Source organism: Thalassococcus arenae, assembly GCF_019104745.1.
Classification (GTDB): domain Bacteria; phylum Pseudomonadota; class Alphaproteobacteria; order Rhodobacterales; family Rhodobacteraceae; genus Thalassococcus_B; species Thalassococcus_B arenae.
The window spans coordinates 115,344-208,972 of sequence record NZ_JAHRWL010000003.1; the positions used below are offsets into that span (position 1 = coordinate 115,344).

At 65.5% G+C, this 93,629-nt stretch carries 85 protein-coding genes (1 of these 85 only partly in view); 48 read left to right on the plus strand and 37 right to left on the minus strand.

The features are described from left to right. From kduI to KUH32_RS17640, 15 genes are all read left to right on the plus strand, one after another. Positions 1–437, plus strand: the 3' portion of a protein-coding gene (kduI, locus tag KUH32_RS17570; protein WP_217779966.1) for a 5-dehydro-4-deoxy-D-glucuronate isomerase. 388 nt of this gene lie to the left of the window's left edge; 437 of the gene's 825 nt are visible here — the last part of the coding sequence; the start codon falls outside the window, past its left edge; the stop codon is at positions 435–437. Then, positions 434–1,162, plus strand: coding sequence for a 2-dehydro-3-deoxy-D-gluconate 5-dehydrogenase KduD (gene kduD, locus KUH32_RS17575; RefSeq protein WP_217779967.1), 729 nt, complete (start codon positions 434–436; stop codon positions 1,160–1,162). The genes kduI and kduD overlap by 4 nt, the downstream gene beginning before the upstream one ends. A gap of 124 nt (positions 1,163–1,286) precedes the next feature. Next, positions 1,287–1,727 (plus strand): hypothetical protein, encoded by a 441-nt coding sequence (locus KUH32_RS17580; protein ID WP_217779968.1) that lies wholly within the window; start codon positions 1,287–1,289, stop codon positions 1,725–1,727. Next, the gene (locus KUH32_RS17585; RefSeq protein WP_217779969.1) at positions 1,724–3,928 is read left to right on the plus strand and encodes a NosR/NirI family protein; all 2,205 of its coding nucleotides are present in this window, start codon (positions 1,724–1,726) and stop codon (positions 3,926–3,928) included. The genes KUH32_RS17580 and KUH32_RS17585 overlap by 4 nt, the downstream gene beginning before the upstream one ends. A gap of 12 nt (positions 3,929–3,940) precedes the next feature. After that, positions 3,941–5,878, plus strand: a complete 1,938-nt coding sequence (nosZ, locus tag KUH32_RS17590) for a TAT-dependent nitrous-oxide reductase (protein WP_217779970.1) — start codon at positions 3,941–3,943, stop codon at positions 5,876–5,878. A 2-nt stretch (positions 5,879–5,880) separates the two neighbouring features. After that, positions 5,881–7,218, plus strand: coding sequence for a nitrous oxide reductase family maturation protein NosD (locus KUH32_RS17595; RefSeq protein WP_217779971.1), 1,338 nt, complete (start codon positions 5,881–5,883; stop codon positions 7,216–7,218). Then, positions 7,184–8,080 carry an ABC transporter ATP-binding protein gene (locus KUH32_RS17600; protein ID WP_217779972.1) on the plus strand — a complete coding sequence of 299 codons (897 nt, stop codon included), beginning with the start codon at positions 7,184–7,186 and terminating at the stop codon, positions 8,078–8,080. Before KUH32_RS17595 ends, KUH32_RS17600 begins: the two co-directional genes overlap by 35 nt. Then, positions 8,080–8,904 (plus strand): ABC transporter permease, encoded by an 825-nt coding sequence (locus KUH32_RS17605; RefSeq protein WP_217780048.1) that lies wholly within the window; start codon positions 8,080–8,082, stop codon positions 8,902–8,904. Before KUH32_RS17600 ends, KUH32_RS17605 begins: the two co-directional genes overlap by 1 nt. Next, positions 8,901–9,467, plus strand: coding sequence for a nitrous oxide reductase accessory protein NosL (locus KUH32_RS17610; RefSeq protein WP_217779973.1), 567 nt, complete (start codon positions 8,901–8,903; stop codon positions 9,465–9,467). Before KUH32_RS17605 ends, KUH32_RS17610 begins: the two co-directional genes overlap by 4 nt. 2 nt (positions 9,468–9,469) lie before the next feature. Beyond that, the gene (locus KUH32_RS17615) at positions 9,470–10,387 is read left to right on the plus strand and encodes an FAD:protein FMN transferase (protein WP_217779974.1); all 918 of its coding nucleotides are present in this window, start codon (positions 9,470–9,472) and stop codon (positions 10,385–10,387) included. A 380-nt stretch (positions 10,388–10,767) separates the two neighbouring features. After that, a complete protein-coding gene (locus tag KUH32_RS17620; protein ID WP_217779975.1) occupies positions 10,768–11,160 on the plus strand; it encodes a hypothetical protein in 393 nt (130 codons plus the stop codon). A 129-nt stretch (positions 11,161–11,289) separates the two neighbouring features. Next, the gene (locus KUH32_RS17625; protein ID WP_217779976.1) at positions 11,290–11,934 is read left to right on the plus strand and encodes a paraquat-inducible protein A; all 645 of its coding nucleotides are present in this window, start codon (positions 11,290–11,292) and stop codon (positions 11,932–11,934) included. Then, positions 11,901–12,536 (plus strand): paraquat-inducible protein A, encoded by a 636-nt coding sequence (locus KUH32_RS17630; RefSeq protein WP_217779977.1) that lies wholly within the window; start codon positions 11,901–11,903, stop codon positions 12,534–12,536. Before KUH32_RS17625 ends, KUH32_RS17630 begins: the two co-directional genes overlap by 34 nt. Further along, positions 12,533–14,917 (plus strand): MlaD family protein, encoded by a 2,385-nt coding sequence (locus KUH32_RS17635; RefSeq protein ID WP_217779978.1) that lies wholly within the window; start codon positions 12,533–12,535, stop codon positions 14,915–14,917. Before KUH32_RS17630 ends, KUH32_RS17635 begins: the two co-directional genes overlap by 4 nt. Before the next feature lie 2 nt (positions 14,918–14,919). Then, positions 14,920–15,483 (plus strand): PqiC family protein, encoded by a 564-nt coding sequence (locus KUH32_RS17640; protein ID WP_217779979.1) that lies wholly within the window; start codon positions 14,920–14,922, stop codon positions 15,481–15,483. Between the two features lie 116 nt (positions 15,484–15,599). Here KUH32_RS17640 and iolG read toward each other — a convergent pair whose 3' ends face one another. From iolG to KUH32_RS17685, 9 genes are all read right to left on the minus strand, one after another. Continuing rightward, positions 15,600–16,595, minus strand: coding sequence for an inositol 2-dehydrogenase (gene iolG / locus KUH32_RS17645; RefSeq protein ID WP_217779980.1), 996 nt, complete (start codon positions 16,593–16,595; stop codon positions 15,600–15,602). Positions 16,596–16,666: 71 nt separating this feature from the next. Beyond that, on the minus strand, positions 16,667–17,659 hold the full coding sequence (locus KUH32_RS17650) for a C45 family autoproteolytic acyltransferase/hydrolase (RefSeq protein ID WP_217779981.1): 993 nt from the start codon (positions 17,657–17,659) through the stop codon (positions 16,667–16,669). A 78-nt stretch (positions 17,660–17,737) separates the two neighbouring features. After that, a complete protein-coding gene (locus tag KUH32_RS17655) occupies positions 17,738–19,186 on the minus strand; it encodes a biotin carboxylase (protein WP_217779982.1) in 1,449 nt (482 codons plus the stop codon). A gap of 12 nt (positions 19,187–19,198) precedes the next feature. After that, the gene (locus tag KUH32_RS17660; protein ID WP_217779983.1) at positions 19,199–21,952 is read right to left on the minus strand and encodes an aminotransferase class I/II-fold pyridoxal phosphate-dependent enzyme; all 2,754 of its coding nucleotides are present in this window, start codon (positions 21,950–21,952) and stop codon (positions 19,199–19,201) included. Between the two features lie 64 nt (positions 21,953–22,016). Further along, positions 22,017–22,985, minus strand: a complete 969-nt coding sequence (locus KUH32_RS17665) for a carbon-nitrogen hydrolase family protein (RefSeq protein WP_217779984.1) — start codon at positions 22,983–22,985, stop codon at positions 22,017–22,019. Positions 22,986–23,022: 37 nt separating this feature from the next. Beyond that, positions 23,023–23,448, minus strand: a complete 426-nt coding sequence (locus KUH32_RS17670) for a universal stress protein (RefSeq protein ID WP_217779985.1) — start codon at positions 23,446–23,448, stop codon at positions 23,023–23,025. Between the two features lie 12 nt (positions 23,449–23,460). Continuing rightward, on the minus strand, positions 23,461–26,220 hold the full coding sequence (locus KUH32_RS17675) for a TRAP transporter permease (RefSeq protein ID WP_217779986.1): 2,760 nt from the start codon (positions 26,218–26,220) through the stop codon (positions 23,461–23,463). Positions 26,221–26,335: 115 nt separating this feature from the next. Next, entirely contained in the window at positions 26,336–27,298 is a 963-nt protein-coding gene (locus tag KUH32_RS17680) for a TAXI family TRAP transporter solute-binding subunit (protein WP_217779987.1), read from the minus strand. Between the two features lie 93 nt (positions 27,299–27,391). After that, positions 27,392–27,961, minus strand: a complete 570-nt coding sequence (locus KUH32_RS17685) for a cupin domain-containing protein (protein WP_217779988.1) — start codon at positions 27,959–27,961, stop codon at positions 27,392–27,394. A 206-nt stretch (positions 27,962–28,167) separates the two neighbouring features. Between KUH32_RS17685 and gabT the strand changes: the two genes are divergently transcribed. From gabT to KUH32_RS17705, 4 genes are all read left to right on the plus strand, one after another. After that, a complete protein-coding gene (gene gabT, locus KUH32_RS17690) occupies positions 28,168–29,604 on the plus strand; it encodes a 4-aminobutyrate--2-oxoglutarate transaminase (protein WP_217779989.1) in 1,437 nt (478 codons plus the stop codon). A 130-nt stretch (positions 29,605–29,734) separates the two neighbouring features. Then, entirely contained in the window at positions 29,735–31,054 is a 1,320-nt protein-coding gene (locus tag KUH32_RS17695; RefSeq protein ID WP_217779990.1) for an aspartate aminotransferase family protein, read from the plus strand. A gap of 21 nt (positions 31,055–31,075) precedes the next feature. Continuing rightward, positions 31,076–32,671, plus strand: coding sequence for an FMN-binding glutamate synthase family protein (locus tag KUH32_RS17700; RefSeq protein ID WP_217779991.1), 1,596 nt, complete (start codon positions 31,076–31,078; stop codon positions 32,669–32,671). After that, entirely contained in the window at positions 32,661–33,233 is a 573-nt protein-coding gene (locus KUH32_RS17705) for a carboxymuconolactone decarboxylase family protein (protein ID WP_217779992.1), read from the plus strand. The genes KUH32_RS17700 and KUH32_RS17705 overlap by 11 nt, the downstream gene beginning before the upstream one ends. A gap of 96 nt (positions 33,234–33,329) precedes the next feature. Here the strand turns inward: KUH32_RS17705 and KUH32_RS17710 are convergent, their stop codons facing one another. The 6 genes from KUH32_RS17710 to KUH32_RS17735 form a co-directional block, all read right to left on the minus strand. After that, positions 33,330–34,094: an SDR family NAD(P)-dependent oxidoreductase gene (locus KUH32_RS17710; RefSeq protein WP_217779993.1), complete on the minus strand. Its 765-nt coding sequence runs from the start codon at positions 34,092–34,094 to the stop codon at positions 33,330–33,332. Positions 34,095–34,180: 86 nt separating this feature from the next. Next, positions 34,181–35,737, minus strand: coding sequence for a trimethylamine methyltransferase family protein (locus tag KUH32_RS17715; protein WP_217779994.1), 1,557 nt, complete (start codon positions 35,735–35,737; stop codon positions 34,181–34,183). A 19-nt stretch (positions 35,738–35,756) separates the two neighbouring features. Beyond that, on the minus strand, positions 35,757–37,730 hold the full coding sequence (locus KUH32_RS17720) for an oxidoreductase (protein WP_217779995.1): 1,974 nt from the start codon (positions 37,728–37,730) through the stop codon (positions 35,757–35,759). Beyond that, the gene (locus KUH32_RS17725; RefSeq protein WP_217779996.1) at positions 37,727–38,458 is read right to left on the minus strand and encodes an NAD(P)-binding domain-containing protein; all 732 of its coding nucleotides are present in this window, start codon (positions 38,456–38,458) and stop codon (positions 37,727–37,729) included. The genes KUH32_RS17720 and KUH32_RS17725 overlap by 4 nt, the downstream gene beginning before the upstream one ends. Position 38,459: 1 nt before the next feature. Then, the gene (locus KUH32_RS17730) at positions 38,460–40,505 is read right to left on the minus strand and encodes an oxidoreductase (protein WP_217779997.1); all 2,046 of its coding nucleotides are present in this window, start codon (positions 40,503–40,505) and stop codon (positions 38,460–38,462) included. Between the two features lie 9 nt (positions 40,506–40,514). Further along, positions 40,515–42,086 carry a trimethylamine methyltransferase family protein gene (locus tag KUH32_RS17735; RefSeq protein WP_217779998.1) on the minus strand — a complete coding sequence of 524 codons (1,572 nt, stop codon included), beginning with the start codon at positions 42,084–42,086 and terminating at the stop codon, positions 40,515–40,517. 82 nt (positions 42,087–42,168) lie between these two features. Between KUH32_RS17735 and KUH32_RS17740 the strand changes: the two genes are divergently transcribed. The 5 genes from KUH32_RS17740 (at position 42,169) to KUH32_RS17760 (ending at position 48,786) form a co-directional block, all read left to right on the plus strand. After that, a complete protein-coding gene (locus KUH32_RS17740) occupies positions 42,169–42,789 on the plus strand; it encodes a TetR/AcrR family transcriptional regulator (RefSeq protein ID WP_217779999.1) in 621 nt (206 codons plus the stop codon). A gap of 178 nt (positions 42,790–42,967) precedes the next feature. Continuing rightward, positions 42,968–44,614 carry a sulfatase-like hydrolase/transferase gene (locus tag KUH32_RS17745; RefSeq protein ID WP_217780000.1) on the plus strand — a complete coding sequence of 549 codons (1,647 nt, stop codon included), beginning with the start codon at positions 42,968–42,970 and terminating at the stop codon, positions 44,612–44,614. Positions 44,615–44,748: 134 nt separating this feature from the next. After that, positions 44,749–45,699 (plus strand): ABC transporter substrate-binding protein, encoded by a 951-nt coding sequence (locus KUH32_RS17750; RefSeq protein WP_217780001.1) that lies wholly within the window; start codon positions 44,749–44,751, stop codon positions 45,697–45,699. A 4-nt stretch (positions 45,700–45,703) separates the two neighbouring features. Beyond that, on the plus strand, positions 45,704–46,747 hold the full coding sequence (locus KUH32_RS17755; protein WP_217780002.1) for a quaternary amine ABC transporter ATP-binding protein: 1,044 nt from the start codon (positions 45,704–45,706) through the stop codon (positions 46,745–46,747). Further along, complete coding sequence (locus KUH32_RS17760; RefSeq protein ID WP_217780003.1) at positions 46,744–48,786, plus strand: ABC transporter permease; 2,043 nt, start codon at positions 46,744–46,746, stop codon at positions 48,784–48,786. The genes KUH32_RS17755 and KUH32_RS17760 overlap by 4 nt, the downstream gene beginning before the upstream one ends. A gap of 7 nt (positions 48,787–48,793) precedes the next feature. Here KUH32_RS17760 and KUH32_RS17765 read toward each other — a convergent pair whose 3' ends face one another. The 4 genes from KUH32_RS17765 to KUH32_RS17780 all read right to left on the minus strand — a co-directional run bounded on the left by KUH32_RS17765 (position 48,794) and on the right by KUH32_RS17780 (position 52,955). Beyond that, positions 48,794–49,573, minus strand: coding sequence for an IclR family transcriptional regulator (locus tag KUH32_RS17765; RefSeq protein ID WP_217780004.1), 780 nt, complete (start codon positions 49,571–49,573; stop codon positions 48,794–48,796). 9 nt (positions 49,574–49,582) lie between these two features. Further along, positions 49,583–50,941 carry a TRAP transporter large permease gene (locus tag KUH32_RS17770; protein ID WP_217780005.1) on the minus strand — a complete coding sequence of 453 codons (1,359 nt, stop codon included), beginning with the start codon at positions 50,939–50,941 and terminating at the stop codon, positions 49,583–49,585. Beyond that, positions 50,941–51,609 (minus strand): TRAP transporter small permease, encoded by a 669-nt coding sequence (locus KUH32_RS17775; protein WP_217780006.1) that lies wholly within the window; start codon positions 51,607–51,609, stop codon positions 50,941–50,943. Before KUH32_RS17775 ends, KUH32_RS17770 begins: the two co-directional genes overlap by 1 nt. 116 nt (positions 51,610–51,725) lie before the next feature. Next, entirely contained in the window at positions 51,726–52,955 is a 1,230-nt protein-coding gene (locus tag KUH32_RS17780; protein WP_217780007.1) for a TRAP transporter substrate-binding protein, read from the minus strand. Between the two features lie 105 nt (positions 52,956–53,060). On the opposite strand from KUH32_RS17780, the gene KUH32_RS17785 reads away from it, so the two are divergent. The 3 genes from KUH32_RS17785 (at position 53,061) to KUH32_RS17795 (ending at position 56,763) form a co-directional block, all read left to right on the plus strand. Further along, positions 53,061–54,656, plus strand: coding sequence for a GMC family oxidoreductase (locus KUH32_RS17785; protein WP_217780008.1), 1,596 nt, complete (start codon positions 53,061–53,063; stop codon positions 54,654–54,656). A gap of 98 nt (positions 54,657–54,754) precedes the next feature. Further along, on the plus strand, positions 54,755–55,897 hold the full coding sequence (locus tag KUH32_RS17790) for a serine hydrolase domain-containing protein (protein ID WP_217780009.1): 1,143 nt from the start codon (positions 54,755–54,757) through the stop codon (positions 55,895–55,897). Positions 55,898–55,959: 62 nt separating this feature from the next. Beyond that, entirely contained in the window at positions 55,960–56,763 is an 804-nt protein-coding gene (locus KUH32_RS17795; protein ID WP_217780010.1) for an N-acyl homoserine lactonase family protein, read from the plus strand. Between the two features lie 3 nt (positions 56,764–56,766). Here KUH32_RS17795 and KUH32_RS17800 read toward each other — a convergent pair whose 3' ends face one another. Beyond that, complete coding sequence (locus KUH32_RS17800; protein WP_217780011.1) at positions 56,767–57,336, minus strand: UbiX family flavin prenyltransferase; 570 nt, start codon at positions 57,334–57,336, stop codon at positions 56,767–56,769. Next, a complete protein-coding gene (locus tag KUH32_RS17805) occupies positions 57,333–58,829 on the minus strand; it encodes a UbiD family decarboxylase (protein ID WP_217780012.1) in 1,497 nt (498 codons plus the stop codon). Before KUH32_RS17805 ends, KUH32_RS17800 begins: the two co-directional genes overlap by 4 nt. A 117-nt stretch (positions 58,830–58,946) precedes the next feature. On the opposite strand from KUH32_RS17805, the gene ubiT reads away from it, so the two are divergent. Genes ubiT through ubiV form a run of 3 tightly spaced genes read left to right on the plus strand, consistent with a single transcriptional unit; the run spans position 58,947 to position 61,368 of the window. Beyond that, entirely contained in the window at positions 58,947–59,489 is a 543-nt protein-coding gene (ubiT, locus tag KUH32_RS17810) for a ubiquinone anaerobic biosynthesis accessory factor UbiT (protein ID WP_217780013.1), read from the plus strand. Further along, the gene (gene ubiU / locus KUH32_RS17815) at positions 59,489–60,466 is read left to right on the plus strand and encodes a ubiquinone anaerobic biosynthesis protein UbiU (RefSeq protein WP_217780049.1); all 978 of its coding nucleotides are present in this window, start codon (positions 59,489–59,491) and stop codon (positions 60,464–60,466) included. Before ubiT ends, ubiU begins: the two co-directional genes overlap by 1 nt. Positions 60,467–60,471: 5 nt before the next feature. Then, a complete protein-coding gene (gene ubiV / locus KUH32_RS17820) occupies positions 60,472–61,368 on the plus strand; it encodes a ubiquinone anaerobic biosynthesis protein UbiV (protein WP_217780050.1) in 897 nt (298 codons plus the stop codon). 2 nt (positions 61,369–61,370) lie between these two features. Here ubiV and KUH32_RS17825 read toward each other — a convergent pair whose 3' ends face one another. After that, a complete protein-coding gene (locus KUH32_RS17825) occupies positions 61,371–61,892 on the minus strand; it encodes a DUF2478 domain-containing protein (protein WP_217780014.1) in 522 nt (173 codons plus the stop codon). Further along, complete coding sequence (locus tag KUH32_RS17830) at positions 61,892–63,175, minus strand: molybdopterin molybdotransferase MoeA (RefSeq protein WP_217780015.1); 1,284 nt, start codon at positions 63,173–63,175, stop codon at positions 61,892–61,894. Before KUH32_RS17830 ends, KUH32_RS17825 begins: the two co-directional genes overlap by 1 nt. Before the next feature lie 249 nt (positions 63,176–63,424). Between KUH32_RS17830 and KUH32_RS17835 the strand changes: the two genes are divergently transcribed. After that, on the plus strand, positions 63,425–64,129 hold the full coding sequence (locus KUH32_RS17835) for a helix-turn-helix domain-containing protein (RefSeq protein ID WP_254899270.1): 705 nt from the start codon (positions 63,425–63,427) through the stop codon (positions 64,127–64,129). Between the two features lie 5 nt (positions 64,130–64,134). Beyond that, positions 64,135–64,806, plus strand: a complete 672-nt coding sequence (locus KUH32_RS17840; RefSeq protein ID WP_217780016.1) for an NnrU family protein — start codon at positions 64,135–64,137, stop codon at positions 64,804–64,806. 2 nt (positions 64,807–64,808) lie between these two features. Here the strand turns inward: KUH32_RS17840 and hemA are convergent, their stop codons facing one another. Then, complete coding sequence (hemA, locus tag KUH32_RS17845; protein WP_217780017.1) at positions 64,809–66,032, minus strand: 5-aminolevulinate synthase; 1,224 nt, start codon at positions 66,030–66,032, stop codon at positions 64,809–64,811. Positions 66,033–66,227: 195 nt separating this feature from the next. Here hemA and KUH32_RS17850 point away from each other — a divergent pair, with 195 nt between their 5' ends. Together KUH32_RS17850 and KUH32_RS17855 are read left to right on the plus strand one after the other, a co-directional pair. Then, complete coding sequence (locus tag KUH32_RS17850) at positions 66,228–66,935, plus strand: Crp/Fnr family transcriptional regulator (protein ID WP_348541145.1); 708 nt, start codon at positions 66,228–66,230, stop codon at positions 66,933–66,935. Further along, entirely contained in the window at positions 66,932–67,492 is a 561-nt protein-coding gene (locus KUH32_RS17855; protein WP_217780019.1) for a DUF4202 domain-containing protein, read from the plus strand. Before KUH32_RS17850 ends, KUH32_RS17855 begins: the two co-directional genes overlap by 4 nt. Here KUH32_RS17855 and KUH32_RS17860 read toward each other — a convergent pair. From KUH32_RS17860 to KUH32_RS17890, 7 genes are all read right to left on the minus strand, one after another. Beyond that, positions 67,482–67,742 carry a cytochrome C oxidase subunit IV family protein gene (locus KUH32_RS17860; protein WP_284438361.1) on the minus strand — a complete coding sequence of 87 codons (261 nt, stop codon included), beginning with the start codon at positions 67,740–67,742 and terminating at the stop codon, positions 67,482–67,484. The genes KUH32_RS17855 and KUH32_RS17860 overlap by 11 nt on opposite strands. Beyond that, entirely contained in the window at positions 67,739–68,296 is a 558-nt protein-coding gene (locus KUH32_RS17865) for a cytochrome c oxidase subunit 3 (protein ID WP_217780021.1), read from the minus strand. The genes KUH32_RS17860 and KUH32_RS17865 overlap by 4 nt, the downstream gene beginning before the upstream one ends. Then, positions 68,293–70,221, minus strand: coding sequence for a nitric oxide reductase activation protein NorD (locus KUH32_RS17870; protein ID WP_217780022.1), 1,929 nt, complete (start codon positions 70,219–70,221; stop codon positions 68,293–68,295). The genes KUH32_RS17865 and KUH32_RS17870 overlap by 4 nt, the downstream gene beginning before the upstream one ends. An 11-nt stretch (positions 70,222–70,232) precedes the next feature. Further along, complete coding sequence (locus tag KUH32_RS17875; RefSeq protein ID WP_217780023.1) at positions 70,233–71,039, minus strand: AAA family ATPase; 807 nt, start codon at positions 71,037–71,039, stop codon at positions 70,233–70,235. 5 nt (positions 71,040–71,044) lie between these two features. Next, the gene (locus KUH32_RS17880) at positions 71,045–72,409 is read right to left on the minus strand and encodes a cbb3-type cytochrome c oxidase subunit I (protein WP_217780024.1); all 1,365 of its coding nucleotides are present in this window, start codon (positions 72,407–72,409) and stop codon (positions 71,045–71,047) included. A 15-nt stretch (positions 72,410–72,424) separates the two neighbouring features. Then, the gene (locus tag KUH32_RS17885) at positions 72,425–72,877 is read right to left on the minus strand and encodes a c-type cytochrome (RefSeq protein WP_217780025.1); all 453 of its coding nucleotides are present in this window, start codon (positions 72,875–72,877) and stop codon (positions 72,425–72,427) included. Positions 72,878–72,971: 94 nt separating this feature from the next. Then, positions 72,972–74,168, minus strand: coding sequence for an NnrS family protein (locus KUH32_RS17890; protein WP_217780026.1), 1,197 nt, complete (start codon positions 74,166–74,168; stop codon positions 72,972–72,974). Between the two features lie 244 nt (positions 74,169–74,412). Between KUH32_RS17890 and cobA the strand changes: the two genes are divergently transcribed. The 13 genes from cobA (at position 74,413) to KUH32_RS17955 (ending at position 86,793) form a co-directional block, all read left to right on the plus strand. After that, complete coding sequence (gene cobA, locus KUH32_RS17895) at positions 74,413–75,210, plus strand: uroporphyrinogen-III C-methyltransferase (protein WP_217780027.1); 798 nt, start codon at positions 74,413–74,415, stop codon at positions 75,208–75,210. Then, on the plus strand, positions 75,203–75,520 hold the full coding sequence (locus KUH32_RS17900; RefSeq protein WP_431358197.1) for a c-type cytochrome: 318 nt from the start codon (positions 75,203–75,205) through the stop codon (positions 75,518–75,520). The genes cobA and KUH32_RS17900 overlap by 8 nt, the downstream gene beginning before the upstream one ends. Beyond that, positions 75,520–76,659 (plus strand): cytochrome D1 domain-containing protein, encoded by a 1,140-nt coding sequence (locus tag KUH32_RS17905; protein WP_217780029.1) that lies wholly within the window; start codon positions 75,520–75,522, stop codon positions 76,657–76,659. The genes KUH32_RS17900 and KUH32_RS17905 overlap by 1 nt, the downstream gene beginning before the upstream one ends. Before the next feature lie 4 nt (positions 76,660–76,663). Then, positions 76,664–77,656 carry a siroheme decarboxylase subunit beta gene (gene ahbB / locus KUH32_RS17910; protein ID WP_217780030.1) on the plus strand — a complete coding sequence of 331 codons (993 nt, stop codon included), beginning with the start codon at positions 76,664–76,666 and terminating at the stop codon, positions 77,654–77,656. Beyond that, entirely contained in the window at positions 77,653–78,102 is a 450-nt protein-coding gene (locus KUH32_RS17915; RefSeq protein ID WP_217780031.1) for an Lrp/AsnC family transcriptional regulator, read from the plus strand. The genes ahbB (KUH32_RS17910) and KUH32_RS17915 overlap by 4 nt, the downstream gene beginning before the upstream one ends. Then, positions 78,099–78,605 carry a siroheme decarboxylase subunit beta gene (ahbB, locus tag KUH32_RS17920; protein ID WP_217780032.1) on the plus strand — a complete coding sequence of 169 codons (507 nt, stop codon included), beginning with the start codon at positions 78,099–78,101 and terminating at the stop codon, positions 78,603–78,605. The genes KUH32_RS17915 and ahbB (KUH32_RS17920) overlap by 4 nt, the downstream gene beginning before the upstream one ends. Then, a complete protein-coding gene (gene nirJ, locus KUH32_RS17925; protein ID WP_217780033.1) occupies positions 78,593–79,804 on the plus strand; it encodes a heme d1 biosynthesis radical SAM protein NirJ in 1,212 nt (403 codons plus the stop codon). The genes ahbB (KUH32_RS17920) and nirJ overlap by 13 nt, the downstream gene beginning before the upstream one ends. Further along, a complete protein-coding gene (locus KUH32_RS17930) occupies positions 79,779–81,326 on the plus strand; it encodes a nitrite reductase (protein ID WP_217780034.1) in 1,548 nt (515 codons plus the stop codon). The genes nirJ and KUH32_RS17930 overlap by 26 nt, the downstream gene beginning before the upstream one ends. 218 nt (positions 81,327–81,544) lie before the next feature. Then, the gene (locus tag KUH32_RS17935) at positions 81,545–83,218 is read left to right on the plus strand and encodes a cytochrome D1 domain-containing protein (RefSeq protein ID WP_217780035.1); all 1,674 of its coding nucleotides are present in this window, start codon (positions 81,545–81,547) and stop codon (positions 83,216–83,218) included. A 198-nt stretch (positions 83,219–83,416) separates the two neighbouring features. Continuing rightward, positions 83,417–85,261, plus strand: a complete 1,845-nt coding sequence (locus KUH32_RS17940) for a NapC/NirT family cytochrome c (RefSeq protein ID WP_217780036.1) — start codon at positions 83,417–83,419, stop codon at positions 85,259–85,261. A gap of 69 nt (positions 85,262–85,330) precedes the next feature. After that, positions 85,331–85,750 carry a cupredoxin domain-containing protein gene (locus tag KUH32_RS17945; RefSeq protein ID WP_217780037.1) on the plus strand — a complete coding sequence of 140 codons (420 nt, stop codon included), beginning with the start codon at positions 85,331–85,333 and terminating at the stop codon, positions 85,748–85,750. A 69-nt stretch (positions 85,751–85,819) separates the two neighbouring features. Beyond that, a complete protein-coding gene (locus KUH32_RS17950) occupies positions 85,820–86,572 on the plus strand; it encodes a sirohydrochlorin chelatase (RefSeq protein ID WP_254899271.1) in 753 nt (250 codons plus the stop codon). Next, positions 86,569–86,793 carry a hypothetical protein gene (locus KUH32_RS17955; RefSeq protein ID WP_217780038.1) on the plus strand — a complete coding sequence of 75 codons (225 nt, stop codon included), beginning with the start codon at positions 86,569–86,571 and terminating at the stop codon, positions 86,791–86,793. The genes KUH32_RS17950 and KUH32_RS17955 overlap by 4 nt, the downstream gene beginning before the upstream one ends. On the opposite strand, the gene arsJ is transcribed toward KUH32_RS17955, so the two are convergent. The 6 genes from arsJ to dctP form a co-directional block, all read right to left on the minus strand. Continuing rightward, positions 86,790–88,046 (minus strand): organoarsenical effux MFS transporter ArsJ, encoded by a 1,257-nt coding sequence (gene arsJ / locus KUH32_RS17960; RefSeq protein WP_348541146.1) that lies wholly within the window; start codon positions 88,044–88,046, stop codon positions 86,790–86,792. The genes KUH32_RS17955 and arsJ overlap by 4 nt on opposite strands. Next, positions 88,043–89,041: an ArsJ-associated glyceraldehyde-3-phosphate dehydrogenase gene (locus tag KUH32_RS17965; protein ID WP_217780040.1), complete on the minus strand. Its 999-nt coding sequence runs from the start codon at positions 89,039–89,041 to the stop codon at positions 88,043–88,045. The genes arsJ and KUH32_RS17965 overlap by 4 nt, the downstream gene beginning before the upstream one ends. A gap of 1 nt (position 89,042) precedes the next feature. Beyond that, on the minus strand, positions 89,043–89,876 hold the full coding sequence (locus KUH32_RS17970) for a metalloregulator ArsR/SmtB family transcription factor (RefSeq protein ID WP_217780041.1): 834 nt from the start codon (positions 89,874–89,876) through the stop codon (positions 89,043–89,045). Positions 89,877–89,940: 64 nt separating this feature from the next. Beyond that, entirely contained in the window at positions 89,941–91,341 is a 1,401-nt protein-coding gene (locus tag KUH32_RS17975) for a TRAP transporter large permease (protein ID WP_217780042.1), read from the minus strand. After that, positions 91,338–91,970, minus strand: a complete 633-nt coding sequence (locus KUH32_RS17980) for a TRAP transporter small permease subunit (RefSeq protein WP_217780043.1) — start codon at positions 91,968–91,970, stop codon at positions 91,338–91,340. The genes KUH32_RS17975 and KUH32_RS17980 overlap by 4 nt, the downstream gene beginning before the upstream one ends. 64 nt (positions 91,971–92,034) lie before the next feature. Further along, entirely contained in the window at positions 92,035–93,042 is a 1,008-nt protein-coding gene (gene dctP, locus KUH32_RS17985) for a TRAP transporter substrate-binding protein DctP (RefSeq protein WP_217780044.1), read from the minus strand. 425 nt (positions 93,043–93,467) lie between these two features. Here dctP and KUH32_RS17990 point away from each other — a divergent pair. After that, the coding region (locus KUH32_RS17990) for an acetyl-coenzyme A synthetase N-terminal domain-containing protein (protein WP_348541147.1) at positions 93,468–93,629 on the plus strand (162 nt) is incomplete at its 3' end.

The following is a 93,629-nucleotide window of genomic DNA, read 5'->3' on the forward strand; positions in this document are numbered from 1 at the left end:
ACCGCGCCCTGCCCGCCAAGCTGATCAAGATCGAACAGGCCGGCAAGGTCAAACTGGGTGCGCCCGAAACGGCCAACGACCGCACGATCTATCAGTTCATCCATCCCGACGTGATGGAAAGCTGCCAGTTGGTCATGGGTTACACGATGTTCCACGGCGGTTCGGTCTGGAACACGATGCCCGCCCACGTGCACGATCGCCGGATGGAGGCGTATTTCTATTTCGACCTGGCCGACGACAACCGCGTCTTCCACTTCATGGGCGAACCTGACGAGACCCGTCATATCGTGATGCGGAACGAAGAGGCGGTGATCTCGCCGCCGTGGTCGATCCATTGCGGCTGCGGCACCGGCAGCTACACCTTCTGCTGGGCGATGGCAGGCGACAATGTCGACTACAAGGATGTCGAGATGGTCGCGATGGAGGACCTGCGGTGAACGCCTTTTCGCTTGCGGGCAAGACGGCGCTGGTGACCGGCGCCAATACCGGGATCGGGCAGGCCATCGCGGTGGCCCTGGGCCGGGCGGGCGCGCATGTGGTCTGTGCGGGGCGCTCGTCTTGCGACGACACCGCCGCGATGATCGACAAGGCCGAGGTTCTGAACCTGGATTTCGCCGATCCGATGGCGGCGCGCGATGCCTTCGACGCGCGCCCCGTCGACATTCTGGTCAACAATGCCGGGATCATCCGGCGCGCCGACAGCGTCGATTTCACCGAAACCGATTGGGATGCGGTGATGGATGTGAACCTCAAGGCGGTGTTTTTCACCTGCCAGGCCTTCGCCAAGGCGGTTTTCGCGCGAAAGGCACGCGGCAAGATCGTCAATATCGCTTCGCTTCTGTCCTTTCAGGGTGGCATCCGCGTGCCGTCCTACACCGCGTCCAAACACGGCATAGCCGGGCTGACCAAGCTTTTGTGCAACGAATGGGCGGCGCGCGGAATCACCGTGAACGCCATTGCGCCGGGCTATATCGAGACCAACAACACCCAAGCCCTGCGCGCCGATCCAGACCGCAACAAGGCCATTCTGGACCGAATCCCGGCAGGCCGCTGGGGCCGGCCCGAGGATATCGCCGAAACCGCCGTCTACTTGTCTGCGCCCGCGTCCGACTACGTCAACGGGGCGGTGCTGAACGTGGATGGCGGGTGGCTGGCGCGCTGAGCGAGGCGCTTCAACAAGACGTGACCTGACGGGCCCGTCGGGCTGTCGGAATTCCGGGAACAACTTGCTTTAAGTCAAGGAAGAGGGACCGCGCCCGGGGGAGTTTGCCCCCATGAACCGACATGTGCGCGTTTTCCTGTCTATCGTGTCAGCGATTCTCGTTTCGCTGAACGGCACGCTTGTCGCTGCGGGCCACTCGGCCGGCGGCGGAACGCTCGCGATGGTTATTTGTGCCGGCGATTCCGTGGAAACCGTCTGGGTCGATGGAAACGGCCAGCCGGTCGACGAATCGCAGACCGATTGCGACTGCGATACATGCCTGTGCGCCATCGGTTTCGGTGACCTGTTTCACCCGCCCGCATCGCCGATGGATTTCGGCACTGTCGTCGCCGCGCATGGGACCGGCGGCGCGCAATTCGACGGTGCGACCAATATCCAAAAACCCATGCCGCGCGGCCCCCCGCTTGCGGTCCTTTCCGAAATCCGGCCGCACTTTCATCTGCGGCTGTCCGGACAACGGCCGGCGTCATGGGTCACGAACGGTTTCGACCAGGTGACGACATGACCGTATTCCGCTGGATCGCAGCGCTTTTCCTGACAATCTTCTTTTCCCTGCCCGCCTCGGCCGAGCCGGTTCTGCCGCGCTTCCTCGACAAGGTGCCGGCGGGCGATCTGGTCCCGGGCGCCGACGCCTATGGCGCGCTCAGCGCCGACTTGCCGGTCGTACCCGTTCTGCGCGGCGGAGAGACCGTCGGCTGGGCCTTCATCACCTCGGATTTCGTGTCGACCACCGGCTATTCGGGCAAACCGATCGACGTGCTGGTGGCGGTCGGACCGGATGCGACGGTGCAGGGCGTCAAGCTTGTCAAACACTCCGAACCGATCGTGCTGATCGGCATCCCCGAATCCGAGATGCGCGCCGTGACCGAGGCCTATGCCGGGCTCGACCTGGTGGCCGAGGCGGAATCGGGCGGCACGGCGCACGAGTTGGACATCATCTCCGGCGCGACGGTCACGGTGATGGTGATCGACGATTCCATCGTGCGCGCCGGACTGAAAGTGGCGCGGGCGCTTGGCCTGGGCGGCCTCAAGGCCGCTGTCGACACCGGCCCGAAATTCGAACTGAACCCCGACGCCCCCGCTGCAACCGACTGGATGACGCTGGAGGGCGATGGCACGCTGCGGCGGCTGTCGCTGGATGTCGGCCAGATCAACGCCGCGTTCGAGGCGATGGGCAATCCCGAAGCCACCCGCCGCGCCCTGACCGAAGCGCCCGAGACCACCTTCATCGAAATGCAGGCGGCGCTGGTGTCGCACCCCGCCATCGCCGAAGCCCTGCTGGGCGAGGCCGAAGCACGCAACATCGCCAATTGGCTGGAAGACGGCGACCACGCCATCGCCCTGGTCGGGCGCGGGCTCTACAGTTTCAAGGGGTCGGGTTATGTGCGCGGCGGCATCTTCGACCGGATCGTGCTGATCCAGGACGATATCTCGGTCCGGTTCCGCGACCGGATGCACAAACGCATCGTGTCCCTGGCGGCCGAGGGCGCGCCCGCTTTCATCGAGGCCGACCTGTTCAAGATCCCTGCCGATAGCGGTTTCGATCCCACCCAGCCCTTCCGCATCCAGTTGCTGGTGCATCGCGAGGTCGGGCCGATCGACAAGGTCTTCACCACGTTCGACCTGGGCTACCAATTGCCGTCCTCGTACCTGCGCCCGATCGCGGCAACGCAGGCCGCCGACAGCCCCGCCGCGGTCAACGCCATCGTCGACCAGGGCGAAGAGGCCGCGCACCAGGCGCTGTGGAAACGGATCTGGCTGGACAAGCAGGTCGAGATCGCCGTCACCGCGGCGCTGCTGCTGATTCTGACCGGCGTGTTCTTCTTCCAGTTCTTCGCCACCCGCAACGAACGCAGGTTCTTCTGGTTCCGCATGACGTTCCTGACCGTCGTGCTGGTCTATCTGGGCTGGTATGCCAACGCGCAGTTGTCCGTCGTCAACCTGATGGCGCTGTTCGGCGCGCTGGTCACCGGTTTCAGCTGGCAGGCTTTCCTGCTCGATCCGCTGACCTTCATCCTGTGGTTCGCCGTCGCTGCCGCCTTGCTGTTCTGGGGCCGCGGCGCCTATTGCGGCTGGCTGTGCCCGTTCGGCGCCTTGCAGGAACTGACCAACAAGATCGCGCGCGCGCTTCGGGTTCCGCAATGGACCCTGCCCTGGGGTCTGCACGAACGTCTCTGGCCGATCAAGTACATGATCTTCCTTGGCCTTTTCGGCGTCAGCCTGGCAAGCATCGAACAGGCGGAACGCCTGGCCGAGGTCGAGCCGTTCAAGACCGCGATCATTCTCAACTTCATGCGCGCCTGGCCCTTCGTGGCCTATGTGATGGCGCTGCTGGCGGCGGGCCTGTTCGTCGAACGGTTCTACTGCCGCTACCTCTGCCCGCTTGGCGCCGCACTGGCGATCCCGGCGCGGATGCGCATGTTCGATTGGCTGAAACGCTACAAGGAATGCGGCAGCCCCTGTCAGACCTGCGCCAACCAATGCCCCGTTCAGGCGATCCACCCCACTGGCGAGATCAACCCGAACGAATGCGTGAACTGCCTGCATTGCCAGGTTCTCTACCAGTCCAAGTCGACCTGCCCGGTCGTCATCAAGAAACTGAAGCGGCGCGAAACGGTGGGCACCGTCATGCCGCGCGATCTGAGCGGACATCCGAATCTCAAAACCCCGCTCACCAATCTCAAGACCCCGCAAACCACTGAGTGAAAGGAAGGACTCATGTCTGATAAAACCAAAGCAGGGATTTCCCGCCGCGGGCTGCTGGGGGCGACCGCCGGGACGGCGGCGCTGGCCGGCGCCTATGGCGGCAACGCCCTGGTGGCAGGGAGCGCGATCGGCGCGGCCACCCTCGCCTCGACCACCGCAGCCAAGGCAGCCGAAGGCGCGACCGTCGCCCCGGGCCAGCTCGACGAGTATTACGGCTTCTGGTCGTCGGGCCAGACCGGCGAGATGCGCATCCTCGGCGTGCCCTCGATGCGCGAACTGATGCGCGTTCCGGTCTTCAACATCTGTTCGGCCACCGGCTGGGGGATCACCAACGAATCCAAGAAGATCCTGACCGAAGGCCTGACCGAGAAGACCAAGAAATACCTGGCCGCCAACGGTCTCGAGTTCCCGCGCAACGGCGACCTGCACCACGTCCACATGTCCTTTACCGAGGGCAAGTACGACGGTCGTTACCTGTTCATGAACGACAAGGCGAACACCCGCGTTGCGCGGATCCGCTGCGACGTCATGAAATGCGACAAGATCGTCGAGATCCCCAACGCCAAGGGCATCCACGGCCTGCGTCCGCAGAAATGGCCGCGCACCAACTATGTCTTCGCCAATGGCGAGGATGAGGCACCGATGGTCAATGACGGCAAGGTGCTGGACAAGCCCGAGGAATACGTCAACTTCTACACCGCCCTGAATGCCGACGACATGACGATCGCCTGGCAGGTCATGGTGTCGGGCAACCTCGACAACACCGATGCCGACTACGAAGGCAAATACGCCTTCTCGACCTCGTACAACTCGGAAATGGGCATGACGCTCGCCGAGATGACCGAGGCCGACATGGACCACGTGGTCGTCTACAACATCGCCGAAATCGAGAAAGGCATCGCCGAGGGCGACTATATCGAGCTGAACGGCGTGAAGGTGATCGACGGGCGCAAGGGCAACAACAAGAACTACACCCGCTACATCCCGGTGCCCAACAACCCGCACGGCTGCAACATGGCGCCCGACAAGATCCACCTGTGCATCGGCGGCAAGCTGTCGCCCACCGTCAGCATCATCGACGTGCGCAAGCTGGACGACGTGTTCTACAACGGCGCCGATCCGCGGTCGGCCGTGGTTGGCGAACCCGAACTGGGCCTTGGCCCGCTTCACACCTGCTTCGACGGCAAGGGGCGGTGCTATACCACGCTCTTCCTCGACAGCCAGGTGGTGCAGTGGGATCTCGAGAAAGCCGTGCAGGCCTATGGCGGCGCGGATGTCGATCCGATCCTGTCGAAGACGGACGTGCATTACCAGCCCGGCCACAACTCGACCGCCGAAGGCGAAACGCTGGACGCATCGGACAAGTTCTACATCTCGATGAACAAGTTCTCGAAGGACCGGTTCCTGAATGTCGGCCCGCTCAAGCCCGAGAACGAGCAGGTCTTCGTGATCGAGGACACCAAGCTGACGCTGGTGCATGACGGCCCGACCTTCGCCGAGCCGCATGACAGCATCATCGTGCATGCCTCCAAGGTGAACCCGAAATCGGCCTGGGACCGCAACGACGTGATGTGGCAGGATGCGCGCGCGCAGGCCGAAGCCGACGGCGTGGACCTTGACGACTATCAGGACACGGTGATCCGCGACGGCAACAAGGTACGCGTCTACATGTCGAGCCAGGCGCCCAACTTCTCGATCGAGAAGTTCACGGTGACCGAAGGCGACGAGGTGACGGTCTACGTGACCAACCTTGACGACATCGACGACCTGACCCACGGCTTCACCATGGGCAACCACGGTGTGGCGATGGAGGTCGGGCCGCAGGCGACCGCGTCGGTGACCTTCACCGCGGGTCAGCCCGGCGTCTACTGGTACTATTGCCAGTGGTTCTGCCACGCGCTGCACATGGAAATGCGCGGCCGCATGTTCGTCGAACCGCGGGACGCGTGACGATGATCCGGCGCCTGGCACTTCTGGTCGGTCTGCTGCTTGCGTCGCCCCTGGGGGCGGCGGAGGTTCGGATTGCGCCCGGAGCGCCGGGCGCCCTGCAACAAGCCATCGCCGGGGCCAACCCCGGCGATGTGCTGATCCTCGAACCGGGGCATCACCCTGGCGCGTTGCACATCACCGTTCCCGTCACGCTGACGGCCGGCGATGGCGAGGCGATCATCGACGGGTTGGGCCAGGGCACCGCCGTGCGCATCGACGCACCCGACGTGACGATCCGCGGCCTGACAGTGACCGGTTCGGGCATGAGCAGCCAGGACCTGGATGCGGGAATCAAGATCCACAAGAAGGCCGACCGCGCGCTGATCGAAAACAACCGCGTTCTGGGCAACCTGCATGGCGTCGACATCCATGGCGGCCACGACGCCCGCGTCATCGGCAACACCATCGAGGGCACACTGCAGCCGCGTCTCAACGACCGCGGCAACGGCATCTATGTCTGGAACAGCCCCGGTGCGGTGGTCGAAGGCAATTCGGTCCGCTACGGCCGCGACGGCATCTTCGCCAACACCTCGAAAAAGAACATCTTCCGCAACAACACCTTCCGGGACCTGCGCTTTGCCGTCCACTACATGTACACCCACAACAGCGAGGTCGTGGGCAATGTCAGCATCGGCAATCGCCTGGGCTTTGCCGTCATGTATTCCAACAACGTGGTGGTGAAGGACAACCTGAGCCTTGGCGATCGCAACCACGGGTTGATGCTGAACTATTCCAACAGCGCCGATATCAGCGGCAACCTGGTGCGCGGCGGCACGCAGAAATGCCTGTTCATCTACAACGCTCACAAGAACCTGATCTACGACAACCGCTTCGAGGGCTGCGAAATCGGCATCCACTTCACTGCAGGCTCGGAACGCAACGTGTTGACCGAAAACGCGTTTATCGGAAACCGTGAACAGGTGCGTTACGTCGGCACCAAGATGGTGGAGTGGAGCTTTGAGGGCCGTGGCAATTTCTGGTCGGACCATCCGGGTTACGACCTGAATGGCGACGGCGCGGCCGACAACGTGTTCCGCCCCAACGACCTGATGGACCACATCCTGTGGTCGCAACCCGCCGCTGCCCTGCTGATCGGCTCGCCGGCCGTTCAACTGGTGCGCTGGTCGCAATCGTCGTTCCCGGCTACACTGCCCGGAGGCGTCGTGGACAGCCACCCGGCGATGAAACCCATTACAATTCCCGTCCCCGACGACCTGGCCGCCATCGAAGCGGCGGTCGCCGGACGATGGGACGAAAGCGCGAACGATGACTTCGACCCTGACGATCTCGGCTCTCACTAAGCGGTTCGGCGCGGTCACCGCGCTGAAATCCGTGTCCTTCGACGTGGCCCCCGCCGAACGGGTGGCGCTGCTGGGCCATAACGGTGCCGGCAAGTCGACGCTGATCAAGACGGTGCTGGGGCTGATCGCGCCCAGCGAAGGCGCCGTGTCGGTTCTGGGCCACAAGCCCGGATCGCCCGAAGCACGGCGGCAGGTGGCCTATCTGCCGGAAAACGTCGCCTTTCACCCGGCCCTGACAGGGCTGGAGCAGTTGCAACACTACCTGATCCTGCGTGGCGAAAACCCGCGCCAGGCCGCCGATCTGCTGGCCCGCGTCGGCTTGCAAGACGCCGCCAAACGCCGGATCGGCACCTATTCCAAGGGCATGCGACAGCGCGTCGGCCTGGCCCAGGCGCTGATCGGCCATCCCCGCCTGCTGGTGCTGGACGAACCGACATCCGGGCTCGATCCGGTGTCGCGACGGCGGTTCTACGCGCTGCTGGACGAACTGGCCGCCGACGGCGCGTCGATCCTGCTGTCCTCGCACGCCCTGACCGAGGTCGAGGCCCGTACCGATCGCATCGTCATCCTGTCGGACGGGCAGCTTGTATCGGACGGCAGCCTGGCCGAATTGCGACGCCGGGCCGATCTGCCGGTCGCGCTGCACATCACGCCCCATAATGGCTATGCCAGCGACATCGCCGATCACCTGCCCGGCGCGATCCGCGTCGGCAACGCGTTGCACTTGTCCTGTTCGCAGGACGACAAGCTGGCGACGCTGGCCCGGGTGGCGGAACTGGGCGACAAGGTGGCTGAGCTCGAGGTTCTGCCACCCAGCCTGGAAGACATCTATAGCCATTTCAGCGGGAGGACGGGCCAATGATGAAACGCATCCTCGCCACCGCGCGCAGCGAGACGCGCATCGCCATCCGCAACCGCTGGGTTGCCATTGCGCTGGTGCTGATGGCCGTGTTTTCGCTGGTTCTGGCCGCGGTCGGATCGGCCCCCACCAGCGGCGGGCTGGGGGTAGACCGGCTGACCGTCACCATCGCCTCGCTGACCTCGCTGTCGGTCTACCTGGTGCCGCTGCTGGCGCTGTTGATGAGCTTCGACGCCATCGCGGGTGAGGTCGAACGCGGCACCCTGCCCTTGCTGCTGACCTACCCGATCAGCCGGCTTGAAGTGCTGCTGGGCAAGCTGCTGGCGCATCTCGCCATTCTGGCGCTGGCGGTGGTCGTGGGATACGGCCTGGCCGCGGCGGTGTCGCTGTCGCTGGGCGGCGGCTCGGCCGAAGGGCTGGCGGCGCTCTGGCGGCTGACCTGGTCGTCGATCCTGCTGGGCGCCACCTTCCTCGGTGCGGGCTATGGCCTGTCGGCGCTGGCGCGGCGCCCCTCGGGCGCGGCGGGGCTGGCCATCGGGCTGTGGCTGGGGCTGGTTGTGCTCTACGACCTCGCGCTGCTGGCGGCCATCGTCGCCGATGGCGGCGGCTGGTTCACGACCGAAGTCTTTCCGTTTGCCCTGTTGGCCAATCCCGCAGACGCCTTCCGGCTGTTCAACCTGACGGCGTCCGGCGCGATGTCCGTCGCCGGCGGGATCGGCGGCGCCGCGGGGACGATCGCCTTGTGGCAATCCCTGCTGCCTGTCCTGCTTTGGCCGGCTTTCGCCCTGGCCTTGGCCGGGCTCGCCTTCCGAAAGGTCGATCCATGAGACCCATCTTTCTTCTGCTTGTCCTGGGCCTGGCCGCCTGCCGCGAAGAGATCGCCCAAGCCGTCGATCCAGTGGCACTCACGCCCGATGCGGTGGGCCATTTCTGCCAGATGAACCTGACCGAACACGAAGGCCCCAAGGCGCAGGTACATCTCGAGGGGCTGCCGGGCGCGCCGCTGTTCTTCAGCCAGGTGCGCGATGCGGTCGCCTATACCCGCCTGCCCGAACAGACCCACACGATCCTGGCCGTCTGGGTCAACGACATGGGCGCCGCGGGCGCGCAATGGTCCGAACCGGGCGCGACCAACTGGATCGCCCTCGAAGACGCCCATCTGGTCGTCGGCTCGACCCGCGATGGCGGGATGGGCGCGCCGGAACTGGTGCCATTCTCCGATCCGGCCGCGGCGGAAGCGTTCCGCGCGGACAACGGCGGCACCGTGATGCGGGTCGCGCAGATACCGGACGAAGCCGTGATGGCGCCGGTCTCGGATGGCGCCGAGGCCGAGGACGACAGCGATTTCAAACGGCGTCTCAAGGCGCTGTCCGAACGGTCGGGAGGATGACCATGCTGACCAAACGCCGCTTTCTCGCGATTTCCGCCGCCTGCGGTCTGTTTCCCTTTTCGACACAAGCCGTTCCCTTGCATGTCGAAACCGGCGTGGCGCTTGGTGCGCGCGTGTCGTTGCGCCTGTCCCATCCCGACGCGGCGCGGATCGCCAGGGGCGCCCTGTCCGAAATCGCGCGGCTCGAAGGGATTTTCAGCCTTTACCGGCCGGACTCGGCCCTGTCCCGGTTGAACGCCGACGCACAGCTGGCCGCACCGCCTCCCGAGTTGCTGGAATGCCTGTCGATCGCCGATGCGGTTCATGCCGCAAGCGGCGGGCTGTTCGATCCGACCGTCCAGACGTTGTGGCGGGCGCATGCAGACGCGACCGAGCGCGGCGAAACGCTGTCGCCGCAGGCGCGGTCAATTGCTTTGGCCCGAACCGGATGGAAACGGATACGGCTGGCGCCGGATCTCGTCGCCATGCAGCCGGGCATGCAGATCACCCTGAACGGCATCGCGCAGGGCTACATCGCCGACCGGATCGCCGATTGGCTGACCGACCGGGGACTGAGCAACATTCTGATCGACACCGGCGAAATCTTCGCTCTGGGTGGTGAGCCGGATACCGGCAATCCCTGGCCTGTGCGCCTCGAACAGGGTGGCCAGGTCGGTCTCAAGGCACGCGCGCTGGCCACCTCGGCACCGCTTGGCATGACGTTCGGCGGCAACCAGACAAGCGCCCATATTCTTGATCCCCGCACAGGTGACAGCGTCCCCTTGCACTGGCGCGCCATCAGTATCTCGTCGCGTTCCGCAGCCCTGGCCGATGCGCTGTCGACCGGCGCCTGCATCATGGGAACGCGCGCCGAAATCGCCGCCCTTTGCGCCAGTTTCGCGGACACGAAGGTGGAATCTGCGCGTCGCGCAACCGGTTAGACAGGCCCTGTCCGGCTGCCGTCCGAGCGGCGTTCTACCCAGTACTACGAACTGGACAGAAATCAGCCGCTGGATTAAGCATGGAGGCTGTTTTCGCCACGTGTTCCGCTCGCCGATGGGGCCAGCCGGCGTGGCGCGGGTACCATCGAAGATGCACGGCTTACAGGCCTGCCTGCCCTTCCTTCCGACATCACGGCGCCGGTCGCTGCACACCGCGGATTTCCCTTGGTTCGGCGATCTGGCCGCGCGCGCTCATCCGTCATTGCCTCGGCGCTTGCGCCGGCCTGGCACGACGGCACATGAAATCACCGGACGAACCGACGCCGTCGCCCGTTGCCCATATCCCGTCCCTGTCATGCGCGTCTCCGGAACCTTCTGAAATGTCACACGTCTTTGCCCTTGCCACCAGCCTGTTCTGCTTCGGACTGGTCTGCGCGATCTACGCCACAACCATGAAGGCGCGGCCCGACAGCTGGCTGCGCGGAGAAACCCTGCAGGGCATCATGGTCTCGCTTCTGACCGGCTTTCTGCCTCTGGCCATCACCGCAACCCTCGCCGGCTTGTGGAAGATCGCAACATCCGCGCTCGGCTTGTCGTCGTTCCTGTCGGCTGGCGTCGAATTGACCAGCGCTGCGTCGCTGGTCTTGACCTTTGCGATCCTGCGCGCACTGATCGTCGCCGCGAACCGCGGGGCGGCCGAAAACGTCGTGCCGCTGAGCCCGCGCCCGAATGCGCCGATGCCGTCGGGCGGCAGCCAGCGCAAGGCTGCCTGACGCTGCGGCGTGGCGGTCGCGCCACGCCCGACGCTCTGGTCATGGCCCTGTCCGGCATACGCTTGGCCGCTTACGCGCGTCCGACCGGTATGATATCCGTTCGGAATCATCCGCAGAGCGGACCTGACCATGCCGGAACAAGAAACCGATACACTGGGCGATCTGGAAAACCTGGTCGCCTGCCCGACTTGCGATGCACTGCATCGGCTGGTTCCGGTTCCGCCGGGCGACCGGGCAAGCTGTGTGCGCTGCGGTGCGACGCTGATGGCGCCCAGGCAAGGCGCGATGACGCAGATCCTGATGCTTGCGGCCACCGCTCTGGTACTGCTGGGTGCGGCGGTGTTCTTTCCCTTTCTCGAACTCAACGCGCAGGGTCTGGGCAATCGCAGTTCGGTCTGGGACGCGATCTTTGCGTTCTCCGGCGGCCTGATGCTGCCCCTGTCCATCGCGGTCGCCGCGCTGATCGTCGTTCTGCCGGTGGCGCGCTTCGCCCTGCTGGCCTATGTCTTTGCCCCGATGGCGATCGGCCACCGCCCGGCGCGCTATGCAGGACGCGCCTTTCGCTGGGCCGAAGCGATGAAGCCCTGGGCGATGGCCGAAATCTTCATCATCGGGGTCGCCGTGGCGCTGGTGAAGGTCACCGGGCTGGCGCAGGTGTCGTTGGGACCGGCGTTCTGGGCATTCGTCGGGTTGGTTCTGATCGTCGTGCTGAACGACACCGTCATGTGCAGGTTCACCGTATGGCAAACGCTGGAACAACGCAGCCGGTCCTGACCGCGCGCGAGGCCGGATTGGTGGGTTGCCTGGAATGCGGCAAGGTCCACCATCCCGATGCCGAGCTCTGCAGCCGCTGCGGGCGGCCGCTGAGCAGCCGTGAGCCGGGCAGCCTGCAAAAGGTCTGGGCCTGGCTGTTCGCAGGGCTGGTGGTCTACATTCCGGCCAATGTCTATCCTATGCTGCGCACCTCGACCTTCGGGCGGGAAAAGGAAAGCACCATCGTCGGCGGCGTCATCGAGTTGATCCACCATGGCTCCTACGCTGTCGCCTTTATCGTGTTCTTCGCTTCGGTCATCATCCCGGTGGGCAAGTTCATCGCGATCGCCTGGCTGGCCCTGTCGATCCAGCGCGACTGGACGACCCCGGCCCATACACGGCTGCACATGTACGAGGTCGTGGAATTCATCGGCCGCTGGTCGATGATCGATGTGTTTGTGGTTGCGATCCTGTCCGCCCTTGTGCAACTGGACTTCGTGGCAACCATCAATCCCGGCATCGCCGCGGCCAGTTTCGCCTTGTCGGTGGCGTTCACCATGCTGTCGGCACTGAGCTTCGATCCCAGGACGATCTGGGACACCAACGAGGATCCCGATACGTGACCGAAAAGCAACCGGCAGAAATGCGGGTGAACCCGCCGAAACGGTCGGCCTGGCGCAACCTGTCGGTTGTCTGGCTGGTGCCGTTGATGGCGCTGGTCGCGTCGCTGGGGATCGCCTGGCAGAACTACGCCGACCGTGGCACGCTGATCGAGATCACCTTCCCCGAAGCGGCCGGCATCGCCGAAGGCGAAACCACGTTGCGCTACCGCGACGTGGTGATCGGCACGGTGGAGAAAGTGGGCTTCACCGAGGATCTGGCCGAGGTCAAGGTCGATGTCCGAGTAGACAACGAGGTCGTGCCCTTTCTCGATGATGAGGCGACCTTCTGGATCGTCCGTCCACAGGTATCGGCGCGTGGCATATCGGGCCTGTCCACCGTCCTGTCCGGGGTCTACATCGCCGGCGGCTGGGATCAGAACCCCGGCACCCCGCAACTGAGCTTTCGCGGCGCCGCACAACCGCCACTGGTGCAGCCGGGCGAGAACGGAACCAGGATCGTCTTGCGTACAAATGACGGAACGTCGGTCAGCGCCGGGGCACCCATCCTTTATCGCGGGATCGAGGTGGGCCAGCTGGAACAGCCGCGCCTGACCGCAACCGGCGACGCGATCCTGATCGACGCCTTCATCGAGGCGCCGCATGACCGGCTTGTCTCGCAGGCGACGCGGTTCTGGGACGCATCCGGCTTCAGTGTCTCGCTCGGCACGTCCGGCTTCCAACTGGATGTGGACAGCCTGGCCTCGCTGGTGACCGGTGGTGTCAGCTTCGAGACGATCTATTCCGGCGGCGGACCGATCGAAGCGGGCCAGGTTTTCGATCTCTACCCCGACGAGGAAGAGGCGCGTCGCCGACCCTTTCTCGCGCTTGACGACAACACCGTCAGTTTCACCGTGGTGTTCGGCGAATCCGTGTCGGGCCTGACGAACGGTGCCGATGTTACCTATCGCGGCCTGCCGGTCGGACAGGTGCGCGCCCTGCGGTCGGAACTGGAGCAGACCGAGTTCGGTGTCGTGCTGGGCCTCAAGGCCGATATCGCCATCGACCCGCAACGCATGGGCCTGCCGGTCGAGATGGCGCAGGAGGACGTGATCCGGTTCTTCTCGGGCGCCGTCGCCAATGGCTTGCGCGCGCGGCTGGGGGCGTCGGGCTTGTTCGGCGGCAATCTGATCGTCGAACTCGTCGAGGTGGCCGATGCGCCGTTCTCGGCGCTCGACACCAATGCCGATCCCTATCCGATCCTGCCCAGCGTCGAATCCGATTTGCCCGATTTCGCCACGACGGCACAGGGCGTGCTGGACCGACTGGATGCCCTGCCGATCGAAGATCTGCTGAACCAGGCGATCAGCCTGATGAACGCGGTCGAGGATGTGGCCCGCGCCGAGGGAACGCGTCAGGCACCCGACGCCGTTCTGGCGCTGATCGAGGATACCCGAAGCCTGATCGCGTCCGAGGATACCCAGGCGATACCCGAAGAATTGCGAAGCACGATCAACGACTTGCGCACCGTTGTTGCCGACTTGCGTGAACAGGACGCGGCCCAGGCGCTGACCGATGCGCTGCGCAGCGCCGACCAGGTGGCCAAGGATGTTTCGACCGCCACCGAAGGCCTGCCGCAGCTCATCGCCGATCTGAACGCGGTTGCGACCAAAGCCAACGGCCTTGCGGTCGAAGACCTTGTCGCCTCGGCAAACCGCGTGCTCGACAACGCCGACGCATTGATTGCCGATGACAACACCCGGGCCCTGCCCGAAACCCTGACCAAGGCGCTGACCGAAGTCGAACTGGCGGTGACCGATGCCCGCGGCATCATGGGCGAACTGCGCGAACAAGGCGCGGTCGAGGCGCTGACAAACGCGTTGCGCAAAGCCGACGAAGTGGCCGCCGATCTGTCGGCCTCCACCGAAGGTCTTCCGCAGTTGGTCGAGGACCTGGGAGCGGTCGCCGAAAAGGCCAATGCCCTGCCGCTTGACGAACTGGTGGCCTCGGCAAACCGCGTGCTGGCCAGTGCCGATGCGCTGGTGTCGTCGGACGACACGAAACAGCTTCCGGTCGCGCTGACCGGCGCGCTGGAACAGGTCGAGGCCGCGCTGGCCGATCTGCGCGCCGGTGGCACGGTCGAGAATGTCAACGAAACGCTGGCCTCGGCCCGCGATGCGGCGGATGCCATTGCCAAGGCGGCGTCGGACCTGCCGGAACTGTCGACGCGACTGAACCAGCTGGTGCGGCAGGCCGAAACCCTGGTCAACAGCTATGGCGACCGGTCGACCTTCAATGCCGGCACCCTGACCGCCTTGCGCGATGTCAGCGACGCCGCCCGCGCCGTGTCGCGGTTGGCGCGCGAGATCGAACGCAACCCCAATTCCCTGCTATTCGGACGGTGATGATGAAACGCTTCCTGCTTTCCCTTGGCCTGGCTTGCGGCCTGGCCGCATGCGGCGACGGTACCGCCCGCTACATCATCGATCCACCAAAGCCGGAAACCCAGGTGCGCCTGCGCCTGGCAAGCATCGAGCTGAAAGACCTCGTGCTGCCGGCCCATGCCAGCGGTCCCGATGTCATGATCCAGTCCGAAGACGGCTCGATCGTCGTGCTCGGCGATGCCGATTGGGCCGACGAGCCGGCGCGCGCCTACACCGACCGGCTGGCGCGCAGCCTTGACGAAGGGTCCACGGCGACCGTGGCCGCCGAACCCTGGCCGTTGTTCGACCGGGCTCAGGCCCAACTCGTGGTGCGCATCGACCGCATGCTTGCACGAGCCGACGGGCAATTCGAACTGTCGGCGCAAGTGGCCGTCACGTCGGCCGATCAGGTGGTGCGCGACCGCATCGAACGCTATTCGGTGACCACCCCCCTGCCTTCGGCCGATGCGTCGGGCGTGTCTTCCGCGACAGGCGCGGCGCTCGACCTGCTGTCCGACCGCATCCTGGCGATGTTGCGCGGTCTCTGAACACACGCGTCATGCGCCAAAGCCCGGGAGTTCGATGCCGAGACCGCGCAGCGGCCTTGCCTGAGCGGTTGCCGGTTGCCGTTGATCCCCACGTCAAGGGCGGAACGCTGGCCGGATCAGATATCCGCCAGCGCGATCGGCTGACCGGCCTGATGCGACCGCGTCGCGGCCTCGGCCATGGCCAGCGCGGCAACGCCGTCATCCAGCGTCACCGGCATGGCGCCGCCGTCCTCTACGGCCTTGACGAAAGCGTCCCATTCCGCCGTGAAGGCCGGCATGTAGCGTTCCAGGAAGAAGTATTTCGGCTTGGCCCCGGTGACGCCATGTGCCGTGGATTTCACCACCGTGTTCTCGAGCACGTTTTCGGCCTGCAGCATCCCGTCAGAGCCCAGGATTTCGACCCGCTGGTCGTACCCATAGGCGGCACGGCGCGAATTCCGGATGACAGCGATCCGCCCGTCGGAATAACGCAACGTGACCACGGCGGTGTCCACATCCCCCGCCGCGCCAATCTGCGGATCGACCAAAGATGCGCCCACGGCCATGACCGATACCGGCGCCGCGCCCATGAGAAAGTTCGCCATGTCGAAATCATGGATCATCATGTCGCGGAACATGCCACCGGACGCCCTGACATAGCCAAGTGGCGGCGGCGCGGGATCGAACGAGGTGATCGAAAGCAATTCGGGTACGCCGATTTCGCCCGCCTCCAAGGACGTCCTGAGCAGGGCGAAGTTCGGATCGAAGCGGCGGTTGAAACCGATCATCACCGGGCGCCCCGTTGCCGCGACGCGGGCTTGGCAGGTTCGCGCACGGTCGATGTTCAGATCGACCGGTTTTTCGCACAAAACCGCCTTGCCCGCCGATGTGGCGGCTTCGATCAGGTCGGAATGGGTATCGGTCGGGGTTGCGATCAGAACGGCATCGATCGCCGGGTCGGCGATGATGTCTTCGGTGCTGCGCGCCTCGGCACCGAATTCACTGGCCAGTTTTTGCGCCGCTTCCGGCAAGAAATCCGACACCGCGGCAAGCTGGCTTGCGGGATGCGCAAAGATGGTCCGGGCATGCACCGCGGCAATGCGGCCCGCCCCCAGTAACCCGATATTCAACATAGTGCCCCCCGTCGCTGAATGTCCTGCGCCGATTGGTGCCCCGCCGCGCGGAAAGACGCAATCCCCGGGTTTCACGACACCGCGTGGCTGGACTGCGACGGGTATACGACGCGAACAGCGTCCTCTTCGAAGCGGTCAAAGCCCTTGGACCAGATCCGGTCCGGCCAGTGTATGTCCAGCGTGCCCGCCCTGGGCCGGTAGGCGGCCGTGTAGAGCGTGCCGAAACCCGAGGAGAACGCGGTCGAATATAGCGGCGGCTTGAGAAAGGCGCCGATGAACCGGTCCTGCGTTTCCGGATGCAAGGTCAGCCTCTGCAACAGATAGCGTTCCCGTTCGACCGTGGCGGTGAACCGGGCGTGGCTTGACCATTCCACCCGTTCCTGGTGGTTGGTCGCCACCGCCGCGCGGGTCACCACGGTCGGTCGGTCAGGACTGAGATAGGCCGTCAGATAGCGGCGATCGGCGTCCAGAACCGTCACGTTGTAACTCATGTGGCTGGGTAGCCGTTTCAAGACCTCGCGCGCCTCGGCGGCGGTCGTGCAGGTCTGCAGGATGTAACGCAGGATCAGGGGGACACCGAAACCTTCGCCCACCTCGCGCCGGCCGCCGAAAGTCAGCGAAGCGGCAAGGCCGGCATCGTTCATCCCGTCGACCAGCCCGAAGAGCCCGTCCGACAACCCGATCACGCCCCGTCCCAGCCAGTTGGTCTTGAGCACGATGGCGTCAAAGGCATCCTTGTCATAGTCGTAATTCCGCACCAGCAGCGGCTCGTCGCCCGGCCAGATCGCCTGGGAACAGCCCGCCAGATAGCGCGGCGGGCAATAGAAGCTGAGAAACCGCGCGGCGCGGTCGCTGCCGCCCGCCAGTTCGCACAGCGCTTCGTACAGGCCCGCGATCTCGGGCATGTGCCGGCGAATGGCGCGGAGCGATTCCAGGTAGGTCGGTCGCGACGTGACGCCCTCGCGCGCCCACCACTCGGAATAGGACGGCCAGTACTCGGCGAACTGCGCGGCCCATTTGGGACCGGGCGCATCTTCGTTTATGGCGCGAAACTCGACGGACATGGTTCCTTGATACCGCAAGCCGGGCCCGACAAGAAGCGCGGCCCGAATCTCGGGCCGCGCGGCAAGGGTTCGAACCGCCTACATGATCTTGAAGGCAGGATCCTCGAAGGCCTGGGCCGACGGCAGCGGGCGCGCAGAGTAGCTTTGCTTGATGCCATGGATCCAGCGCTTGCTGTCTTCGGTCAGCTTGAAGCCGCCCGTCATCGACCGGCCACGGCGCACCAGGATGCCCAGATCGGCGCCTTCGTAACGGTAGTCGCCAGCATTCGAGATGCGCAGAAAGAACGCTTCGTTGTCGCCCACCGCGCGGCGGTGGTAGTCGAAACGGTCGAACACGACCCGGCCGTCCTCGAGCATCTTGTAGATGCCCGATTGCGGTGCATGGGTGATGATATCGACATTATCCTCGGTGTGCTTGATGACCATCTGCGACCAACTGTCGATCATGTCGGGATCGGACCAGCGGGCGTTCAGTTCGTCGACGTCCAGGTTGAAGGCCTTTTTCGAGAACTCGAGCAGGTGGAACAGGAACAGTGGCGCGTCGGCATGGGCAAAGGCCGCGTGATTGGTCATCGAGCTGGCCCCGGTGATGCGGGGGTTGAGCTCGCCCAGCCACAGATCGCCGGTCTTCTTGTCGATCAGGAAATCCAGCTCGAAATAGCCGCGATAGCCTTCCTTGCGCAGCTGTTCGCCGAACTTGAAGGTCAGTTCGCGCGCTTTTTGCCGGGTCTTGGGCGGGAAGGCGGTAGAGAATATCTCGTTGCCGCACCAGCCGCCGCGATAGGGCGTCAGTTCCTTGAAACCTACCAGTTCGGTCATCAGCGGGCCGACGATGGTGCCTTCCTTGGTGGCGCAGGCCTCGATCGCCGATCCGCGGCAATCGATCCGCTTCATGATCTTGATCTCGCCCTCGCCGACGATCTCGTGTTCGTGTCGGCGGAAATCGGCTTCGGACTTGATGAAGAACGTGGTGTGGCCGCTGTCACCGAAAGCCGATTGCAGCACCAGGTCGTGTCCGATCTTGGCCTTGTCGCACAGCTGGCGCAGGTGTTCGTAGCTTTTGACCTCGCTCAGGGTGTTCGGCACCGAAGGCACGCCTGCCTTGTTGCCGATGCGCACGGTTTCGATCTTGTTGTCCATCGCGGTGCGCAGCTTGGCCTTGGGGAACCAGACCTCGCCGCCCAGTTCCTTGGCCAGCTTTTCGGTTGTTTCGTCGAACATCAGAAAGACGAATTTCGGCTTTCCGCCCCGGCGCTTGACCAGGTCGACCACTTCCTTGTGCTGCAACAGGTAGTTGTTGATGTCCTCGATCGACTGAAACTCGTCATGCGGCATCTCGGTGGGCACGAAGACGTTGGGGTGCCGACCGTCGAAGCAATCCATGTAGCAGATGTAGGTGAAGTTCTTCACCCACTCGTCCAGGCCCAGAAGGTTGAAGTTCGTGGCAGAGACGAAATAGATCGGGTCTTTGTTGGTATGGAAGAACCGCCGAATTTCCGAGATGTTCTTCAAGGTCTTCTTTGGCATGAAATGTCCTCTCTACTTCGACTTCTTGGTCAGTGCCTTGAGGGCCTTGGCGGTAAAGACGCGCAAGCCCAGGTCGGGTCGGTATCCGTGGATTTCGCTGACATCCAACGCACGCATGAATGACAGGATTTCGGGGCTGATGACCTGGCCGGGCACCAGGATCGGGAAACCCGGCGGATAGGGAATGATGAAAGAGGCCGAAACCAGTTCCTCGCCCCCCTCGAGGCGTGCAACCAGCTTGTCGTCCAGATCGAGATAGTCGCAGTTCTCTTCGTTGTAGGCGAGGAAGAACGCCTTGCGGATATCGCCCTCGGGCGTTTCCCCGCCCGAGCGGAAGGCATCGTGGAAGCGGCTGAAATCGGGCAGCGGCGGCACGTGTTCGACCAGCGCCGACACGCGCTTTTCGAAGGACAGCCGCTCCATCCGCGACGCGTCGTCCAGCAGGTCGTCGAGATCCTTGGCGATCTCGACCAGCACTTCGATCAGGTACGCGACCGAAGACCGGGTCGTGCCGATATTGGTCATGAACAGGACCGAGTTGCGCGACGTCTTGTTGATCTGGATGCCGTACTTGTCCATCAGGATCTTGGTCTTGAAGGTGTCGCCATCCCAGCCGGTGCCGCCGACGGCCAATGTCACGCGGGTCGGGTCCAGCACGAACTCGTCCTTGGCCCAGATTTCCCACTTGTCGGACCAGCCTTCGTCGGCGTTGAAATAGGACTGGATTCCGCTTTCGCGGTATTCGGCCGGGATCATGTCCGACGGGGTCAGCACCCGGAAATACTTGCGCAGCAGCGGGTGGGTGGCCACGGCGCGGCGGATCGCCATCGCGCTTTCGACCTGGCGCTGGACAAACTCGAACCCTTCCAGTTCGACCTGCCGCCGACCGACGTCCAACGAGGCGATGATCTGGTAGTTGGGCGATGTCGACGTGTGGGTCATGTAGGCTTCGTGAAAGGCCTGTTCGACCTCGCCCTTGAAGTCCATGTCGTTGACGTGAATCATCGACCCCTGCCGCAGCGAGGTCAGCGTCTTGTGCGTGGATTGCGTGGCATAGACGCGGACGCGGGCATCGGGCGGTGGGATCAGCCGGGTCTTGAGCAGTGTCGCATCGTCTGCGTCCTTCAGCTTTTCCTGCTGCTTTTCCCATTCCAGCCGGTAGCCGGCATCTGCCAGCCTTTCACGCATCGTATTGGCGACGGACATCGCGGTTCGGCGGCGGTAGGTCGGGCTGAACCGTGCGAAGGCGAACCAGGCTTCGTCCCACAGGAACACCAGGTCCTTCTTGATCGCCAGGCATTCTTCCATGACGCGTTCGACGTTGTAGATCAGCCCGTCGAAGGTGCAGTTGGTCAGCAGCACCATGCGGACACGATCCAGCTTGCCTGCCGCCTTCAGCTTGAGCAGCGTGTGCTTGACCTCGTGCAACGGAACTGCGCCGTACATCGAGTATTCGTGCAACGGATAGCTGTCCATATAGACGACGTTGGCACCGGCCAGCACCATGCCGTAGTGGTGCGATTTGTGGCAGTCGCGATCGACCAGCACGATATCTCCTGGCCGGACAAGGGCTTGGACAACGATCTTGTTGCAGGTCGAGGTACCGTTGGTGGCAAAGAACGTTTGTTTCGATCCGAAGGCCCGCGCCGCCATGTCTTGCGCTTCCTTGATCGGGCCCTTGGGTTCCAGAAGACTGTCCAACCCGCCGCTGGTGGCCGAGGTTTCGGCCAGAAAGATGTTGGGCCCATAAAACGCGCCCATGTCCTGGATCCAGTGGCTGCGGCTGATCGACTTGCCGCGGCTGATGGGCATGGCGTGAAAGACACCGGTGGGCTGCTTGGAATACTCCTTGAGCGCCGTGAAGAACGGCGTCTTGTAGCGCCGGTTCACCCCACGCAGGATGTTCAGGTGCAGCTCCAGGAAATCCTCCTGGTTGTAGAACACCCGCCGGCAACGGCCCAGGTCGAGCCCGGCGATATCCTCGGCCGACCGGTCGGTGATCAGGTAGGCGTCCAGTTCGGGACGCACCTTTGCGATCAGCCGGCAGGCCTCGGGGCCATATTCATAGGGTTGAAGCGCGTCGACATCCTCATCCTCGTTCAGACGGCTGAGATATTGCTGGATGATCGGCAACGCGTTCTTGGACTTGAGCACCAGACCGGGACGCACGATCACCGCCTGAACGTTGTAGTTGAACAGGATACCCATCAGCGCATCTTCGAGGCTGGGCACGACGACCGGCTCGTAGATGAACGGGTCCTCGGCGCGGCGCACGCGGTGCAGGTTGTTGCGCAGAAACCGTTCCTGATGCTCGTTGACGTTGTCGACGATCAGCACTTCGAAATAGGGCCGCCCAAGGGCCCGATCCTCGGGCGCCAGCGTGCTGTCGTCCTCGAAATCCTCGTTGTCGAGCTCGTCGCCCCCCACGGGAACCGTGCGACGCCGGTAGGCGCCCGAGGTCAACGCCCGCGCGACCCGGCGCACCGCGGTGGCCAGGTCCTCGATGTTGCGGTGGTCCAGCAACCTGCGCAGATGCTCGAAGGCATGCAGCCCCGGGAAAGCCCAGTAAAGCTCGATCGGGGCAAGCGCATCCAGCAGCGTTTCGGCGGTCTTGAGCAGCTTGCTGCCCTGCCGTCCTTCGACCCCGTGGACCAGCATCGATTCCGCCGTTTCGCGCAACGCGCTCCAACGGTCCGCGCGCAATTGCGTCGCGCTGTAGTAGTCGCTGACCGAAGGCAGTTTCTTGACGTCGTGCTGCAGATTCATCGCGCTTCCTCCCAAAGCTCGAACCCTAGCGACGCATGTCCCGTGATCTGCGTTGCTGGATCATTCAGTCGGTGCCGGTCTTGCCCTTGAAAGCGGCAAAGTTCAGCGCCGGCCGATCGGCGGTTTCGCTGTAGCCCAATGCGGCGCGTGGATCGGGAACCTTCACACCGCCCTGGTCGCCCTTGGTGGGGATCCGCAACTCGCCCAGTGTGTGCAGATAGGCATCCGCGCCACTGTTGCGATCGTAGACGGGAAAATCGACGTCCCGGTCACGGAAGCTTTTCAACACCTGACCGAGCCCCTTGAGACCGGTTTCGCGCTGACGTCGCACAAGGTCCAGATCCACCTCGATGGGGAACATATCCTCTTGCCCGCCCGACTGGTGCAGAACCATCGCCGACGGGTCAACGACCAGCGACTTGCCGACACCACCTGCAGCCAGCCCGTTGATGGCAAAGACATAGCACTGGAATTGCGCCGCGGTCGCCCGCGCGATGGCGATCTCGGCGTCGCGGTCGGTGGTGCCGGTCAGCACCGGGTTCAGCAGCACCTCGACCCCATGGCTGGTCAGATGACGCGTGGTTTCCGGGAACCAGATGTCATAGCAGATCGACACGCCGAAGCGGCCCACATCGGGCACGTCGAAGATGCAGAATTCGGTGCCCGCCGAGATGCCTGCCTCGTAGGGCCGGAACGGGAACATCTTGGAATATTGCGCGATGATCTCGCCCTGCGGGTTGATGACGACCGCGGTGTTGAAGATCCGCCCGTCCGCGCGCTTTTCGAACATCGACCCGGGCAGCAGCCAGACGCCATGGCGACGCGCCGCTTCCTGGAACGTGGTCAGCGTCTCGTTCGGAAAGGGCTGCGCGTAGCGATCCAGCGGGCCGAACGCCGCCAGCTCGGAAAACACCACCATCTGGGTCCAGGGAAACCGCGCCATCAGCACGTCCAGGCGATGCAGCATCGCCTCGACATTGGAATGCAGGGCGGCGACATGCATCTGGATGCCGGCGATCGCAAAGGGGGTCATAGGTTTATCTGCTTTCTTGTTGTTGACGCCCCGACCGTCAGCGAACGGTCAGGACGGGGATTGGCGCGTGATGCACCACCTTGTCCGCGTAAGAGCCCACCAGCATGCTGCGCAGGTCGCTTGGCGGGTGCGAGGACATGACGATCAGGTCGGCTCCGACCTGATCGGCGATGCGGAGAATGGTTTCCGGTACATGGCCGTGGCCGACATGGGTCTGCACCTTGCTGCCGGCGGGAAACGCCTTGCGGACCAGATCGCCCAAGGCGGCCTTCAGCCCTTCCATCGCCTTCTTCTCGAAATCCGCTGGCAGGAAGGTGGACACAACCCCGACGCCCAGGTCGTGCACGATACCCAGAAGATGGATCTCTCCTCCTTCTCCAGAGCATTGCAGCGCTGCGGGGATCGCCTTTTCCCAGCTTTCGGGGTGGTTGATATCGATGGGAAGCAGGATCTTGTCAAACATCGGCGGGGCTCCTCATGCGGTTGCCGGCGCGGGGCGTGCGCGCCCGCGCTGGAGCATCACCACCAGGCCCAGCAGCAGCAGGCCGGGGATGAACATCCAGTATTTCGATGGCTGGTCGGCCGGCACGCGCACGCGCTCGACCGTCTGGTCCCAATCAAAGCCGGCTTCGGCCGCCGGACTGCCGAAGGCGACGTTGTCGACGATCACCTCGTCGCCGTTGATGACGTATTCCAGCCCCGACGCGAACAGACGGTCCTGGCCGGTCTCGCCTTCACCCACCGGCAGCAGCGCGGTGAACGTGACCGGATCGCCCACGGCGTTCAGGCCGCTGACCTGCAGGCGCAGGTTCTCGCCCACCGCCGTGTCCATGGCCGCCTGTTCGATCGCGGCGGGCGGCACGTCGACGAAGGGCGGCGCGACCATGTCCATCCAGAAGCCCGGGCGGAAGAAGGTGAAGGCCACCAGCAGCAGTGCAATGGTCTCGTAGATGCGGTTGCGGGTCAGGAACCAGCCCTGCGTCGCCGCCGCGAACAAAAGCATCGCGACGGTCGCCGTTATGAAGACGAATATCCCCTGCCCCCAGCCCACGTTTATCAGCAACAGATCGGTGTTGAAGATGAACAGGAACGGCAGCGCCGCGGTGCGCAACGAATAGAAGAACGCCACAACCCCGGTGCGGATCGGGTCACCGCCCGATACCGCGGCCGCCGCGAAGGACGCAAGGCCCACCGGCGGTGTCACGTCGGCCATGATGCCGAAGTAGAACACGAAGAGGTGCACCGCGATCAGCGGTACGATCAGCCCGTTCTGCTGGCCCAGCGTCACGATGACCGGCGCCAGCAGCGCCGAGACGACGATGTAGTTGGCCGTGGTCGGCAGGCCCATGCCCAGGATCAGCGACAGGATCGCCGTCAGCACGAGGATGGCCATGATGTTGCCGCCCGACAGCACCTCGACGACATCCGCCAGCGCCGAGCCGACGCCGGTCTGGCTGACCGCGCCGACGATGATGCCGGCGGTTGCGGTGGCGATGCCGATGCCGATCATGTTGCGGGCACCGGCGACCAGACCCTCGATCAGGTCGGAAAAGCCCTGGCGTACCGCGGTGGCGGTATCGCCTTCGCCGCGCAGGATCGCCATCAGCGGCCGCTGCGTCAGCAGGATGAACACCATGAAGGATGCCGCCCAGAACGCCGACAGACCCGGCGACAGCCGGTCGACCATCAGCGCCCAGACCAGAACCACGACGGGCAGCAGGAAATGCAGGCCCGACCGGATCGTCGGCCCCGGCAGCGGCAGTTTCGTGACCGGCGCATTGGGATCTTCCAGCTTGAGCGGCGGTTCTTTCGCCGCGACGCGCAGCAGCGCGATATAGACCACGACCAGCAGCGCAAAGACGATGTATGCCGCAGCCGATCCAAAGACCGGCCGGATCCAGCCCATGCCGTAATAGACCGCGAAGCTCAGCGCGCAGATCACCGCGATGGTGAAGGCGATGCCGATCAGCCGCTGCACGATGGGCTTGGGTTCGTAGGCCCGGGGCAGCCCCTGCATATTGGCCTTCATCGCCTCGAGATGGACGATGTAGACCAGCGCGATATACGAGATGACGGCGGGGACGAAGGCGTGCTTGACCACGTCGAAATAGGGAATGCCCACATATTCGACCATCAGGAAGGCCGCGGCGCCCATCACGGGCGGCATGATCTGGCCGTTGACCGAACTGGCCACCTCGACCGCACCGGCCTTTTCAGACGAAAAGCCCACGCGCTTCATCAGCGGGATGGTGAAGGTGCCGGTGGTCACCACGTTGGCGATGGACGAACCCGAGATCAGGCCGGTCATGGCCGAGCTGACGACGGCGGCCTTGGCCGGTCCGCCGCGCATGTGGCCCATCAGCGAAAACGCCACCTGGATGAAATAATTGCCCGCGCCGGCCTTGTCCAGCAGCGACCCGAACAGCACGAAGAGGAAGACGAACGAGGTCGACACGCCAAGCGCGATGCCGAACACGCCTTCGGTGGTGATCCACTGGTGGTTCACCACTTCGGACAGGTTATTGCCCTTGTGGGCGATGATCGACGGCATCAGCGGGCCGAGGAAGGTGTAGGCCAGGAAAACCGTCGCCACGATCATCAGCGCGGGGCCGAGCGCACGGCGCGTGGCCTCGAGCAGGATCAGGAGGCCGATCACGGCGACCACGTAGTCCTGCAGGATCGGCGCACCGACCCGCGTGGCAATGGCGTCGTAGAAGACGTAGAGATACAGCGCCGCGACAGCGCCGATGATGGCGAGGCCCCATTCCCAGAACGGAATGCGATCCTTGGGCGAGCCCAAGAAGATCGCGGCGATCAGAAGCGCGCCGGGGATCGGGATCCACCAGACCGGCACGCCGGCCTTGGCGCCATACATGAACAGGAAGGTCAGCAGTGCCGGCACGGCGACGGCCAGGCCCAGCTGGGCGGTCGTGCGGGCCGCGGGATAGGCGGCAAAGGCCAGGAACAGGGCAAAGGCCAGGTGGATCGACCGCGCTTCGGTGTCGTTGAACACGCCCCAGCCGATGATGAAGGGCAGCGGCGATGCGATCCAGAGCTGGAACAGCGACCACAGCAGCGCAACGACGACCAGAAAGGTGCCGATGGGTCCGGCGGGATTGCGTCCGCCGGTGTCGGAAGAGGCGACCAGTTCGTCCAGTTCTGCCTGGCTGAGCCCGCCCTTGCCAGCGGCTTCGTTTTCAACCGCTGCGGCTTGGAATTGCTTGTCGTCGGTCATGGTCATGTCCCCGCTGGCAAACTGGCCACGGCTGCGCTTGTTGGTGTTGTTGCGCGCCGGGATCTGGGAAACCCGCCGGGGCGGATTTCCCTTTGTTTTCGCAGGTCAAGCCGGATCAGTTGATCCAGCCGCGTTCCTTGTAGTACTTCTCGGCGCCGGGATGCAGCGGGGCGCTCAGGCCGTCCGCGATCATCTCTTCTTCCTTCAGGTTGGCGAAGGCCGGGTGCAGTCCCTTGAAGCGATCGAAATTGTCGAACACGGCCTTCACGACGGTGTAGACCACTTCGTCGTCGACATCGGCCGAGGTCACGAAGGTGGCTTTCACGCCGAAGGTTTCCACATCCGCGTCATTACCCTTGTAAAGCCCGCCGGGGATGACCGCCTTGGCGTAATAGGGGTTATCGGCGACAAGCTTGTCGATCGCTTCGCCGGTGACGCTGACCAGCTTGGCATCGACCGTCGAGGTCGCTTCCTGGATCGAACCGTTGGGATGGCCGACGGTGTAGATGATCGCATCCACCTTGTTGTCGCCCAGGGCCGCGGATTGTTCCGCCGGCTTGAGTTCGGACGCCAGGGCGAAATCGTCCGACGATTTGCCCATCGCCTCGAGCACCACGTCCATCGTGGCGCGCTGGCCGGAACCCGGGTTGCCGACGTTGACGCGCTTGCCGAACAGGTCGTCGAAGGTGGACACGCCGCTGTCGGCGCGGGCCACGACCGTGAAGGGTTCGCCATGCACCGAGAACACCGCGCGCAGCTTGTCGAACTTGTCGCCCTCGAACTGCGACGAGCCGTTATAGGCGTGGAACTGCCAGTCGGACTGGGCCACGCCCATGTCCATGTCGCCGGCCTTGATCGCGTTGATGTTGGCGATCGATCCGCCGGTCGACGGCGCGGTGCACTTGAGGTTGTGTTCCGCCGTGCCGCGGTTCACCAGACGGCAGATCGACTGGCCGACGACGAAGTAGACGCCGGTCTGACCACCGGTGCCGATGGTGATGAATTTTTCCTGTGCGGTCGCGGTATGACCGGCCAGAAGAGCGGCGGACAGAATCGCCCCTGCTTTCCACATTTTCATTAGTAACTCCCTGATTCTACTTCGGTTTTGTGGCAGCACCCTTGCTGCGCTGCATTCCCGGAGCCTAAAGCGTCCGGAAAATCTTGGCAAATATCAGAATGTTGGCGGCGTACAGGCACTGATGACAACGCAATCCGTATCGCCGATGTTCCGAAACCGATGCGGCAGGCGGCTGTCGAACAGATAGCCTTCGCCCGGATTCAGGACGCGCACCTGGTCGGCGACGGTGACTTCGATGATACCCGACACGACGATGCCGGCTTCTTCTCCCTCGTGGCTGAGCATGTCGGGCCCGGTATCGGTGCCGGGCGGATAGTTTTCGTGCAGGATCTGCAAACTGTGTTCGGACGCGTTGCCCAGCTGGCGCAACGACAGCCGCGCCGCCCGGTCGCCAAGGCCGATATCCTGCGGCGACAGTTCGACGAATTCGCTGGTCGCGTAAAAGTACTTCGGCGCGCCCCTGGCTTCGACCTCGGCAAAGAATTCCGACATGGTCATCGGAATGCCGTCCAGCAGCGCCTTCAGCGACGCGACAGACGGGCTGCTCTTGTTCTGTTCGATCAGGGAAATGGCGCCGCTTGTCAGCCCCGCCCGCGCAGCCAGTTCGCGCTGCGACATGTTGCGCGATTCGCGCACCGCCCTGAGCCGTCCGCCGATATCCAAGCCGTCATGCCCCCCGATAGGTTCAAGCCAGTGATTGATATTTTAATCACTCAAGTCTCGACACCGTCAAGGTTTTTTTCAAAGCACCCGAAAAACAAGGGTCTTGGTACGCCGGACCAGCCCCGAGCCGACAAGTGGTTTGACAATTATTCTAATCGGCGTATCAGTATTTTCATCATTTCCGCCTCCCGAATTCGGAGACCACCATGTCCAAGAAATCCAGCACGACCCGCACTGCGCGCAAGAAAGCGACCGAACAACCCGAGGCCAAACAGCCCGCGCCGAAAACGACTGAATCGGCAGCCGCCGCGCTGCGCGCCGTGGCCGCCGACGCCAAGTCCAACGCCGCCCTTCTGGCGCGCCGCGAAGCTGCCGTGCCGCGCGGCGTGGCCTCGGCCGCGCCGGTCTTCGCCGCGCATGCCGAAAACGCCGAACTGTGGGATGTCGAGGGCAATCGTTTCATCGACTTCGCCGGTGGCATCGCCGTTCTGAACACCGGTCACCGCCATCCCGCCGTGGTCGCCGCCGCCAAGGCGCAGGAAGATCACTATACCCATACCTCGTTCCAGGTCGTGCCGTATGAACCCTATGTCGCGCTGGCCGAAAAGCTGAACGCCCTTGCACCGGGCGATTTCGCCAAGAAGACGTTGCTGGTCACCACCGGCGCCGAGGCGGTGGAAAACGCCATCAAGATCGCCCGCGCCCATACCAAGCGCCCCGGTGTGATCGCCTTTACCGGCGGCTACCACGGCCGCACTCTGATGACGCTGGGCCTGACCGGCAAGGTCACGCCCTACAAGAAGGATGTGGGCCCCTTCCCCGCCGACATCTTCCGCGCGCCCTTCCCCGATGCGCGCCAGGGTGTGACGGTGGACGATGCGCTGAAGGCGTTGGAAACGCTGTTTCTGACCGATGCCGATCCGTCGCGCGTCGCCGCCATCATCCTCGAGCCCGTGCTGGGCGAAGGCGGCTATCATCCGGTGCCCAACGAGATGTGGCAGGCGCTGCGGGCGATCTGCGACAAACACGGCATCCTGCTGATCTCGGACGAGATCCAGGCCGGGTTCGCGCGCACCGGCAAATGGTTCGCCATCGAGCATTCCGGCGTCGTGCCCGACCTGATCAGCTGCGCCAAGTCGATGGCCGGCGGCTATCCGGTGGCCGGTGTGATCGGCCGCGCCGATGTGATGGACGCGTTGGCACCGGGCGGGCTGGGCGGCACCTATGGCGGCAACCCGGTGGCCTGCGCGGCCGCACTGGCGGCCATCGAGGCGATCGAGACCGAAGGGCTGCTGGCCCGCTCGACCGCCCTGGGCGAAACCTTCCGCACCCGGTTTGCCGAGATCGGCGCCCGTACGGCGCCCTACCGGATGTGGGACATCCGCGGCCTGGGCGCGATGCTGGCGGTCGAGTTCGTCACCGATTTCGACACCGCGACGCCGGATGCGGCGCTGACCAAGTCGGTCATCGCCCACGCCCTCAAGCGCGGGCTGATCCTGCTGGCCTGCGGCATGCACGGCAACGCGTTGCGCATCATGGTGCCGCTGACCGCGTCCGACGCGATCATCGAGGAGGGCCTCGCGATCTTCGAAGCCGCGCTGGCCGACGCGATCGCCGCCGAGGCCAAGCTGGCCGCGGAATAAACCAACACACAATCCACCCGAGGTGCCCACGCGCCTCGGGTGGCTTGTTTCTGGCCCTTGCCCCGGGGCTTGGCGTTTCGCGCCCGTTGGGCCAGTCTGTCCCGAATACGCCTGACAGGGGAATGACCGCATGTCTCATATCTTTGGCCGCCATTGCCATGCCAACCCGCCCGTCGCCGTTGGCGGCGAAGGCTGTTACCTGATCGACGCCGCGGGCAAACGCTATCTCGACGGGTCGGGCGGCGCGGCGGTCAGTTGTCTGGGCCATGGTGATCCCGCAGTGACCGAGGCGATCAAGGCGCAGCTGGACAAGCTGGCTTTTGCGCATACCGGATTCTTCACCTCGGAACCCGCCGAGGCGCTGGCCGACCTGCTGATCGAACACGCGCCCGGCGATCTGGACCGGGTCTTTCTGCTGTCCGGCGGTTCCGAGGCGGCCGAAGCCGCGATCAAGCTGGCCCGGCAATACTGGGTGGAAAGGGGCGAGCCGAAGCGCAGCCGCCTGATCGCCCGCAAGCAAAGCTATCACGGCAACACCATCGGCGCGCTGTCGGCGGGCGGCAATGAATGGCGGCGCCAACAATTCGGGCCCTTGCTGCTGGATGTCAGCCATATCGACCCCTGCTACGAATACCGCCTGCGCCGTGACGACGAGAGCCTTGAGGAATACGGGCTGCGCGCCGCCCAGGCGTTGGAGGATGAGATCCTGCGCGTCGGCCCTGACACGGTCATGGCCTTCATGGCCGAACCGGTCGTCGGCGCAACAGCAGGCGCACTGGCACCCGCGCCGGGCTATTTCAAGCGCATCCGCGAAATCTGCGATCGCTACGGCGTGCTGCTGATCCTGGACGAGGTGATGTGCGGCATGGGCCGGACCGGGTCGCTGTTCGCCTGCGAACAGGACGGTGTGGCGCCGGATATCCTGTGCATCGCCAAGGGCCTGGGCGCCGGATATCAACCCATCGGCGCTATGCTCTGCACCGCCGAAATCTATGACGCCATCGCCGCGGGCTCGGGCTTTTTCCAGCACGGCCACACCTATATCGGTCATCCCACGGCGGCGGCCGGCGGCCTTGCCGTGGTCAATGCCATCATTCAGCGCGGTCTGATCGACCGGGTCCAGACCCAGGGCGAGGCGCTGCGCCTGCGGCTGGAACACCGGTTCGGCCAGCACCCCCATGTCGGCGATATCCGGGGGCGCGGGTTGTTCCGCGGCATCGAGCTGGTCGAGGACCGGGCCACCAAGGCGCCCTTCGACCCCAAGCGCGGCGTCGCCGCCAAGATCAAGAAGGCGGCCTTTGCCGAGGGGCTGATCTGCTACCCGATGTCGGGTACCATCGACGGACGCCAGGGCGACCACATTCTGCTGGCCCCGCCCTTCATCATCGAAGACCACCAGATCGACGAGTTGACGGACAAGCTCGAACGGGCCATCGCCGCCGTGATCTGACCACATTCGGAAAGGGGCAAGATGCGTTTCGCGGTTTTTGTCGGTTCGGCCGTTCTGGCCCTGGTCTGTCTCATCGGCCTGATCTGGTCGGTCTGGTTCCTGCCATTCGTGCTGATTTTCGGCGGCCTTGCCGCTTTGGGCATCTATGACGTGCTGCAGACCAGCCACGCGATCCTGCGCAATTACCCGGTCATCGGGCATATGCGCTTTCTGTTCGAAGGCATCCGCCCGGAAATCCGCCAATACCTGATCGAAAGCGACCGCGACGAGGAACCGTTTTCCCGCGACAAGCGGTCGATCGTCTACCAACGCGCCAAGGGGGTCGAAGACAAGCGGCCCTTCGGCACGCGCGAACGGGTCTACGATTCCGGCTATGAATGGATCACCCATTCCGCCGCGCCCAAGCATATCGCGTCGCATGACTTCCGTATCCGCATCGGCGGCCCCGATTGCGAAAAGCCCTATGACGCGTCGATCTACAACATCTCGGCCATGTCCTTTGGCGCGCTGTCGGCCAACGCCATTCTGGCGCTGAACAGCGGCGCGCGCAAAGGCGGGTTCGCCCATGACACCGGCGAAGGCGGCATCAGCCGTTACCACCGCCAAGGCGGCGGCGATCTGATCTACGAGATCGGTTCGGGCTATTTCGGGTGCCGCACTGCCGAAGGGCGTTTCGATGTCGACAAGTTTCGTGAACAGGCCGCCGATCCCCAGGTCAAGCTGATCGAGCTGAAGCTGAGCCAAGGCGCCAAGCCGGGTCATGGCGGGGTGCTGCCGGCTTCGAAGATCTCGCCCGAGATCGCCGAGGCGCGCGGCGTGCCGATGGGGCAGGATTGCGTGTCGCCGGCCGCGCATCCCGAGTTTTCCACTCCGCTCGAGCTGGTGCAGTTCATCAAGACGCTGCGCGACAATGCCGACGGCAAGCCCGTCGGTTTCAAGCTGTGCATCGGCCACCGGCGCGAATTCATGTGCATCGTCAAGGCGATGCTGGAAACCGACATCGTTCCCGATTTCATCGTCATAGACGGCAAGGAAGGCGGCACCGGCGCAGCACCGCTGGAATTCGCCAACCACATGGGCATGCCGCTGGTCGAGGGGCTGGTCTTTGCCCACAACACGCTGCGCGGCGCCGGACTGCGGGATCGGCTGAAGCTGGGCGCGTCGGGCAAGCTGGTGACGTCGTTCGACATCGCCAAGGCGCTGGCGCTTGGCGCGGATTGGGCCAATTCGGCGCGCGGCTTCATGTTCGCGGTGGGCTGCATCCAGGCGCAGGCCTGCCATACCAACCATTGCCCGGTCGGCGTGGCAACGCAGGACCCGCTGCGCCAGCGCGCCCTGAATGTCACGGAAAAATCCGAACGGGTGTACCGGTTCCACAAGAACACGCTCAAGGCGCTGGCCGAGATGACGGGCGCCGCGGGGCTGTCCCATCCCGGCGACTTTCGGCCCCATCACCTGCTGATGCGCGAACGCGATCGCGACATGGTCACCGGCGAAGATATCTATCCCTACCTGCCCAACGGCTTCCTGCTGCGCGACGAAAGCGATCAGTTCGGCTATCTGGCACGCTGGAACCGGGCGCGGGCGGCACATTTCGAACCGTTCGATGTCGAGTGACGGCGCCAACCCGTCTGCCGCGTCCGCGCCGCCGCTGAGCGATGCCGATTGGCCAAGGGATCTGGCCGACATGCGGAACGGGTTCGCCGGCGGATTGAACGTCTACCGGACCATGGCCCATCATCCCGCGCTGCTGCGCGCCTGGAGCGGTCTGCGCGAACACATCGTCAACCAGTCGGCACTGGGTCGCGAATTCCTCGAAGTCGTCATCCTGCGGACCGGCACGAGGCTCGGCTCGGACTACGAGTGGGCCCAGCATATCCTGCGTGCGCGGGCGTGCGGGCTGAGCGATGCGCGGATCACGTCGATCGGCGGTCCGTTGGGCGCCATGCAGGAAGCCGATGCGACCCTGTGCCGGGCCGTCGACGAGTTGTTCGCGACCGCACGACTGAGCCCCGGCACGCTGGCCGCGGTGTCGAAAGACCACGGCCGCGAGGCGGTGTTCGACCTGATGGCCACGGTCGGTTTCTATTCCACGCTGGGTTACATCCTGAACAGCTTCGATACGCCGCTCGACACCGATGTCGAAGCGGCCTTGACGGAAAAGCCGCTGGCACCCTGAAGGGCATCGACGAACCGGCACGGTCCCCTGACCGGCGTCGGGGCACTTGAGACGGCACTGCCGCCTGTGCGCGCCCGGTCCGGTATGGCCTCTGCCTCAACGCGGAGGCAGCCGGACCGCGCCGTCCAGCCGGATCACCGTGCCGTTGAGATAGGCGTTCCGGGCCACATCCGCGACCATCTGCGCGAATTCCGCGGGATCGCCCAGCCGGTGCGGAAAGGGGATGTTCTTGACGATTTCCTGCGTCGTCTCCTCGGGCAGGCTTTCCATCATCGGGGTGTGGAACAGACCCGGAGCGATGGCCACGACGCGGATGCCGGGCCGCGCCAGCTCGCGCGCCGCTGGCAGGCACATAGCCGCGATGGCCCCCTTGGACGCGGCATAGGCGGTCTGGCCGATCTGGCCGTCTTCGTAGGCGGCCGAGGCGGTGTTGATGATCACTCCGCGTTCGCCGGTTTCCAGCGGGGCGGCGTCCATCATCGCCTGCACGGCATAGGTCATCAGGTGATAGGTGCCGAACAGGTTGACCGCGATCACCTTGCGAAAGATGTCCGTCGACACCTTGCCATCGCGGCCGACGATCCGCGCAGCCAGACCCACGCCGGCGCAATTCACCACGATGCGCGGCGGCTGGTCAAACCGCGCCTTGGCAGCGGCTACGGCATCGGCCACCGCGGTTTCGTCGGTGATGTCGCAGCGTTGAGAAAACCCGCCGATCTCGTCGGCAACCTGCGCGGCCTTGTCACCGTCGTGATCGAGAACCGCAACTTTGGCACCCAGTGACGCCAGGTGGCGCGCCGTGGCCGCTCCCAGGCCGCTGGCGCCTCCGGTGACCAAGGCGACTTGCCCGTCGATATTCATATCTCGATACCCTCCCCGCTACGTTCGGGTGCGATCATGAACCGCTCTCGCGCACGGGCACAAGCATCGCCGCCGCGACCTTTGGTCTAATGGTCCTGGTTCAGCGCCTCGGCCGCCGGGATCTCGCGTTCGCGCCTGGCGATGTAGTCGCGCAGCGCCTCGTCCACGCCTTGATCCAGCGCCGGTTCCTCGTAATCCGCCAGCATCGCGCGGGCCTGGTCCAGGGCCCGGGCGGTGATCTCGCGCGACCCGTCCGCGACCCATTGTTCGATCGCGTTGTTGTCGAACAAAGCAGGCATGAAGAACGCGGTCTGGAAATTGTCCTGGGTGTGCGGATGGCCCAGGTAATGCCCGCCCGGCCCGATGTCGCGAACCGCGCAAAGCGCCGCGTCGAAGCCCGACCAGTCGGGACCGGTGGCCATGCGATGCGCCATCGCGCATTGCTCCGCGTCGACCACGAACTTGGCGACCGAGCAATGCATCCCGGCCTCGTTCCAGCCGGCCGAATGCCAGATGTAATGCGCGCCCGCATGCAGCGTCGCCATCAGCGTGGTCGCGGATTCGTAGCCCGCCTGCGCGTCAAAGGTCTTGGCCCCGCCCAGGTTGGACGAGGACCGCCAGGGCACGTTGTAGAACCGCGCCATCTGCCCGATCATGTGGTTCATCAGGCTGATCTCGGGCGTTCCGGCCATCGGCGCGCCCGACTTCATCGACACGGTCGACAGGTAGTGGCCATAGATCGCCGGACAGCCGCGGCGGATGACCTGTGTATAGGCCAGTGCGCTGAGCGCCTCGGCGTTCAGCTGCGCCACCGAGGCCGGCACGTTGGCGGGCGTGTTGGCGCCGCCCAGCACGAAGGGCGAACACAGCACCGGCTGGTTCGCCCGGCAGAAGGCGCGCATCGCGCCCAGCATGGTTTCGTCCCAGACCAGCGGCGAATTGCCGTTGCAATTGCCGGTCACCACCGGGTGCGTGTCGAAGAAATCGGCGCCGAACAGCACCTTGCACATCGCGATCACGTCCTCGGCGTTCTTCGGACTGGTGGTCATGCCCATGAAGGTCTTGTCGGAATGCTTCATCGACGAATAGGTGATGCGCAGGTGCCGATGGCTGATCGGGTGATCCATCGGCTCGACGATGTGATGCGCCGAGGAATGCAGCGCCGGCGCCATGTGGCTGAGCTTGTGAAACATGGCCAGATCGGCCAGCGTGGGATTGCGCCGAACGTCATCCAGATCGCGCAGGTAGGGCGCACCGGTCATCGGGACAAAGATCGATTGCGCCCCGCCCAAGGCAACGGACTTGTCCGGGTCGCGGGCGTGCAAGGTGATCTCGGGCGGGATCGTCGCGATCAGGTCTCGGACAAGACCACGATCCAGATGCACCCGGTCTCCGCGCACATCCGCGCCGGCAAGGCGCCAATCCCTTAGCGCGGTGGGGTCGCGAAACTGCACGCCGATGTCTTCCAGGATTGCCATAGACGCGGCATCGATGCGTTCGACCTGCGCGCCCTGCATCAGTTCGCAGACCGGCAGAGCCCGGGTCAGGCCGGGCAGCATGCGGATGTCGCGGGCACTGCGGATCGCGACGCGGGCGGCCCGTCCCCCGCTGCGGCCCCTGGAGCGTGCTGTGGCTTCGGTCATGGGCCGTTCCTCCTGCTGATCAAAGCGCCAGCGCCGCCTTGCGCCCTTCGTAGATCGCCAGCGCCGCGTTGCGGGGTGCGCTGGCGTCGCCAATCAGCGAAACCGGCCCGGCCAGCATATCCCGGCAATCGGCGTCGGCCACGTTCGTTGTCGCCAACACGAGCGACCCGGCCGCAGTGGTTTCGGTTTCACCGGTCAGCAACGACAGGATCTCGGCGCGGTCGCCGTGCCAGGCGGCGATGGCGGCATCGGTGACAAAACGCACCCGCAGCCGGGCCAGCGCGCGGCGCAGCGGCCAATCGGTGGCCGAACGCTGCAACTCCTTGCCGACCAGCGCATCCGGCGTGACCAGGATCACCGTGTGCCCGTCCTCGGCCAGGCGCCAGGCGGTGCCGCAGCCGCGCCAGTTGCCGCCCTCGTCCAGCACGATCACGGGGTCTTTCAGCCGTGCGGCGCGCATCATCACGTCTTCGACCGACCAGACATCGCCCCGTTCCAGCCCCGGCAGTTCCGCCAAATGCGGCAGCGACTTTTGAAACCCGGTCCCGGCAGGGCGCGAACCGGTGGCCAGCACCACGTGGTCGGCGCCGAAATCCGCGATCTCGCCCGCATCCAGCGGTGTGTTGAAGCGGATATCGACCTGTCTCTGGCGCAATTGCCGTTCGTACCATCCGATCAGATCGGTGATTTGGCCCCGGCGCGGCTGCAACCCGGCCAGGCGGAACTGCCCGCCCAGTTCGGGCCCAGCTTCGGCCAATGTCACGCGGTGCCCACGTTCGGCGGCGACGCGGGCGGCCTCCAGCCCGGCAGGGCCGCCGCCCACGACCAGCACCGATTTCGGCCTTGCCGCAGCGGTGAAGCGGTCGCCGCCCCACAGGTATTCATGCCCGGCCGACGGGTTCACCAGGCAGGAGATGTAGTAGTCCCGGCTGCGCCGTCCCCAGCATTGCTGGTTGCAGGACAGACAGCCGCGGACATCTTCGGCCCGGCCCGCCTGCGCCTTGGCCACCAGATGCGGATCGGCGATCTGGCCTCGCACGATGGACACCAGGTCGGCCTCGCCCGCGGCCAGAACGGTGTTGGCATTCTCGGGCGTTCGGATATGGCTCTCGGCGGTGACCAGCGCGTTCCTGACGACCTTTTTGAGGTTGGCCGCCAGGTCGACCCCCAGTTTCTCGCCGTGCAGAAAGGTCGGCATCAGCTTGTAGAAATCGAAATAGCCCCCCGACCCGCAGGTGACGTAATCCATCAGCCCCTGGGCGTCGTGCAGCGCGACGATCTCGACCGTCTCGGCGCGGCTGAGCGCGGCGGCGACATCGGGTTCGTCATTCACCGCCAATCCGATGATGAAATCCTCGCCGCAGGCAGTGCGGATGCGGCTGAGAACCTCGCGCGAGGCGCGGGTGCGGTTTTCCAGGCTGCCGCCCCAGCGGTCGGTGCGGGTGTTGGAAAACGGTGTCCAGAACTGGTCGAGCATCCCGTGATAGGCGGCCCAGACCTCGACCCCGTCGAACCCCGCCTTTCGGCAGCGGATCGCCGCCTGCACGAAACCGTCGATCGTCTCTTCGATCTCGGCCTCGGTCATGGCGTGGCTGCCGTCGCTGTCGTGATAGCTGGGCCCGCCCGAGGGCGACCAGTGCGGATGCCACGAATTGTCGGAATCGCCATGTGCGCCGATGTGATACAGCTGCTGGATCATCACCGTGCCATGCGCCTGGCAGGTCTGGGTCAACGCGCGGAAATGCGGGATGACGGCATCGTCGCCGGCGCGAAAATTGCCGCGCGTCAGCACCGCCGCTGGATGCACCGGCATCGGTTCCACCACGATCATCGCAGCACCCCCGATGGCGCGTTCCTCGTAATAGGCGATGTGCTGCGGCCCAGGCAGCCCGTCGCGGGCCATGTTGGTGGTGTGCGCGCCAAAGACGACGCGGTTCTTCAGCACCTTGTGGCGCAACTCCACCGACCGGAAAACATGCGGAAAGGCGGTCATGTGCCTTGCTCCAGCGCGTCCAGCCCGCGTTCCAGATCGCCGCTCATCCCCGCGGCGACCATGTGGTCGCGCAAGCGCTGGTTGTAGCCACCGGGCGTGTCGAGCGCCGACAGCGTCGGACCGCAGGGACCGGACAGCAGGCTGGAGCCGACCAGCAGACGCAGGAACGCCTCGCCCCTGTCGGGATCGCCGACACGTGCACCCAGCCAGCCGGCCGCATCCGCCACCAGCCGCAGCACCGGCGACAGCACCGCCTGGGCGCAGAGATAGGCGTCCAGCTCGGTCTGGCCGTCCAGATCGAAGACCGTGTTGCGCGCGCCGAACAGCGCCTGCACGATCGTGACATCCCCCTGAGCGAGGATCGGCGAGCCACCCTGCGCGATGCCCGGAAAGGGCAGCATGACCGCTTTGGCCCGTGCCGGGGCGACCCAGCCCGCCACGCGGTCCAGCGGCGCACCCGCCATCAACGAGATCACCCGCTGGTCTTCGCGGAACCTCAGCCTGCCCAGCACCGCCGCCGCATCGCCGACCATCAGGCCCAGGATCACGATATCGCTGGTGTCCACCACGCGCTGGTTGTCCGCCACCGACACGTCGGCGAACCGCGCCGCCAGGTCTGCCGACCGCGCCGCCGAGCGTTCCGAGACGGTGATTGCGTGCCCCTGCCCGGCCAGCCCCGCGACCACGGCCGAACCGATCGCGCCGGTGCCGATCACACCGATGCGCATCCTACAGGTCCTTGACCAGTCGCAGCGCGTCGTAGATCGCGGCGTGGGTGTTGCGGGCCGACACCGCGTCGCCGATGCGGAACAGCTGGAACCGGCCATCGGGATTGCGGCGCACGTCCTGCGACCGCCCTTGGGTCAAGGCGTCGTAGTCGACTTCTCCGGCGTTCACGCTGAGCGGGCGCAGGGCGTGATACAGATCGTCCAGCGGCAGCGTGCCATAGTTCAGCACCACCTGATCGACGCTTTGTTCGTAGGTGTGATCGCTGTAGTCGGTGCCGATCGTCGCCACCAGCTTGTTGCCCTCGCGACGGACGCCCAGCAGGCGTCGCGTGACGGTAAAGGTCACGTCCTTGTCCTGCAGGCTGCGCATGTAGGGGACCAGGTTCATGCCCATGATGTCCGGGGCAAAGGTGCGGTCGGGCGTCATCACCTCGACCCGCGATCCGGCCTTCGCGGCGACTTCGGCGGCTTGCAGGCCGGGATGATCGCCGCTTTCGTCGTAGATCAGAACCGTCTCGGCCGGTTTCACGTCGCCCGAGATGATATCCCAGCTGGACACCACGTGTTCGGCGTCTTGCCCGGTCTCGAACAGCTGCATGTTCGGCAAGCCGCCGGTGGCGACGATCACCACATCGGGGTTCCGAGCGGTCACGTCCGCGGCCTCGGCCCAGTGATTGAAGTGAAACGCGACGTCGCGGGCGGCGCATTGCGCCATGCGCCAGTCGATGATGCCGATCATCTCGCGCCGTCGCGGGGATTGCGCCGTCAACCGGATCTGGCCGCCGGGATCGGCGGCGGCCTCGAACACCGTCACGTCATGGCCGCGTTCGGCGGCGACGCGGGCCGCTTCCAGCCCGCCCGGGCCGGCACCGACGACCACCACCTTGCGCCTTGCATCGGCCGGCGCGATGACGTGCGGCATGGTCAGTTCGCGCCCGGTCGCGGCGTTGTGCAGGCACAGCGCCTCGCCCGCCTGGTAGATCCGGTCCAGGCAGTAGGTGGCGCCGACGCAGGGACGGATATCGTCCTCGCGCCCCTCGACGATCTTGCGCACGATATGCGGGTCAGCCATGTGCGCGCGGGTCATGCCCACCATGTCCAGCAGACCCGCACTGATCGCATGGCGGGCCGTGGCCACATCGGGAATGCGCGAGGCGTGAAAGGTCGGCATGCCCGTCGCGGCGCGGATCGCGCCGGCGAAATCCAGATGCGGGGCGCTTTTCATGCCCTGCACCGGGATCACGTCGGTCATCGCCGGATCGGTGTGGATGCGGCCGCGGATCACGTTGAGGAAATCCACCTGCCCTGTCGCCGCCAGCCGTTTGCCGATCTCAACGCCTTCTTCTGGCGTGATGCCGCCCTTGGCGGCCTCGTCGGCGGTATAGCGGAAGCCGACGATGAAATCGTCGCCCACCCGCTTGCGCACCGCCGCCAGCACGTCCAGCGGAAAGCGCAGGCGGTTTTCCAGCGTGTCGGCGCCATAAGGCCCGGTCAGGTCGTTGGTCAGCGGCGACCAGAACTGATCGATCAGGTGGCCATAGGCCTGCAGCTCGATCCCGTCCATGCCGCCCGCCTTCATCCGTTCGGCGGCGTCGGCGAAATCGGTGATGATGCGGTCGATATCCCAATCCTCGGCCAGCTTGGGAAAGGCGCGATGCGCCGGTTCGCGGTGCCGCGACGACGACACCGAGGGCAGCCAGTCGCCCTTGTTCCAGCCGGTTCGGCGGCCCAGATGGGTCAGCTGGATCATCATCGCGCAGCCATGTTCGTGGCAGGCATCGGTCATCCGGCGGATCCACGGCACGACCTCGTCCTTCCAGGCCAGCACGTTGTTGAAGACCGGCGGGCTGTCGCGGCTGACCGCCGCCGAGCCCGCCGTCATCGCCAGCGCCACCCCCGCCTTTGCCCGTTCTTCGTGATAGGCGCGGTAACGATCCTTGGGCATCCCGTCCTCGGGATAGGCCGGTTCGTGCGCCGTGGTCATGATCCGGTTGCGCAGGGTCAGGTGCTTGAGCCGGTAAGGCTGAAGCAGCGGGTCGTTCGACATGGCGGCCTCCTAGTACCAGGCGTCTTGCATGGACGCCTTCTTGCGCGCGATGAAGTCGTTCAGCGCCTCGTCGATTCCGGGATCGATGGGCGGGGCCTCGTAGGCGGCCAGTTGCGCCTTCCAGCGCGCATTGGCCCGGGTCGCGGCGTCGATACCGCCCTGTTCGTCCCATGTCTCCCACGGCTGGTTGTCGTCCAGCGCGCTGTCGTAATAGGCCGTCTGGTAGTGCCGCAGGGTGTGGGCGGTGGAAAACAGGTGCTGGCCCGGCCCCAGTTCCGCCAAGGCGTCGAAGCCCAGCGAATCGTCGTCGGTTGCGACACCGCGCAGATAGGCGTGCAGCGCGCCGCACAGATCGGTGTCCATCATGAATTTCTCGTAGGACATCGACAGCAGGCCGTCGAGGAACCCGGCCGAGTGCAGCACGTAGTTCGTGCCGCAATGCACCGCCGACAGCATCGACATCATGGATTGCTGCATGGCTTGCGCATCGGGCAGTTTCGAGGTGCTGAAATTGCCCGCGCAGCGCAGCGGCATGTTCAGCCGCCGCGCCAACTGGCCGAAGACCAGCGATCCCAGTGCCGGTTCCGGCGTGCCGAAGGTGGGCGAGCCAGAGCGCAGCGCCATCGACGACTGGAACGACGCCAGGATCGCCGGGGCGCCGGGGCGCACCAGTTGGGTCAGCGCACAGGACACCATGCTTTCGGCCAGGCATTGCGCGACCGATCCGGCCATGGTCAGCGGCGACACCGCCCCGCCCAGCAGGAACGGCAGGTGGATCGAACCCTGCCCCGCTGCCGCATAGGCGCGGATGCCACGGGTCGTGATCCCGTCCAGCACCAGCGGCGAGGTGGTGTTGAAATTGCCCATGATGACGCAATGGCTGTCGACGAAATCGGCGCCGAACAGGATGCGGCACATTTCGATGCTGTCCTCGGCCCGTTCCGGCGCGGTGATCGAACCCAGGAACGCCCGGTCGGAATAGCGCATATGGGCATAGACCATGTCCAGGTGGCGCTTGTTCACCGGCACGTCGGTGGGTTCGCAGATCGTGCCGCCGGAATGGTGCAGCCAGGGGCTTATCTGCCCCAGCTTGATGAAGTTCTGGAAGTCGGCGATCGTCCCGTAGCGGCGGCCCTTGTCCAGATCCATCACGAAGGGTGAGCCGTAGGACGGGGCGAAGACCACCGCATCGCCGCCGATCTCGACATTGCGGGCGGGATTGCGGGCATGCTGGGTGAACCGCGCGGGCGCGGTTTTCAGCAGATCGCGTATCAGGCCCGGCTCGAACCGGATGTTCCAGCGTTCGCCACCCAGTTCGGTGACCTGCCCGCCGGCGGCGCGGAACAACTGCATCGCCTCGGGGTCGTCGCGGAACTCGATGCCGATCTCTGCCATGATGCGGTCGGCGGTTGCTTCGATCCGGCAGAGCGCCTCGTCGTTCAGGATGTCGTAGGTGGGGATGCCGCGGGTGATGAACGGCACTTCCAGATGCGGGTTCCGGCCCGGTGCGCTGCTGCGCACGGCACCCCCGGCCCGGCTGCGCCGCCGCGTCATACGACCTTCGGCTGCGATCTCGACCATGATGCCCTCCTCCCGACTCATGGAAATTGACACAAGTGTCGTCAGTCTTGACACACCTGTCAATTCTCTTCACCTTTCCGCCATGGATGGCACGCTGGACACCGCGCGGAACAGTTCCGAGGAGCTTTGGCTGCAAGCAGCCTATGAAGTGTTGACCGAAAGCGGTGTCGAGGCGGTCAAGATCCAGCCGCTGGCCAAACGGCTGGGGCTGACGCGCACCGGCTTTTACTGGCATTTCAAGGACCGCGAGGCGCTGCTGGATGCGATGATCCGGCAATGGGAAATGAAGAACACCGGCAATCTCGAAGCGCGTTGCGCCGCTTATGCCGAATCCATCTGCGAGGCGGTTCTGAACCTGTTCGATTGCTGGCTGGACGATGCGCTGTTCGACTCTCGGCTGGACCTGGCGATCCGGAACTGGGCGCGCACAGACCCGGCCCTGCAGGCGCGGCTGACCCTGGCCGACGACCGGCGCAAGCACGCGATGATGACGATGTTCACGCGCTTCGATTATCCGGTGGACGAAGCAGAGGTGCGTGCGCTGACGATGATCTACACGCAGATCGGCTATATCTCGATGCAGGTCCAGGAAAGCCGCGAAACCCGGTTTTCGCGCATGCGCGCCTACGTGCAGGTCTTTACCGGCCGCAACCCAACCGACGCCGAAATGGCCCGGTTCAAGGCCCGCCACCAGGCGGAATAGCGCGCGCCGATGGTCTGCCGGTTCTTCTGACGGTCGGCGGCCCTGCCCGCGGCACCCCCGTGAGAACCCGGCCCGCCGCGGGTCGCGGAAACGGTTCCATCGCGGGGTTGGCTCTCGACCGCAATGGCGCATTCGCTATCCTGCGCCGCATCCATCCGGACCCGCGAAGGACAGCGCCGTGAACATCCTTTTCGTCATGTATGACCAATTGCGCTTTGACTACCTGTCCTGCGCCGGGCATCCGCATCTGCAGACACCGAATTTCGACCGGGTCGCGGCGATGGGCGTGCGGTTCACAAACGCCTATGTCCAATCGCCGATCTGCGGCGCCAGCCGGATGAGTTTCTATACCGGGCGTTACTGCGCCTCGCACGGGGCGCAGTGGAACGGCTTTCCCCTGCGCGTGGGCGAGATGACGCTGGGCGATCATCTGCGCCCCTTGGGCATGGGCTGCCACCTGATCGGCAAGACCCACATGAAGGCGGATGCCGCCGGAATGGCCCGGCTGGGGCTGAGCCCCGACAGCGTGATCTGCGCGCGACAGGCGGAATGCGGGTTCGACCCCTGGGTGCGCGACGACGGGCTGTGGGGCCAAGGTCCGGACGGTTTTTATGACGACCGGCGTTCGCCTTACAACGAATACCTCAAGTCTCGCGGATACGCGTCGGACAACCCCTGGGCGGATTTCGCGAATGCAGGGGTGGATGCGGATGGCGACATCGCGTCGGGTTGGATGTTCGACAATGCCGACAAGCCCGCCAATATCGCCGAACCCGACAGCGAAACGCCCTGGCTGACGCGGCGAGCGATCGACTTTGTCGATCAGGCCGACGCGCCGTGGCTGGCGCATCTGAGCTATATCAAGCCGCACTGGCCCTACATCGTGCCCGCCCCCTATCACGCGATGTACGGCCCCCGACACGTGCCGCCTGCCAACCGGCACCCGGTGGAACGGCGCGATCCGCACCCGGTCTACGGCGCCTACATGGCCGGGCGCGTCGCGCGGGCGTTCCAGCGCGACGACGTGCGCGCCAAGGTGATCCCGGCCTATATGGGCCTGGTCAAGCAATGCGACGACCAGCTGGGCGTTCTGCTGGACCACCTGGAAACGACGGGCCGGATGGCCGACACCATGATCGTGCTGACCTCGGATCACGGCGATTACCTGGGCGACCACTGGCTGGGGGAAAAGGATCTGTTCCACGAACCCAGCGTCAAGATCCCGCTGATCGTCTACGATCCGCGCCCGCAGGCCGACGCCACGCGCGGCACGACCTGCGACGCGCTGGTCGAAGCGATCGACCTCGCGCCGACTTTTGTCGAGGCGGCAGGCGGCACCGTGCCCGACCACATCCTGGAAGGCCGGTCGCTGCTGCCCTGGCTGCACGGCGAAACGCCGGATTGGCGCGATTTCGTCGTCAGCGAATACGACTACTCCGCCACCCCGCATTGCGAGACCCTGGGCCTTGCTCCGCGCGATGCGCGTCTGTTCATGGTCTTCGACGGCCGGTTCAAGCTGATCCATGCCGAAGGCGGCTTTCGCCCCATGCTGTTCGACCTGGAAACCGATCCGCGGGAATTCCACGACCTTGCGAAATCCGGCGGCCACGCGGCCGAGATCGCCCGGCTTTACGAGATGCTCGCCCGTTGGGGCCGGCGCCTGGCGCAGCGCGTGACGCGGTCGGATGCCGAAATCGTCGCCGGCCGCGGCCGGTCGGCCCGCAAGGGCATCCTGCCCTTTCTGGTGGATGGCACCGAGGTGCCGGCGGACCTGACCGCGCGCTACCGCGGCAAGGCCCCCGTCCGACCCGACGAGCCGGACTAGCCATGCGGACCCCGCAAAAACGACTTGCCCTTGCAGCCAAGGGCTGCGCGAAATGAGAGTGGAAAAGCCCGGGACAACGAACCCAAGGGCAACGTAGACGGGCCGCTGCGCCCGCACCAACAGGGAGAATGACCATGACCAGAACCGTTGCGACGCTGGCCGCTCTGCTGACCGCCGGGGCGGTGCAGGCGGCCGATATGGGCGCACAGGACGAGCCCATCAAGCTGGCGATCAACGAATGGACCGGCCAGCATGTCACCACCCATGTGGCGGGCGAGATGCTGAGGGCCGCGGGCTACCAGGTGGAATACGTCACCGCGGGCATGATGAACCAGTTCCAGGCGCTCGCCGATGGCGATATTCACGCCACGCTGGAAATCTGGTCGTCCAACGTGTCGGACGAATACGCCAAGAAGATCGCCGAAGGCACGGTGACCGAGATCGGCGACCTGGGCCTGAACGCCAAGGAAGGCATCGCCTATCCCGCCCACGTGGCCGAGCTGTGCCCCGGCCTGCCCGCCTGGGAAGCGCTGAACGATTGCGCCATGCAATTCGCCACCGCCGAAACCCTGCCGATGGGCCGGCTGGTGGATTACCCCGCCGATTGGGGCACGCCGGGTGCGGATCGGATGACCGGCCTCGCCCTGCCCTTCAAGGCGGTGCCCGCGGGCTCCGAAGGCGCGCTTATCGCCGAATTGCGCGCCTCGACGGAACGCAAGTCGCCGCTGCTCATCACCTTCTGGCAGCCGCATTGGGCGATGTCGGCCTATGACGTGAAATTCGTGGACCTGCCGGTCGGCAACGAGGATTGCTTCAACGATCCGGCCTGGGGCCCGAACCCCAACGCGGTCAACGATTGCGATTTCGCCCCCTCGCGCATCTTCAAGGCCAGTTGGTCGGGCTTTGCCAAGAAATGGCCCGCGGCGGCGGAAATCCTGTCGAACTACACGCTGGCGGTGGAAGACCAGCAGCCGATGATGGGCGCGATCGACGTCGATGGCGGCAAGGTCGAGCAAGTGGTTGCCGAATGGATGGACGCCAACGAAGCCAAGTGGAAGCCGGTGGTCGACGCCGCGCTGAACTGACGCTGTGACCGCACGCCCCGCCATATCCGTCGAAGGCCTGTGGCAGGTCTTCGGCGACGGTGCCGCGTCCGCCTACCAGCGGGCGCGGGACGGCGGGGGCGATGCCGCGCAGATCGCCGCGCGGCTGGCCGACCAGGGCCTGATACCGGCGGTGCGCGACGCCACCTTCGATGTCGCACCGGGCGAGTTGTTCGTCATCATGGGCCTGTCGGGATCGGGCAAGTCGACGCTGATCCGCGGCATCTCGCGGCTGGTGGAGCCGACCGCGGGAAAGGTGGCGATCGAGGGCGAGGATATCCTGGCTGCGTCCAGGGCGCGGATGACCGAATTGCGCCGGTCGCGCATCGGCATGGTGTTCCAGCATTTCGGCCTGTTCCCGCATCTGTCGGTCATCGACAACGTGGCCTTTCCGTTGCGCGTGGGCGGCATGGGCCGCAAGGCGCGCCACGACAAGGTGCGCCCGATCATCGAAATGGTGGGCCTCAAGGGGCGCGAGACCGCCTATCCGCGCGAGCTGTCGGGCGGCCAGCGCCAGCGCGTCGGCATCGCGCGGTCGCTGGCGGGCGATTGCAGCGTCTGGTTCCTGGACGAACCGTTCTCGGCGCTCGATCCGCTGATCCGAAGGCAATTGCAGGATGAATTCCTGGACATCCGCAAGCGGCTGAACACCACGATCGTCTTCATCACCCACGACATCACCGAGGCACTGAAACTGGCCGACCGCATCGCCATCATGCGCGACGGCGCCATCGTGCAGATCGGCACCCCGGCCGAAATCGTGCTGCAACCGGTCGACGCCTATGTCCGAGAGTTTTCCCGCGACGTGGCGCGCGGGCGCCACGCCAAGGTGGCGTCGGTCATGCGACCCGCAGGTGACGAGATCGGCCCCGACGATCCCGGCCTGCGGCCCGGCATGACGCTGGAGGACGCGCTTGGCGCTTGCATGTCGCTGTACCAGCCGGTGCCGGTGCGCGATGCCGACGGCACGTTGCTGGGCGCGGTGCATCCGCAAGACCTGGCCGCCGCGCTGCAGGTCGAAAAGACATGACCCTGCCGGATTGGGCGCGGGGGGGAACCGGCGCGGCACTGGTGGTGATGCTGACGGGCGCCCTGTGCCTGGCGTTGCAGCCGACGGCACCCTGGCTGATCGCTTTCCCGGCGGGATGGACCTTGCCCGCGACGCAATGGGTGGGGGCGGCGCTCGACGTGTTCCTGAACGCGATCAAGCCGGCTATGCGGGTTTTCTCGGCGCTACTGGCCTATCCGATGGGTTGGGCCAACGCGGTCCTGGCGGGACTGCCATGGCCTGTCATCATCGGCGGTGTTACCGCCATCGGCTGGCATATCGGCGGCCGGCGCATGGCGGCGCTTGGTGCCGGGGGCTTCGGTTTCGTGCTGCTGTCGGGCTACTGGGTGCAAAGCATGAACACGCTGGCGCTGGTCGCGGTTTCGGTGCCGCTGGCGGTGCTGGCGGGCGGCGCGATGGGCGTGCTCGCCAATGAACTGCCGCGGCTGCGCGCGGCGCTGATCGCGGTTCTGGACGCGATGCAGACGATCCCCACCTTCGCCTACCTGACGCCGCTGCTGCTGCTGTTCGGATTCGGTCCGGTTGTGGGCCTGATCGCCTCGGCGATCTACGCGGCCCCGCCGATGGCGCGCAACGTGATCCTGGGTCTCGAACGGGTCGAACCGGATGTCAAGGAAGCCGCGGTGATGTCCGGCGCGAACCGACTGCAGCAGCTGTTCCTGGTGGAAATCCCCGCCGCCGGTCAGCAGATCATGGTGGGCGTGAACCAGTGCCTGATGGCGTCGCTGTCGATGGTGATCATCGCCTCGGTCATCGGCGGGTTCAACGATATCGGCTGGGAGGTGCTGCTGACCATGCGCAAGGCGCTGTTCGGACAGGCCTTTCTGGCCGGGCTGGTGATCGTCGTCTTCGCCGTCGTGATCGACCGGATGTCGGCGGCGCTGGCGCTGGAGCGGCAGCGCCAAGATCCGCGCGTCAGCCTGGGCTTGCTGGGGCTGGGCATCGCCATCGGGCTTGGGTTGCTGGTCAGCGGACACGGCACTGCGCCGGCGGGGGTGTTCGCCGGCACGGCGGAAGCGGTCGACAGCGCCCTGGGCGATTTCACCGCCCGCCACGGCGAGGCGCTGAACGCGGCCAAGACCAACGCCATGTTCTACGGATTGCTGCCGCTTCGGATCGGGCTGGACGAGGCTGTCCTGCCGTTTACCTGGGGTTTTCAATGGACCCAGGCGATGAGCCTGTGGCTGTTCGCGCTGGCCGCCTTTGCCGGGCTGGCGCTGGCGATGACGGGCCGGGCGCTGGCCGGGACCGTGCTGGTGATCGTATCGGGTATTCTGGAGACGGGCATCGCGCAACTGCCCTGGCCTTTCGTGCTGGTCGGCGTCGCGGCCCTGGCCTGGCAGGCACAGGGTCCGCGGCTGGCCGCGCTTTGCGTGGTCCTGCTGGGCACGATCCTGGTTTCGGGCCTGTGGGATCGCGCGCTGTTGTCGCTGTATCTTTCCGGTGCCTCGGTGGCGGCCTGTGCGCTGGTGGGTGGTGGGCTGGGATTGCTGGCGGCGGTGTCGGAGATCGCGTGGCGCGTCCTGCGCCCGATCTGCGACATGCTGCAGACGATCCCGCTGTTCGTCTTCCTGATCCCGGTTCTGATGTTCTTCCAGATCGGCGAATTCAGCGCTTTCCTGGCGATCTGCGCCTATGCGGTTGTGCCGATGATCCGCTACACCCGGCATGGGCTGGTTTCGACCCCGCCCGACATGATCGAGGCCGCGACCGCCAGCGGCGCCACCACCTGGCAGACCCTGCGCGACGTGCGCCTGCCCTATGCCGCGCCGTCGATCCTGCTGGGGCTGAACCAGACGATCCTCTACGCCTTTGCCATGCTGGTGATCGCCGCGCTGATCGGCACGACCGACCTGGGCCAGTCGATCTTTCTGGCGCTCGGTCAGGCCGATGTCGGGCTGGGGGTCAGCGCCGGGGCGGCCATGGCGATACTGGCCTTCATCGCCGACCGTCTGGTGCAGGGTTTCGCCGAGGAACGGCGCCGCGCGCTCGGGCTTTGATGCTTGCTTAGGTCGCGGCCAGATCCGAAAGCTTGCCCGCCGCCCGTTGCAGGATGGGCAGAAAGCCCTTCAGGCTTTCGATCGTGTGCCGCTGCATCGGCGCGTGGATCGACAAGGTGGTCAGCAGGCGTTTCTCTGTGTCGCAGATCGGCACGGCGATCGCTGCCATGCCTTCCATGAATTCCTCGTTGTCGGTGGAATAGCCCCTGCTGCGCGTTGCGGCCAGTTCGTCACGCAAGATGGCCGGATCGGTCAGCGTCTTGTCGGTCTGCGGTTCGAGCACCGCCGAGGCCAGCAGGCGTTCCAGCTTGTCCGACCGCAGCGACGACAGATACATCTTGCCGCTCGCGGTGCAATGAAACGGCACCTGCGTGCCCGCGGGCAGTTGGATACGCAGCGGCCAATGGGTTTCCACCCGGTCGAGATAAACCATCCCGTGGCGCCCGGGCGCGGCCAGATTGCAGGTTTCGCCCACCTCTTCGGCCAGCGCCTTCATGATGATCAGCCGTTCGGTGCGGATGCGTTGCGACGACAGCGTGTTGGCCGCCAGCTTGCGCAACCGCCGCCCGGGTCCAAAGGACCGCCCGTCGACATCGCGCTGGAGATAGCCTTCGTCCTCGGCAGTGGCCAGAAGTCGGTGCACCGTCGGCTTGGGCAGGCCGAGCAGGTCGGCCAGGACGGCCGGCGCCACAGGCACGCCCTGCCGCGCCACCTCTTCGAGGATCACCAGCAGGCGCAAGTTGGTCGGGATCTGCCCCTTGCCGTCTGCCGGTTGATCGTCTGGCATGTGCGCATCCTATCGGTTCGGCAACAGCGCCAGGGCCAGTTGCGGGGTCAGCGCCACCAGGATCCAGACACCGATGAGCGCGACAAGGTAGGGCACCGTGTAGCGCAGCAGCCGGAAATACGGAACACCGGTCACACCGGATGCGACATAGAGGTTCAGACCGTAGGGCGGCGTGATGAAGCCGATGGATGCGCCCACCAGGAAGATCACCGAAAAGTGGATCGGATCGACGCCGACGCTGGCCGCGATGGGGGCCAGGATCGGCGCCAGGATGATCGTCACCGGCAGCGATTCCAGGATCATGCCGGAAAAGAACACGATGACCATCGCGGTGAACAGCACGGCATAGTAGCCGCCCATCGAGGTCACGAAATCACCGATCACCTGCTGCGCGCCCAGCAGCGACAGGATCTGCTGCATCACCACCGAAACCGCGATCAGCGGCGCCAGGATTCCGGTGATCTCGGCAGACCGCATCGTGATGCCGGGTATCTGGCGCAGGGTAAAGCCTTCGACAACCAGTTGCTGGGCATAGCTTTTCTCGTTCCAGGGCTTGTTCTGGTCGAGCTTGAAGAAATGGGTCACGAAATGCGACAGCAGGCCCGCGATGATGCAGAATCCCACGGTCACGCCGGCGGCCTCGGTGGGGGAAAACTTGCCGGTGTAGATGCCCCACAGCACCAGGCCGATGGCGAAAAAGCCCAGCCAGGCACCGAAGGCGGTCTTGAGCACCCGGTTCAGTTGCAGCGGGATCAGGATGCCCCAGCCGTTCAGGCGGCAGACGATCCAGCACGCGACCTGCATGCCGATCACCATCAGCGCGCCGGGTATGATGCCCGCGACGAACAGATCGGAAATCGGCAGGTTCATCAGAAAGCCGTAGACGATGAAGATGATCGAGGGCGGAATGATGATGCCGACGGTGCCGCCCGCCGCAGCGGTCGCGGCGGAAAAGCGTTCGTCGTAGTTGCCCTTGACCATCTCGGGATGCAGCATCGAACCGATCGTCGCCGTGGTGGCCGAGTTCGACCCCGAGATCGCCGCGAACAGCCCGCAGGCCCCGAGGCTGGCCATCGCCAGGCCGCCGCGCAGCCAGCCCAGGCAGGCATAGGCGAAATCCGACAGTCGCCGCGCGATCCCGGACTTGTTGATCAGGTCCCCGGTCAGGATGAACAGCGGCATCGCCAGCAGGGCAAAGCCCTTGTTGAAGACGTTGAGCAGTTCGGCGCCCATGTTGTCGAGCGTCAGCCCCAACACGAAGGAACAACCGATCACCCAATAGGCAATGACCAGGAACACCGGCACGCCCAGCATGAACAAAAAGGTGACGCCGACCGAGATCAGCGTGATGAGCGTTCCATCGGCCATCAGTTGTCACCCCCGATGACCGCCTGCCGGATCAGCGGCTGACCGCTGCGGTAATTGCGGATATCGTCCTGAAAATTCTCGATGGCGCGCGCCGACATCAGGATGCCGGCAAGCGGCACGGTCAGCAGGAACCACCATTGCATCGTGTTGTCCGTGCCCAGAACGATCTGGAAATTCGACGCCGACAGCGCGGTCAGACGGCTGGTGGTGACCAGCAGGATCAACGCGAACCCCATCCACAGCACGAAATCCAGCGCCAGACAGGCCATTTGCGCCGGCCTGGGCATCGACGTGCGGAACTCCGAAAACGACAGATGGGTTCGGACCCGGATGTTATAAGCCGCGCCGAACCACGCCATGATCATGAACAGCAAAGGCGGCACGGTGGTGGACCACGAGCTCATGTCCTGAAAGATGAAGCGGTTGATCACGCCCCGGAAGATGATGAAGGCCATGGCCAGATACATCGTCACCATCACCGTGCGCTCGAAATAGCGTTCGAACAGCGGGACATGGCGGTACAGCGCCGCCACCAGGTAGCCACCGATCAGCAGCACGACGATCCCCAGCACCCAGGCGGCGTCGCTGCGCAGGGCGTTGCGGATGGTAAAGCTTTCCATGGACAAAAGCGCCGAAACGATCGCGCCGACCTCGGACATCACGGACATGTCCCTCTCCTCCCAGTCTCCGACCTGTGTATCCACCGCTGTTGACCGCGGCTTTGGCGGATACAAAACGACCGGCCCCCGTCGGGGGGACCGGTCTTGACCTTAGCGGGCAAAAATCAGCCTTTCCACCACCGGCGCGGCTCGACGTTCTCGGCCAGGGTGATGTCGTGCTCGCGCACGGTGTTGTAGATTTCCTGGTAGGTGTCGATCCCGCCGGCCCAGTTGTTGATCCGCTCGCGCCATTCTTCCCACAGCTGCGGCTGGAATTCGGGCGAACACATTTCCTCGGCCTTCTTGATCTCGGCGTCCGACAGGCGCGCCAGGCGCACGTTGTTCTGGGCAAAGATCGTGTCGGGCAGTTGCGGGTCCGAGAAGCCGACGGTGTTGACCAGCGCGGCCTCGTTGGCGGCCTGCACGTAGGCCTGCGCGAAATAGGCCGATTCCATGACCGCATCCTGCAGGTCGCCGCCCAGGCCGTCGAAAACGCTGGCCGACATTGCGGTGTGTTCCGTGCCGCAGAAGAAGCGCAGGTCGACGCACTGGCTGACCACCGGAGACATGTTGGCATAAGCCACCGCCGACGCCCAGGTTTCGGCGCCGTCGATCAGACCCTGCTTGAGACCGTCCAGGGTTTCCTCCCATGCGATGGGCGTCGGGTTGAGGTTCAGCGCCTGCATCGCGATCCGGCCCAACTGGGTGCCGGTGACGCGGTTCTTGGTGCCGGCCAGCTGCTCGATCGAGGTCACCAGCGGCTTGTCCTGCCAGGACAGGCCCAGCTGGATGCCGCGCAGTTCGGCATGGCTGAACAGGAACTTGAGCCCGTGCATCTTTTCGAACGGGTCACGCAGGATTTCCTGGCTCTTGGGATGATACAGGAAATAATACTGATCGGCCCGGCTGCGGAACATGTAGGCGTAGTCGAGCACGTTCAGATAAGGCGCACCACCGGCCGAGTTCTGGGTCGAGGCGGCATACATGTCGACGATGCCCTGCTGGGTCTTTTCCACGCAGGACAGCTGATTGCAGATCTGGTTGTTGCCGATGAATTCGACGCGGATCTCGCCATCCGTCCGCTCTTCCAGATCACGGGCGAAGTCCAGGACGCCGGCGCGTTCGATCAGCAGGTTCTGCGGATTGAAGCCCGCGGCGCCGAACTTCAGCGTGTGTTTGGGCTCTTTCGAAAACCGCTTCTGATAGGTCGATTCTGCCGCCTGGGCCAGGTTCGCCGCGGTCATCGCGCCGCCCAGTGCGCCCGCCGCCAGCAGCGTCGAGCTCATCCCGTAAGTTCCGGCAATCCTGAAAAAATCTCTCCGCGAGACGCCGCGGATCCGGTCATATACGCCCATTGTTTCCTCCCGTTTGCGCATTTATTGAGACGTTTTGTTTCAAAAAAGCCTAGAACAGACTGCGCTTTCTGCATAGGCTTTTTTGAGTCTAGAGGAAAAAGACCTGTGGAAGCGGATTTCATCATCATCGGCGCCGGGTCGGCGGGCTGTGTCGTCGCCAATCGTCTGAGCGCGCAGCCCGACACCAAAGTCGTCCTGCTCGAGGCGGGCGGACGCGACAGCAATCCGTGGATTCACATCCCGGTCGGCTATTTCAAGACGATGCACAATCCCAGCGTGGACTGGTGCTACAAGACCGAACCCGATCCCGGCCTGAACGGGCGGTCGATCGACTGGCCGCGCGGCAAGGTCCTGGGCGGATCGTCGTCGCTGAACGGGTTGCTCTATGTGCGCGGGCAGCCTCAGGATTACGACCGCTGGCGCCAGATGGGCAACGAAGGCTGGGGCTGGGACGACGTGCTGCCGCTGTTCAAGCGGGCCGAAAACAACGAACGCGGCGCCGATGCCTATCATGGCGACCAGGGGCCGCTGGCAGTGTCGAACATGCGCATCCAGCGCCCGATCTGCGATGCCTGGGTCGCGGCGGCGCAGGCGGCGGGCTATCCGTTCAATCCCGACTACAACGGCGCCGAACAGGAAGGCGTGGGTTACTTCCAGCTGACCACCCGCAACGGTCGCCGTTGCAGCACGGCAGTCGCCTATCTCAATCCGGCTCGCAAGCGCCCCAACCTTCAAATCGTGACGCGGGCGCTGGTGACCGGGATCGAATTCGACGGCAAGCGGGCGGTCGCGGTGCATTACCGCGATCCCGGCGGCACGATCCACACGGTGCGGGCACGGCGCGAGATCGTGCTGTGCGGCGGTGCCATCAACTCGCCACAGGTGTTGATGCTGTCGGGGATCGGCGATGCCGACCACTTGAAGGACAACGGCATCGCCCCGCGCCACCACCTGCCTGGCGTCGGCCGGAACCTGCAGGATCACCTGCAGGCACGACTGGTCTTCAAATGCAACGAACCGACGCTGAACGACGAGGTGCGCAGCCTGCTGAACCAGGCGCGGATCGCCTTGAAATACGCGCTTTTCCGGGCCGGGCCGATGACCATGGCCGCAAGCCTGGCCACCGGGTTCCTGAAAACGCGGCCCGATATCGAAACTCCGGACATCCAGTTTCACGTCCAGCCCTGGTCGGCCGACAGCCCCGGCGAAGGCGTGCACCCGTTTTCGGCCTTCACGATGTCGGTCTGTCAACTGCGCCCCGAAAGCCGGGGCGAGATCCGGCTGGACGGCAACGATCCGGCGAAATACCCCAAGATCGTTCCGCGCTACCTGTCGACCGAAACCGATTGCCGGACAATCGTCGACGGCGTCAGGATCGCGCGACGCATCGCCCGACACGCGCCGCTGACCAGCAAGATCTCGGAGTCCTTCCGACCGACCAACGATCTGGATATCGACGATTACGAAGGCACGCTGGACTGGGCGCGCAACAATTCGGTGTCGATCTATCACCCGACGGGCACCTGCAAGATGGGCAGCGGCGCGGATGCGGTGGTCGATGCGCGCTTGCGCGTCCACGGGATCCAGGGGCTTCGGGTAGCGGATTGCTCGATCATGCCGGAAATCGTTTCGGGCAACACCAACGCGCCGGCGATCATGATCGGCGAAAAGATGTCGGATCTGATCCTGAGCGAGATATAGTCGCCGATCCCGCCGGTACGGCGCGCGGGTTTGCGACACGTCAAGGCATGGCCCGATCCGGTCGCTGTATTGGAGCGACGAGAAACGGAGTCGCCACCATGCCCCTGCGGACCAAATGCCTTGCCGCCGTTCTTCTGATCGCGCTTTCTGCGCTTGCTCGGCCCGGCGCGGCCGATCCGGTTCGGGACCGGCTGGAGACGTTCCTCGAAACCACCGCCGCACCGGGCGTTTCAGTCGCGTGGCGCACGGCACAGGACGCGAGCGCCATCGCCCTGGGAATGGCCGACCCGGACCGCGACACGGCGCTGACACCCGAACACCGGTTCCTCGCCGCCAGCATCGGCAAGACCTTTGTCGCCGCCGAAGCCATCTGGCTCGCCAGCGAAGGCGCTCTGGACCTGGATGCGCCGGTGGCGGCGCTGCTTGGCTCGAATGCCTGGTTCGCCAGCGTGCCGAACGCCGACGCGATCACGCCGCGCCATCTGCTGACCCATTCCGCCGGACTGGCCGACCATGTCGACGCGCCGGAGTTCGGCGCGATGGTACTGGCCAGTCGCAACGGCGATGTGCCGGCCCCCGAGGACCTGATCGCGCTGATCTCGAACCGGCCGCCCTTGTTCGACGCGGGCGCCGGCTGGGCCTATTCCGATTCCGGCTATCTGATCGTCGCGCGCGCGATCGAAATGGCCGGCGGCCGCGCCTGGAGCGCTGCCGTGCAGGCGCGGTTTCTCGATCCGTTGGGTCTGGACGACACGCTCCTGTCGGACCGTCCCGATCTGCCCGGTCTCGCCATCGGATACACGGCGGCCGAGAACCCGTTCGGCCTGTCGCCGCGGCTGGCCGACGAAACCGGCGCGCTGGTCTGGAACCCGGCCATCGAAGGCGCGGGCGGCGGCTTTGCCACCACGCCGTCCGACCTTGTCCGATGGGGCGCGGCGTTGTATTCCGGTGCGGCCTTGCCGAAAGGCGGGCTGGACATCCTGCTGGACACCGTTCCGGTGGGGTCCGACCGTCCGGGCGTATCCTACGGCTTCGGCGTCAGCGTGATCGAAGGCGGTCCGCTTGGCCCGTCCTGGGGCCATGCCGGGTGGATCCCCGGCTACGTCTCTTCGCTGCGGCACTACCCGGACCATGGCCTGACGGTGGCGATCATGGTCAACAGCGATGACGGGATGCTCGGGCCGGGCTCCCCCTTCATGGCCCTGGAATCCGATCTCGCCCGGATGCTGACCGGGCGCTGACCAGCCTTGCCCTTGCCCGCCCCTGTGCCCAAAGTGCCGCAAGACGGAAAAGGAGTTGCAAGATGGCGGACACCTGGACGGTGCACGCGGTGAAATACGCCGAACGCAACAGCCGCACGCGGGCCGACAGCTTCATCTTCGATGACCACCCGGCGGCGCCGCACGGCATGGATTACTTCGTCTGGCTGCTGGACGACGGCAGGCGGCGGATCGTGGTCGATACCGGCTATGACACGGCCGAGGCCGCGCGGCGCGACCGGCCGATCCTGCGCGACCCGGTGCAGGCGCTCGGTGCCCTGGGCGTCGAGGCCGAGACGGTCGACACCGTCATCATCACCCATCTGCATTACGACCATGCCGGCGGGCTGGACCGCTATCCCAACGCGACCTTCCACCTTCAGGCTGCCGAGATGGCCTTTGCCACCGGGCCCTGCATGTGCCACGACACGCTGCAGATGCCGTTCACGGTCGACCATGTCTGCCAGATGGTGCGCCATGTCTATTCCGGGCGCGTGGTGTTCCATGACGGGGCGGGCGAAGTCGCGCCGGGGGTGCGGGTGCATTGCGTGGGCGGACATTCACGCGGGCTGCAGGTCGTCGAGGTCATGACCGACCATGGTCCGCTTTGCTTGGCTTCGGACGCCACGCATTACTACGAGAATTTCCTGTCCGGCAAACCCTTCCCCATCGTCGTCGATACCGCCGAGATGCTGGCCGGTTTCGACACGCTGGTCCGCCTGGGCCGAGGTGCCGACCGCGTGATCCCCGGCCACGATCCGCTGGTGCGGGATCTGTTCCCGAGGCACGAACGGGTGGATTTCGCCTGGCGTCTGGACATGGGCCCGAAACGGCCCGTGACCGGCTGACCGTCAGCCCTCGGCCTGCCAGGCCTGTGCGGTCTGCGGTGCGATCCGCAGCAGATCGACCGCGCGGGCGGCGATCTGGCGGCAGATGGCCTGCGTGGTTTCGGGCCGCAGGTAAAAAGCCGGCACCGGCGGCAGCACCACGGCACCCATCTCGGTCACGGCGGTCATGTTGCGCAGATGCGCCAGCGTCAGCGGCGCCTCGCGCGCCAGCAGGATCAGCTTGCGCCGTTCCTTGAGCTGCACGCCGGCGGCACGCGTCAACAGGTTGTCGTCCAGCCCGGACGCGATCGCCGCAAGCGACCGCATGGAACAGGGCGCGACGATCATGCCGGCCACGGGATGCGAACCGGACGCGATGGTGGCGCCCAGGTCGCGGATGTCATGCACCCTGTCGGCCAGTGCAGCCAGTTCGGCAAAGGCCCTTTCGCCGACTTCGTGGGCCAGCGTGCGTTCCGCCATGGGCGACACGGTCAGGTCGACGGCGATGCCCGTGTCATGCAACAGCCGTGCGGCTTCGACCGCCAGCGCCGCGCCCGACGCGCCAGAGACACCCAGGATCACGCGCGGTGTCATTCCGCCGCCTTCCGCCACGCCGCGTCCAGCAGGGCCGCGGCCCGTGCTTCGTGCGCCGGGTCCGGCGCCATGACCTGCCCCCAGGCGCGGTCGGTCTCGGCGCCGATCTTGGTGGTCGCGTCCAGCCCCAGTTTGCCCGACAACCCTTCGCGGGCCGAGGCGAAGTCGAGGTAGTCCATCGGCGTGTCCGACAACTGCACCAGGTCGCGGCCCGGATCCATCCGGGTGGAAACCGCCCACATCACGTCGTCCCAGGATCGCACGTCGATGTCGTCATCCACCACGACGATCATCTTGGTGTAGCTGAATTGCGGCAGCATCCCCCATAGCGCCATCATCACCCGCCGCGCCTGGCCCGGGTAACGCTTGTCGATCGACACGATCGCGACGCGGTAGGAACAGGCGGCGGGCGGCAGCCAGAGATCGCGGATTTCGGGGATCTGGCCCCGGATCAGCGGCAGCGACAGGCGGTTGAACACCTCGCCGATCACCGACGGTTCGTCGGGTGGACGCCCGGTGGCGGTGGACAGGTACAGCGGGTCGCGGCGATGGGTGATCGCGCTGACACGCATCACCGGAAAGTTCTCGACCGCGTTATAGTATCCGGTGTGGTCGCCGAACGGGCCCTCGGGCGCGACCTCGCCCGGGTGGACCCAGCCTTCGACCACGATCTCGGCCCTTGCCGGCACCATCAGCGGGACGGTCCGCGCCGGCACCAGTTCGGCCCGGGTGCCGCGCAACACGCCGCTGAAAGACAGCTCCGACACCGTCTCGGGCAATGGCAGAGCGGCCGACAGCAGCAGCGCCGGATCGGCACCAAGCGCCAGGGCGACCGGCATCGCCGCGGCCGCGCGCGCCCAGGTTCGGGCATGGGCCGCGCCGCCGCGATGCGCCAGCCAGCGCAGGATCAGCCGGTCGGCTCCCAGAACCTGCGCGCGGTAGACACCCAGGTTGTAGACATGCGCGGCGCCGGGATCGGTGCCATGCGCGCGGGTCATCACCACGGGCCAGGTGATCAGCGGACCGGCATCGCCGGGCCAGGGCGTCTGGACCGGCAGCGCGGTCAGGTCGGTCTCGGCCATGACCTCCTGCACGGGGGCGCGGCGCAACACCTGCGGCCGGGTCGCCAGCGCCGCCTTGAGCATCGGCCAACGCGCCAGTGCATCCCGCAAACCGCCGACCGGCGCAGGCGTGCGCAGCGCGGCCAGGAAGGCGCCCAGGTCGTCGATCTCGTCCGGGCTTCGCCCAAGGCCCGCGGCGACCCGCGTCCGGGTTCCGAACAGGTTGGCGACGACCGGCATTCCGGCGCGCCTGTCGCCCTGCCGCGCCGCGTCGAATCGCAGGGCCGGGCCGCCACGGCGCAGCGCGGCCATCTGCACGGCGGTCATCTCGTGCTTCAGATCCACGGGGTCGGAGAGGCGCAGCAGGTCGCCTTGGCTGTCCAGCCAGCCCAGGAAGGCGCGCAGATCGGGAAAGGCGGGCAGATGGCGCATGGCGGCCTCCGAAAGACACGACCCGCTCTATCAGCGCAAAAGCGCAATCCGTTTGACTATAGTCAAATGCGGCAGCGCGGCAGCGGCGTATGCCTTCGGCAATTCAGCGAGAGCGCCATGCCGACGTCCCTGCCAGAGTTTCCCCGCGCGGTTCAACGCCTGATACGACCCCTGCCCCTGTTGCCGCTGTCGCGGCTTCTGACCGGGCTCAGCCGCCGGGTGGCGCGACGCCATCCCGGGCTGTTCGCGCGGCTTGGGCCGCATGCGAAGGCACGCTTCCTGCTGGTGCTGACCGATCAACTCTTCCGACTGTTGCTGGAGCCCCTGCCTCAAGCGCCGCGCATCACCGCGTTGCGTCCCGCCGCCACGCCTGCGCATGACGCCTGCATAACCGGTCCGACGGCGGCGTTTCTCGGCATGATGCACGGCACGCTGGACGGCGATGCGCTGTTCTTCTCGCGCGACCTCGCGGTCGAGGGCGACACGGCCGCGGTGCTGGCCTTGCGCAACGCGCTGGACGATGCCGAACTGGACCTGTCCGAGGAAATCGGTCTGACCGGACGTCCGGGACAGCTCTTGCGTGCGGCCTTCGGCGCGGTCGAACGCGGCACCGGCCTGCCCCTGCGACGCCACGTCCCCAGCCAAGGACCCCTGTCATGATGGAACTGGTCTGCCCCGCCGGCACGCCCGCCGCGCTGCGCACCGCCGTGACGGCCGGTGCGCAGGCGGTCTATTGCGGCTTTGCCGACGAAACCAACGCCCGCAACTTTCCGGGGCTGAATTTCAGCCGCGCCGAACTGGACGAGGCGATCGACTTTGCCCATACTCGCGGTGCCAAGGTGCTGGTGGCGATCAACACCTTTCCCCGCGCCGGTGCCGAAACGCTGTGGCACCAGGCGGTCGCCGATGCCGATACGCTGGGTGCGGATGCGGTGATCCTGGCCGATCTTGGCCTGATCGCCTACGCCGCCGACCGCCATCCCGACCTGCGCCGCCACCTGTCCGTGCAGGCCGCCGCCGCCAACCCCGATGCGGTCAACTTTTATGCCGACACGTTCGGCATCCGCCGCGTGGTTCTGCCGCGGGTCCTGACGGTCGACGAGATCCGCGCGATCAATTCCGAGATCGACATCGAGACCGAGGTTTTCGTGTTCGGCGGGCTGTGCGTCATGGCCGAAGGGCGTTGTTCGCTGTCGTCCTACGCCACCGGCCTGTCGCCCAACATGAATGGCGTCTGTTCGCCCGCCAGTCACGTGGCCTATGCCGAGGAAGGCCCGGAACTGGTCGCCCGGCTGGGCGGTTTCACCATTCATCGCACCCCCAGAGACCGGTCTGCGCCCTACCCGACCTTGTGCAAGGGCTGTTTCACGTCGGGGCCGCAGACCGGTCATGTATTCGAAGACCCGGTTAGCCTGGATGCGACCGACCTGATCCCGGCGCTGGCCAAGGCGGGCGTCACCGCTCTCAAGATCGAGGGCCGCCAGCGCAGCCGGGCCTATGTGGAAAAGGTCGTGCGCGCCTTCCGAACAGCGGTCGAGGCCGAAGCGCGTGGCGATGCCCCGCCCAAGGCGGCGCTGGCCGCGCTGGCCGAAGGGCAGGCCGCCACGACCGGCGCATATGCCAAGATCTGGAGATGACCGGCATGGATCTGACCGTCGGGGCCAACCCGTATTTCTGGGATACCGATCGCGTCTGCGCCTTCTACGGCGATCTGGCCGCCGCGCCGGTGGCGCGCGTGGTCGTGGGCGAACAGGTCTGTTCCAAACGCCTGCCGCTCTGGCAGGACGCCCTGCCCGACGCGATCGAGGCGCTGACCGCGGCGGGCAAGACCGTGGCCCTGACCTCGCTGGCGCTGATCACGCTGAAGCGCGAACGCAAGATGACGGCGCAGCTTTTCGAAACCGGGTTGGTGGTCGAGATCAACGACCTGTCCGCGCTGCGCCACCTGCCCGAGGGCCGGGAATTCTGGGTCGGGCCGCTGGTGAATGTCTACAACGAAGGCACCTTGCGCTGGCTGGCCCTGCAAGGCGCTACACGCATTTGCCTGCCGCCGGAACTGCCGCTGTCATCGGTCGCGCGGCTGGCGGAAGCCGGGCGCGAGTTGGGGGTCGCCATCGAGGTCTGGGGGTTCGGCCGCCTGCCGCTGGCCATAGCGGGGCGCTGCTATCACGCGCGGCTACACGACCGGCCCAAGGACAATTGCCAATTCGTCTGTGGCGATGATCCGGACGGGCGCGATGTCGATACGCTGGACGGCCAGCGCTTTCTGACGGTGAACGGCGTGCAGACATTGTCGCAAGCCAGCGCCAGCGCGGCCTACCAGGTCGAGGCGTTGCAGGAGGCCGGCGTCGCGGCGCTGCGCCTGTCGCCGCAATCGACGGAATTCGTCGCGATCTGCGGCGATTACGCGGCGCGCCTGTCGGGCTCGATGACGGCCGACGCGCTGGCCGAAAGCCTGGCCGCCAAAGTGCCCGGCGGGCAGCTGGCGGACGGGTTCCTGACCGGACCCAGCGGCGCCCACTGGTCGCGGGCGGGCTGAGCTCAGGCGACGTCCTGCGCGGTGGCGCGGCTGCGTGCCAGCCAGTCGGCAAGCGCGTCCAGATCGGCGGGCACCTGTTCGGCCAGCCCCCCGGCAAAGGCCTGGAACGCCGCGGCGTTCAGACCGTTCAACCCCACCACCACGGGCACATCCAGCGCGTGGGCCTCGGCGATCAGGTCGCGAAAGCCCTTGCCCTCGGCCTCGTGCTTGCCGAACTTGTTGACGATCAGCACGGCGCTGTCGCCGCTCAGGCGGCGTTCGACCTCGAGCACGGCACTTTCCAGCGCCGCGGGGTTCAGCGCACAGCCCGTCGCCTCGGGGCCGAGATCCTGGCTGATGCGGATCACCGGGCCATCCGGCAGCACGCGGACATCCATGTCGCAGCGATGCGATTTCGGACGCGGCGTGTTGGTCTGCACGATCCCGGTCACCGCGACGCCATCGGCAAGGCAGCGTTCGGCAAAGGCGGCAAGCAACTTGTCGACCGCTCCGCGGTCCTCGCTGCTGACATAGGCAAATCCCATCACATCCTCCTTGGTCCCGCGGCGCCGATCGGCAGGAATTCCAGCAGATCGCCACGATGCAGGATATCCGCATCCGCCGGGATCAGAACAAGACCATCGGCAGAAAGCAATTGCGACATTCGGGCACTTTCGGTTCGGGGCTGACAGTGAACGATTTCCATCCCATCGCTGTCATAACCCTCGATCCGGGCGGGGCGGTATTCGCAACGCCCGGGTTTGTGGGTGATGCCCTGGGCGGCGCGGACATGGCGTCGCGCGGTCGACGCGCCGCGTTCGCCTGCCAGACGGGCCAGAACCGACCGGCCGAACAGGTGCCAGGTGACATAGGCCGACATCGGGTTGCCCGGCAAACCGAGAACCGGCGTGCCGTCAAGCATCGCCAGAGTGATCGGCTTGCCCGGCTTGATCGCGACGCCGGAAAACACGGTTCTCGCGGCCAGGGCGGCCAGCGCCGGCCTGACATGGTCGCGCTCGCCGACCGATACGCCACCGGACGTCACCACCAGATCGGTCTTGGCCGCTGCTTCGGAAATCGCCTGGATCAGCGCCTGTCGGCAATCGTCGACATGCCGGACGACCGCGACCCGTCCTCCGGCTTCGGTGATGGCGGCGGCGAGCATGGGCGCGTTGACATCCCAGATCGCGCCGCTGCCCAGGGTCTCGCCCGCCGGGCGCACCTCGTCGCCGGTCAGCAGCAAGGCGACATCCGGCGCGCGGCGCACCGCGACCCGACCGGCACCGGCCGCGGCGCAGACGCCGATGGCGCGTGCGTCCAGCCGGGTGCCCGCCGAAAGCAGGATCGTTCCGCATTTCCGATCTTCGCCGCGACGGCGGATGTTCTGGCCCGGCCGGACCTGGCCGTCGATGTCGATCCGGTCTCCGATGCGACGCACCTGTTCCTGCATCACCACCGTGTCGGCGCCCGCCGGAACCGGCGCGCCGGTATTGATGCGCATCGCGGAACCAGGGGTCAGGCGACCGACGGGCGCTCCGGCGCAGGCTTCGCCCAACACGGGCAATCCGGCACCGTTGGGCAGATCGCCCGCCCGCAGCGCATAGCCATCCATGCCCGAATTGTCGAAGCGTGGCAGATCGGTCGCGGCAGCGACGTCACGGGCCAATACGCGCCCCAAGGCGGCCCCGAGCGGGATCGTTTCGATCTGGATCAGCGGCGCGACCGCCGCGCGCAGCCGGTCGGTCGCTTCGGATACCGACAACAACGGCTGCGCGTGATCCGCCTCGCAGCCGCAGGCCGCCGTTTCGATCCGATCCAACAAGACCATCGCGGACTCCTGGTTTCGCGGGTCGATCGCCGCATGGCGCCCCGCCCCGACTTACTGCCCCTTTTGGACCGGGAAGCGCTTGATTTGGGTCAAGAAACGGGGGATTTTGCCGAGAATCGTGCCGCGCGGACGCATTCCGCGATTGTCCTGGGGAAGGCCCGGCTTACCTGTCGATCGACGTGACCCAATCCAACGGTCCGTCGCGGACGATGGACCGAAGCGCGCAGCGGCGCCGAAGGGGAACCGACCATGTATCTGGGCTTGCCCGAAAGCGAGTTCGACGGCTTGCGCACCCTTCCGCCCCTTTCGGGGCTGCAGGATGGCAATTTCGAACGCCTGTTCGCGGATGCGACATTGCAAAGCTGCACGGCGCAGATCGTTCTTCTGACCGAGGGCGCGCCGCCGGACCACCTGTTCATCCTGGTCTCGGGCGCGGTCGAACTGTTCGCGCAATGGCAGGACCGCGAAACCACGATGGAGGTGCTGCGTTCGCCCGCCTGTTTCTTTCTTGCCGAAACCGTGTCCGGCGCGGATTGCCTGATGTCGGCCCGCACGCTGGAACCGACCCGCATGATCCTCGTCCCTGTCGAAGCGGTGCACGCGATCCTCGCCGAAGATGCCGGCTTTGTCCGTGCAGTCGCCGCGGAACTGGCCGACCGGGTGCAGTTGTCGGTGCGGGCGACGAAGAACCTCAAGATGCGGACATCTCTGGAACGCTTGGCGAATTTCATCCTCAGCCTGCAGGACATGGCCGATGGACGCACATGGATCGAACTGCCGACGGAAAAGCGCAAGCTGGCCTCGCAACTCGGAATGACGCCGGAAAACCTGAGCCGCGCCCTCAAGGGCCTCCAGGCCTATGGCGTCAAGGTCGACGGCGGGCGCGTTTCGGTATCGAACCGCGATGAATTGGCGAAATTCGCGAAACCGCATCCCTTGATCGACCGGCGGTGACGACGATGACCGCCTGGGGCGAATTCACGGCCGCATTCTTGGTCTTTTTCCTCAGCCATGCGTTGCCTGTCCGCCCGCCCTTGCGGCCGCGGCTCGAGACCGTGCTGGGGCGGCGCGGCTTCACCATCGCCTATTCGGCGCTGTCGCTTGCGGTGCTGGCCTGGCTGATCGGCGCGGCCGGACGCGCGCCCTTCGTGCCGCTTTGGAACTGGGCGCCGTGGCAGGCGCATGTGCCGCTGGTCGTCATGGCACTGGTTTGCGTGATCGTCGCCCTGGCAATCGGACGGCCCAACCCGTTTTCCTTCGGCGGCTCGAACAATGCCGCGTTCGATCCGCAACGCGCCGGGCTCGTGCGGCTGAGCCGCCATCCGCTGCTGCTGGCGCTGGCGCTGTGGTCGCTGGCGCATCTGGTGCCCAACGGCGATCTGGCGCATGTCATTCTGTTCGGCTGCTTCGCGGGGTTCGCGGTGCTGGGCATGCGGATCATCGATCGTCGCAAGCAGCGGGTCATGGGCGCGGAATGGCAGCGGATGCGCACCGCGCTGGCTGCGGGCCCGTTGCCGCCGCGCCCGCACAATTTGCCCGGCACGCTGCTGCGCACCGGGCTGGGGGGTCTGCTCTATCTGCTTCTGCTCGGACTGCACCCGGTTCTTTTCGGGGTCAGTCCGCTGCCCTGATCCTACTGCGCCGCCATCGGCAACCGCGCAAGTTGGCACTGCGCCCACAGCTTGCCCAGCGATGCGACCAGGTGGTCGAGATCGGCCTCGCTGTGCACCGGCGACGGGGTGATGCGCAGCCGTTCGGTGCCTTTCGGGACGGTGGGGTAGTTGATCGGCTGGATGTAGATGCCGAAATCGTCCAGCAGCAGGTCCGAGATGTACTTGCACTTGACCGGGTCGCCCACCATCACCGGAACGATATGGCTGGGGTTCGGCATGTGCGGGATGCCCGCCGCGTCCAGCTTGTCGCGCAGCTGCTGCACACGCAACTGATGCAGGTCGCGCTCTGTCTGCGACGATTTCAGGTGCCGGATCGACGCCGCGGCGCCGGCCATGACCGATGGCGGCAGCGCGGTGGTGAAGATGAAACCGCTGGAAAAGCTGCGCACGAAGTCGCACAGCGCGGCCGAGGCGGCGATGTAACCGCCGACCACGCCATAGGCCTTGCCCAGCGTGCCCTCGATCACCGTCAGCCGATCCATCAGCCCTTCGCGTTCGGCGATCCCGGCGCCGCGCGGCCCGTAAAGGCCCACGGCATGCACCTCGTCGAGATAGGTCATCGCGCCGTAGCGGTCGGCGATGTCGCAAATCTCCTTGATGGGGGCGATGTCGCCATCCATCGAATAGACCGATTCAAAGGCGATCAGCTTGGGCGCATCGGCGGGTGCGGCGGCCAGCTTGGCTTCCAGGTCTTGCAGATCGTTGTGTTTCCAGATCACCTTCTGCGCGCGCGAATGGCGGATGCCCTCGATCATGCTGGCGTGGTTCAGCGCGTCGGAAAAGACGATGCAGCCCGGAATCTGCGAAGCCAGCGTGCCAAGAGCGGCCCAGTTCGACACATAGCCCGAGGTGAAGACCAGCGCGGCCTCCTTGCCATGCAGATCGGCCAGTTCGTGTTCCAGTTCGACATGGGCATGGGTCGTGCCCGAGATGTTGCGCGTGCCGCCGGCTCCGGCGCCCAGCCGGTCCAGCGCGTCATGCATGGCGCCGATCACCTTGGGATGCTGGCCCATGCCCAGGTAGTCGTTCGAACACCACACGGTCACATCGCGCTGGCCGGTGCCGCAATGGCGCATGGCGCGCGGGAAAGCGCCGCGTTTGCGCTCGAGATCGTGAAAGACCCGGTAATTGCCCTCGTCCTTCAGACTGTCGAGGCGATCGCGGAAAAAGGTCTCGAAATGCATGGCGCTCTCCGTTCGATGCTTGCGGGAAACCTGCATGCCCGACGGCTTTTGCGCCTTGACTATCGTCAAGAGACGCAGGGCCTGCGGGAATTTGACCGATGGCCATGGCGGCGGCACGGCGTAATGGTATTGTGACAAAAAGAAATCACCGAGTCGGCGGCCGTGCCGTCGATGCCTGTTCTGGGGGATCAAACAGTGTCGAACCCGAAGCGCGAGGCGATCGCGCGCAAGTCGCTGCTGCTCAGCGCCTTGCCGCCAGAAATGACCGATGCCCTGATCGCCAAGTCCGGCAGCCGCAAGGTCGGCCGGGGCGAGACGATCTTTCTTCACGGCGAAAGGGCCAGCGCGATCTACATCGTGCTCGAAGGCTGGGTGAAACTGTACCGCATCGCGCCGAACGGAAACGAAGCGGTGGTGGCGGTCATGACCCAGGGCCAGAGCTTTGGCGAAGCGGTCGCGCTGCAGCGCCTGCCGTTCCCGGTGTCGTCCGAGGCGGTCACCGACGCCGAGATCATGAGCATCGAGACCAGCCATTTCCGCGCCGCGATCCAGGAGCATCCGGAAATGGCGCTGTCGGTCCTTGGCGGGGCCTATGCGCACCTGCACCGGCTGGTGACGGAAATCGAAGATCTCAAGGCGCGCACCGGGGCGCAGCGGGTGGCAGAATTCCTGCTTGACCTGTGCAACGTCGACGAAGGCGGCTGCATGGTCACCCTGCCCTATGACAAGGTGCTGATCGCCGGACGCCTGGGCATGAAGCCCGAAAGCCTGAGCCGCGCCTTCGCCAAGCTGCGCAGCGTCGGTGTGCGGGTGCAAAAGGCCCATGCCGTCATCGAAAAGGTCGAGGCCCTGCGCGCCTATGCCGAGGAAGATCCGGCCAATGCCTGGAGCAAGGCACTGTGAGCCGGCTGCAGCGCGCGCTCGACGCGATCGACGCGGCCAATGCGGCCGATCCCGACACCTCCGAAGGCGCGCCGGCGGCACTGCTTTACGGCCAGCGGATGTCGGACGAACTGGCGCGGCTGTTTCCCGATGCCTCCGAGCCCTTGCAGATCGCCGCGCGCGGACAGCATATCGAACGCTGGGTGCTGGCGCGCAAATCCTATCCCGAGGGGCGCGAAGGCTATCTGACCTGGCGCCGCGATCTGGCGCGGCATCACGCGGAACGGGTCGGCGCGATCATGGCCGATGCCGGCTATGGCCAGGACGACATCGCGCAGGCGCAGAAGATGCTGCGCAAGGAAGGCATCAAGCGCGACGACGATGTCCAGGCGCTCGAGGACGTGATCTGCTTCGTGTTCCTCAAGTTCTACTTCGCCCCGTTCGCGCCCACGCAAGACCCGGACAAGCTGGAAAAGATCGTCATCAAGACGGCGCGCAAGATGTCGCAGGCGGGCCGCGCCCGGGTGCTGGACGAATTCGACCTGCCCGAACCCTTCGGCGCCGCCTTCAGGACATGAGCGGCGCGGCGTAAAGCCCGAGAAAGACAAGCAACGTCACCGCCGTCGCAAAGACGAAGCCGCCCCGCCAGCTGGGCGCGCCGCGCAGGTTGAGATAGTCCAGCAGGATCACCCGCGCCTTGACGAAGGCCAGCACCAGCACCGCGATGCCGAAAGCCCATCCGCCCTGCGGCAACAGGCTGAGCGCGGTGGAGCCGAGGCTCAGTGCCACAAGCCAGCCCCAGGCCCGGTATGTGCGCGCGGGACTCATAGCAGGTAGATCACCGGGAACAGCAGCACCCAGACCAGGTCGACCATGTGCCAGAACGCGGCGCCGGTTTCGATCGTTCGGGGTCTGGCGTTGATCGACACCAGTCCCAGGATCACGATGCCCGCGAGGACATGGGCGGCGTGGAATCCGGTCAGCCCGTAGTAGAAGGTAAAGAACGGATGTGTATCCCAGGCGATGCCATGCGCGGCCTTGGCAGCGTATTCCATCCATTTCACGACCAGGAACACCACCCCCAGAACCGCGGCGCCGGCCAGCGCCCGGCGGGCCCGGGCGGTGCGGCCGATCTCGGCGAAATGCACCGCCAGCGCGGCCAACGCCCCCGACGAGACCAGAACCAGCGTGTTGACCGCCGCGGCGGTGCGGTTCAGATGCGATTGCGCTTCGACGAACCCGGCCGGATCGGTCAGGCGCATGCCCAGATAGGCGGCCATGCCAGCGCCGAAAACCAGCAACTCGCTGACGATCAGCACCCACATCATCAGTTCGCCGGGCAGTTCGTCCAGCATTCCGGCCGGTTCGGCGCTGTCGGTCATGCTCCCACCAATTGCCGGTAGATGGCAGGCAGGGCGGCGGTCAGGTGATCGGGATGCGGCACCATCTGGAAACCGCCCTGCCCGAACAGCCGCGGGAACCACGATTTCGCCTCGCGGTCTATCGTGACGCCGAACACCGCCTGCCCCTTGCGCCGCGCCTCGCGCACCGCCATCGCGGTGTCCTCGATGCCGTGGCGGCCTTCGTAGTGGTCCAGATCGTTGGGCTTGCCATCGGTGATGACCAGCAGCAGACGACGCTTGCGCTGCTGTTCGGCCAACCCGGCCGATGCGTGCCGGATCGCAGCGCCCAGCCGGGTGTAGAAGCCCGGCTTCAGCCCGCCGATCCGCGCCTCGACCTGCGCGTCCATCTTCTCGCCAAAGCCCTTGCATTGTTGCAGATAGACGCGGTGGCGCTTGAGCGAGGAAAAGGCGTGGATGGCGAAATCGTCGCCGCAGGCATCCAGCCCCCAGGCCAGCGCGGCCAAGGCCTCGCGTTCGATGTCGATGACGGCTCGGTCGGCCACCGCGCTTTCGGTCGACCGCGAGATGTCCAGCAGGATCGACACGGCCAGGCTGCGGGCCTCGGGGCGGGATTGCCGCCAGATCCGGTCGCTGCCCTCGCCGCCCGCGGCCAGGTCGGAACGGGTCCGCACCGCGGCTTCGAGATCCAGTTCGTCGCCGTCCAGCATGCCCGGCACGAAGACGCGGCCGGGGCGCAGCGCCTCGAACTGGCGCTTGACGCGCTGGATGCGCTGGCTGGACTTGGGGTCGGCCCGGAACGACGGGACATCGGCGCAGGGTTCGGCCTGCGACGCGTAGACCTTCACATGGTCCGGCAGATACGTACCGCTGCGCGCTTCCCATTCGGGATAGGTGATCTCGGCGGACAGCCTTTCCCGGTCGACGTCTTCGGGCGACAGATCCAGATGCAGCTTCAGCTTGGTCGCGGGCGCCTTGGAGATCTGCCCCAGGCCGATTTCGTCCAGGTCGTCGGCGGCCTTCTTGGCGCTGTCGGGATCGTCATCCTCGACCCGGCGGTTGAGGTTCAGGAACTCGGTCCAGCTCAGGATCGCCTCGAATTTGTGCAGGATCAGGCTGTCCTTGCGCTCGGCCAGGTCGGCCTGCTTGCGCTTGGCGCGACGGGTCTTGCCGCCGGCCTCGACGCTCTTGCCTTCGGTCTCGGCGGTTTCGGTTTCGGTCGTGGCGCTGAAATCCAGCTTGCGCAGGTCGGGCCAGAGCGGCACCGGGCGGAAGGGCTTGTAGCCGTAGGGCGCGCGCTGCGCCTGCGGCGTCTCGAGCATCTGCACGGTCAGCGCCGGCACCTTCACCTGGTCGCCAAGGGCACGGCGGATCAGCGCTTCGACCGCGCCTTCCTCGCCGCCCTTGACCGCTGCGGGTCGGGCGGCCAGGTGCGCGTGGCACAGCGCATCGTGCAGGGCGCGAAGGCCCGGCGCTTCTTCCAGGGCGCGGGCGGTCAACGCCTGGGCGCGCAGGATGGCGGCCAGGTCGGCCTGCAAGGGATCCTCGGGCGCTTCGGCCTCGGGCGGCGTGGCAAAGGCGGCGGTGGCCGCAAGCCACAGGTAAAGCGCGGCGTTCTGCTCGCGCGCGGGAAAGACCGCCAGCGATTCCGGCAGCCGCAACGCCTCGCCGTCAAAGCTGGCCTGCGGGATGTAATCGGCCTCGGCCCCCAGCATGCGCAGGAAAGACAGCCGGTGATGGCTGCGCTCGGGGGGCACGGGCCGCAGCTCGACGCTGGGCGCGCCGCCCAGGGCGCGGAAAAAGACGGCCAGCCGCCCGCCGATCTCGGAGAGATCGACCGCGGCTCCGCGATGCTCCTCAGGAGCATCAAGGCGGCTGGCAAAAGCGTGCCACAGTTTCCCGACGGTTTCTTCGGGTTCCCATGGCTCGATTTCGATCCGTGTCATGGCAGGTTGCCTCACCCGTAGATTGCCGTGACAAGATCGTGGAGCCCGCGTTTGATGTCCGCCTCGTCGGTCAGCGGCTCGATCATCGCCGCCGATATCGCGCGTTCGATATCCATGCCGCCGGCGATCAGCGTGGCGGCGTAGACAACGAGGCGGGTGGACACACCTTCCTCCAGGTCCTGTCCCTTGAGCGCGCGCAGCTTGCCGGCCAGGCGCACCAGCGGCGCGACCTTGGCTTCCGACAGCCCGCTTTCCTCGGCCACGATGCGGGTTTCCGCCTCGGGCTTGGGAAAGTCGAACTCCATCGCGACGAACCGCTGCCGGGTCGAGGGTTTCAGGGTCTTGAGGATGTTCTGGTAACCGGGGTTGTAGGACGCCACCAGCATGAAGCCGGGCGCGGCGTGCAGTTCCTCTCCGGTGCGGTCGATGGGCAGGATGCGGCGGTCATCGGTCAGCGGGTGCAGCACCACGGTGACGTCCTTGCGCGCTTCGACCACCTCGTCGAGATAACAGATCGCGCCTTCGCGGACGGCGCGCGTCAGCGGGCCATCGACCCAGACGGTCTCGCCCCCTTTCAGCAGGTAACGCCCGATCAGGTCTGCCGCCGACAGATCGTCATGGCAGGCGACGGTGTAGAGAGGGCGGTTCAGGCGTGCGGCCATATGGGCCACGAAGCGGGTCTTGCCGCAGCCCGTCGGGCCCTTGAGCAGAACCGGCAGGTCCTGTGCGGCGGCGGCCTCGAACAGGGCGACCTCATCGCCCTGGGCGAGGTAGAAGGGGGCGTCGGCCCCCTTCTGCTTGGCGAACGTGCCGTCCACGGGGCTCACTCCGCGGCCACGGTCGCGTCGGTCGAGATGATCTCGCGACGCGGGATGGCAAGAGAGTAGATGAGCACCAGCACACCCAGCAGGACAACGATGCCCGAGCCGAGGCGCATCCAGTAGAACAGCGCCAGCGCGTCCTGGACGTCCATGAAGTAGTCACCCACCACACGCTGCATGTGCGTCTGCACGGTGCCGGCGAAGGTCAGGGTGAAGGTCATGAACACCATGCCGCTGGTGATCAGCCAGAACGAGGCCATGTTCAGCACCTGGTTGTACGGATCCCGGTTGCGCAGGATCGGCATCGCATAGGTGAAGATGGCGATGTTCAGGCAGACATAGGCACCGTAGAAGGCCAGGTGGCCGTGGGCCGCGGTGATCTGCGTGCCGTGGGTATAGTAGTTCACCCCGTGCAGCGTGTGCAGGAAGCCCCAGACACCGGCACCAAAGAAGGCCAGCGTGGCGCAACCCAGCGACCACAGCAGCGCGGCCTTGTTGGGATGGTCCCGGCGGCCCTTCCAGACCATGACGAAGGCAAAGGCCATCATGGCGAAGAACGGCACCACTTCGAGGCTCGAGAAGATCGACCCGATCCACTGCCAGTAACCGGGCGTGCCGATCCAGTAGTAGTGGTGTCCGGTGCCGAGAATGCCCGAGAACAGCGCCGCGGCGACGATCACGTAAAGCCATTTCTCGACGACCTCGCGGTCGACGCCGGTCAGCTTGAGCATCAGGTAGGCCAGGATCGAGGCCATCACCAGTTCCCAGGTGCCTTCCACCCACAGGTGGACGATGTACCACCAGTATTGCTTGTCCAGCGCCAGGTTGGACGGGTTGTAGAAGCTGAACAGGAACAGCAGCGACAAACCCCAGAGACCCAGCAGCAGGATGTTGGTGATCGCGGTCTTCTTGCCCTTAAGCACCGTCATCGAGACGTTGTAGAGGAACAGAAGCGCGGCCACGACGATGCCGGCCTTGACCCATTTCGGCTGCTCGATGAACTCGCGGCCTTCCTTGCCCAGCAGCCAGTTGCCTTCGAACAGGTTGAAGAGATAGGTCACAACCACGCCCAGCGTGCCGACCACGAGGATCAGCAGTTGCAGGTAGGCGATCTTGGTCGAGTGGATCTCGCGCTCGGCCTCTTCCGGAACCAGGAAATAGGCCGCGCCGAAGAAGCCCAGCAGCAGCCAGACGATCAGCGAGTTGGTGTGCAGCATCCGAAGGATGTTGAAGGGCACCAGTTCGGACAGGAAGTTCGGGTTGACGTAGACATACCCGATCAGAAGCCCGCCCAGAATCTGGATCGCGAACAAGGCCAGCGCGACCGAGAAATAGGCCAGCGCGATTTTTTGCGACTCGTATTTCATGTCATTGGTCCTTTCTCAGCCGGCTTCGTTCGGCGGCCAGCCCTGGTCGTCGATCGTGTCGACCCAGAGCAGGAAATCGGCGAGCTGGCGGTATTCCTCGTCGCTGAGGCCGAAATTCGGCATCTGGCGACGGCCTTCGATGCCGGTGGGCATCGAGTCCATCCAGGTCTTCAGCGCTTCGAACGCGCCTTCGGGATCGCCGGTGACACCCCAACGGGCCATGACGTTGGCCAGTTCAGGAGCGTAGTATGCGCCCTCGCCCATCAGCGAGTGGCAGTTGATGCAGGCGTGCTTTTCCCAGACATGCTTGCCCGCCGCCACGCTTTCGGTGAGCGCCGCGGTGTCGGTTGATGTCGTTACGATGTAACGATGCGAATGGGCCGATAGGCCCAGAAAGATGATTATGAAGAACAGGGATCCGCCGTAGAAAATGTTGCGGGCCATGCTCTTCGTCATGACTTCGCGCATTGCGCTCTCCTTTGCGCTGCGTTGCAGGTGGATCGAAAATGCGGGCTTGGGCGCTGGCAATCCTTTGCAAAAGTCAAGAGACCGATCTTTTTTCTCAGCCGGCCTGCTGGCGCGGACCGGTCAGGGCCGGCAGCATCGCCACCAGGTAGGCGGCGAAGGCCAGGCACCAGACCGCACCCGAGATCAGCGTCAATTCCATGTGCCAGATCACCAGCGGCCCGGAGGCCAGCCAGCGCAGCAGCGCGGCGGCCGCGACGGCGGCATAAGCCAGCACCACGCCGCGCGATGCGACCAGCGCCCGCCCGGTATGCCCCAGAACCGCGCGGCTCATCACGGCAAGCGTCATGCCGCCCACCGCGCCGATGCCGACCAGATGCAGGGCGGCGATTTCGCTGCCGATACCCAGCCACGAGGCGCCCCAGAGCATCAGGCCGATGCCCAGGCACGCCATCGCCAGGTGCAGAGACCACAGAATCGGCTGGTCCAGGGTCCAGCAGGTCGACCATCCGGCCATGCGTGCCAGCGCGAACGCACCCGCGACCAGCGCCAGGATACCGGCCACCGCGTCGGGAAGTCCGGCCAGCACCGCTATCGTCAGCAGCAACAGCGCGGCAAGGCCAGGCATGTCGAGCAGCCGGCGCGAAACCGGCAAGCGCGCTTCGGGCAGGCCGGCGCGATTCATCGCGTTCCGGGTGAAGGCCGGCGTGACCCGCCCTCCCAGCACGCCGATCATCAGGCACAAAGACAGAAGACCACCGCGCAGCCCGTTGGCCGCCGTATCGGCGGTCACGCCCATCCATTCCAGGTGCACCAGCAAGTTGGCGATCCAGAGCAGCGACAGGAACACGACGAAGGCGACGTTCTGCGGCTTTGGGCGCTTGGTCAGCTGGACCGCGATCTTGGCGATCATCAGCGGGAGAAAGGCCAGGTCGATCGCGGCCACCAGTTCCGCCGGCAGCGCGCCGGAAAACCAAACCGCCAGCCGTCCGGCGAACCACAGCCCCGCCGCGGGCGCGATGAACCGCCAACGGGCCGCCTTGGCACCTGTCCAGTTCGGCACGGCGGTCAGCAGAAAGCCCCCCAGCGCGGCGCTTGCATAGCCGAACACCATCTCGTGCGCGTGCCACAGATAGGGTGACGGCGCAAAGCCCGGAGCGATCAGTTCGCCCCCGGTCAGGGACACGCCCAGGTAGAATTCCCAGTAAAGCACCGCCAGCAGCGCGAACACGCCCGCAGCCAGGAAGAACACGCGAAATCCCTCTGAAAAAAGGCGGGCTAGTCCGGCGATCATGGCGAGGCACTCCAAAGATGATCTTGCCCTGCACATTGATATCGGGCGGGCGGGTCAACCTTGACTAATGTCAATGCTCCGCGGGGTGTGATCGGACAGGGTCGCCACAATCGCACCGGCAACCTGGCCTCGGCCGATTTGCCGGAAAGACCGACACCGCTCCCAGGCGCTTGCCTGGGCGCGGTCAGCCCGGGGCCAAACTTCCCTCCCGGCTCCGGGCCACCACGTAGAATAGGACGCCGCCATGCAGAACCCTGGGAAAGTGTATCTGATCGGAGCCGGACCGGGCGCCGCCGACCTGTTGACGCTTCGCGCAATCCGGATGATCCAGGAAGCGGGGGTCGTGGTGTACGACCGGCTCGTTTCGCCCGAGATCATGGCACTGGTTCCGACCCATGTGCGCAAGATCAACGTCGGCAAGTCGCCGGGGGCACATACCGTGCCGCAGGACCGGATCAACGAAATCCTCGTCGAAGAGGCATCGGCCGGAAACATCGTCGCGCGGATCAAGGGCGGCGATCCGCTGATCTTCGGGCGCGGCTCGGAAGAGGCCGAGGAATTGCTGGCCGCCGGCATCACCGTGGAATACGCCCCCGGCATCACGGCCGCCCAGGGCATGGCCGCCTCGACCGGTATCCCGCTGACCCACCGCGGTCTGGCGACCGGCGTGCGCTACGTGACCGGCCACCGCGCCCGCGACGGCGCGCTCGATCTCGACTGGAAAAGCCTCGCCTCCGAGGACACGACGCTTGTGGTCTACATGGGCGCGTCGAATATCGGCGAGATCGCCATGCGCCTGATGGCCGAAGGTCTGCCGATGGCGACGCCCGTTCTGGCCGTGGCCTCGGCTTCGACGCCGCGTGAACGCCGGCTGGTTTCGCAGCTTGACCGCATCGCGCTGGATGTGCGCGGCGCCGAACTCAAGGCCCCCGTCCTGTTCGTGATCGGCCGCGTCGTGTCGCTGGCTGATGCCGATGGCCGGGTCACATCCGCCCTTCAGGAGGAGGCACCGTCTTCACCGGCGGCGATGGCCGGTGAATAGGGTCGCGACTGGCGTCTCTGCGGCCCTGCTTGCGTTGGCCGGACCGGTCTGGAGCGACAGCTCCGCGCCGGATCCGGCCGCGCTCAGCCGGCTGGTGCACCAGGATTGCGGCTCGTGCCACGGCTTGACGCTCAAGGGCGGGCTGGGCCCCGACCTGCGCGCCGAAACGCTGCAGCACTACGATGCGGATGTTCTGAAATCGGTGATCCTGGATGGCATCCCCGGCACGCCCATGCCGCCGTGGCGCCCGCTGCTGACCGAGGCCGAGGCCGAGTGGATCGCCCAATACCTGCTGAAAGGATCCCAGTGATGTTGCGCCCCGTGCTTGCCCTGGCTCTGATGGCCACGACCGCCCTTGCCGAAACGATCCCGACCGGCGATCTGGGCCTGGTCGTCGAACGCGCCACCGGCTCGTTGCTGGTGGTCGATCAGTCCGACCGTGCCCGGATCGGGCGGATCGAGGGGCTGGGTGATCTGTCCCATGCCTCGCTGGTCTATTCGCCCGACCAGCGCTTTGCCTATGTCTTCGGTCGCGATGGCGGTCTGACCAAGGTGGACATCGTCACCCAAGCGGTGGTGGGGCGCGTCATGCAGGCCGGAAACTCCATCGGCGGCGCGATATCCGACGACGGCACGCTGGTTGCAGTGTCCAACTACGAACCCGGCGGCGTGCGGATCTTCGACGCCGACACGCTGGACATGGTCGCCGACATCCCCACCGACAGCAAGACGATCGGACTGGTGGACATTCCCGGCCGCCGCTTCGTCTTTACCCTGTGGGACGCGGGCGAGACATGGATCGCCGACATGACCAGCGGCGAGGCGCAGATCACCCGGATCGAGAACATGGGCGCCTTTCCTTATGACGCGCTGGTGACCGCCGATGGCCGCACCTACATCACCGGGCTGTTCGGCGCCGACAACCTGACCGCGCTGGATCTGTGGCAGGACAAGCCCGAGCCGCGCCCGATCCTGCCCGGTTATGCCGCGGGCCGCGAAGGGCTGCCGGTCTACAAGATGCCGCATCTCGAAGGCTGGGCCCTTGCGGGACAGGAATTCGTGCTGCCCGCCGTGGGCCAGCACGAGGTGCTGTGGGTCGATGCCCGCGACCTGACCGAGACCGGGCGCACCGCGACCTACGGTCAGCCGGTTTTCGCGATGGCGCGGCCGGACGGGCGCCAGGTCTGGGTCAATTTCGCCCACCCTCTGAACGACACCATCCAGGTGATCGATACCATGACCAAGGCCGTGATCCACGAATTCAAGCCCGGCCCCGGCGTGCTGCACATGGAATTCACCCCGCGCGGGCACGAAGTCTGGCTGTCGGTGCGCGATGCCGGCAAGGTCATGGTCTACGACACCCGCACCTTCGAAAAGCTGCGCGAGATCGACGCCGACAGCCCTTCCGGCATCTTCTTCACCGCCCGCGCCCACCGGACGGGGTTGTAAGGCCATGATCGACGGCGTGTCAGACCCCCGAACACTGGCCTTGCTCGACGAATGGCAGCGCGGCTTTCCGATCGAGCCGCGGCCCTTTGCCCGGATCGGCGCCCATCACGGTCTGACCGAAGCCGAGGTGCTGGGGCGGCTGCGCAAGCAGGTCGACCAGGGCCGCATCACCCGCGTCGGTGCGACCTGCGCGCCCAACACGGTTTCGGCCAGCACCCTGGCCGCCGTGGCCGCCGCCGACGACGATGTCGATCGCGTCGCCGGGATCATCAGCCGCCAGCCGGGTGTGAACCACAATTACCTGCGCGAAGACGAATGGAACCTGTGGTTCGTCGTCACCGGTCCCGACCGCGCGCATGTCGACGCGACGCTTGCGCGGATCGGCCGGGAAACCGGCCTGCGCGTGCTCGACCTGCCTTTGGTCAGGCCCTTCAATGTCGATCTGGGGTTTTCGCTCAAGGGCGGCGGGCTGCCGCCGCTGACCCCGCGCAAGGCCGACCCGACGGCGGTCCTGCCCGGTGATCGCGACCTTCTGCAGGGCCTGTTGCGCGGACTTGACCTGGTCGGGTCACCCTACGCCGCGCTCGCCGAAAAGCTCGGCCGGACCGAGGCCGAAGTCCTGAACCGGATCGAGGCCTTGTCGAATGCCGGGATCGTCTCGCGGTTGGGGATCATCATCCGCCACCGTGCCGTCGGCTGGCGGTCGAACGCGATGGTGGTCTGGGATATTCCCGCCGATCAGGTCGAGATCGCCGGCCCGCTTCTGGCCCGTCAGCGCGGCGTCACGCTGTGCTACGAACGCCGCGTGGTGCCACGGCTCTGGCCCTACCGCCTGTTCTGCATGATCCACGCCCGGTCGCGGGCCGAGGCGCTGGACAACCTGTCGAATATCTGCGCGCTGCCGCAATTCGCCGACATACCGCACAAGGTGCTGTTTTCGCTGCATTGCTATCGTCAGACCGGCGCGATGATCGCTGACGAAAGGCTCAGAGCATGACCCTGGACCGCACCGACCGTATCCTGATCAACCGGCTTCAGGATGGGTTGCCCATCGTCGCCGAACCCTTCGCCGCACTGGCCGCCGAACTGGGCATTTCGCAGGACGACGTGCTGGCGCGCATCGCCGCGATGCGCGAAAGCGGCGTGCTCACGCGGTTCGGCCCGTTCTACGACGCGGCCGCGATGGGCGGGGCATTCTGCCTGTGCGCCATGGCGGTTCCGGATGCGGAATTCGAGCATGTCATGACATTGGTCAATGCGCGGCCCGAGGTGGCGCACAATTATCGCCGCACCCACCGCCTGAACATGTGGTTCGTCCTGGCCACCGAACGCGAAGAGGAGATCGGGCAGGTGGCGGCCTCTCTGACCGAGGAAACCGGCCACAAGGTGCTGTGTTTTCCGAAAGAGGCCGAGTTCTTTGTCCGCTTCCGGGTTGCCGCATGATTCTCGATTCCACAGACCGCGCCATCGTCACCGCCACGCAGGGCGGGCTGCCGCTGGTCGCGCGCCCCTTCGCTGCCCTGGCTGACGATCTGGGCCTGAGCGAGGCCGAAGTCATGCGCCGGATGCAGGCGATGCAGGATGACGGCGTGATCCGCCGCATCGCCGCCGCGCCGAACCACTACAAGCTGGGCATGACCTTCAACGGCATGTCGGTCTGGGATGTCGACGACGCGGTCGTCGACAGGCTGGGCCCGCAGGTCGGCGCCCTGCCCTATGTCACCCATTGCTACCGCCGCCCCCGCGCCTTGCCCGAGTGGCCCTACAACCTGTTCGCCATGCTGCACGGCGCCTCGCGCGACGAGGTCGAGGCGCAGCGTCAGGAAGTCATCGCGATCCTGGGCGACGCCTGCACGGGCCACGACATCCTCTATTCGACACAGATCCTGAAAAAGACCGGTTTGCGTCTTCGCCAGGACCGGAAGGAGACGCCATGTTCCGACTGACCGAATACATGCACCAGCTGGTCGAGCCGACCGCACCGCGCAAGCGCGGCAGCGGTCCGGTCAAGCCGGTGGTGATCTGGAACCTTACCCGGACATGCAACCTGCGTTGCAGGCACTGTTATACCGTATCGGCCGATACGCATTTCCCCGGTGAGTTGAGCCACGAACAGGCGATGGGCGTCGTCGAGGACCTGGGCGCCTTCCGCATCCCCGCGCTGATCCTGTCGGGTGGCGAGCCGCTGGACCGGTTCGACTGGTTCGACATCGCCAAGGCCGCACGGCCCCATGTGCGGATGCTGGCCTTGTCGACGAACGGCACCAAGATCCACGGCGACGATGCCGACCGGGTGGCCGAGATCGGCTTTGATTACGTCGGCATCTCGATCGACGGGATCGGCAAGACCAACGACTGGTTCCGCGGCAAGGACGGCGCCTTTGACGAAGCCGTGCGCGGCATCCGTGCCTGCAAGGCGCGCGGCATCAAGGTGGGCTTGCGGTTCACACTGACCCGCGACAACCAGGAACAGCTGCCGCAACTGCTCAGGCTGTGCGACGACGAAGGCGTCGACAAGTTCTACCTGTCGCACCTGGTCTATGCCGGGCGCGGCGACAAGCACCGGGCCGAAGACGCCGTGCACGACCACACCCGCCGGGCGCTGGACCTGTTGATCGAGCGCGCCTGGGACGCGGTGTCGGGCGGTCTTCCGCTGGACATCGTGACCGGCAACAACGACGCCGATGCCGTCTATCTCGTGAACTGGGCGCGCGAACGGTTCGACATGGACCGCGTCGACAGCCTGATCGCCCATCTGCGGGCCTGGGGCGGCAACAGCTCGGGCCTGGGCGTGGCGAATATCGACACGCAGGGCCGCGTGCATCCCGATACCTACTGGTCGGATTACACCGTCGGATCGGTCAAGGACACGCCGTTTTCGCAACTCTGGACCGGCGACGACAAGATGCTGGCCCTGCTACGCACCCGGCCCCGGCCGCTCAAGGGGCGCTGCGGCGCCTGTGCGCACCAGGCGATCTGCGGCGGCAACACGCGCATTCGCGCGCTGCAATTGACCGGCGATCCCTGGGCCGAAGACCCGGCCTGTTACCTGTCCAATGCCGAGATCGGAATCGACGACGCCGACCGGCTGTCCGTCACCCCGTTCCGAGGCAAGAGCCATGACCCGCAACACCAGTTTTTCTAAGCCGTTTCTGGCGCTTGCACTGGCCACTCTGCCCTTTTCCGTCGCTGCCGACCCGGCCACGGTCTATGCCGAGAACTGCGCCGATTGCCACGGCGCGCAGCGGCTGGGCGCGATCGGACCGGCGCTGATTCCCGAAACGCTGAAACGGATGCGCGGGCCGAACCTGGCCGACGTGATCCTGAACGGCCGCGTGGCCAGCCAGATGCCGGCCTTCGCGGAAACCCTGACCCCGGAGGCGGTCGAGGAACTGGCGGCCTACCTGAAAGCGCCGCTGGATTTCACCCCCACCTGGACCGAGACCGACATCGCCGCCAGCCGCGAGTTGCGCGACGACTATACGCCCGTCACCGCGCCGGTCTGGGCATCGGACCCGATGAACATCACCCTCGCGGTGGAAACCGGCGATCATCATGTCAGCGTGCTGGACGGCGATACCTTTGCCGTGCTCGACCGCTTTCCCACGCCCTTCGCAGTGCATGGCGGGCCGAAATTCGACCCCACCGGACGCTTCGTCTTCATCATGTCGCGCGATGGCTGGGTGCAGAAATACGACCTCTACGCTTTGCAGGAGGTCGGCCGCGTGCGCGCCGGGCTGAACAGCCGCAACATCGCGATGAGCGCCGACGGCCAGTTCCTGGCGGTCGCCAACTACCTGCCCAACACGCTGACCATTCTCAACACCGCCGATCTGAGCGTCGCCGCGGTGCGCGAGGTCAAGGGCAAGGACGGCACACCCAGCCGGGTATCCGCCGTCTACCAGGCGCCACCGCGCGAAAGCTTTGTGCTGGCGCTCAAGGACGTGCCGGAAATCTGGGAGGTCTTCTATGGCCCGAACCCGCCGCAGATGGGCTTTGCCCATGACTGGCGGATCGAAGGCCCGGTGAACAACCCCGACCCCTTTCCGATCCGCAAGATCACCACGCCGGATTTCCTGGACGATTTCTTTTTCGACCAGAGCTACGAATACGTGATGGGCGCCGCCCGCGACGGCAAGTCGGGCCAGGTGATCGACCTGGTGATCGGCCACAAGATCGCCGATCTGGACCTGCCCGGCATGCCGCATCTGGGGTCCGGCATCACCTGGGCCTGGGGCGACACGACCGTGATGGCCACGCCCCACCTGCAGGACGGGGTGGTGTCGGTGATCGACATGGAAACCTGGAAGACGGTCAAGACGATCCAGACCGAAGGCCCGGGTTTCTTCATGCGCAGCCATGAAAACTCGCCCTATGTCTGGGTCGATGTGTTCTTCGGCGAAAACAAGGACGCGATGCACATCATCGACAAGCAAAGCCTCGAGATCGTGCGCACCCTGCGGCCCGCGCCGGGCAAGACGGTGGCCCATGTCGAATTCACCAAGGATGGCAGCCACGCGCTAGTCTCGGTTTGGGAAGACGACGGCGCGGTGTTGATCTACGACGCACAGACGCTCGAGCAGGTGGGCAGCCTGCCGATGCGCAAGCCTTCGGGCAAGTATAACGTCTGGAACAAGATCACCTTCTCGGAAGGCACCAGCCACTGACATGTGGAACAGGTGGCCCGATGCCGGCGGCGCGCTCGTGCCGCCGGGCGGGAAGCAATCCGTCCTGAACAAGCGCCGTTCGGGACGGATTGCTCGCGGGAAAATCCCCAGAAAAGGAGCCTCCGCACCGATGCTTGACGGAAGTCAAGGCATCCTGCGTGCCCCTGAACGACAGTCGGACTTGCCTCACTACCTGCCTCACTTACACGGAGAGTGAAATGTCGCATGAAACCAAGAAGCGGACCGGGATCACGCTCGGCGCTGCAGTGTTTCTGTTGGGCACGGCACTGCCGGCACTGGCACAAGATGCCAAGCCGGAGCTGAGCCCCGAAGCATTCGAAAAATCCAAGCAGCTGTATTTCGAGCAATGCGCCGGTTGCCACGGCGTGCTGCGCAAGGGTGCCACCGGCAAGAGCCTGGAACCCTACTGGAAGAAGACCGCCGCAGACGGCACCGTCACCGAAGGTGGCACGCTGAAGCTCGGCCAGGAACGTCTTGAAAAGATCATCGCCTGGGGTACCGAAGGCGGGATGAACAACTTCTCGGACATCATGACCGAAGAAGAAATCAAGGACATGGCGACGTACATCATGATGGACGCGCCGAAGCCGCCGGAAATGTCGCTGGCGCAGATGAAGGCCACCCGCAAGGTCTATGTCGAGGAAGCCGACTACCCGACCGAGCCGCTGCACGGCCGGAACTGGGAGAACTTCTTTGTCGTGATCGAGCGTGACGTGGGCAAGGTGGCCGTGATCGACGGCGACACCAAGGAAGTGCTGGTCCATATCCCGACCGGCTATGCCGTGCACGTGCTGAAAGCCTCGGAGCACCACAAGATCGACGAACCGGAAAACCCGGGCCGCTTCTGGTACACGATGGGCCGCGACGGCAAGATGACCAAGATCGACCTCTGGCAGACGCCGGACAAGATGCTGGTCTCGGAAGTCAAGATCGCCTACGACGCCCGCGACGTGGCGGTGTCGGGTGACGGCAAATACGTGATCGGCGGCGGTTACTGGCCTCCGCACTTCGCGATCGTCGATGCACAGACCATGGAACCGCTCAAGGTCGTCTCGACCCGCGGCACCAACGTCGACGGCGAATACGTGGAAGAAAGCCGCGTCGCGGCCATCTACACCACGCCGAACGAACCCACCTGGATCGTCGCCGTGAAAGAGCTGGGCCAGCTTTGGCAGGTCGACTACACCGACCTCGAAAACCTGCGGATCGACAAGATCAACTCGGCCAAGTTCCTGCATGACGGGTTCTTCGACCCGACCGGCCGGTACTTCCAGATCGCCGCGAACGCGTCGAACAAGATGGTCGTCGTCGACACCCAGACCCACAAGCTGGAAGCGATGATCGACACCGCTGCCCTGCCGCACCCCGGACCGGGCGCCAACTGGATCGACCCGAATTGCGGCCCTGTCGCCGGCACGACCCACCTGGGCGTCGGCACCGTGACCGTCTGGGGCAACGACCCGGTCAACCACCCGGATCAGGCCTGGAAGGTCTGCTACGAGACCGAAACCGACGGCGCGGGCCTGTTCATCCGGACGCACCCGAATTCGGACTACATCTGGGCTGACCAGACCAAGCACCCCGAGCCGGAAATCCAGCAATCGGTGCAGGTCATCTCGAAGGAGACCGGCGAGATCGTCAAGACGATCCAGATCACCGACGAGGAAGGCTCGGCCGCCGTGCATTTCGAGTTCAACCAGGACGGCACCGAGGTTTGGGTGTCCAAGTGGAACATGTCGACCTCGAAAGAACCGAACGGCGAGATCGTGATCTTCGATGCCAAGACGCTTGAAGAAATCGGCCGCGTGCAGGGTCTGTATGCACCGACCGGCAAGTTCAACGTCTACAACCGGTCGAACCACGTGACCTGAGCCATCGGGCCATGGACCAAAGGAAAGGCGGGCGAGCCTCGCCCGCCTTTCTCGCAAGCGCCGACCGAAACGCCCGCCGTTCGGATCAGAGCGCACCCCAACACGGGAAAGACCGCCTGCCCACCCGCCATAAGGCGCCGGTCGCAGGCCCCGCAAATTCCGGTGCGCCGCACCTGACCGATCGAATGGAGCCTGGAGATGACCCAGACCGACGACAAGCCCACCAAGAAGACGCCGATCTGGCGCCGCTACGTCATCCTAGGGATGCCGCTGTTCGGAATCGCCGCGGCCTTTGCCGCAGGCATCATCTTCTGGGGCGGATTCAACACCGCCATGGAAGCCACGAACACCAAGGATTTCTGCATCTCGTGCCACGAGATGGAGGACTACGTCTATGCCGAGTACAAGGGCACGATCCACAATGCCAACCGCTCGGGTGTCGAGGCGGTCTGTTCGGACTGCCACGTGCCCAAGGCCTGGACCCACAAGATGATCCGCAAGGTCAAGGCCAGCAAGGAGTTGTGGGGCAAGTTCACCGGCAAGATCAACACGCCCGAGAAATTCGAACATCATCGCCTGTCTCTTGCGATGAACGAATGGAACCGGATGAAGAAGACCGACTCGCGCGAGTGCCGCAACTGCCACCATTTCGATGCGATGATGCCCGAGTTTCAGAAGCCCCGTGCGCGGGCGCAGCACCTGAACGCGATGGAGACGGGCCAGACCTGCATCGATTGCCACAAGGGTATCGCCCACAAGGACGTGCGCGATCGCGCCGACGAGGAATACCTGGCCGCGCTGGAAGCGCCGAACCCCGATTTCGCCCGCGAGATCCCGCAGGCCTACCTCGACAGCCTCGCCAAGATCGAAGCCAAGGAAGCGGCCGAAGCCGAAGCGCTGAAAGCCCAGAAGGAGGCTGACCGCGCCCGCCTCCTGGCCGCGATCGACGATGCCCGCGCCGACGAACGCGCCAAGGTCGAGGCCGAACTGGCGGCGGCCAATACGGCGGCGTCCAGCGATGCCACCGTGGCCGGCAGCGACGGTGCGCCTGCGTCCGCGGGTGGTGCGGTGGCCGCGAATGTCGACTGGAACGCCGTGCCTGCGACCGAGCTGGGCCTGTTCTATCCCGGCCAGGCCAGTTTCGAATGGGTGCAGAACGGCAAGACCCATGGCGGCGCGCGTCCGCTGACCAAGGGCGGCGATGCCTGCTCGACCTGCCATGCCAAGGAACTCGAAACCATCGGCAACAAGATCGTCGCCGGCGGCGGCGGCAAGGACGACGATCTCGAACCGACGCCGATCCCCGGCAAGCGCGGCTATATCAGCGCTTCGCTGCAGGCGACCCACGACAACGAGAACGTCTATTTCCGCATGCAGTGGGAAGATGGCGGCCACAACCCCGTTCCCTTCGTGGACGGCGGCAAGATGGATCCGGAAAACCCGATCAAGGTGGCGATGATGATCACCGGCACGGATATCGAGATGGGTGGCCAGGTCGGCTGCTGGGCCAGCTGCCATGCCGACAACAGCTATATGCCGTTCGATCCTGGCGCCGACGCCATCGCGGCCGAAGCCGAGGTCGCGGCACGGCTGCAGGCCGATGGCACGGTGACCAAGTACCTGTCGGAATCGCGGACCGAGATCGAGCTCAAGGGCCGGGGCGACAAGCCGCTGGGCGGCTGGAACCTGCCCAAGCCCGAGGATGCCATCGCGGCCTATCTCGAGGGCGGCACCTATCTGGACCTGCTGCGCGTCTATGCCGATGGCCGCGCGACCAACGGCTACCTGCTGGAACGCCGGGTCGAGAATGACGGCCAGATCGCGGCCGAGGCCAAGAACGAGGCCGGCATCTGGACGGTGACCTTCAGCCGGCCGCTGGTGACCGGCCATCCCGGCGACATCGCCATCGAGCCGGGCAAGACCTATACCGTGGGTTTTGCCATCCATGACGACCATTCCGCAGCCCGCTTCCATCACGTGACGCTGGACACGACGCTGGCGCTGGACAACCCCGAGGTGGCGATCAACGTCGCCGCGCAATAAGCTGAACAAGGCGGGCGGCTGCCGCAACGCGGTGGCCGCCCGTTTTCTCTCTGGACAGGAGTTCCCGCGATGAAATCCGCCTTTCCGCTTGCCGTCCTCGCCGCGCTGCTGGCCGCTCCGGCTCTGGCCAATGACGATACCGACGACGAGACGGCCGCGCTTTGCGCCGAAGCCGAGGAACGCTATGTCGCGCTGTTCGGCGCCCCGAGTGCCGAGGCCGAGGGCGTGACCGTGGTGCTGACCTACGAGTACAATTTCTGCCCGCGCGAACTGACCGTGCCCATCGGCACCACCGTCCGCTGGGTCAATGTCGACAAGCGCACCAGCCACAGCGTGCTGAGCCCCGCGATGGGCATCCCCGAGACCGACCGCTTTTTCCCCGAGGAATCGGTCGAACTGACGTTTCTGACCGAAGATGCCGGCGAATACCTGTGCGGTCCGCACTGGGAGACGCAGAACATGATCGGCATGATCACGGTTCAGCCTTGAATCCGGGGCGCGGTGGCATCGACCGGGGCGGTGCCCTATCTTGACGGTCGCCACGCCGAGAAGGGACCGATGATGACAGCCATGCCGCCAAAGCCGCCAAGACCCGACGCGCCCGGAACGCGCATCGCGCTGCTGGTCAGCCACGGGCAGCCATCGGAGCCCCAGGTCGGCGAGGACGAGATCGCCGCGCTGGCCGCGGCCGTGTCGGAACACGCGCCGGGCTGGGACATTCGCGGCGCGACGCTGGCCGCGCCGGGCGCGCTCGAGGCGGCTCTGGTGGGTACCCCGAAAGCCGCGCCGCTCTATCCGATGTTCATAGCCGACGGCTGGTTCACGCAATCCGCCCTGCCCAAGCGCCTGGACGGCGCGCCGGTCCGGCAGATGAACCCGTTCGGCATGGACCCGGGCCTGCCCGCCTTCGCCGCGGACTGGCTGCGCCGGGAAATCGCGGCGGCGGGCTGGCGCCCGGAGAACACCGCGCTGTTCATCGCCGGACACGGCTCGGGCCGGTCGCCCCGCCCGGCCGCCGTCACCCGCGACTTTGCCGATGCGCTGACCGCGCTGTTGCCGCTGCGCGAGATCCGCTGCGGTTTCGTGGAAGAGGCACCGTCGCTGGAGGATATGGCGGCAGGGCTGGGCGACAAGGCGATCTGCCTGCCCTTCTTTGCCGCCAAGCGCGGCCATGTGCTGGACGATGTGCCCGAGGCGCTGGACGCGGTCGGTTTCACAGGATTGCGGTTGGACCCGATCGGCTGCCATCCCGGCATTCCGGCGCTGATCGCGCGGCGGCTGACCGAAGAACCCGCGGAGGTTTCGACATGAGCAAGCGCTGGTCGACGCGGCGTCTGTATTGGACGCTGTATCCCTTCACCGCCACGGCTGTGGCGATCAACCTGTTCCTGCTGGGGCTGATCGGGTTTTCCATCGGCCTGCCGGCCATTCCGCCGGTGATCGCGCTGATCGCGGCCGTCCCTCTGGGCTTTCCGGCCAACGTGCTGATCACCCGCTGGGTCAACGGCCTGCTGGACGAGGCCGAAAGCTAGGCCGATACCCTGGCCGGGCGCAACCTGGCGGCGCCAACCGCGCTGAGTGCGACCAGCACCGCCGCCGTGGCCAGACACAGGGCCAGTCCACCCGCCTGGAAGCTGAGGCCGGACAGAAGCGTGCCCAGCAGCCGTCCGGCGGCGTTTGCCATGTAGTAGAACCCCACATCCATCGTCACCCGTTCCCCCCTGGAAAAGGCCAGGATCAGGTAGGAATGCAGCGCCGAGTTGACGGCAAAGACCGCGCCGAAGATCAGCAACCCCGCGACCAGCAGCCCCGTCAACCAACCCTGTGGCGCGCCCGCGACCCAAACCGCCAGCGCCAGCGCGGCGGGGATGACCGCCAGGGCCACGGCCCAGTGGCGGGCGGCGGCGACCAGCTCGGCCTCGGGCCGGGTGGCGGCGCCAAGCAGGCGCGGCGCATTGGCCTGCACGATGCCGTAGAGGATCGTCCAGACCGCCATGAACGTGCCGATCAGAAAGAACGCCTGGCGCTTGCTGTCGTCCGAACCATCCGACAGCACCGCGTAGAAATAGACCGGGATGCCGACTACGAACCAGACGTCGCGCCCGCCGAACAGAAAGACGCGCGCGAAGGACAGCCAGTTGATGTTGCGATCCTTCGAGACGACGTCGCGGAATTTCGCGTCCTTGCGCCCCGCCGGCAGGCCGGCCGGCATGCGCAATGCGAGGACGACCAGGATCACGGTCAGCACCGCCGCCATCCCCAGAACCGCCGGCACGAAGCCCGCCATCGCCAGCAGGCCCGCACCCAGCAGGAACCCCAGCCCCTTGACCGCGTTCTTTGATCCGGTCAGCACCGCCACCCAGCGAAACAGCCCGCCCTGCCCGGCGGGCGCCAGCAGCTTGACCGCCGACTTGGCCGACATCTTGGTCAGGTCCTTGGCCACGCCCGACGCGCCCTGCACCGCCATCACGAAGGCCACCGACGCGGCCAGCCCCCAGCCCGGGTCGAGCTGGGCCAGCGCCAGCAGCGCGCCGATCTGCAGGACCAGCCCGGCATACAGCGTCGCCGTCAGCCCGAACCGCGCGGCGATCCAGCCGGCACTCAGGTTGGTGACGATGCCGGCCAGTTCATACAGCAGGAACAGATAGGCCAGTTGCACCGGCGAAAAGCCCAGCGTGTGGAAATGCAGCAGCACCAGCATCCGCAACGCGCCATCGGTCAGCATGAAGGCCCAGTAGGCGGCGGTGACGGCGATATAGGCAGACAGGCCCGCGGGTCGGCTCACAACGATGCCCCGACCATGCGGGCCACATCGGCCAGGCGGTGCGCATAGCCCCATTCGTTGTCGTACCAGGCAAAGACCTTTACCTGCGTGCCGTTCACCACCATCGTCGACGGAGCATCGACGATCGAGGACCGCGGATCGTTGACGTAGTCGGCCGAGACCAGCGGGCGTTCCTCGTATCCCAGGATGCCGTGCAGCGGGCCATCGGCGGCGGCCTTGAACAGGGCGTTGACCTCTTCGACCGTGGTGCCGCGTTCGACCTCGAACACGCAATCGGTCAGCGAGGCGTTGAGCAGCGGCACCCGCACGGCATGGCCGTTCAGGCGGCCCTTGAGTTCGGGGTAGATCAGCGTGATCGCGGTGGCCGACCCGGTGGTGGTGGGGATCAGCGAATTCAGCGCCGAACGCGCCCGGCGCAAGTCTTTTGCGGGGCGGTCGACGATGGTCTGGGTGTTGGTCACGTCATGGATCGTGGTCATCGATCCGTGCCGGATGCCGAGGCCCTCGTGGATGACCTTGACCACCGGCGCCAGGCAATTGGTGGTGCAGCTTGCCGCGGTGACAATTGCGTGGCGGGCGGGGTCGTAGATGGCGTGGTTCACGCCATAGACGATGTTGGCGGCGTCGCCATCCTTGACCGGGGCCGAGACGACCACCTTCTTCACGCCGGCCGCGAAATAGGGCGCGATGCGGTCCGCGGTCTTGTAGTGGCCCGTGCAGTCGATCACCACGTCGACACCGTCCAGCGGCAGGGCGTCCAGCGACCGGCTGGAAAAGACCGGCAGGCGCGTGCCGTCGATGGTGATCGACCGGTCGTCATGACCGAACGCCGCGGCCCAGCGGCCATGCACGCTGTCGAATTCCAGAAGATGCGCATGCATGGCAGCGTCGCCCACGGCGTCGTTCAGCCAGGCGATCTCAGCGCCCGCCTCCAACATCGGTTTCAGCACCAGCTTGCCGATCCGGCCAAGGCCGTTGATCGCGTATGTCGTCATGTCAATCGTCTTTCATCTCAGCGATTTCGTCGACCCGCGCCTGCAGCGTCGCGCGGTCCAGCGTGTCGAAGGGCAGCGCGGCAAAGGCGCGAATGCGGTTGCGCAAGGCGCCGTAGACCTGCTGGAACGCGAGGGTTTTCTGTGCTTCGGTGCCTTGCGCCTTGACCGGGTCGGGTTGCCCCCAATGCCCCGAGATGGGCTGCCCCGGCCAGGCCGGGCAGTCCTCGTTCGCGGCCCGGTCGCAGACGGTAAAGACGAAATCCATCCTGGGCGCATCCGGTTGGCGGAACAGATCGGCGTGTTTCGAGTGCAAGCCGGCCACGTCGTGCCCCTTGTCCCGCAGCATCTGCAGCGCGATGGGGTTCGGCTCGGATTGCGGATCGATGCCCGCGGAATGGGCGACGAACTTGTCGCCGGCTTCGCTGCGCAGCAACGCCTCGGCGAAAATCGAGCGGGCGGAATTGCCCGTACACAGGAACAGCACGTGGTAGGGACGGTGCGTCATGGCGGTTTCCTGACCGGTTTGTGTGACAGGGTTGCAAAGATCCGGACGCCCGCGGCAGCAATCCGAGACAAGGTATTCGACCAGCCGCGCCGCGCCGTCCGTATCGGCCCGATACAGAAGGAACGTGCCTTCACGGCGCTGGCTGACCAGCCCGGTCTGACGCAGGATGTTCAGCGCCGGGGACAGCGTGCTTTTGGGAACGCCCAGGACACCGGCCAAGTCCCCTGCCGAAACGGCGTCGGGGTAACGCCGCATCAACAACCGGAACACGGCCAGTCGATGCGGGTGGGCCAGGGCGGAAAGCTGATCGAGTCGCAGTTCTGATTCCATAATTCCGGAAATACGGAATTATTGGAGTTTAGACAAGGCGTTTCGTGCCCGAAACACCCCGTCGTCAGGCCAGTGACGGCAGCCAGAGCACGATGGCCGGGAAGGCCACCAGAAGCGCGATGGTCAACGCGTCGGCGATGAAAAAGGGTGTGACGCCCTTGAACACGTCCTGCACGCTCAGATCGGGGCGCACCCCGGCGACGACAAAGCAGTTCAGCCCGATCGGCGGTGTGATCAGGCAAAACTCGGCCATCTTGACCACCAGGATGCCGAACCAGATGGCGCACATCGGACCCGACATGCCGAAGGTCGACATTTCGGCCGACACGCTTTCGCCGCCGTTCAGCGCCATCACCGCCGGGTAGACCACCGGCAGCGTCAGCAGCAGCATCCCGATGGCGTCCATGAACATGCCAAGCACGGCATAGGCCAGAAGGATCATGACCAGGATCAGCATCGGCGACATCTCGAGCGACGTGATCCAGTCCGAAAACACCCCTGGCAAATCGGCGAAACCCAGGAAGCGGACATAGATCAGCACACCCCAGATGATCGAGAAGATCATCACGCTGAGCCTTGCGGTTTCCAGCAACGCGTCGCGGAAGGCCCGCCAGCGCATGCCGCGCCAGACCGCCATCAGGAAAACGACAAAGGCGCCGATCGCCCCGCCTTCGGTCGGCGTGCCCCAGGCATCGCCGCCGAACGGGTTGTAGATGAAGACGATGATGATGAAGACCACGAACAGGATCGGCAGCGCGCCGGGCAGCGCACGGAACCGCTCGCCCCAGGTGAAGCCGCGCAGCGGCGGGCCGAAACTGGGGATCGCCAGCGCCAGCCCGATGATGATCGCGCCGTAGACCAGCGCCGAGAAGACGCCGGGAATGAACCCCGCCAAAAGCAGCCGGCCGACATCCTGTTCGACGATGATGGCGTAGATCACCAGGATGGCCGAAGGCGGGATCAGCGAGGCCAGCGTGCCAGCCGCCGCCACCACGCCCGCGGCAAAGCGTTTGTCGTACCCGTTGGCCTGCATCTCGGGAATCGCGATGCGCGCGAAAACGGCCGAGGTCGCCACCGACGCGCCGGACACCGCAGAAAAACCCGCCGTGGCGAAGACCGTCGCCACCGCCATGCCGCCCGGAACCCAGCCCACCCATTTCTTGGCGGCGTCGAACAGGGCCCGGGTGAAGCCGGCGTGGTAGGCCAGATAACCGATCAGGATGAAGGTGGGGATCAGGCTCAGCGCCTGGCTGGCGATCTTGGAATGCGGCACCTGCCCGGCGGTCTTGGTGGCGACGGTCAGCGCCCACCAGAACTGATCCGGGTCGTAGCCCTTCTTGGCCCAGAAGATCCAGACCAGCCCGACCAGCCCGGCCAGCGCCGCGGCAAAGGCCACGCGCATGCCCAGCACCACCAGCACCAGCATGCCCATCGAGACCCAGATGCCGATCTCGGTGGGCGTCATGACTTGTCCTCGGCGCCCGACACCGCTTCGGCCTCGCGCGCGGCGATGGTCGCGACATCCTCGATCAGCGGCACCGCGACCGCGTCGCCGGTGAGGAAGGCGCGGCCATAGCCCCAAAGCTGCAGCAGCAGGCGCAGTGCCATCACCGAGAAGGCCACCGGCGCCAAGAGCTTGGCCGGCCAGATCGGCAGCTTGATGTCGATGGTCGAGTCGCGGCTGTAGAGCGGCGCGTTCCAGTCGAAGGACCGCCCGAAATGCGCCCAGGACCCCCAGATCAGCAGCACGATCAGCACCAGGATGGCCAAGGTGGACACGAATTCGGCCGCCCAAAGCGCCCGTCCCCGCAACCGGCCGACCAGGATATCCATGCGGATATGGCCGCCGTCGCGCTGCGCAAAGGAAATGCCCATGAAGGCGATCAGCGGCATGGTGACCTCGATCCAGTCGACATAGCCGCGCACCGGCGCGTTGAAGAAATTGCGCCCGCCGACGGAATAGACCGCCAGCAGCATCAGCCCGAACACGGCCAGACCGCTGATCAGGCCGAAAGCGCCCTCGATCCGGTAAAGCGCGCGGTCGAGACGGCTCAGCAACGACCCGTCCTCGCGCACGGCGGCTTTCATCGCCATGGCTGTCCCCCTCCCCGTTCGGCGCACCCGGTCCGGCCGGATGCGCCTGCCTTCAAGCGGCGGATCAGGAACCGCTCAGCGTCGAGACCACGAGGTCATAGAGTTCCTGCGCGGGCAACCCGCGCGCGGTGTTCTCTTCGATCCATTTCTGCGCGACGGGGCCCGCCGCCTTTTCGCGGAATTCGGCGAGACGCTCTTCGTTGTAGCTGATCTGCTGGATGCCCTTTTCCTCGAGCAGCGGCCACCACTTGGCCATCGTCTCGTTCTCGTAGAAGTCGATGTAATGCTGCCGGGCCTCGCCGATCGACGACATCAGCGCGTCGCGCTCGGCATCGCTGAGCGCGTTCAGCGCGTCGGTGTTGACGACGATGGGGCAGTTCACCGTGCCGGGGTTGAGGTTCGTCGACCACCACTTGGCGGCTTCGGTGATGCCGAAGGACATGTGCGCGTGGGGCGCGAAGGCGATCGACTTGACGATGCCCGAATCCAGCGCCTGGCGCGCCTCTTCCGAGGTCACCGAGGTCGGCACCGCGCCGATCATCGTCAGCGCTTCGCCGATGCCGCCGGTGGCGCGCACGGTCAGGCCCTCGAAATCGGCCAGCGTTTCAGGCGGCGTGCCGACGCCGGCGATGTTGTATTGCGGCAGCGGCGAGGGCATCAGCAGCGTGGCGTTCCAGCGCCCCAGGTCGGCCTGGGTGGCGGGGTGGTTGTAGACCGCCATCGACACGTCCCATTCCTGCTCAAGCGTGCTGACACCCAGGAACGGCAGTTCCAGCACGGTGATCGAAGGGTTCTTGTCGGCGTGATAGCCTGCGCAGAACTGTGCCATCTCGAACGCGCCGATGGAAATGCCGTCGAGGTTCTCGGTGTTCTTGGACAGGCCGCCATAGCTGATGTTCAGGGTGAATTCGCCGTTGGTCTTGGCGCTGACCAGTTCGGCCAGCTTCTCGACATGTTCGGTGAAGGCGCGGCGCTTGCCCCAGAGCGAGACGTTCCATTCGGTGGCCAGCGCCTCGGTGGCGAAGGTGACCGCGATGGCGGTGGTCAGCAGTTTGGCAGTCATCGATTTCATGGTAGTCCTCCCGTCGAAAGTGGCAGTGTTTCCGCCTTGGCGAAGACCCTAGTGAATCGCCACCGCGACGCAAGGGCCAAGCGAGTCGGCCTTTTTCGGTATACAACGGCGTACTGAAACGTTTTGTCACACCCCGATACAGCGCCGCACGAAGGGCGGCGCAGGGCCGCTACCGGCTTGATGTGACCGGTCGCCACGTGGCAGAACCATGGAAAACAAAGGGGTTGGCGAAAGAATAATAAACTTCTTTACAGATCAGATAGTGAAAAGAAAACGTGTTTACAGAAAAAATGCTATAAATCTGTGCGTTATTCCATTGTTTTCGGAAATCCGTATGATTGGGCATAACCGCTCACGTAGCGTCAAGCGGGCGCTGCGTCGGGACAGCCGACTGAGGGAGGACGTCGCACATGACCACCGAAACCATGCAAAACCCGGGGGTTTTCGCCCCCTCATCCGAGGTTGTGACCCGAGCGCATGTTGACGCGGCGAAGTACGATGCGCTGTATGCGGCGTCGGTTTCGGATCCGGAGGGGTTCTGGGGCGAGCAGGCGGGTCGGGTCGACTGGATCAAGGCGCCGACGCGG

Excerpts from the sequence above, each read along its gene's own strand:
- KUH32_RS17585 (WP_217779969.1), top strand. The coding sequence starts at position 1,724 with ATGACCGTATTCCGCTGGATCGCAGCGCTTTTCCTGACAATCTTCTTT.
- nosZ (WP_217779970.1), top strand. The coding sequence starts at position 3,941 with ATGTCTGATAAAACCAAAGCAGGGATTTCCCGCCGCGGGCTGCTGGGG.
- KUH32_RS17595 (WP_217779971.1), top strand. The coding sequence starts at position 5,881 with ATGATCCGGCGCCTGGCACTTCTGGTCGGTCTGCTGCTTGCGTCGCCC.
- KUH32_RS17600 (WP_217779972.1), top strand. The coding sequence starts at position 7,184 with ATGACTTCGACCCTGACGATCTCGGCTCTCACTAAGCGGTTCGGCGCG.
- KUH32_RS17605 (WP_217780048.1), top strand. The coding sequence starts at position 8,080 with ATGAAACGCATCCTCGCCACCGCGCGCAGCGAGACGCGCATCGCCATC.
- KUH32_RS17610 (WP_217779973.1), top strand. The coding sequence starts at position 8,901 with ATGAGACCCATCTTTCTTCTGCTTGTCCTGGGCCTGGCCGCCTGCCGC.
- KUH32_RS17615 (WP_217779974.1), top strand. The coding sequence starts at position 9,470 with ATGCTGACCAAACGCCGCTTTCTCGCGATTTCCGCCGCCTGCGGTCTG.
- KUH32_RS17620 (WP_217779975.1), top strand. The coding sequence starts at position 10,768 with ATGTCACACGTCTTTGCCCTTGCCACCAGCCTGTTCTGCTTCGGACTG.
- KUH32_RS17625 (WP_217779976.1), top strand. The coding sequence starts at position 11,290 with ATGCCGGAACAAGAAACCGATACACTGGGCGATCTGGAAAACCTGGTC.
- KUH32_RS17630 (WP_217779977.1), top strand. The coding sequence starts at position 11,901 with ATGGCAAACGCTGGAACAACGCAGCCGGTCCTGACCGCGCGCGAGGCC.
- KUH32_RS17640 (WP_217779979.1), top strand. The coding sequence starts at position 14,920 with ATGAAACGCTTCCTGCTTTCCCTTGGCCTGGCTTGCGGCCTGGCCGCA.
- iolG (WP_217779980.1), bottom strand. The coding sequence starts at position 16,595 with ATGTTGAATATCGGGTTACTGGGGGCGGGCCGCATTGCCGCGGTGCAT.
- KUH32_RS17650 (WP_217779981.1), bottom strand. The coding sequence starts at position 17,659 with ATGTCCGTCGAGTTTCGCGCCATAAACGAAGATGCGCCCGGTCCCAAA.
- KUH32_RS17655 (WP_217779982.1), bottom strand. The coding sequence starts at position 19,186 with ATGCCAAAGAAGACCTTGAAGAACATCTCGGAAATTCGGCGGTTCTTC.
- KUH32_RS17660 (WP_217779983.1), bottom strand. The coding sequence starts at position 21,952 with ATGAATCTGCAGCACGACGTCAAGAAACTGCCTTCGGTCAGCGACTAC.
- KUH32_RS17665 (WP_217779984.1), bottom strand. The coding sequence starts at position 22,985 with ATGACCCCCTTTGCGATCGCCGGCATCCAGATGCATGTCGCCGCCCTG.
- KUH32_RS17670 (WP_217779985.1), bottom strand. The coding sequence starts at position 23,448 with ATGTTTGACAAGATCCTGCTTCCCATCGATATCAACCACCCCGAAAGC.
- KUH32_RS17675 (WP_217779986.1), bottom strand. The coding sequence starts at position 26,220 with ATGACCGACGACAAGCAATTCCAAGCCGCAGCGGTTGAAAACGAAGCC.
- KUH32_RS17680 (WP_217779987.1), bottom strand. The coding sequence starts at position 27,298 with ATGAAAATGTGGAAAGCAGGGGCGATTCTGTCCGCCGCTCTTCTGGCC.
- gabT (WP_217779989.1), top strand. The coding sequence starts at position 28,168 with ATGTCCAAGAAATCCAGCACGACCCGCACTGCGCGCAAGAAAGCGACC.
- KUH32_RS17695 (WP_217779990.1), top strand. The coding sequence starts at position 29,735 with ATGTCTCATATCTTTGGCCGCCATTGCCATGCCAACCCGCCCGTCGCC.
- KUH32_RS17700 (WP_217779991.1), top strand. The coding sequence starts at position 31,076 with ATGCGTTTCGCGGTTTTTGTCGGTTCGGCCGTTCTGGCCCTGGTCTGT.
- KUH32_RS17705 (WP_217779992.1), top strand. The coding sequence starts at position 32,661 with ATGTCGAGTGACGGCGCCAACCCGTCTGCCGCGTCCGCGCCGCCGCTG.
- KUH32_RS17710 (WP_217779993.1), bottom strand. The coding sequence starts at position 34,094 with ATGAATATCGACGGGCAAGTCGCCTTGGTCACCGGAGGCGCCAGCGGC.
- KUH32_RS17715 (WP_217779994.1), bottom strand. The coding sequence starts at position 35,737 with ATGACCGAAGCCACAGCACGCTCCAGGGGCCGCAGCGGGGGACGGGCC.
- KUH32_RS17720 (WP_217779995.1), bottom strand. The coding sequence starts at position 37,730 with ATGACCGCCTTTCCGCATGTTTTCCGGTCGGTGGAGTTGCGCCACAAG.
- KUH32_RS17725 (WP_217779996.1), bottom strand. The coding sequence starts at position 38,458 with ATGCGCATCGGTGTGATCGGCACCGGCGCGATCGGTTCGGCCGTGGTC.
- KUH32_RS17730 (WP_217779997.1), bottom strand. The coding sequence starts at position 40,505 with ATGTCGAACGACCCGCTGCTTCAGCCTTACCGGCTCAAGCACCTGACC.
- KUH32_RS17735 (WP_217779998.1), bottom strand. The coding sequence starts at position 42,086 with ATGGTCGAGATCGCAGCCGAAGGTCGTATGACGCGGCGGCGCAGCCGG.
- KUH32_RS17740 (WP_217779999.1), top strand. The coding sequence starts at position 42,169 with ATGGATGGCACGCTGGACACCGCGCGGAACAGTTCCGAGGAGCTTTGG.
- KUH32_RS17750 (WP_217780001.1), top strand. The coding sequence starts at position 44,749 with ATGACCAGAACCGTTGCGACGCTGGCCGCTCTGCTGACCGCCGGGGCG.
- KUH32_RS17760 (WP_217780003.1), top strand. The coding sequence starts at position 46,744 with ATGACCCTGCCGGATTGGGCGCGGGGGGGAACCGGCGCGGCACTGGTG.
- KUH32_RS17765 (WP_217780004.1), bottom strand. The coding sequence starts at position 49,573 with ATGCCAGACGATCAACCGGCAGACGGCAAGGGGCAGATCCCGACCAAC.
- KUH32_RS17770 (WP_217780005.1), bottom strand. The coding sequence starts at position 50,941 with ATGGCCGATGGAACGCTCATCACGCTGATCTCGGTCGGCGTCACCTTT.
- KUH32_RS17775 (WP_217780006.1), bottom strand. The coding sequence starts at position 51,609 with ATGTCCGTGATGTCCGAGGTCGGCGCGATCGTTTCGGCGCTTTTGTCC.
- KUH32_RS17780 (WP_217780007.1), bottom strand. The coding sequence starts at position 52,955 with ATGGGCGTATATGACCGGATCCGCGGCGTCTCGCGGAGAGATTTTTTC.
- KUH32_RS17790 (WP_217780009.1), top strand. The coding sequence starts at position 54,755 with ATGCCCCTGCGGACCAAATGCCTTGCCGCCGTTCTTCTGATCGCGCTT.
- KUH32_RS17795 (WP_217780010.1), top strand. The coding sequence starts at position 55,960 with ATGGCGGACACCTGGACGGTGCACGCGGTGAAATACGCCGAACGCAAC.
- KUH32_RS17800 (WP_217780011.1), bottom strand. The coding sequence starts at position 57,336 with ATGACACCGCGCGTGATCCTGGGTGTCTCTGGCGCGTCGGGCGCGGCG.
- KUH32_RS17805 (WP_217780012.1), bottom strand. The coding sequence starts at position 58,829 with ATGCGCCATCTGCCCGCCTTTCCCGATCTGCGCGCCTTCCTGGGCTGG.
- ubiT (WP_217780013.1), top strand. The coding sequence starts at position 58,947 with ATGCCGACGTCCCTGCCAGAGTTTCCCCGCGCGGTTCAACGCCTGATA.
- ubiU (WP_217780049.1), top strand. The coding sequence starts at position 59,489 with ATGGAACTGGTCTGCCCCGCCGGCACGCCCGCCGCGCTGCGCACCGCC.
- ubiV (WP_217780050.1), top strand. The coding sequence starts at position 60,472 with ATGGATCTGACCGTCGGGGCCAACCCGTATTTCTGGGATACCGATCGC.
- KUH32_RS17825 (WP_217780014.1), bottom strand. The coding sequence starts at position 61,892 with ATGGGATTTGCCTATGTCAGCAGCGAGGACCGCGGAGCGGTCGACAAG.
- KUH32_RS17830 (WP_217780015.1), bottom strand. The coding sequence starts at position 63,175 with ATGGTCTTGTTGGATCGGATCGAAACGGCGGCCTGCGGCTGCGAGGCG.
- KUH32_RS17835 (WP_254899270.1), top strand. The coding sequence starts at position 63,425 with ATGTATCTGGGCTTGCCCGAAAGCGAGTTCGACGGCTTGCGCACCCTT.
- KUH32_RS17840 (WP_217780016.1), top strand. The coding sequence starts at position 64,135 with ATGACCGCCTGGGGCGAATTCACGGCCGCATTCTTGGTCTTTTTCCTC.
- hemA (WP_217780017.1), bottom strand. The coding sequence starts at position 66,032 with ATGCATTTCGAGACCTTTTTCCGCGATCGCCTCGACAGTCTGAAGGAC.
- KUH32_RS17860 (WP_284438361.1), bottom strand. The coding sequence starts at position 67,742 with ATGAGTCCCGCGCGCACATACCGGGCCTGGGGCTGGCTTGTGGCACTG.
- KUH32_RS17865 (WP_217780021.1), bottom strand. The coding sequence starts at position 68,296 with ATGACCGACAGCGCCGAACCGGCCGGAATGCTGGACGAACTGCCCGGC.
- KUH32_RS17870 (WP_217780022.1), bottom strand. The coding sequence starts at position 70,221 with ATGACACGGATCGAAATCGAGCCATGGGAACCCGAAGAAACCGTCGGG.
- KUH32_RS17880 (WP_217780024.1), bottom strand. The coding sequence starts at position 72,409 with ATGAAATACGAGTCGCAAAAAATCGCGCTGGCCTATTTCTCGGTCGCG.
- KUH32_RS17885 (WP_217780025.1), bottom strand. The coding sequence starts at position 72,877 with ATGCGCGAAGTCATGACGAAGAGCATGGCCCGCAACATTTTCTACGGC.
- KUH32_RS17890 (WP_217780026.1), bottom strand. The coding sequence starts at position 74,168 with ATGATCGCCGGACTAGCCCGCCTTTTTTCAGAGGGATTTCGCGTGTTC.
- cobA (WP_217780027.1), top strand. The coding sequence starts at position 74,413 with ATGCAGAACCCTGGGAAAGTGTATCTGATCGGAGCCGGACCGGGCGCC.
- KUH32_RS17905 (WP_217780029.1), top strand. The coding sequence starts at position 75,520 with ATGTTGCGCCCCGTGCTTGCCCTGGCTCTGATGGCCACGACCGCCCTT.
- ahbB (WP_217780030.1), top strand. The coding sequence starts at position 76,664 with ATGATCGACGGCGTGTCAGACCCCCGAACACTGGCCTTGCTCGACGAA.
- KUH32_RS17915 (WP_217780031.1), top strand. The coding sequence starts at position 77,653 with ATGACCCTGGACCGCACCGACCGTATCCTGATCAACCGGCTTCAGGAT.
- ahbB (WP_217780032.1), top strand. The coding sequence starts at position 78,099 with ATGATTCTCGATTCCACAGACCGCGCCATCGTCACCGCCACGCAGGGC.
- nirJ (WP_217780033.1), top strand. The coding sequence starts at position 78,593 with ATGTTCCGACTGACCGAATACATGCACCAGCTGGTCGAGCCGACCGCA.
- KUH32_RS17930 (WP_217780034.1), top strand. The coding sequence starts at position 79,779 with ATGACCCGCAACACCAGTTTTTCTAAGCCGTTTCTGGCGCTTGCACTG.
- KUH32_RS17935 (WP_217780035.1), top strand. The coding sequence starts at position 81,545 with ATGTCGCATGAAACCAAGAAGCGGACCGGGATCACGCTCGGCGCTGCA.
- KUH32_RS17940 (WP_217780036.1), top strand. The coding sequence starts at position 83,417 with ATGACCCAGACCGACGACAAGCCCACCAAGAAGACGCCGATCTGGCGC.
- KUH32_RS17945 (WP_217780037.1), top strand. The coding sequence starts at position 85,331 with ATGAAATCCGCCTTTCCGCTTGCCGTCCTCGCCGCGCTGCTGGCCGCT.
- KUH32_RS17950 (WP_254899271.1), top strand. The coding sequence starts at position 85,820 with ATGATGACAGCCATGCCGCCAAAGCCGCCAAGACCCGACGCGCCCGGA.
- KUH32_RS17955 (WP_217780038.1), top strand. The coding sequence starts at position 86,569 with ATGAGCAAGCGCTGGTCGACGCGGCGTCTGTATTGGACGCTGTATCCC.
- KUH32_RS17965 (WP_217780040.1), bottom strand. The coding sequence starts at position 89,041 with ATGACGACATACGCGATCAACGGCCTTGGCCGGATCGGCAAGCTGGTG.
- KUH32_RS17970 (WP_217780041.1), bottom strand. The coding sequence starts at position 89,876 with ATGGAATCAGAACTGCGACTCGATCAGCTTTCCGCCCTGGCCCACCCG.
- KUH32_RS17975 (WP_217780042.1), bottom strand. The coding sequence starts at position 91,341 with ATGACGCCCACCGAGATCGGCATCTGGGTCTCGATGGGCATGCTGGTG.
- KUH32_RS17980 (WP_217780043.1), bottom strand. The coding sequence starts at position 91,970 with ATGGCGATGAAAGCCGCCGTGCGCGAGGACGGGTCGTTGCTGAGCCGT.
- dctP (WP_217780044.1), bottom strand. The coding sequence starts at position 93,042 with ATGAAATCGATGACTGCCAAACTGCTGACCACCGCCATCGCGGTCACC.